A 112055-nucleotide genomic window follows, 5' to 3' on the forward strand; every position below is an offset into this window, starting at 1 on the left:
GACATGTCGTTACTCCACTGCTGGCGGCCGAAGCCGTTACTGATAGAAAGATCCTGAGTGTTCGCGAGCGGCCAACCGCTGCTCGGAAGCACCGACAGCATTGCCTCCGAGCGCCACGTACAGCTGGACCGTGTCGAGGTACTGCGCGGTCTTCGCGCGGAGTTGCCCGAGCAGCGCCTGCTGATAGGCGCGTTCCGCTTCCAGCACCTGGAGAATGCTGGTCTCGCCCTGGGCATAGGCTTGCCGGTTCAACTGCACACTGGTTTGCGCCGCCCGCAACGCCTGTTCCTGCGCCTGATATTCCTCGGCGTCGTGGTTGATCGCTTGCAACGTGTCGGCGACCTGGCCGAACGAACTGATCACGGTCTGCCGGTATCCGGCGAGTGCCGCCTTGTAGCCATCGACCGCTGCCTGACGTTCAGCCTCCAGGGTGCCGCCATCGAACAACGGACCGGCCAATCCGGCGGCGAAGCCCCAGAGTGCGGCCCCGCCATTGCCAGAGGCGGCCTGGGCCAATGAGGCGGAAAGCGTGACGCGCGGATACAGATTGGCGGTCGCGACGCCGATGGCTGCACTGGCCATGTGCAACTGGGCCTCGGCTTGCAGGACGTCCGGGCGGTCGTGGGCCATTTCCGAGGGCAGGCTGACCGGGATGCTGGCCGGCAAGACAAACTCGTCGAGGTCGAAGTCCGGCGCGATCCAGTCACCCGGCCCCTTCCCCGCCAGGATCGACAACGCGTGGCGTGCCGCATCGCGCTGCTGCGCCAGGGCAGGCAACAGCGTGCGGTCCTGGGCCAGCCGGGTTTCGGCCAGCGAGACGTCGATCTGTGTGGTGCTGCCATTGGCGTGGGCCATGCGCACCAGTTCGAGGTTGCGCATGTCATTGGCCAGCAGCGTGTGCACGGCTCGGATCTGCGCGTTGGCCGAAGCCACCAGCAGCGCCTGGCTGGCGACGTTGCCGGTCAAGGCCAGGTACGCCGCGTCATAGCGATGTTTGTGCAGATCGCTGAAGGCTTGCTGCTGCTCGACCCGGCGCTGGTTGCCAGCAAAAACGTCAAGGTCGAAACCGACCCGTGGGCCGATGGCATAAACGTTCGAAATCGACGGTTCTTTCGCGTTATGCACCCGTTGGCGGCCGGCCTGGGCGCCCAGGTCAACCTGCGGATACAGCGCGCCTTGCGCCGCCGCCACCGAGGAAGCGGCCTGGCGCAGGGTGGCGTCGGCCGCGACCAGTTCGAGGTTGCCATCAATGGCGCGACGAACCACCTGATCCAGTGTTGGCGACTGGAACGCCGCCCACCAATCGCCCTTGATCGTGCGGCCAAGGGCTATGCGCTGCTGGCCAGCGCCGGAGAGGCGCTGTTCGGCCTGTCGGTCGTAATGCTGCGACGGGCTCGGCGGCGGCCCCTGATAATCGGGGCCGACGGTGCAGGCACTGAGGAACGCCAGCGCCGCCAGGGCGCCGAAGCTGTTGTTGAACCGGTTGAAGCGTGCAGGGGATGTCATGGGATGATCTCCACGGAAACTAGTGAGCCGCAGCAGGCCTGCGCAGAAAGACAACCAGCGGGCTGACCAGAAGCATCGCCACCAGCAAAATCCTGAACTGGCCGACCACGGCGATAAAAGCGGCCTGGTGGGTGATCAGGTGGTTAAGTCCCTCCAGCGTTTGCAGCGAGCTGGACGCCAGGGCGTGGTACGGCGTCAGGTGGCTGGCCAGCGCCTGGTGCATCGCCTGGGTGTTGTTGAAGAAAAACAGCTGCACAATCGCCACCCCGAGGGTGCTGCCGTAGACCCGCGACAGGTTGAACAGCCCCGTGCCCTCCTGGCGCAACGCCGGGTCGAGGGTGCTGAACGCCACCTGGGTCAGCGCCGGCATCAGGATGCCGATACCGATGCCCTGGATCGCGCCCGCCACGGCCACCGGCGATGCGTCCATCAGCGGCGAATAGCCGAGCATCAGCCAGTTGGCGTAGATCACCAGTGCCACCCCGGTCGCGACGAACAGGCGGCGGTCGAAACGCTCGGGCACCCGCCCCATCAACAGAAACGCGCCCACCAACCCGATGCCGCGGGGAATTGTCAGCACGCCAGTGGTGTCCGGCGGGTAGCCGAGGATCTCGTCGAGCATCGGCGAGGTCAGCGCCATGGTCGACAACAGCACGAAACCGACAGCGAAGAAGATGATTGTCGACAGCACGAAATTGCGATCGGCAAACAAGCGCTTGTTGAGGAAATGCACCTTTCGCGTCAGCAGGTGCACCGCAAACAGGTACGCCCCCAGTGCACACCCCAGGGCCTCCAGCCAGATTTCGGTCGAGGCGAACCAGTCCAGGCGTTCGCCACGGTCGAGGAGCATTTGCAGGCTGATCAGCGCCAGGGTGAAGGTGCCGAAACCGAAGAAATCGAACGCCGGCACCTGCGCCGCCGGTTTCTCTTTCAGCCACAGCGCCATCACCATGAAGAGACAGGCCGCCAATGGCACACTGATGTAGAAGATCGGTCGCCAGTCATGGTGCTCGCCGATCCAGCCGCCCAGGCTTGGGCCGCTGACGATGCCGAACAGCACGATGGCCGTCCAGGTCGCGCCAAACTTTGCGCGTTGTTCCGCTGCCAGGGTTTCCAGGGCAATCGCCATCGACAGTGGCGCGAGCACCCCGCTCGCCAGCCCCTGCAGAATCCGCGCACCGATGAACTGCAGCGAAGTGCTGCTCAGCGTGCCGAGGATCAAGCCGAGCGCAAAGCACAGCAGTGCCGTCAGGTACACCCGTTTAACGCCAAAGCGTGCCGCCAGCCACGACGCCATCGGCAAGGTAATGGCGCTCGCGGCGAGGTACGCGGTGAAAATCCAGCCGGCCTGGTCGTCGGTCATCGACAGGCTGCCCTGGATCAACCGCAGTACCGCATTCGGCAGCGGCAGGTTCGCCGACTGCATGTAGGTCGCCAGCAGCGCGGCCAGCCTCAACGTTCGCCCGTTCATGACTCGGTCCCTGCGGACAACAGCGCTTTGAGCGGATGCCACCAGGGCCTGCGATAGCCGGTGTCGACCTTGACCGTGGCGCTGGTTCCGGAATACAGCGGCAGTGCCGGATTCGCTTCATCCAGTTCGAGACGCACCGGCACCCGCTGCACCACCTTGACCCAGTTGCCGGTGGCGTTTTCCGGCGGCAGCAAGGCGAAGTCCGAACCGGCTCCCGGGCTCAGGCTGGTGACGTGGGCCTTGAACAGGTGATCGGGGTAGGTGTCGATGCGAATGGTCGCTTCCTGGCCGGGGCGCATGTGCGTGACGTCGGTTTCGCGGAAGTTGGCCTCGATCCAGAGGTCCCGGGCGGACAGCAGCGCGAAGGCCGGCGTACCGTTGCTGACGTAATTGCCCACCTGCAAATCGTCGACCTTGGCCACGATACCGTCGGCAGGCGCAGACACCGTCGAATACGACAGATACAGCTGCGCCTCGTCGAGCTGTGCCCGGGCTTCGCGAACGCTCGGATGGCTGTCGGCGTCGATTGCCGGATTGCCGTTCAGGGCAACCACGGTGTTGGCGAGCTGTTGCTCGACAGCGGCGATACGTTGCCGTGCAACCTTGACGTCGGTGTCGGCACGCTCATACACCGCACGGGAGACAAACTCCGACGCCACCAGGGCTTTTTTGCGCGTCAGTTCCTTCTGGTCGAACGCCGCCGACTCCCTGGCCGATTGCAGCTCAGCCTGTTGCTGGCGATAACTGGCTTTGAGCCCGTCGATGCGCAGGCGCGCCACGCTCAGTTGCGCTTCGGCGCGATCGACCGCAATCTGCAAGGGTTTGGGGTCGATGCGAAACAGCACCTGGCCCTTGTGCACGAGCTGGTTGTCCTGCACGGCGATCTCGATCACCTGACCGGAAACGCGCGCGTTGATCGCTGCCTTCGCCACCCGGGCGTAAGCATTGTCGGTGGACACAAAGGGCTCTCCGGCCAGGTAATACGCGTAGCCGACGGCGGCAACGATGGCCGGAACCCCCACCATCAGCAGTGGCCGCATCCTTTCCTTGAGTGGTTTGCTGCCAGGCGCGTCGGTCGGGTGCGGCCCCGGAGTAGCGATCTGCGTAGCTGGAATCTCGAACTGTCTGGTCATGATCGAATGCACCTGTAACCGGGAAATCGGGCTGGCGCCCACTAGAAAACAGCCTCGCCGTGCGCCAACGGAGGATCGCTCCGCCGCGCCTGTTTCGTAGCTGCGCGACCCGGTTCGATCGGCGCTTCAACAAACCTGCAACCAAGGAATTTCTGATTCCTTAATTTTGTGCGATGGTGTAAGAATATCCACAGAACGATCCCCCACTCAAGGATTTTGTACGACATGGCACAAAATAAACCCACCGAGGGCAAAGGACGCGGCCGTCCTCGCGCCTATGACCCGCAGACCGCCTTGCAGCAGGCGCTGGGGGTGTTCTGGAGCACCGGCTATTCCGGCGCGTCCCTGGACAGCATCGCCACGGCAGCGGGCATGAACCGTCCGAGCCTGTACGCCGCGTTCGGCGACAAACACGCCCTCTACATCAAGGCACTGGAGCAATATTGGGAAACCGCCGCGGCGGCCATGCACGCCGCATTGACGGACACCGGGCTGACGCTGCGCCAGGCGTTGACGCAGTTTTACGAGGGGCAACTGTCGATTTACTTTTCCGGTGAAGGCCAGCCCCGAGGCTGCTTTGCCATCGGTACGGCAACCACTGAAGCCGTGGAGGATGCGCAAATACGCGAGGTGTTGTCGGACCGCCTGAGTCGCCTCGATGCCGACCTGGAAAGCCGCCTGCGCACGGCCATCGAGCAGGGCGAGTTAGCCGCCGATGTCGACCCGGCCGCCCTTGCCGTCCTGGCGTCGTCCTTGCTGCACAGCATTTCGATCCGCGCCCGGGCCGGCAAATCCCGGGCTGAATTGACCGAACTGGTGCGCAACGCGATCAACGTGATATGCGCGTGAAGGGGGCCTGCCGTGGCACTTGAAGACATCCTGGCGGAGCATCTGGCGGTGGTTTTTTGCGGAATCAATCCGGGCCTGCTGGCCGCCGCCCAGGGGCATCACTTCGCCGGCAGAAGCAATCGGTTCTGGCGCACCTTGCACCTTGCCGGTTTCACCCCCCACGAACTTCGGGCGCAGGATGACCGCACAATCGTGCAACACCAATGTGGCTTGACTGCCGTGGTGGAGAGACCCACGGCAAGGGCTGATCAGTTGTCGGTCGAGGAATTCCATACGGCCGCGGCGGACTTCGAGCGCAAGATCGCCCGACACGCGCCGCGCTTCGTCGCATTTCTCGGGAAGGCGGCGTATTGCGCATTGTCCGGGCAGCGAGACGTGGCGTGGGGGCGACAAACCCAACCTTTTGCCCAGTCTTCAGTGTGGGTGCTGCCCAACCCGAGCGGGCGCAATCGCGCGTTCAGCCAGGCGCAACTGGTGGATGCGTATCGCCAGCTCTATCTGGCGGCCATCGACCGCTTGAATACAGCGCCATAAGCAGGCGGTCGGCGCCGTTGCGCTACAGTCCCTGGCAACTGGCAGCACAACAAAAACAGGAGCTGAAGATGTCCGAGCTGAAACTGCACCCCAATGCCGCCGCGTCCCTGGACCACTGGCACGCCATGATCGACCGGCGTGACCTGCAAGATCTGCCCACACTGCTGGCCCCGGGGGTGGTGTTCCGCTCGCCGATGGCGCACACGCCCTACTCCGGGGCGCCGGTGGTGACGATGATCCTGAGCACGGTCTGCCAGGTCTTTGAAGACTTCACCTATCACCGTGAACTGGCGACCGCCGACGGCCTGAACGTGGTTCTGGAATTCAGTGCCAAGGTCGGCGGCAAAGAGCTCAAGGGTATCGACATGGTGCGTTTCGACGAGCAGGGCAAAATCACCGACTTCGAAGTCATGGTCCGACCAATGAGCGGCCTGCAGGCCCTGGGTGAGGAAATGGGCCGGCGTCTGGGCGCCTACCTCGCCGCCGCCAAAGCCTGAGCCGATGCTGTCTTCGTGGGAGCGAGCCTGCTCGCGATGAACCCGAGAGCACTGCAGGGTGTCAGACTTCCCGTGCCTTCGTGACGACCATCGCGAGCAGGCTCGCTCCCACAGGGGTGATGCGGTTCCTGCTCGCGCCTACAGGGTTCGCTGGCCATTGCCGACGTCTCTGGCCTGTTCGATGCCCCACTCCATCGCCGCTTCCATGTCGAGAAAATGCAGCGAGGGGTGGTCGTTTTCCTCAATCGCCCCGCCATCAGGTCGGTAGACGCCGATGAACATGCCCAAAGAGCCGTCGCGCAGGATCTCGGCCTTGACCTTGATGCTGCAGCCGTTCGACAGGGTTTCGGTGTGAAGCAAATGGCGTTCAGTCATCGTTGCGTTCCTCCGGCAGTGAATTCGGTCAGCTCGAACAACCCGCTGAAAAACCGCGATTGACGCCGCACAGGACAGCGGCGCAATGCCACCTATACTACAAGCCACCGCCCCCTCAGGGGTCTGCAAACCCGACAATAAAAAAGCAGAGGTGAGCATGGTCTGGCAGCAGATTTACGATCCGTTCGGCAACCCGGTCATTTCAACCCTCATGGCAGCCGTGCCCGTTGTGGTGATGCTGGCGGCCCTGGCGTTCTTTCACATCAAAGCACATCTGGCGGCATTGCTCGCCCTCGGCTCGGCGCTGATCATCGCGATCTTCGCCTTCGGCATGCCGGCCAACATGGCGGGCTCGGCGGCGCTATACGGGGCGGCCAACGGTTTGCTGCCGATTGGCTGGATCGTGCTCAACATCATTTTCCTGCACCGGCTGACCACCGAGAACGGCTCGTTCAAAGTGCTGCAGGATTCGCTGGCACGCATCACCGACGACAGGCGCCTGCAATTGCTGCTGATTGCCTTCTGTTTCGGCGCTTTTTTCGAAGGGGCGGCCGGTTTCGGCACGCCGGTGGCGGTGACCGGGGCGATTTTGATCGGGTTGGGTTTCTCGCCGCTGGCCGCCTCCGGCCTGGCGTTGATCGCCAACACCGCGCCCGTGGCCTTCGGCGCGCTGGGCACGCCGATCATCACCCTGGCCAAGGTCACGGGGCTGGATGAGATGGAGCTGTCGATGATGGTCGGCCGGCAGTTGCCGTTCTTTTCGGTACTGGTGCCGTTCTGGCTGATCTGGGCGTTCGCCGGTTGGCGCAAGATGCTGGAAATCTGGCCGGCGATCCTGGTCGCCGGGGTCAGCTTCGCCATCCCGCAGTTCGTCGTGTCCAACTATCACGGGCCGATGCTGGTGGACGTGATTGCCGCGCTGATTTCCATGGCCTGCCTGACCGGTTTCCTCAAGGTGTGGAAACCGGCCACCGTGCACACCTCGGCCGCCCTGTCCGGGCGCGTCGACAACTCGAAAATCGACGCCGAGCACGACGAAAAACCCACCGCCAGCGCGACCTTCGCCGGCGACGCCCGGCCGGCGGTCATGCGTGCGTGGATGCCCTGGATCATCCTCACGGTGTTCGTGTTTGCCTGGGGCACCCAGGGCTTCAAGAACATGTTCGACACCCGCCCGGCCATCGATCCGGTCACGAACTCCGCCAAGCTCGACCCACAAGGCAAACCCTTGCGTGAAGCCAATCCGGTCTTCGCCCCGGTCATCACCTTCGGCACGATCCACCAGCAAATCGAGAAAGTGCCGCCGGTGGTGCCTGCGCCAAAAACCGAGGAAGCCGTCTACAAATTCACCTGGCTCACCAGCACCGGCAGCGGCATCCTGCTGGCGGCCATCCTGGGTGGCCTGTTGATGGGTTATTCGATTCCGCAACTGATCAAGCACTATCTGAGAACCATCTGGGTGGTGCGCTACTCGCTGATCACCATCGTCGCGATGCTCGCGCTGGGCTTCCTCACACGCTATTCGGGACTGGACGCCACCATGGGCCTGGCCTTTGCCGCGACGGGGATTTTCTACCCCATGTTCGGCACCTTGCTCGGCTGGCTCGGTGTCGCGCTGACCGGCTCGGACACGGCGTCCAACGTGCTGTTTGGCGGCCTGCAACGGGTCACCGCCGAACAACTGGGCCTGAGCCCGGTGTTGATGGCCGCCGCCAACAGTTCCGGCGGGGTCATGGGCAAGATGGTCGACGCCCAGTCAATCGTGGTGGCCTCCACCGCGACACGCTGGTACGGCCATGAAGGGGAAATCCTGCGTTATGTGTTCTTCCACTCCATCGTCCTGGCGATCCTGGTCGGCGGGCTGGTGACTCTGCAGGCGTATGTATCGCCATTCACGGCCATGGTGGTGGGCGGGCACTGAGCCCGCTGCCCCAGCCCCCCTGCAGGCGCGAGCAGGCTCGCGCCTGCAGGGAGTTCATGAATGGAGTACTGTGGAACCACTATGAACATTCTCTACGATGAACGCATTGACGGCGCGCTGCCCGACGTCGACAAGGCTGCCCTGCTTCAGGCCCTGCAAAGCCGCTTGCCGAAACTGGAAGTGCTGCATCAGCAAGAAGAGCTCAAGCCGTATGAATGCGACGGTCTCTCGGCCTACCGCACCACGCCGCTGCTGGTGGTCCTGCCGCGTCACCTGGACGAAGTGCAAGGCGTGCTCCGGCTGTGTCACGAGATGCGCGTCCCGGTGGTTGCCCGTGGGGCGGGCACCGGTCTGTCCGGCGGCGCCTTGCCTCTGGAAAAAGGCGTGCTGCTGGTGATGGCGCGCTTCAACCACATCCTGCACATCGACACTGCCGCCCGCACCGCACGGGTCCAGCCGGGTGTGCGCAACCTGGCGATTTCCCAGGCGGCGGCACCGTTCGGCCTGTACTACGCGCCGGACCCTTCCTCGCAAATCGCTTGTTCCATTGGTGGCAACGTCGCGGAAAATGCCGGTGGCGTGCATTGCCTGAAATACGGCCTGACCGTGCACAACCTGCTCAAGCTGGAGATCCTGACGGTTGAAGGCGAACACCTGACCCTCGGCTCCGACGCCCTCGATTCCCCTGGCTTCGACCTGCTGGCGCTGTTTACCGGGTCCGAGGGCATGCTCGGGGTCATCACCGAAGTCACGGTCAAACTGCTGCCCAAGCCGCAGACCGCCAAAGTGCTGCTGGCGGCGTTCGACTCCGTGGAAAAGGCTGGTCGCGCCGTCGCCGACATTATCGCCGCCGGCATCATTCCCGGCGGGCTGGAGATGATGGACAACCTGGCGATTCGCGCCGCCGAAGACTTTATCCACGCCGGTTACCCGGTCGACGCCGAAGCCATCCTGTTGTGTGAACTCGACGGCGTCGAGGCCGATGTCCATGACGATTGCGACCGCGTGCGCCAGGTGCTGGAACAGGCCGGCGCCACGCAATTGCGCCAGGCGCAGGATGAAGCCGAACGCGTGCGTTTCTGGGCCGGACGCAAGAATGCCTTCCCCGCCGTGGGCCGTCTCTCGCCGGATTACTACTGCATGGACGGCACCATCCCGCGTCGCGAATTGCCCAGGGTGCTGCAGGCGATCGCCGCGCTGTCCGCCGAGTATGACTTGCGCGTGGCCAACGTTTTCCACGCCGGTGACGGCAACATGCACCCGTTGATCCTGTTCGACGCCAACCAGCCGGGTGAACTCGAACGGGCGGAAACCCTGGGCGGCAAGATCCTCGAATTGTGCGTGAGCGTCGGCGGCAGCATTACCGGCGAACATGGCGTGGGCCGGGAGAAAATCAACCAGATGTGCGCGCAGTTCAACAGTGATGAGCTGACCCTGTTCCACGGGGTCAAGGCCGCGTTCGACCCGGGCGGTTTGCTCAACCCCGGCAAGAACATTCCGACCCTGCACCGCTGCGCCGAGTTTGGTGCCCTGCACGTGCACGCAGGGCAGTTGCCCTTCCCTGAGCTGGAGCGTTTCTGATGTACCGTGAACAGGCATTCGACGACAGCGCCACGCTGCTGGAACAGGTCAACCGGGCACTGGAAAACGCCACCCCGCTGCGCATTCAAGGCTCCAACAGCAAGGCCTTCCTGGGGCGCATCGTCGCCGGGGAAGTGCTCGACACCCGCAGCCATCGCGGAGTCGTGGCCTACGACCCGACCGAACTGGTGATCACCGCCCGCTGCGGCACGCCCCTGTCCGAGCTGACGTATATCCTCGACGGTTCGCAGCAGATGCTGCCTTGCGAACCGCCCGCCTTCGGCGACGACGCCACCGTCGGCGGGATGATTGCCAGCGGCCTGTCGGGGCCGCGGCGACCCTGGGCAGGCTCGGTGCGCGACTTCGTGCTCGGCACCCGGGTCATCACCGGGCACGGCAAGCACCTGCGGTTCGGTGGCGAGGTGATGAAGAACGTCGCCGGCTACGACCTGTCGCGCCTGATGGCCGGCAGCTTCGGCAGCCTGGGCGTGATCACCGAAGTCTCACTCAAAGTCCTGCCCAAACCCCGGCAAACCTTGAGCATCAGTCTGGACATGGACAGCGACCGCGCCCTGCTGCGCCTGGCGGAATGGGGCCAGCAACCGCTGCCGATCAGCGCGGCGTGCCACGACGGGCAGCAGTTGCACCTGCGCCTCGAGGGGGGCGAAGGCTCGGTGACGGCCGCCCATGAGCGATTGGGGGGCGAGCGGCTGAACCCGGACTTCTGGGCCGATCTCAACGAACATCGACTGCGTTTCTTCGACGAGGATCAACCGCTGTGGCGCCTGTCGGTGCCGCATAACACCCCGCGACTGTCCTTGCCCGGCCGGCAATTGATCGATTGGGGCGGCGCCCAGCGCTGGCTCAAGTCGGACGCCGAGGCGGGGTTCATCCGCAAGGTCGTCGAGGAGGTCGGCGGTCACGTCACCTGCTACAGCCATGGCCTGATCGACAGCCCCTTCCAGCCCTTGCCGGCGGCACTGATGCGCTATCACCGCAGTCTGAAGCAACAACTCGATCCACGGGGCATCTTCAACCCCGCCCGCCTGTACGCGGAGCTCTGAACCATGCAGACCACCCTGAGCGACAGCGCTCGTCGCCTGCCCCGCGCCGAAGAAGCCGAAAGCATCCTGCGCACCTGCGTGCACTGCGGCTTCTGCAACGCCACCTGCCCGACCTATCAACTGCTCGGCGATGAACTCGATGGTCCCCGGGGCCGCATCTACCTGATCAAGCAAGTGCTGGAAGGCCATGAGGTCACCCAGAAGACCCAGCAGCACCTGGACCGCTGCCTGTCGTGCCGCAACTGCGAAACCACCTGCCCTTCCGGGGTCGATTACCACAACCTGCTGGACATTGGCCGCGCGGTGGTCGATGCCGCCGTGCCGCGACCGCTCGGCCAACGCTTGCTGCGCGAAGGCTTGCGCAACATCGTGCCCAATCCGGGCCTGTTCAAGCGCCTGGTCGGCAGCGGTCAAGTGTTCCGAGCCTGGTTGCCCGACACGCTGCAAGCGAAGTTGCCGCGCAGTACGCCGCAGGCCAAACCGGTGCCGCGCACGCAGCATGCCCGCCAGGTATTGATCCTCGAAGGCTGCGTGCAACCAGGGTTGTCACCCAACACCAATGCCGCGACGGCGCGAGTGCTCGACCGCCTGGGCATCAGTGCGGTCACGGCCCGGGAAGCGGGCTGCTGCGGGGCCGTGGACTATCACCTCGACGCGCAGGCGACCGGACTGCAACGCGCCCGCCGCAACATCGACGCGTGGTGGCCACACCTCGAAAGCGGCGCCGAGGCCATCGTCCAGACCGCCAGCGGTTGCGGGGCCTTCGTCAAGGATTACGGCCATCTGCTGGAACGCGACCCGGCCTATGCCGACAAGGCGAAAAAGGTCAGCGCCCTGGCCCGCGACCTGGTTGAAGTGCTGCGCGAGGAACCGCTGGAAAACCTCGGTGTGCACAGCGACCAACGCCTGGCCTTCCATTGTCCCTGTACCTTGCAGCACGCGCAGAAACTCGGCGGTGCGGTGGAAGCGACGCTGATCCGACTCGGCTTCAACCTGACCGCCGTACCCGACAGCCACCTGTGCTGCGGGTCGGCGGGCACTTATTCGATCACCCAGCCCGTGCTGTCCCGGCAGTTGCGCGACAACAAGCTCAATGCGCTGGAAAGTGGTCAGCCGGATGTTATCGTCACGGCCAACATCGGCTGCCAGTCACACCTCGACGGGGCGAACCGCACCCCGGTCCGTCACTGGATCGAACTGGTCGACGCCGCCCTGCCCCCACCCCTTACCGGAGCGTCTTCATGAAAAGCAAAGCCATCCTCGGCCAGGCCGAAGTCAGCCAGATCCTCGCCGCCGCCCGCACCGAAGCCCAGGCCAACCAATGGGCGGTGACCATCGCGGTGGTCGACGACGGTGGCCACCCATTGGCCCTGGAACGCCTCGACGGCGCCACGCCGAGCAGCGCCTACATCGCCACCGAAAAGGCCCGCACCTCGGCCCTGGGCCGACGTGAGTCCAAGGGGTTCGAAGACATGGTCAACGGCGGCCGCTTTGCCTTTCTGTCAGCCCCGCTGCTGACTTCACTGGAAGGCGGTGTACCGGTCATCGTCGATGGCCAGGTGATCGGCGCGGTGGGGGTGTCCGGGGTCAAGGCCGAACAGGATGCGCAGGTGGCCAGGGCCGGGGCGCAGTGTCTGCAGGCATGATCGCTCCGCCCCAGGCTCAACGAACACAGGACAGCTGCCCATGACCCGCCTCACCGCAAAGGACTTTTCCCCGCAACTGCTCGAACTCTACGACTACTACGCCCACGGCAAGATCAACCGCCGGGAGTTTCTCGATCGGGCGGCGTTGTTCACCTTTGGTGGATTGACCGCCAGCGCCCTGCTCGCCTCGCTGAGCCCGAACTATGCCCTGGCCGAGCAGGTCGAGTTCACTGATCCGGATATCGTCGCCGAGTACATCACCTACCCCTCGCCGAAGGGCAACGGGACGGTTCGCGGTTATCTGGTGCGCCCGGCCAAAACGACGGGCAAGGTGGCGGCCATCGTGGTCGTGCACGAGAACCGTGGGCTCAACCCGTACATCGAGGACGTGGCACGGCGCGTGGCCAAGGCAGGGTTCATCGCCCTCGCCCCGGATGGGCTGACGTCGGTCGGCGGTTATCCGGGGAACGACGACAAGGGGCGCGAGTTGCAGGCGACCGTTGACCCGGAGAAGCTGATGAACGATTTCTTCGCCGCCATCGAGTGGCTGATGAAGCACGACGCAACCACGGGCAAAGTGGGGATTACCGGGTTCTGCTATGGCGGTGGCGTCACCAATGCCGCCGCCGTGGCGTATCCGGAGTTGGGCGCGGCGGTCGCGTTTTACGGGCGGCAGGCCGATGCCCGGGATGTCCCGAACATCAAGGCACCGCTGATGTTGCATTACGGCGAACTGGACACGCGCATCAACGAAGGTTGGCCCGCCTATGAACAGGCGCTGAAGGCTGCGGGCACGACCTATGAAGCGTACATTTACCCCGGCGCCAACCACGGCTTCCACAACGATTCCACCCCGCGCTACGACGAAGCGGCGGCGAAGCTCGCCTGGGACCGGACGCTGGGGTGGTTTCGCCGCTATCTGGTCTAACTCACCACATCGATCAACTGCTCGCGCTGCGCACCGGTCAGCATCGGCCCGAACCCGGCACCGGCATTGTCCGCCATGTAGCGCGGGTTGCCGGTGCCGGGGATGACGCAGGTCACCGCCGAATGCGCCAACAGGTACTTGAGCGCCAGTTGTGCCCAACTGGTGACGCCCACCTGGGAGGCCCAGCCCGGCAGCGGCTTGCCCTTGAGCCGGGCGAGCAGGTCGCCGCCGCCAAACGGCCGGTTGCAGATCACCGCCACGCCGCGCTCGCGACACAGCGGCAGGATGCGTTTTTCGACACCTCGGTCATCCAGCGCATAGTTGATCTGCAGGAAATCCAGCGGCTCGGCCTTGAGCACGGCCTCCACTTCGTCATAGGCCGACGCGGTGTAATGGGTGATGCCGATGTAGCGAATGCGCCCTTGTTCCTTCCATTGGCGCAGGGTCGGCAAGTGGGTTTTCCAGTCCAGCAGGTTGTGGATCTGCATCAGGTCGATGCGGTCGGTTTGCAGCCATTTGAAAGATTGTTCCATTTGCGCGATGCCTTCCTCGCGGCCCCGCGTCCACACCTTGGTGGCCAGGAACGCCGGCGAGCGTGGCTGGTGGATCGACAGCAGCTCGCCGGTGGTCTGTTCGGCGCGACCGTACATGGGCGAGCTGTCGATCACCGTCCCGCCCTTTTCGAACAGCGCACTGAGCACGGCGGGCAACTGCTTGTAGGCTGGATCGGCCGGTGCGACATCAAAGCCGCGATACGTGCCCAGGCCGACCATCGGCAAGGGCTCGTTGCTGGAAGGAATGGCGCGGGTCAGCATGTTCTTGCCTCCTGTTTCCTTCGGCGGCGCACTGCCCGCGAAGGCCGGATCGAAAGTGAGCACCGCCGAAGCACCGGCAGCCAGCGTGAGTATTTGTCGACGCGTGTATCCATCAGTGTGGCTCATGGTGTTGCCCCTCCCCTGTCTTGCTCGCCTTTTGCGCTTGTTGCCCGGCCAGCCACGCGCATAACGCGCCCCACAGTGCGGCAAACGGCACGATCATCAGCGCCACCAGGCCAAACCCCGCGCCCAGCGCCGTCAGGCCGGCGGACAACCAGCCACTGGCGGCATCACCACCGCGATACACCAGGGTCTCGATCACATTCTTGGCCTTGTACTTTTCCTCGCGGCTGACCACCGTCCACAACACCTCGCGCGCCGGCCGCACCAGGGCGAACTCCACGGCGCGGCGCACCCCCTGGGCCAGGGCAACCGTCGTCGGCAGCGGTGCCAGGGCCATGGCGGCGAAGGCCACGATCGTCGCCACCGGCAATGCCGCCAGCGCCCCGCCGATGCCGATCAGGCGGATCAAGGGCGCCGTCAGCAGCAACTGGAACGTCAGGGTCAGCGCCGAGACGATCAGATCGACCACCGCGAAGAATTGCGTGCGGCTGGCCACATCAGAATAGCTGGCGGCGACAATTCGTCCCTGTTCGAAATACAACAAGGTCGCGGCGCTGGTGTGCAGCAGCATGAACGCCACCAATCCCCACAAGTACCGCGAGCGCCAGATCAACGTGACCCCGGCGAGCATGCTGCCGCCCAGACGTCGATCGTCCAGCCCGCGACGGGCGCCTTGTGACGTGGTGCGCCGCAACAATGCCCGATAGCAGCGCACCGCGACTTCCAGCAGCAACGCCGCCGAGAACGTCAGCGCCAGCGGGCCGAGACCGGTGGCCAGAGTGGCGGCCAGCAACGGCCCGATGAAGGTGCCAAGGGTGCCGCCCGCCGCAATGAAACCGAACAACCGTCGCCCCTGCTCACTGGAAAAGCGATCCACCAGCACACTCCAGAAGATCGAGACGATGAACAGGTTGTAAAGGCTGATCCAGACGAAGAACACCCGCCCGACATTCACCGGGGCGACACGGTGGGCGATCAACGCGCCGAACAGCAGCATCGACACGGCGATCAGCCGGTAGATCAACGGCACAAAACGGGTCGCTGGCCAGCGCGACGCAAGTAAGCCGAACACCGGCACCATCAGCAGCATGACCAGGAAGGTCGCGGTGAACAGCCACTGCAACTGGCCGGCGCCGCCCTCCAGTCCCAGCGCATCGCGCAGGGGCCGCACCAGGTAATAGCTGGCGAGCACGCAGAAATGGAACGCGAACCCCAGCCCCAGCGCCGCCCTTTCACCGGGTAACACGTCGAGCCATTTACCCACGATGGGCATCGCTACCCCCCTCCCCGGCCCTTATCGGCACGCCGCTGTCGTTCAACTACACTCTGACAGCGATCGCGCCGTCGCGGTGTTCAACCCCAGAGCAGTCAATGTCACGCCCTAACGTTAGCCGAATGTCACGTACCCTGATCTGTCTCGTCGTCATCCTGGCCGGTTCATACCTGGCCCTGTGCGCCGCATTGCTGGTGTTTCAGCGCGCGCTGATTTACTTCCCGCAGCCCGCCACGCTCGACACACCCAGGCTGACCCTGGACGTGGCCGACGCGCAGGTGCAGGTCAGCATCCGGCCGCACGAAGGGCCCAAGGCATTGATTTATTTTGGCGGCAATGCCGAAGATGTGTCGCGCAACCTGCCTGAGTTTGCCGAAGCGTTCCCCGACCATGCGCTGTACTTGATGCATTACCGGGGTTTCGGCGGCAGCAGCGGCTCACCGTCGGAAGAGGCGATTGCCCGCGATGCCCTGACGTTGTTCGACAAGGTCTACGGCAGCCATGGGGAAGTCGCGGTGATCGGCCGCAGCCTCGGCTCGGGGGTTGCGGTGCGCCTCGCCAGTCAGCGCCCCGCCACGCGACTGGTCCTGATCACGCCCTACGACAGCCTGGAACGACTCGCCGTGCGTCAATACCCGATCTTTCCGGTGAAGTGGTTGCTCAAGGACCGTTTCGACGCGTGGAAATACGCCGCGCATGTCTCGATCCCGACGCTGCTGCTGGCCGCCGAGCAGGACGACATCATCCCGCGTGCAAGCACCGACGCCCTCTACCGGCATTTCCCCAAGGGCGTGGCGGTGCTGAAGGAGATCGCGGGGGTCGGGCACAATTCGATCTCCGACAGCCCCGAATACCTGAAGCTGATCGCCGACGGGTTGTAGCTCGTTCGATCATTTGCGTGCCAGCTTGTAGCGCAGGCAGTCCTCGTTGAAACTGCGGCGCAAGGCTTCGGGACTCATTCGTGTGGGGCTGTCGTAGGTCTGCTCGGTAATGCCCATGGCCATCATGCGCATCCACGGCTTGCTGAACTTGTAGGTCTGCAACTTCTTGCGGGCGGCATACAAGGAAACGCCCGCCAGTTTCAGTTCCTGAGCTCGGGCTGCGGTGCCCGCGCCCCAACTGCACATGTAGCGGTCATTGGCTTGAAGCGCCCTGGCCTGCGCCTGCACGGCAAAACCTGCCAGGCCCAGGGATATCAGTGAAATCCATACATAACGCATTTAAAGCCAGCCCTAACCACCTGAAAGTAAAGTGATTCTGTCTGTAACTTTCGGGCTTCGGGGCCAGCAAAATGCCTTATCTGAAACATTTTCAGCTGGCCGTCACCAGCTTGAGTCCGATCACGCCGCCGAGGATGATGGCGATGCACAAAACCCGCAACAAAGTGGTGGCGTCACCCAGCACAGCCATGCCGAGTATCGCGGTGCCCGCTGCACCGATGCCGGTCCACACCGCATAGGCGGTGCCCACGGGCAACGTGCGCAAGGACAGTGAGAGCAGGAAGACACTGGACAAACCGGTGGCGGCTGCCAGCAGTCCCGGGATCAATCGGGTAAATCCGTCAGAGCCTTTCATGAAGAACGCAAAGGCAATTTCAAGAAGGCCTGCAATACCGAGCAGTGACCATGCCATGGAAGTGACTCCCTCGGGTGATCCGCCGAGCCTGTACGCCCGGCGAGTTTAGGTTGAAACGCCGGCTCAGGCGTTGTTGGCCGCGGCGGGTTTGGCACGGAACGCCACGCCGAACCGGTTGAAGGCATTCATCAAGCCGATGGCGTAGGTGAGGTCCGCCAGTTCCTTATCGCCGAATTCGGCCGCCGCAGCGGCATAGTCCGTCTCGGGTACCCCGGTCTGCGCCACCTGGGTGACCGTTTCCGCCCAGCTCAGCGCGATGCGTTCGCGGCGACTGAACACGTCGCCGACATCACGCCAAACGGGCACCAGCACCAGTTTTTCAACGCTGACGCCGAGCTTGACCAAGTCCCGCGAGTGCATGTCGATGCAGAAGGCGCAGCCGTTGATCTGGGAGACACGCAAATAGACCAGATCGATCAGTTCATGGGGCAGGCCGCTGTTTTGCAGGTACACGTAAACCCCGCCGAAAGCCTTGTAGCCCTCGGGTGAAGCCTTGGCGTAGTCGAGACGATTGTTCATGGTAAATCCCTTGTATTGGCTGACTGGAGGCCCCCATCGTGGGGGCTGCCGAGCCTGCCGTTAAGGTCCATGATCAGCCTTGAGACATAGGCCATGACCCAGTGATCATGGCCCAGGCCGAAAGTCGATTCATGGCTCTTCGACCTGGGGCATGGACTTCATAGAATCATTGCTCTGGCCCACAACGCTTCGGATAAATCATGAACATCCTCCACGTCACTTGCAGCCCTCGCGGCGAATCGTCCGAAAGTCATCGGCTGTCGAAAACCATCATCGGCTGTCTGCTGCAGGCCAACCCGGCCGCCACGGTCATCAACCGGGTGGTGGGCGCAACGGCGTTGTCGCCCATCGATGAGCCATACGCCATGTCCCAACAGGCGCTCGCCGATGTCACTGAAGCCGGCTCGATTGCCCTGTCGAACGGGCTGATCGAGGAACTGCAACAGGCCGACGTGCTGGTGATCGCAACGCCAATGCACAACTTCGCCGTGCCGGCGGCGCTCAAGCTCTGGATCGACCATGTCGCCCGGGTCAGGCGCACGTTCAATGTCGGCGCACAAGGCAAGACCAGCCTGCTGCGCGACCGCCCGGTGTATGTGGCAGTGGCCTCGGGCGGCCGGTTTTCCGGGTTGACCGCGCGACAACCGGATTTTCTGACGCCCTACCTGAAGGCTGTACTGGGTATGATCGGGCTGCATGACCTGCATTTCTTCTGCGTCGAAGGCACCGCCATGGGCCCCGATGCCTTGAACGCTGCTCGGGACCACACGCAGCAGGCAGTGCGGGACCATTTCTCTGCTAACCCATCGGTTGAGGCCAATGCCCCTTCACAGCCCACACTTTTCAGCGCTTGATCCGACCTCTGAGGACCCGATCTACCGGCAGATCTACTGGCGGTTCCGTGGTGCGATCAGCGACGGGCTGCTCGTGCCCGGTGACCGGGTGCCAGCGGCCAGGGCCCTGGCGAAAGAGCTTGGCCTGGCACGCGGCACCATCGACACCGCTTATTCACTGCTGACAGCCGAAGGGTATCTGCTCTCGCGGGGCCAGGCAGGCACCGTGGTGGCTCCCGGGATCAGCCTCGGAAAGCCTCGCGCCCAGACAGAACGGCCCCTCAATCCGGCCACCGGCCCGTCGATCCGACAGAAGGCGCCGGTCCTGCCCTTTCAAATGGCGCTGCCGGCGCTGGACGCCTTCCCGCGCAAAATCTGGTCGCAGATCGGTGCACGCTGCGTGCGTGCCACACAAATCGCAGACATGGCCAATCCGTCGGTGCTCGGCTTGGAATCCTTGCGCAATGCCATTGCCACTTACCTGCAAGTGGCACGGGGAATCACCTGCTCGCCCGCGCAGGTGTTCATCACCTCGGGGTATCGCAACAGCCTGGCGTTGATTGCCCATGCCCTGCTCAAGGCCGGCGACCGTGTACTGGTCGAGGACCCCGGCTACCTGCCCACCCGCCAGTTGCTGGCGCACCTGCAGATCGAAGCGGTTGCGGTACCGGTCGATCAGGAGGGCATGCGCGTCGAGCACGGGCTGAGCAACACACCGCAAGCCAGGGCGGCGGTCGTCACCCCGGCCCATCAAAGCCCGCTGTGCGTGTCGCTGTCGCTGCCGCGCCGCCTGCAGTTGCTTGACTGGGCAACTCGCCAACAAACCTGGATCGTCGAGGATGATTACGACGGCGAGTATCGATACGTCAGCCGTCCGCTGCCGGCGCTGAAAAGCCTGGATCGCGATGGGCGAGTGCTCTACGCCGGCACCTTCAGCAAGGTGCTGTTTCCGGGCATCCGCCTTTCTTACCTGGTGGTGCCGCCAGCGCAGGTCGAACGCTTCGCCTGCATCAGCGAGACCTTCCTGGGCGGGTGCCCGGAGTTGACGCAAGCCATCGTCGCGACGTTCCTGACAGAAGGCCATTTCGCGCGCCATATCCAGCGCATGCGCAAACTCTACGGCGAACGCCGCGAGGCCACGGCCCGCGGGCTGAAGAACGTCCTGGGTGAACGCATCCACATCGACCCGCTGCCCGGCGGCATGCACCTGATCCTGCGCCTGAGGCCCCCGCAGTCTGATCGCGCACTGGTCGAGCGGCTGTTGGCAGCGGGAATCTATGCCGAAGCACTGAGCGACTGGCACGCGCACGACCCCAGCGATTCTGCATTGCTGCTCGGGTTTGCCAATATCGACTCGCAGGCCACCGCTGAACAGTTGGGCCAGCGCATCCTGGCGTTGATGTAACGCGTGGGCCAACGGCATGGCCCAGGCAGACAGCCGGTTCTTGGCCCTGTATGGCCTGGGTGGAACATCGCATCATCGGGATTTGGCCCACCCGGAAAAAACCGATGCCCAGTCCTTCCCCGCTTCGCAGCATTGCCGTGTTCTCAGGCTCCAACACCGGCTTCAACCCCGCCTACGTCGCAGGCGCCCAGGCCCTGGGCCGGGAAATCGCCAGGCGCGGCATTCGCCTGATCTACGGCGGCACCGACAAGGGCTTGATGGGCGTCATCGCCGACACCGTGATGACCGAGGGCGGTGAAGCGGTCGGCATCATCACCCGACTGCTGTTCGACCTTGGCCATCTTCACCCCCGCCTGACCCGCCACGAAGTGACCCCTGACATGCGCAGTCGCAAGACACGCATGGCGGAGTCGGCAGACGCGTTCATTGCCCTGCCCGGCGGACTGGGAACGTTCGAAGAATTGTTTGAAGCAGCGACCCTGACGCAACTCGGAGAACACCACAAAGGTGTCGCCTGCCTGAACATCGGTGATTTTTTCAAACCGGTGCGCAGCCTGCTCGACCATGCGGTGCAAGAGGGCTTCATGAAAGCGGAGCACAGCCAGATGCTGGTTTTCGATACCGACCCGGCGGCGCTGATCGACGCGCTGGAACAGTGGCAGCCGCCCACCGCGACGAAGTGGATTGAATCGCCGCGGCCACGGGTTTAGCCGGACTGCCATCGGAGGGAGCCCGGCCGGGGCTCAAGTGCTCCGGCCGGGGTGATGCGAAGGGCGTCTTACGCCCATTCTTTACGCAGTTGGCGGGCCGCTGCGACCATGTGCACCAGAGCCGCTTCGGTCTCCGGCCAGCCGCGGGTTTTCAGGCCACAGTCTGGGTTGACCCACAAACGCTCGGCAGGAATGCGCTGGGCAGCCTTGCGCAACAGGTTGGCCATTTCCGGGGCATCCGGCACCCGTGGTGAGTGGATGTCATAGACGCCTGGACCGATGTCGTTCGGGTAATCGAAGGCTTCGAAGGCGTCGAGCAGTTCCATGTCCGAACGCGAGGTTTCGATGGTGATCACATCGGCGTCCATGGCCGCGATGGATTTGATCACGTCGTTGAACTCGCTGTAGCACATGTGGGTATGGATCTGCGTTTCGTCACGCACACCGCTGGCGGTCAGGCGGAAGGCTTCCACGGCCCAGTCCAGGTATTGCTGCCAGTCGGCCCGGCGCAGCGGCAGGCCTTCGCGGAACGCGGCTTCGTCGATCTGCACGACCTTGATCCCGGCCGCTTCCAGGTCCACCACCTCGTCACGCAAGGCCAGGGCCAGTTGCTGGGCCTGGACCTTGCGCGAGACGTCTTCACGAGGGAAGGACCACATCAGCATGGTCACGGGACCGGTCAGCATGCCTTTCATGACCTTGTCGGTGAGGCCCTGCGCGTAGCGGATCCACTCGACGGTCATGGCGTGCGGACGGCTCAAGTCACCGAAGATCACCGCCGGTTTCACGCAACGCGAACCGTAGCTCTGCACCCAGCCGAAACGGGTGAACACGTAGCCGTCGATCTGCTCGGCGAAGTACTCGACCATGTCATTGCGCTCGGCTTCGCCGTGCACCAGCACATCCAGGCCCAGGCGCTCCTGCACCTGCACTGCATGGCGAATTTCGCTGTGCATGGCTTCGGTGTATTCGGCTTCGGTGAGTTTGCCCTGCTTGAACGACTGGCGCGCCAGACGGATCGAGGCGGTTTGCGGGAACGAACCGATGGTGGTGGTCGGGAACAACGGCAGGTTCAGGCGCACGCGCTGTTTACCGATACGACCGTCAAACGTCGAATGACGCTGGCTGTCCCTGGCGGTGATGGCGGCGACCCGCGCCTGCACAGACGGTTTGTGAATCCGTGGCGACGCGGCCCGACTGGCCTGGACCGCACGGCTTTGCGTCAGCGCGTCGAGCACCTTCGGGGCCTCTGGCTCGTTGACGGCCTGGGCCAGGACAGCGACTTCTTCGCACTTCTGCACGGCGAAGGCCAGCCAGCTTTTCAGTTCGGCATCGAGTTTGTCTTCACGTCCCAGGTCGACCGGGCAGTGCAGCAGCGAACAGGACGGCGCGACCCACAGGCGATCACCCAGGCGCTCGCTGGCGTGTTGCAGGGTGGTCAAGGCTTGTTCCAAATCGCAGCGCCAGACGTTACGGCCGTTGACCACGCCCAGCGACAGCACTTTGTAGGCCGGCAGGCGGTCGAGGATGGTGGGGTACTGCTCAGGGGCACGCACCAGATCGATGTGCAAACCGTCCACGGGCAGGTTGGCCGCCAGGCCAAGGTTCTCTTCAAGACCGCCAAAATAGGTGGCTACCAGCTTTTTCAGCGGGTCGCGCTGAATCAGGTTGTAGGCGCGTTCAAAAGCGTTTTTCCAGTCCTGCGGCAGGTCGAGCACCAGGATCGGCTCGTCGATCTGTACCCACTCCACACCTTGCGCGGCCAGGCGCTGGAAGATCTGGCCGTAAAGCGGCAACAGGCGATCCAGCAGATCGAGCTTGTCGAAATCGCCGCCCTTGGCCTTGCCCAGCCACAGATACGTCAACGGCCCGATCACCACCGGCTTGACGTTGTGGCCCAGTGCTCGCGCTTCATCGACCTCTTCGAACAACTGGTCCCAGCCCAGCTGGAAGGATTGATCAACGGTGAATTCCGGGACCAGGTAGTGATAGTTGGTGTCGAACCACTTGGTCATTTCCTGGGCGTGAGCACCGCCACAGCAGCTGTCGCTGACGCCACGGGCCATGCCGAACAGGGTTTGCAACGACGCCCGGCCATCTGCCGGGCGGAAGCGCTCAGGGATCACGCCGAACATCAGGGAATGAGTCAGGACCTGGTCGTACCAGGCGAAATCGCCGACCGGCAACAGCTCGATGCCGGCGTTTTTCTGCAAGTCCCAATGGGTCTTGCGCAGTTCACGGCCGACGGCGCGCAGACCGTCTTCGCTCAGTTCGCCCTTCCAGAACGCTTCCTGTGCTTTCTTCAATTCGCGGTCGCGGCCAATGCGCGGAAATCCAAGGGAATGGGCCAAAGCCATGACAAATAACTCCAATGTGTTTGATGGAGACATTGTCGGTAGGTGGCAGACTGTGAGACAAACTCATTTTAGTCTCGATGATCACGAGTTTTGCTCATGATAAGAACTGTGGGAGCGGGCTTGCTCGCGAAGGCGGTGTGTCAGCGGTAACTCATGTCACTGACACACCGCCTTCGCGAGCAAGCCCGCTCCCACAGTGGGTGTGTGTTGCAAACAGGTATTAGCAATGCACCCGATTACGGCCGGTGCGCTTGGCCTGGTACAGGGCGTCATCGGCGCGGGTCAGCAGGTTGTCCGGTTGCTCGCCCAGTTGCGCGAAGGCGACGCCAAAGGACGCCGTGATGGTGTCGAGCACCTTGCCATCGCCACGGGCCTTGATCCGCAACGACTGCACTTTCGTGCGCAGTTGCTCGGCGAACGCCGCCGCGGTGTCCAGGTCGGCGCACTGCTCCAGGATCACGCAGAATTCCTCGCCGCCGTAACGCGCTGCCGTGGCGTGGGCTGGCAGCGAACTGCGCAACACCTGCCCGACATGCTTGAGGACCCGGTCACCCAGCGGATGGCCGTACTGGTCATTGAATTGCTTGAAGTGGTCGATGTCGAGCATGACCAGTGCCACGCCCTGGGCATCGTTGCTCAGTGCCTGTTCCAGCAGGCGGGTGAACGCCGAGCGATTGAGCAGTTCGGTCAGGCCATCGAGCGTGGCCGCCAGTTGCGCGCGCTCGAGTTTGCTGCGCAGGCTTTTGATTTCGTTCTGTGCTGAATTGAGCTGGGACAGGAAGCGCTCCTGCTGGCTTTGCATGCGCTGGGTGCTTTGTTGCAGCTCGCTGAGAATATCCGGCAGGCGCTCGTTGACCGGCGACTCCAGCATCTCGATGCAGCGCCCCAGGCTGCTTTGAAAATCAAGGCTGCCCTCGACGCTGCGGGAAACGTCGCGGTGCATGTCGTCCACCAGGTTGATCGCCTGTTGCTGACCGGCGCGCGCCTCCTCCAGCTCGTCGCGAATGATGTAGTCGCGAAACAGCCGGGTGGCGGACTCCGGCGGAAAGCCGTCGAAGTCCCTGACCACCCGGTCCAGATGACGATTGAGTTCGCTGTCCAGGCCTTTGCTGTAGGTGTACCACAGCGCGTAATGCACCGGATTGGGCGGGATGTTGTGCCGCACCATCAACGGGACGGCTTGTTTGAGCAGCGCCGCGGCCTCGCGGGAATCTTCCGGGTACAGCGCCAGCGCAGTCGCACGCGTCTCTATTTGGCTCATGTCATCACTGTGGTTGTTAATGATAGGCAAATGCAAAACCCGCCGAGCATAACCAGACATGAGGCAAACAGCCATCCCTCTTCGGTGTTAGTCCTGCACGCTGGCGTATCAGCTGCCGGCATCACCGTGGGCTTCTTCGAAGAAGTAGTCCTTCCAGCTCTGCGCCTTGTTTTTCAGCACGCCCAGTTCCTGCAATTTCTCGGCATACACCGCCGTGCGCTGCGGCACCACGGTGAAGTTGATTTCCGGGTCGTTGACGATGCTCTCGACCAGTTCCAGAGGCAGTTTCGATTGCTCGACGCGAATGTAGGTCTTGGCGGCGGCGGACTTGTCGGCCTTGATGATCTTCTCCGCCTCGGCCAGTGCGTCGTAGAACGCCTTGTAGGTTTTCGGGTTTTCGTCGTGGAATTTTTCGGTGGTGTACAGCACGTTGAAGGTCGCCTGACCGCCCAGTACGTCGTAGGAACTCAGCACCTTGTGCACGTTGGGATTCTGCAATTCCTGGTATTGGAACGGCGGGCTGGAGAAGTGCGAGTTGATCTCCGAACCACCGGCAATCAATGCCGCCGTGGCGTCCGGATGGGCCAGGCTGATGGAAATATCGTCGAATTTCTTGTACTGCTCATTGCCGAACTGCCTGGCCGTTTCGATCTGCAAGGTGCGGGACTGGAACCCGACCCCGGCCGCCGGCACGGCGATGCGATCCTTGCTGGAGAAGTCCTTGAGCGTCTTCACGTTCGGGTTGTTGGTCAGCAGGTAGTTGGGCATCGAACCCAGCGAAGCGATGGCCTTGACGTTCTGCTTGCCCTTGGTGCGGTCCCAGATGGTCAACATCGGCGGCACACCCGCCGACACCACGTCCAGGGCGCCGGCCAGCAGTGCCTCGTTCATCGCCGTGGCGCCGGAAATGCTGTTCCAGTCGACCTTGATGTCCAGGCCCTGGGCCTTGCCGTGTTTCTCGATGAGCTGCTGGTCGCGCACCACATCCAGAATCAGGTAACCGACACCGAATTGCTGGGCAATGCTGATCTTGCCTTCAGCCTGCGCGCCGGGGCTGAGCAGTGCGCTCACGGCGGCCAGTGAGGCCGCCAGAAGGGTCAATGCCGAACGCTTGTGGAGAGTTGCCATGAAATGCTCGCTGTAAGTCAGGGGTGGACCAATGATGGCCGAATGATTTCGCGGCCTGCCGTGGGGAGTGATAGTGCATGAAAATACTTAGGCGAAATAATTCTTAATTATTATTTGTTTATTCCCTAAAGAAATATAAAGACGCGGTCCATTCCCCCGGACGCCGAGCAGGGATTGGCCAACCGGCGCCCGCCGATGCGGGGCCTATCAGGCCGGTGACCAGCGTCGATGCAGCCCACGCGCCAGGGCATCCAGGGCAAACCCGAGCACGCCAATCAACAGCACCATCGCCATCAGCTCGGAGTACGCCAGCCGGTCTCGGGTATCGAGGATGAAGTAGCCCAGACCCGCACTGACTCCGAGCATTTCGCAGGGCACCAGCACGATCCACAGGATGCCGATGGACAGGCGCACTCCGGTCAACACATGGCCGAGCACGCCGGGCAGGATCACCTTGCGCAGGGTTTCCCAACGCGTCGCGCTGAGGCTGCGGCTCAGTTGCAGCCAGCGCGGGTCGAGCTGGCGCACCCCGGCGGCGGTGTTGAGCAGGATCGGCCAGATCGCGGCGAAGGTCAGCAGGAAGTAGATCGGCTGGTCGCCCACGCCCATCAACATCACCACCACCGGCATCCACGACAGCGGCGAGATCATTCGCAGGAACTGAAACGCCGGGGTGGTCGCCGCCTCCAAATGGCGATAGCTGCCCACCAGCAACCCCAGCGGCACGCCGATCAGCAGCGCCAGCAGCAGCCCCACCAGAATGCGCTGAAGGCTGACGAACACGTGCTCGTACAGCTCGCCTCGCCCCAGCAGTTCCATCAGGCTGGCCAGGGTCGCCTCGGGTGCGAAGCGCGCCGCCAACCCATCGGCGCTGCCGAACAGCCGCACGCCGAGCCACCACAAAAGCAGCAGGCACAGCAGCCCCGCCACACCCAACAGCCACGATGAGAGATGCTTGCCCATCAGGCGCCGAACTCTTCGCTGCGTTCGAAACTGTCCGGCAGGCCGAACGCCTTCAAGCCCCCGACGGCTGCAATGGCGTTGCGCACGAAACGGTCGTCCACCAGGTCACGGGCCGCGGCCTGCGGGTCAAGGCTGGCGAGGAAGCCCTTGTCGCCTTCGATCAGCGTGTCCTTGAGGCGCCTGACCAGCTCTTCGGTGTAGCTGGGGAACGGGTATGGCTGGAAGTCGATGCGCTGCTCATCCCAGTGGCTGTGCTGGATCGCGCCGCTGGCCAGGTATTGCTCGCGGTCGGATGCCGCCGGTGCCAGGACTCGATTCAACACCGGTTGAGCGTGCGGTGTGTAGCGGTTGGCGCCGTCCTTGGACAGCAGCCTGGCGGCTTCTTCGCGGTGGTCGCGGGTCCACAGTTGCGCCTTGACGATGGCGTTCACCACTTTCTGCGACCACTCGGGACGGTTGTTCAGGTCCTGCTCGTGCATGAACACCACGCAGCAGGCGTGATTGCGCCAGATGTCGCCGGTAAAGCGTTGCACCCGGCCGACCTTGAGGTCTTCGGCCAGGGCGTTGAACGGCTCGGCGACGATGTAGCCGGCGATGCGTTTGCTGGCCAGGGCTGGCGGCATGTCCGAGGGCGCCAGCACCACCAGGTTGACTTCGTTCGGCGCCAGCACGGCGCTGGCCGATTTGCTCACCGGGACCAGTCCGTGATCGCGGAACAACTGTTGCACCACCACATTGTGAATCGAGTACCAGAACGGAATCGCCACCGATTGCCCGCCCAGCTGCCTGACCTCGGTAATGCCCGGCGCCACCGTCAGGCCCGAGCCGCCCACATGATTCCAGGCCACGACCTTGGCCGGCACCTTGCTGCCATAACGCGCCCACACGGTCATCGGTGACAGCAGGTGAATCACGTTGACCTGACCGGAAATGAACGCCTCGATCACTTGCGCCCAACTGCGCAACAGCACCGGCCGCTCGGCCTGAATGCCCTCGGCTTCGAACAGGCCGTTGTTATGCGCCACCAGCAATGGCGTGGCGTCGGTGATCGGCAGGTAGCCGATGCGCACCGGCGCGTTGGGGTCCGAGGCGGCGCGGGCCTGCAGGCTGTTGAGCAGCGGCAGCGCGCCGCCGGCGGTCAGCAAGGCGCTGAGTTTGAGGAAGTCACGACGTGTGTGGGTGAAGTCGTCCAGGCACATGTTCAATCTCCGGTTCGGGCAAGGGTTGGGAATGTGGATTGCGGCTCGCCCGCCGAAGGGTTTTGAGAATCTCGATACGCAGTGCGCCCAGTTCCTCGACCAGCTCGGCACGCGGCTGTGGCAGGTCGATGCGCCATTCGCCAAGGGTCCGCGCCGGGCTGTTACCCAGTAGCAGAATCCGCTCGGAGAGCAGCAGGGCTTCGTCAATGTCGTGGGTGATCAACACCGCGGCGGTGTTGTGCTCGGCAATGACGTCAAGCAGCAGTTGTTGCATGTCGGCGCGGGTCACTTCATCCAGGGCGCCGAAGGGCTCGTCCAGCAGCAACACCTGTGGCTGACGCGCCAGGCAGCGGGCGATCGCCGTGCGCTGGGCCATGCCGCCGGACAGTTGCGCCGGGTGCTGATGCCGGGCGTGCTGCAGGCCGACGGCGGCAATCGCGTGATCGATCCGCGCCTTGCGTTCCTCCGGGCTCAGATGGGGTTGACGGGCAAAATCGAGGCCGAACGCGACATTCTTTTCCAGGTTCAGCCACGGCAACAGGCTCGGGTCCTGGAACGCCACCGCCACCCGTGGATGAGGGCCGTTCAACACCTCGCCATGCAGGCTGACGCGACCGCCATGGGCCGTTTGCAGACCGGCCAGCACCCGCAGCAGGCTGGATTTGCCGACGCCGCTGGGGCCGAGGATCGACACCACCTCGCCCGCTTGCAGCTGCAGGTCGAAATCCTCCAGTACCGTCTGCCAGCCTTGCGCCCGGGCATAACCGAGGCTGATGCCTTCGGCCTGCAGCAACGGGGCGCTCATGCTGCCGCGTCCCCGGCCTGACGTTGCAGTTCGGCATGCAGTTGCACCAGGCTCGGGGTGACGATCGGCACGAACGCCGACTCGCGCCAGCGACGGGCGAATCCACCGCCGTATTCGCTGAGGTAGGCTTTACCGCCACTGGCCTGCAACTCGAGTTGCACCGCCTGCGCCGCCGAGTCGGCCAGGGCAATGCGCAGGCGGAACAAGGCGGCGGGCTGGGCGAGAAAACGGCCGTCGAGCAGGCCTTTCTTCAGCTCGCTGACCGTCAGTTCCAGTTGCCCGCGTTGTTGTCGCAACGGCTCCAGCAGAATCGAGCGAGCGCCTTGCAGATGCGCCTCGACTTCGTGCAGCGAACGTCGCGCCAGACCTATCGCCATCGCGCATTGCAACCCGAGAAACGCCGGGCGCACGGCTGGCAGGAACACCCGGGCGTCTTCATGCAGCAGCCAGTTGCGATCGATCTCCACCCGCTGAAAGTCCAGCGCCGCAGTATTGCTCGACTGCAGCCCCATCAGTTGCAGATCGTCCGAACGTTGCACCCCGGCCAATGCATCCGGGATCGCCAGGATAAAGGGCGCACCACCGGTTTCATCGTCGATGGCCGCCGCCACCACGAAACCGCTCTTGCGCAGGTTCGTCACCCAGTGCAGGCGACCGTTGAGCATCCAACCCTCGTCCTGCAACCTGGCGCGCACTTGCAGCGTCTCGATGCCCGAGAGGAATTTCATGGCATTGGACAGGCCGGTGGCGCCGGCCAGTTCGCCCGCCAGCAACGACGGCAACAAGCCTTCACGCAGCACCGTGTTGGGACTTTGCAGCAGGTACTCGATAAAAGCCCGTTGCCCCCAGAACACAAATGCCGCCGCCAGGGAATGGCCGGCGACAGCCGCCACACCCTCCACGGCGTCGGCGATGTCGCCACCGCTGCCACCCAGCGCCGGGTCGATGCCGATCCGCAGGACCTCGGCACTGGCCAGTTGCGCCAACACCTGCTGCGCGTCGCCCTCGCCCTGGTCCAGCGCCTGTGCGTGGGTGTCCAGCCATTGACTCAATGCCGGCTTGAGCATGTCGTTTTCTCCTGTTGAATCATTGACCCGACGGCCAGCGATACCGGGCCAGCTCAGGGTTGAGCGGCGTGCCGGCAAAGACGTTGGCGAAGTTGCACAAGGTCGCCAGGCTCACGCCGAGAATCACCTCCAGCGCATTGCCTTCGCTGTAGCCGGCAGCCTGGAACGCCGCGTAAGTCGCTGCACTGACGTTACCGCGGGTGGCGATGACCTCACGGGCGAAGGCCGCCAGCGCTTCGAGTTTTTCCTCGGGCACGGTGGCTTGCTCGCGAAGGGCGCTGACCACGTCGTCCGGCAGTTTCGCCTTGTTCACCGCGACGGCGGTGTGCCCGGCCACGCAAAAATCACAGCCATGGGTGGTGGCCGCAATCAGTTGCACCACCTCGCGCTCGGCCAGACTCAGTTCGGCTTTGCCATTGAGCGCCGATACCGTAACGTAGGTTTCCAGCGCCGCCGGCGCGTTGGCCAGCACGGCCAACAGGTTCGGGATAAACCCGGAGGCTTTCTGGGCGTTTTCCAGGAACGGCCGGGCCGCTTCGGGAGCGCTTTGCAAGGTATGTAGCGTGACGCGCGACATGGAGTGGACTCCTGCTGTGGATGTCCTGCAAGTCTGTTGGTTATAAAAATTCCGATCCATATTCTAAAGTAGCGATTACTTGCTCCTGAGTGTTTCCATTAGATGATTTCGTCGAGCCCACTGGTTGATTGGTTATTAGAAAGCCTGGAACTCCAGGCCAGTCTGTTCCATGTCGGCCGCTATTGCGGCGGCTGGCATGCGAGCACCCACGGCATGGCGCGGGCCAGTTTTCACCTGATCGTCCAGGGGCATTGCTGGCTGCACATCGACGGCGAGGATCAGCCCCAACGCCTGGACGCCGGGGATGCGGTGTTTCTGCTGCGTGACCTGAACTACCGCCTGGCCAGCACCGAGGACAGCGCCACTGCGCAACGCCTGCCGAAGCTGGCCATGACGCCTCTGGACAGCCAGGCCCAGGACGGCGTCGGCCTGGTCTGCGGTTTCTTCCATTTCAAGTCCGGGTTGTCGTCACTGATCATCGAGGGCTTGCCGGACTGGATCATCCTGCGCGCGGGCGACCCGTCTTCGAATGCCGCTCGTGCCCTGTTCGAACTGATCCTCGAAGAATGCCAACGCCTGCCCGCGCCCTCTTCCGCTTTGCTGGAACGCCTGAGCCATCTGCTGTTTCTCTACGTGTTGCGTCAGCAGGTCGCCGACAACCCGGACCTCGGCGGCCTGGTCGCCCTGGCTCGACACCCGCAGTTCGCACCGCTGCTGGATCAACTGATCGAACAGCCGCAACAACCCTGGCCACTGGAAAGCATGGCGGCCTGCACCGGCCTGTCGCGCTCGGCGTTTTTCAAGCGTTTCACTGAACTGGCCGGCCAGTCGCCGGGCCAGGTGCTGCTGGCCTTGCGCATTCGCCACGCCTGCCAGTTGCTGAAGAACAACCACACGGTGGAGCAAGCCTGCGGTGCCGTGGGCTATCAATCGATCGCCGCGTTTACCCGGGCCTTCGCCAAGGCCGTGGGCGTGCAGCCGGGGGCCTATCGCAAGCAGCATGAAGGACGCTGAACAAAGAACCAAAAAGAATTAATAAATACAAAATCAGTATTTATCGTTATAAAAATATCCGCGTACTCTCAGGCCATTCCGTCATTCATCACGACAGTGAAGTGCCTTATGAACCCGACTGCCAACCTCATCGATTTCGTCGCCTACCGCAAACGCAAACAGGCTCAGCAACGGGCACGGGCCATGTGGGAAATGTATGCGCGCAACGCTGGACTTCAGGCCTGGCAATGGGTCCAGGCCGCACAATCGACCGAGACCCGTCACGCGTGAACGCCAAGCAACCCTCGGGTTTTCTGGCGAGCGCCGATGAGCCCGGGCTGGACCTGAATCATCTGGAATCGGCGGAGCAAGACCCGATCGGCGAACGGGTGTCGCAGAATCTGCAGCGCTTGCGCGCCAAGCGGCACCTGTCGCTCGATGCCCTGGCGCGGCAGTGCGGTGTGAGCCGGGCGATGCTGGCGCAGATCGAATCCGGACGCAGCGTGCCGTCGATCAAAGTGCTGTGCAAGATCGCCAAAGGCCTGAAGGTATCGGTGGCGGCGTTTCTCGAACACCGCGCCTTCGAAGGGGTCGCCGTACTGTCGGCCAGCCAGAGCAAACGCCTGGTCAGCGGCAACGGCGCCTTTGTCAGCCGTGCGCTGTTTCCCTTCGACGTCGCGCGCCAATCGGAATTTTACGAATTGCGCCTGAGCCCATTGGGCGAGGACGTCTCCGAGGGGCATGGCCCCGGTGTCCAGGAGAACCTGGTGGTGTCACAGGGCGTGCTGGAAATCAGCGTCAACGAGGAGCGCTACCTGCTGTCCACCGGCGACTCGATCCTGTTCTACGCCGACCAGCCCCACCGCTACCGCAACCCGGCGGACAGCGAGGCGGTAGCGTATCTGGTGGTGACGTACCCCGAGCGGCTGGACTGACACACATCGAAAGAAAACACTGTGGCAGCAGCCCCATTGCCTCCCTTCATCGCCATCTCTCCGTCTTTGCGGGAGCGAGCCTGCTCGCGATGGAGGTCCAGGCAACGCATTCCTTCAGGCGGTGAGCGTCAAACCTGACGCACCGCGAGCAGGCCCGCTCTCACATCGGGCAACAAAAAGCCCGGCCAATCTGCATTGGCCGGGCTTTTTCACATCACGATATCAGCAGGTGCAGCACATCATCGGCATGCCGTTGCAGCTCATCATCATGGGCATGCTGCAATCGTTCATCATCTTCATCATCAGGTTGCAGCAGTTCTTCATCATGTCCATGTTCATGCCGGCCATCGGCATGATTTTGCACATCATGCCGTCGGCCATCAGGGTGCATTCCATCACGCACTTCATCGATGGCATCGGCATGCCCATCATCGGCATTGGCATCATCATGTTCATCATCGGCATGGCCATGGCCGACTGGGACATGCACATCATGCTCAGGTTGCCGCAATGCATCATCATCGGCATGCCGCAGTTCATCATCATCTGCATCATTTCGGCGCTGTTCTTGAACATCGCCATGTCCATGCCCGCGGCCGGCATCATTTTGCACATCATGCCGTCGTCCATCATTTCGCAGGTCATGGTTGCCATCATCATCGGCATGCCCGTCATCGGCATCATTGGCATGTTGGCGTTCATCGGCATTTGCATCTGCATGGCGTTCATCATGGCGTCGTTCCCTGAATCGAGAGTTGGATAAAGTTGATGAAGGGAATTCTAAGGATTGACGAAGCGCCGACAAGACGCCGATCAAACAGCAAAAGCGGCTGCTGAAACCTGCGTAGCGAGGCGTTCGGGCCAACCAACGACGTTGTGGCGACTGAATATCTGTCATGACGAACTTTTCGAACGCCATCGAAGGTTTTAATGGGTTATGGATATGCGACAACTCTCTATGCAAATAACCCAAAGAAATAATCGTTCTAAACAGCTGCAAACTTTTTCCTGAACCTGCTTATGCATTAGTTACACAACAGGATGACTTTTTAATCTTTTATAGTTATCAAAAGCCGCTTTTATAATAAGCGCGATGTTTAACCAGGCCGATAAGGACATTCCATGCATCAACGTTTTTTAATCGCTGCACTGTTCCTGGCGATCGCCGGGTGTGCCAGCCCTCCTCCCGCTTCCGTGCATACGAAGGATCCCGCCGGCTCGACCCTGCAAGGCGATGCCACGCGCCCGGCGCAGGCACAGTGGGTGCGTACCGAACTGTATTTTTCAGTCGGACCGCTGGAGGGCAAGGAAGGAGTGATCAGCCCGGCGCGCTGGCGCGAGTTCCTCGATCGAGAAGTCACACCGCGCTTTCCGGACGGTTTCAGCGTGCTCGACGCCTACGGCCAATGGCGTGACCACGGCGCCAGCGAACCCGAACGCCTGGGCACCAAGGTGATCGTCATTCTGCACGAGGACAACGCCGGGCACGGCAAGGACATCGAGGCCATCCGCCTGGCCTGGAAACGCATCACCGGAGATCTGTCGGTACTGCGCCTGTCGCAGCCGGCCCAGGTTTCCTTCTGAGGCGCAATCAGCGCGATAACTGCCGGTTTTCCTCAAGGCGATCCGCCGTCCAGTCCGGATCGCTGGCCTGGACGTGCTGCACCACCTGCAGCACGGCCAGGCCATGACGTTGCTGGAACAATCGGCCGACAGTGGCCAGTGCTTCACGGTTCGCGGCGTTGTCCGCATGGATCAGGATCACGAGGCGCGACGGCAGTTTCTCCGGTTGGCCGCTCGGCCCGCGCCATTGGCCGTTGACGCCATACCAACTCAAGCCGTCAGGAAAACGCGAGGTGATTTCGTCAGCGAGAAAACGGTCCCAGGCCTGGACGTCGATGGCAGCGAAATACAGCTCGGTGCGTAACATCGGGTGGCTGCCGGCGAGCGAAATGTCAGGCGTTACCGATGGCGTGGCCTTGCCCGTCAGCACCACCGTCGCCGCCAGGGCCACGATGACCGCCGTCAGGGCGAGCGTTTTTCGATTCATGAGGAGGCTCCCGTGGCGCCCTTTGGCGCCGCTATTCGACTGATGATCCAGAGCACGACGATGCCGAACGACAGGACGCCCATGCCGAGCAACGCGCCATAGCCGACAAAGGCCACGCTCGAGTACAACATGTACAGGCACAAGGCAAAGAACAGCAGCGGCAACCACGGGTACAAGGGCACCCTGATCGGCCGGGCCACGTCGGGAAAACGCCGGCGCAGGATCAGCAACGCCAGGGTGCTGAGGCTCAGGAACAACCAGTAGACCGGCGTCATGTACTCCACCATCGCGTTGAAGCCGCTGGGCGCGAGGCTGGCGAAAAACACCAGCAGCAAGGCCACCGCCGCTACGGCCAGCAACGCCCGGCGTGGCACGCCACGACGATCGTCCCATTCCCCCAGACCACGCAGTGGCGGCAGGTCAAGGGCGGCGGCATAGGTGGTGCGGGCGCCGACCAGCAGCGTCGAATTGATGCTGGCCAGTGCCGAAAGGCCCACCACCAGCATGATCAGCACCACCCCCGGCGCACCGAAGGCGCGGTCGAGCAACTCCACGCCGGGCGCACGGCTGGACGCCAGCCCTGCAAATCCCAGCCCATGGACGAACGCCAGGTTCAGCGTCAGGTAGATCCCCATCAACAACCCCAGCGCCCCGAGCATTCCCACCAGCATGCCGCGCCGCCCGTCACGGACTTCGGCGGAAAGCGTCGCGGCATCGCTCCAGCCACCGAAGGCCAGGAACACAACGATCAAGGCCGCGGAAAAACCGGCGAAGCCGCTGTTTTGCGGCACGACCGCCGCCTCGGACACCGCAGGTTCGACCCCCTGCCAGGCCAGCCAGGCGCCGGCCGCCGCGATCCCCAGAAAGCCCAGGGCCAACAAGGCCACCAGCCAGGTCTGGGTCAGAAACCCCATGTGCCGTCCGCTGAGGTTGAGCAACACCGGGACGATGATCAACACCGCGGCAAACCAGCCGGTGCCGTGCGGTCCCAGAGGCACCACGGCGTTGAGGTACTCGGAAAACATGAACGCCGACAATGCGATCCAGCCGGTGTGCATGACCGAGAACCGCGACCAGGCAAACACAAACCCCAGCCGCTCACCATAGGCGGTGCGCAGGATGTGGTAATCGCCGCCGGGATGCGGAAACGCCGTAGCCATTTCCGCAAAGCACAGCGCGCCAGCCATCGACGCCAGCCCACCGAGCACCCACACCAGATAAAAATGCTCGATGCCCACGTTGAGCGCCACGGTCGGCGCGGTGCGCAGGATGTCGGTGGTGATCACCATGCCCAGCGTGATCAGTACGGTTTGCCAGAGCGGCAGGTGCCGTTGCGGTCCTTCAGCGTGTCGTTTCATGGCGGCCCACGGCGGTTCGTGCATCAGAAAACTCACGGAAATACCGCCGCCCCGGGGACGGCGGCCGGCCTTAGAAGCCGTAGGTGACGCGAGCGTAGTAGTAGGCGCCGTTGGTGCCGATCGGTGACAACACGTCGTACGGCAGGTTGCCGCCGTAGTTGATTTGCGAATTGGAACGGTCGGGGTATTGGTCGGTCAGGTTGTTGCCGCCCAGCGCGACGTCAAACTTGGGGGTGAATTTGTATTGCACCTCGGCATCCAGCTGCCAGACCGCGCCATAAGTCTGTTCGGGTTGCGAATCGCCAAAATCGAACACCCGCGTGGTTTCGCCCTGACGGGTCAGGCGCCCGAGCAATCCCCAGTGCTGGCTGTTCCAGTTCGCAGAGACCATGAAGCGGTCCTTGGGCGCCGCGTCGGTCAGGGTGTTGCGCTCCTCGACGCCGACCAGCGCGTCGTTGCCAATGCCCAGCGCGCTGAGCTGCGAAGGCGTGCCCTTGGTGCTGGTGACCTTGGTGTGGTTGTAGGTGTAGGCGGTGGTCACGCCCAACTGCCCTTCGTAAAACGGCTGGTGGTAGTTCAGCACCAGCTCGGCACCGTCGGTGCGGGTGTCGGCGGCGTTGGTGAAGAAGTTGACGTCGTGCACCCCGGCCACGCCGAAGTTGTCGTTGATGAACTGTTCCATGGCGTCGCTGCCGATGCGTTGCGACAGGGTCACGCGGTCCTTCACGTCAATGCGGAATACGTCCAGGGAAGCATCGAAGCGCTCACTCAACTGCGCGGTCACACCGAGGCTGAAATTCTTCGAGGTTTCCGGGTCGAGCTTCTCGGCCCCCAGGGCGCGGGCAATCGGGTCGTTGACCGACAGCACGCGAATGTCGGTCAAGGTGCCGCCGGTGCCGAAGTTGCTCGTGGTGTTCTGGAAGCCGACCTGGGCCAGCGACGGCGCGCGGAAGTTGTTCGACACCGCCCCCCGCAACGCCCACTGATCGGTCAGGCGGTAACGACCACTGAGCTTGCCGGTGAGTTTACTGCCGGCGTCGTCGTAATGTTCCCAGCGTGTGGCGGCGTCGACGAACAGCCGATCGGTGAGGTCACCGGACACCTCGGCATAGGTGCCGAACACGTTGCGATCCAGGTCCACTTCTTCACTGGGGCGCAAACCGTTGGCGCCATCGGCGCCGGTGCCAACGTAGGACGCTTGGTCGCCGGCATGGGTCAGGTAGTTTTCGTAGCGGTACTCACCGCCCAGGGCCAGCACGAAGGAACGATCCGCCAGGCGCAGTTCCCGGGTGAAATCGAGGTTGGCGGTGGTCTGGCGCAACTCGTACTCACCGGTGTCGAAGCGGGTGGGTGAGTCGTCACCCAGGCTCACGTTGAGGGTGCGCCGGGTCGCCGAATCGAATGTGTTGCGGCCATGGGTGATGCTGCTGTCGAAGTCCCAGTCATCGCCGATCAGGCCCTTGTAGCCGGCAGTGGCCGAGATGTCCTGATTGTCGCCGATGGACTGCGGCAGGTAGCCGTTGGGGTAGAACTGCGGTTGTTCGTAGGGATAGCGGTAAAACTCGGCACCCGTGGTGTGGCGCTCGTTGTAGGTGCCGAAGGTGTAGGCCTTGCCACCCGCCAGCGGCAGCTCGCCGTTGAACCAGGCGTTGACGTCCCGCGCAATACCGTCACCCATGACGTAGTTGCGCTGGCCCGGTGTGTCGGCGAAGCCATCGAAACCGGCACGGTTGGTCGGGTCGCGGTCCTTGTACTCGGTGCCCCCGCGAATGAACCCGCCCTCCTCGCCAAGGCGTGTGCCGATCTTGGCGGTGGTGACGCTGTTCTGGCCGTCGGTGGTGGTTTTGCCGATGGCGTCCTGATGCGTGTGATAGGCGCCATAGGTGGTCGATACCTCGCCGCCTTCGGGTGTGTCATCGAGGATGATGTTGATCACCCCGGCGATCGCGTCGGAGCCGTATTGCGCACCGGCACCGTCACGCAGCACTTCGATGCGCTTGATCGCGCTGACCGGAATCGAGTTGAAGTCCACCGGTGCGGTGCCCCGGCCGATTTTCGACGAATCGTTGACCAGCGCCGAAGTATGCCGGCGCTTGCCGTTGACCAGCACCAGTACCTGGTCGGGGCTCATGCCGCGCAGTTGCGCCGCCCGCACATGGTCGGCGCCGCCAGAGTTGGACTGGCGTGGAAAACTGAAGGACGGCAACAGGGTCTGCAGGGCCTGCCCCAGTTCGCCGCTGCTGGCGCCCGCCGACTTGAGATCCTCGGCGGTCAACACGTCCACCGGTACGGGCGAATCGAGCACCGTGCGGGCCGTGCCACGAGTACCGGTCACCAGCACGGTGCCCAGGCGCGTATCGTCGTCGGCGCGTGCAGCGGAGTCTTCAGCATAGGCAGGCAATTGCGTCGTGGCTGCGAGAACAGCCACGGCCAGTAATGAACGAGAACGGTGGTACATGCAACAGCTCCTTTTTCGCAGTTAACACCCGGCCCTCGCCGACAATAAACGTCGACAACAAGTGCGCGGCAATGCCTGCTGTAGTTTTGGTAGTTCGAAAGAGGGTGAAGGCGATTAATTCAAGTAAGTGCGGACGAAAACCCCGGACAAGACAACCCCAAATTGAGTACAAAATCCCCAGAACACCGATGCTAGACGAGGCTTAATGCATTGCAAAAGAACCAATAATACTTAGGTTATATCTGTCGAACGGTGTGCTGCCTGAGCAGCACAAGTGTTTACCAGGCAACACTTAGATTAACTTTCCGCCTTTAAAACGGGCGCAGCGATACACCACCCAATGGCGGGTCAAGTTGATATAAGCCACTTACTAATGAAATCGCCTAGTCGAAACGCTTGCGCTGCCATTCATCTTCGGGAATATCCAGCGCCTCACCACTGAAACGTTGTTCCAGGAACGGATCGGCGTGCAGATGGAAGCCATTGTTTTCCCAGAACCCCGCTTGCTCATGCTCGGTGAACTCCAGGCCCCGCAACCATTTGGCGCTTTTCCAGAAGTAGCGGCCGGCAACCACCAGGCGCAACGGCCAACCGTGTTGAGGTGTCAGTGGCTGGCCTGCGTAGGTCAGGGCCAGCAGGCTGTCGGGGTGCATCAGGTCTTCGAGCCGAAGATTGGTCTGGTAATCGGGATCGGCGTGGGCCATGACGAAGCCTGTGCCAGGCTGGATACCCAGTGCCTGGAACACGTCACTCAGGTGCACCCCGCGCCACTGCGTGTCGAACTTCGACCAGCGCGTCACGCAGTGGATGTCGCAGGTCAGCGTGCGCTGCGGCAGGGCCTGCAAGTCGGCGTAGCTCAACTCGACCGCGCGCGACAGCCCCCCGAACAGGCGCAGCGACCAGGTCGCCAGATCGTACTCGGGCACCTCGCCTTCGTGCAGGATCGGAAAACGCTCGGTCAGCACCTGCCCTGGCGGCAGTCGCCCGCCCAGCAGTGGGTCCGCCTTTGGCGAACGGCTCTTGCGCAAACGCTCAGCCTTGTTGTGCATGCCAGGCCCTCAGTCCGCCGAAGGTATCCATGCCGCACGCGCCACGTTCGCGGTGTCACCGAAGGCCGGGAGCTTCTGCGCCAGGTCCCGGACGTTTTTCACGTCCAGATCCAGCAACTGCTGGCGAGTGATCAGTGTCGGCGGCACCAACACCTTATGGCCCGGATTCTCGCCGGCGATCAGCAACGCCAGGCTACGCACACTGATGGCGCCGGCGGCTTGCGGGTTGACTGCGGCGGTGGCGGCCCAGGCGCTGTCCGGTTCTTTCATGATCTGGATGTCGGCGGTGGAGATGTCGGCGCTGTAGATTTTCACCTTGTGCCCCAGGCCGGCTTCGTCCACGGCGATCTTCGCGCCTTTGGCGAACTCGTCGAAGGGCGCGAAGATCACGCTGATGCCGGGATTGGCGCGCAACACGGCGCTGGCCTGATCGGCGACCGAGTTGGCAATCGGCGGATTCAATGTGCCGAAACGCGCCTTCTCGATGATGCCCGGATTGGCGGCCTTGACCTGGCTCCAGATTTCGTCACGACGCTCCATCGGAGTAAAGCCGCTGATGTAGACGTAGCCGGCATCGAAGCGCGTGCCGTTGTCCTTGAGCGCCTGATCGAGTGCCAGGCGCGCCAGGGCGTGGTGATCCTGCTCGACCTGAGTCACCTGCGGGCTGTTCAGATCGACATCGAACGCCACCACCTTGATGCCTTTGGCGATGGCACGGTCGATCGGTCCCTTGAGGGTTTCGGCCAGGCCAAGCTGCACGATAATGCCGTCGACGCCCAGGTCGATGGCCTGGTCGATCATCTCCCGCTGACTGGCCGCCTGCTGCCGGGCATCGAAGACGCGCAGGGTCGCGCCGAGGGCCTCGGTCTGTTTCTCGACACCCCGCAGATAGGCCTCGGGGAAATCGCCGGAGAACAGATACCCCACCAGCGCGATTTGCACATTGCCCTTGTCGAAGGGTGCCGGGGCGCCCGGCAGGGCCTTGGCCTGAGCGTTCAGCGCCAGGGCCGAGAGCAATGCGCCGGCGACGCATCGGCGCAGGGACAGCTTGATTGAAGCGTGCATAAGTCTTCCTTGCAGGAACGTTGAAAACGGTTCATCGCGCCCGGTGCGCGAGGCCGAAGGTGAACATCAGGGCCAGCACCAACACCAGGCCCTTGACGAAATCCTGAGCGTAATAAGGCGCGTTGAGCATGGTCAGGCCGTTCAACAGCGTGGCCACCAGCAAGGCACCGACCAGCGTGCCGAAGGCATTGGGCTTCCTGGCTCCGAGCACGGCGAAACCAATCAGCGCGGCACCCAGGGCGTCCAGCACCAGTCCATTGCCAGAGCTGACATCGCCACGCCCCAACCGCGCCGCCAGCAACAGACCGCCCAACGATGCCAGCAGCGCCGAGAGCACATAAGCCAGTAGCTTGAAACGCTGCACCGGCGCGCCGGCCAGGCGAGCAGCGTGCTCGTTGCCACCGATGGCGTAGAACAAACGGCCGATGCGCGTGCGTTCCAGAAACAACCAGACCAGCAACGCCACCACGGATGTGATCAGCACCGGCACCGGGACGGTGTCCCACAGCCGCGCACGGCCGATCGCCAGAAACGCCGCACTGAAGCTGCCCTCGGCCTCGTCGCCGCCGGGCAACGTCATGCCCACCGCAATCGAGCGCCCACCGGTCGGTATCAATTGCACGCCAATCACCAGGAACATGCTGCCGAGCGTGGCGAGGATGTCGGGCACGCGCATCTTCACGATCAGCCAGCCGTTGAGCAGGCCGACCAGCGCACCGCCCGCCAGGCTGATCAGCACCGCTGGCACCGCTCCCCACCCCAGAACGACCATGACGTAGCTGGCGATCATCACGCTCATCGCCGCCACGGCGCCAATCGACAGGTCGAGGCCGCCGACCGCCATGGTCAGGGTCACGCCCAGCGCCAGCAGCGCCACAATCGACACCGACTGCAGGACGCTGAACAGGTTACCGACCCGCAGGAACGCCGGTTCGGCGACACTGAAAAACACCAGGATCAACCCCAGAACCCAGAGCAGGCCGTAGCGGATCAGCGCCTGCAACAGGCGTTCGGAGCGTGCGGGGACAGGCGACAGCAACAAACTCGAATCAGGCACTCGCGCGACTCCTTGGCGTGGCTTGAAGGGAAACGACGGTGGCCGGGGCCTGTGCGTCGGTGCCGGCCAGCGCGCTGACCAACGTGGCACGGCTCAATCCGGCGCGAGGGAATTCGGCGACCACGGCGTGATCGCGCACCAGCAGGATCCGGTCGGCGATCTCCAGGGCCTCGTCGACATCGGCGCAGATCACCAGGGTCGCGCGGCCTCCGGCACTGCTGCGCAGCAACTGGCCGATCTCGCGACGGGCCCGGACATCCACGCCCTGAAAGGGCTCATCGAGCATCAGCACCCGCCCTTGCCCCAGCAGCCAGCGACCGAGCACGACCTTCTGCTGGTTGCCACCGGACAAGGCACTCATGGGCACGTCAATGCCGGAGGCCTTGATGCCCAGGGCCGCAACCTGCGCCTGCACCGCGTTCGCTTCGGCGCGGTTGCGGATGAAGCCGCCACGGGTGAAGCGTTCGAGAAACGGCAAGGTCAGGGTGCGCCGCAGGGAAAAGTCACCGATCAACGACTGACTGGCACGATCTTCGGCGGCAAAGAACACGCCATCGCGAATGGCCGCCCGAGGCGAGTGCGGTTGCCAGTCGACCCCGTCCAGTTGCAGGGTGCCAACCGCCGCCTCTCTCAGGCCGAACAGCACTTCGGCGATTTCGGTCTTGCCGGCCCCCAGCAACCCGGTCAGCACCACCACTTCGCCTTCGTGCAGGGTCAGGTCGAAGGCCTGGGTACGCGCGGCGATTTTCGCGGCGCGCAATGTCAGCACTTCCCGCCCGGCCGCACGCGGTTCGTAGACATGGGATTCGAGGGCCTGGCCGAGCATGGCTTCGACTGCTTCCGGCAATTGCCGGGCAGTGAATTCGCCGGCCAACCGACCATCGCGCAGCACGATTGCACGGTCGGCTACCCGTTGCAGGTCGGACAGGCGATGGGAGATGTACAGGATCGCTACGCCGCGACTGCGCAGGTTGTCGATCAGGCCGAACAGACGCTGCGCCTCGGCGTCCGACAACGCGGCCGTGGGCTCGTCGAGAATCAGCAGGCGCGGTTGCAGGGCGAACGCACGGGCCAGCACCACCAGTTGCCGCTCGGCCTGCCCGAGACGCTCGATCGGCTGCTCCAGCGGCAACTCGAGCCCCAGTCCGGCGGCGATGCTCGCGGCCCGTTGCAACAGGCGCTTGCGATTGAGCCAGAAATCCGCTTCGGGCTGGCACAGTTCATCGAGCAAAAGGTTTTCCGCGACGCTCAGGCCCGGGGCAATGCCATCGTTGACCTGCTGGTGCACCGCGATGATGCCGACCCGCCGCGCGGACAATGGCGAGGCGAAATGCCGGCGCTGGCCGTCCACCCACAGCTCGCCGGCATCGGGGATCTGACTGCCAGCGAGAATTTTCACCAGGGTCGATTTGCCAGCACCGTTGGCCCCCAGCAGCGCCACGACTTCGGCCGGGTAAATGTCCAGGCTGACCTGGTGCAGCGCACGGCTGGCACCGAAGGTTTGACTCACATCACGCACACGAATCAGCGGCTCGGGTGCCACGGCAACAGGCGCACTCATAAAAGATTCCGGACAGGAGGGCCGCGAAGAAATCCAGCGAACACAAAGGGTTGAAGCGAGGATTAAAAGCAAACGTTTATAAACAATCCAATAGTTCTATCGAATAGAAAGTATTTTCTGGTTATAAGGCATGCTGGTTTCCCCCCCTGTGGGGCAAGCTCGTTCCGCCGATGGCCGTGATTGTTTGTACAATCCGCGCCATTCGCCCCTTCCCGGAGAACCCGGTGTGCCGCCACTGATCACCCGTGAGATCTATCAATTGCTGCGCGATGCCGCCCTCGAGGTGCGCCCGTTGCGGCGCCTTGTCGAAAGCTGCGGATCCGACCTGGTGCACGTCGACATCGAGGGTTGGCGGCTGACCCTCGAGGTCGACGGCAATCATCTGCGCAACTGCCGGTATTGCCAGAGCCCGGACGGTCGTGAAGTCGGGTTTGACAGCTGGCAGCGTTACGGCACCGATCCGGTGAGTCTGCTCAGCACCTGGGAGCTGGCCCAGATAGAGCGCTTGCTGGCCGTCAGAAACGCGGTTTGACCGCCTTCCATTCCGGTTTGTAGCGCTGCATCTGTTTCACGTCGTCGCGCTGGCGAATGCCGCAGGTCAGGTACTGATCGTGCAGCTTGCCCAGTTGATCGTGATCCAGCTCCAGGCCCAGCCCCGGTGCGCGGGTGATTTTCACGCAGCCATCGACGATCGGCAGCTTGCCGCCCTTGATCACCTCCTCGTCCGGTTCCTGCCACGGGTAATGCGTGTCGCAGGCGTAATCCAGGTTCGGCACGGCAGCCGCCACGTGCGCCATGGCCATCAGGCTGATGCCCAGGTGCGAGTTGGAATGCATCGACACACCAAGGCCAAAGGTTTCGCACATTTTCGCCAGCGCCTGGGTGTCCCGCAGGCCGCCCCAGTAATGGTGGTCGGCGAGGACGATCTGCACGCTGTTCAAGGCCACGCTACGGCGGAATTCGTCGAAATCGGTGACCACCATGTTGGTCGCCAGCGGCAGCCCGGTGCGCTTGTGCAGTTCGGCCATGCCGTCCAGGCCGGGGGTCGGGTCTTCGTAATATTGCAGGTCGTCACCGAGCAGTTCGGCCATGCGGATCGAGGTTTCCAGCGACCAATTGCCATTCGGGTCGATGCGCAGCGGATAACCGGGAAAGGCCTTTTTCAGCGCCTTGATGCACGACACTTCATGCTCGGGCGGCAGCGTGCCGGCCTTGAGCTTGATGCTCTTGAAACCGTAGGCCTCGATCATCCGCCGTGCCTGGGCGACGATCTGCGCTTCGCTCAGCGCCTCCCCCCAGTTGTCCGGTTTGTAGGGGGAATCCACATGCTCGGCGTACTTGAAAAACAGGTAGGCGCTGAACGGGATCTCGTCGCGAATCGCCCCGCCCAGCAGGTCCACCAGAGGCACATTCAACGAATGTGCCTGCAAATCCAGGAACGCCACTTCGAACGCCGAATAGGCGTTGCTCACTGCCTTGCTGGCGTGGGAACCCGGCGCCAGTTCCGCGCCGGCCAGGCTTGCGGGTTTGTTCGCCGCCACGGTGGCCTGGACGATGCGCCGCAGTTGATTGAGGTCGAACGGGTCGAGGCCGATCAGTTGCGACTGCAATTGTTGCTGGATCGCCAGCGCCGGAGCGTCGCCGTAGCTTTCCCCCAGACCGATGTAGCCGGTGTCGCTCTCGATTTCGATGATCGAGCGCAGTGCAAAGGGTTCGTGAATCCCGCTGGCATTGAGCAGCGGCGGATCGCGGAAGGCGATGGGGGTCACGGTGACTCGGGTGATTTTCAAGAGGCGGCTCCCTTTGGATCAGGTTTCAGTGCAGGGTGATTCAAGGCGGTGTGTGGCGCGGCGGTCGGTTGACCGTGGGCAGGGCCACGGGGCGCCGTGCGGGCGAAGAAGATCACCACGGCCGCGACCAGCGACGTCGCCGCCAGGCCGTAGAGGCCCCCTTCGATGGAGCCGGTTTTCTGCTCCAGGAAACCGAAGGTCGCGGGCGCGACAAAGCCGCCGAGGTTGCCGATGGAGTTGATCAGGGCGATCACCGCCGCCGCGATGCGCGCGTCGAGGTAGCCCTGGGGAATCGGCCAGAACAAGGCCGAGGCGGCCTTGAACCCGATCGCGGCAAAACAGATGGCAACGAAGGCGAATACCGGCCCGCCGGTGGTGGACATGAACATGCCGAATGCTGCGATTACCAGGGTCAGGGCGACCCAGGCCTGCTGGTGTTTCCACCGGGCAGCCATGGCCGCGAAGCCATACATCGCGACGATGGAAATGATCCACGGAATCGAGTTGAACAGGCCGACCTGGAAGTCGCCGAGATTGCCCATTTTCTTGATCATGCTCGGCAGCCAGAAAGTCGCGCCGTAGATGGTCAGGGCGATGGAGAAGTAGATGAAGCAGAACAGCGCGATCTGTCTGTCCGCCAGCAACCTGAACATCGACGGCTTGACCGTCTGCGTGGCTTCACGAGCCTTCTGCTCCGAGGCAATGGCGTCAATCAGGGCGTCTTTCTCTTCGGCGCTCAACCAGTTCGCCTGACGCGGATGGGACTGCAGCCAGAACCAGACGAACCCGCAGAGCACGATCGAGGCAAAACCTTCGATCAGGAACATCCATTGCCAGCCGTGCAGGCTCAAACCGCTGACGTGCAACAGGGCACCGGACACCGGTCCGGAGATCACCGAGGCGATGGCCGAGCCGCTGAGGAAAATTGCCATGGCCTTGCCACGTTCGGTCGACGGCAGCCATTGGGTGAAGTAGTAAATGATGCCGGGGAAGAACCCCGCCTCGGCCGCACCGAGAATGAAGCGCAACACATAGAAGCTGGTCTCGCCACGCACGAACGCCATGGCCATGGCCGCCGCGCCCCAGGTGAACATGATGCGCGTCAGCCAGGCCCGGGCGCCGTAGCGTTGCAGCAGCAGGTTGGAAGGCACTTCGAAGATGGCGTAACCGATGAAGAACAAGCCGGCACCCAGGCCATAGGCCGCAGCGCCGATGCCCAGGTCGGTTTCCAGGTGACTGCGGACGAAACCGATGTTGACCCGGTCGATGTAATTGACGATGAACATCACCACGAACAGTGGCAGCACATGGCGTTTCACCTTGGCCGCCGCGCGGGCCAGCGCCGACGGGTCCGGGGAACTCTGGAGGGTTTTCAAGGGGCGACTCCCGTTCATTGTTTTTTTAGGGACGGGTCGATCATGGACGCCGGGATTGATCCCGTCTAATCTAACTTGGCACTTGATTGATACCTGGATTAGATCAATGTTCGAACTGACGCAACTGCGCTGCTTCACCACGGTGGCCACTGAACTCAACTTCCGCCGCGCCGCCGAACGGTTGAACATGACCCAACCGCCGCTCAGCCGGCAGATCCAGTTGCTGGAGCATCACCTGGGCGTCGAGCTGTTCACACGCAGCACCCGCAGCGTGGCGCTGACCGCCGCCGGCCGGGCGTTTTTCGTCGAAGCGCAGAACCTGCTGGAACGTGCGCAACAGGCCGCCGTCACCGCCCGGCGTTTCGCCGAGGGCGACATCGGCTCGGTGAACATCAGTTTTGTCGGCAGCGCGGTGTACGAATTCCTGCCCAAGGTGATCGCCGAGGCGCGCCTCAAGCAGCCCCAGGTCAAAATCGATCTGGCGGAAATGAACACTTACCAGCAGCACGAAGCATTGCGCGCACGTCGCATCGACCTGGGCATCGTGCGTGCGCCCCTGCTCGAACCCGGTTACGCCACCGAATGCCTGGTGCGCGAACCCTTCGTGCTGGCGGTGCCCAGCCGTCACCGGTTGGCCAGCGCCGACACGGTCTCGGTCAGCGACCTCGATGGGCAACCCTTCCTGATGTACTCCCACGCCGCCTACCCGCCGTTCAACGAACTGCTGACCGGCATGCTGCGCTCGGCCCGCGTGGCCCCGGAGTACGTGCAATGGCTCGGTTCGTCGCTGACGATCCTGGCACTGGTCAACGCCGGCATGGGCCTGGCCCTGGTGCCGCGCTGCGCCAGCAGTGTGGTGTTCAAGAATGTGGTGTTTCGCGACATCGACCTGGGCGAAGGCGTGCAGAGCGAGCTGCACCTGATCTGGCGGGAAAACAACGACAACCCGGCGTTCGCGATGTTGCTGGAAGCGATTCGCACGGCGGTGCGAGAGGGTTGGGGGTCTTAGCGATTCAGACACAAGGCCACTGTGGGAGCGGGTTTTCCCGCTCCTGCAGGGCCGAGTCAGGCCAATGAAACCGCAGACTTGCTTTACAGATACTCGACATTCCCGTCGACACTGATGGCCTGGCCGGTGATGTTCACCGCTGCCCGCGAGGACAGGAACAGCGCCATCGCGGCGACATCCTCCATGGTGACCATCCGGCGCAACGAGATTTTCTCCAGGTACTGCTCGCGCATGCTGTCAAAATCGATGCCCAGCGCCTGGGCCCTGGCGTCGATGACCCGATCCATGCGCTCGCCTTCCACCACCCCCGGCAAGATGGCGTTGACCCGGATGTTGTCAGGCCCCAGTTCACCCGCCAGGGATTTCATCAACCCGACTATCGCCCATTTGGTGGACGCGTACGGTGTCCTGAACGGATACCCGAGCCGGCCCGCCACGGATGACATGGCAATGATGTGGGGGTTCTGCCTGGATTTCTTCAGCCAAGGCACCGCTTTGCTCAGGAAGAAATACTGGCTGTTCAGGTTGGTCGCCACCGTCTGCTCCCAGGCATCGCTGTCCAGCGCTTCGATGTTCCCGGTCGGCCCGGCGATGCCGGCGTTGTTGACCAGCACATCGAGCCCGCCCAAAAGGGAAATCGCTTCGTCCATGACCCGATCGACCTGTTGTTTGATCCCGACATCCACCACGCCACCGTGCAGGCCGGGAAATTCAAGCTTCATCCGCTCAACCGCGCTGGCGTTGATGTCGCAGACGTAGACCTGTGCACCGACCTCATGAAACGCGCGGGCGATCACGGCACCAATGCCTGCGGCTCCACCGGTGATGACCACTTTCAGGTTTGCCGGCGGCGCCAGCAGATCGACAATCTTCATGCCCTTCTCCTCTTATTGCGTGACCCGCTCGGCCGCCGGACTGACTTCATGACGGATCGCCGAGGCCAGCAGCGGCACCAGCAGCAACCCCAGTATCGCGGCACCGACAATCACGTAGAAACCCGATGAGCTCAGCCCCGAGGCTTTCTCTGCAAGCCCGAACAGGTAAGGCCCGGCAAATCCACCGAGCAAGCCGATGGTGTTGATGAACGCCAACCCGGCCGCAGCCTGAATCCCCTGGAGCCGTTTCATGGCGATAGCCCAGTAGATCGGCAGCACGCCTCCGGCGAAAAACGCGGTGGCGGTAAACAGTACGATCCGCAACCACGCCTCATCAATCAAGGTAAACGCCACCGAGCTGGCGATCAGGCAGGCAGTGAACACTCCCAGGCAGTAGCAGTCCCTGGCAATCTTTCGGTGGATTCGGGGAAGCACCAGGACCCCGGCCAGAAAGCCGATGCCAACGCTGCTCGACAGCAGGCCAACAGTCAGTGGCGACGTGATGTGCATCTGCTGGATGATCGACGGCGTGAAGAACACCAGCCCGACGAACGCCACCTGGTTCAAGAAGTAGATCAGGCCGATCAGCACCGTTGTCGGGCGCTTCAACGCCTTGACCCAATGCCCGGAGTACTCGTGCGAGTCCGCATGACCGGGGAGCAAGGCATGTGCCTCCAGGCTCTGCGCTTGTGCCGCGCTCAACCAACGTGCGTCACGTGGCCGTTCCGGCAACTTGAACCACAGGATCACCCCGACAATGATGCTGGGCAGGCCTTCGAGCAGGAACATCCATTGCCAGCCATGCAGCCCGCCGATACCGTCCATTTTCATCAGCGCGCCGCCAATCGGATTGCCGATCACCAGGGCCAGCGCCGGCGCGAGGTAAATCCAGCCGATGGCAATCGCACGATCCTTGGGCGCAAACCACAGCGTCACCATGTACATGAGCGCAGGAAACAGGCCGGCCTCGGCAATGCCCAGCAAGACCCGAAGCAGATAGAACGACCATTCGCCCTGGACGAACATCATGGCCGAGGACAACGCGCCCCAGGTGACTGCGATCCGCGCAATCCAGCGACGCGGCCCGATGCGGTGGGCCAACAGGTTGCTAGGCACTTCCAGCAGTGCATAACCGAGGAAGAAAATGCCTGCGCCCAGACCATAGGCCGCGGCACTGATGCCCAGGTCGGCGTTGAGGGCAGCCTTGGCCAAGGCGACGTTGGTTCGGTCCAGATAGGACATGAAGTAAATGGCGCACATCAACGGAATGAGCCGTGTCATCGCCCGGCGGGTGGCCAGCCAGTGCAGCTCCTCGGTGTTTTGCATGATCGTCATGGTGAAGCCTCTTGTTTTTATTTTTCTGGAAGTTCAAGCAGCGGGTCTACAGGTGGACATTGTCTCTGCCTTTGAGGCCGAGCATTTGTCGGGCCTCTTGCGGCGTGGCGATCTCGTACGACAACTCTTCAAGGATGTGGCGCACTTTGCGCACTTGCTCGGCGTTGGTCTTGGCTTTCACACCTTTGGCCAGGTAGATGCTGTCCTCCAGGCCTACGCGCACATTGCCGCCCATGATCGCGCCCATGGTCACGAACGGCAGTTGATGCCGCCCTGCCCCGAGAATGGAGAACTGATAGTTTTCTCGGCCAAACAGACGGTCGGCCGTCGCACGCATGATGCTCAGGTTCTCCGGGTCGGCGCCCAGGCCACCCAGAATGCCAAAGCACGACTGGATGAAAAATGGGGGTTTGACCAGCCCCTGTTCGACGAAATACGCCAGGTTGTAGAGGTGGCCCACGTCGTAGCATTCAAACTCGAAGCGGGTACCGTACTCACCGAGTTCCAGCATGATGTCGCGGATGTCCTTGAACGTGTTCTTGAACACCACGTCTTCCATCCCTTCGATGTGTTCCTTTTCCCAGTCATGGCGCCAGGTCGAGATCTTGCGGGCAATCGGGTGGATCGAGAAATTCATCGATCCCATGTTCAGCGAGCACAGCTCGGGCTTGGCCATCAGCGGGTAGGCAAGCCTCTGCGCCAGCGTCATACGTGTACTGCCACCGGTGGTGATGTTGATGATCGCGTCCGTGGCCTGGGCAATGGCCGGGACGAACTGGCTGAACACGGTCGGGTCCGGCGTCGGCCGTCCATCCAGAGGATCACGCGCATGCAGGTGCAGCACCGCCGCACCCGCCTCAGCCGCCTCGATTGACTGTTGCTGGATCTGGGCCGGCGTCAGCGGCAAGTATTCGGACATCGAGGGGGTGTGCGTGGCGCCGGTGATTGCGCACGAAATAATGACTTTGCGGTTGACTGAACTCATGGGGTAATCCGAATTGTTATGGTTATCGACGGATGTTCGCAGCCGCCTTTCGTGAGACGAGCTTATTGAATTTACCGGGCGATAGTAAGATCCTTAACGGACACCAATGAATCCCTAAGGGACACCTTCAGGAGTTAACCGATGGCGCTGAAAATGCCCCTGTTCAATGAGCGTATCTACGCGCCCTACAAGATCGCGGCGCTGGTGGAGGTGTTAAGTGAACAAGGCATCGCCCCGGCGGACAGCCTCAAAGGCAGCGGCGTCGCTGAGGAAGCAATCTATGACGCGACCGCACTGACTTCGGTGCGGCAATACGCGGCGGTCTGCAGTAACGCGGTGTCGCTGTCCACAGACCCCGCCACCCCCTTCAAGACCGGCTCGCGCCTCCATCTGTCGGCCTATGGCATGTATGGCTATGCACTGATGTCCTGTCTGTCATTGCGCGACTATTTCCGGCTCGGGGTGAAATACCACTCCCTCGCCACGCCGACCTTGACGATCGAATGGCACGAGTATGAGAACGAGGCCGTATGGACCTTTCCCGATGCGTCCAACCCGGTGCCTTCGATGGAAATCAAACGGTTTCTGATCGAACAGCAATTCACCCAACACGTCACCCACCTGCAGGACGTGTTCGGCAGAAGCTGTCCGCCGACCAAAGCCTGTTTTTCCTACGCCGCGCCGGCACACGCCAGCCTTTACGAACAATACCTGGGCTGCCCGTGTGTCTTCGACCACGATCAATGCGAGCTGCACTACGACAGTTCGATTCTCGAGCAAAAGCCCCATCTGGCCCATCGGCTGACAGCGACGGTGCTGCAGGAAACCTGTGATCGCCTGATCGGCCAGGCGAAAGTGTCGTCGGGCATCTCCGGCGAGGTGTATCAGATGATGATGCAAACACCGGGCGCGTTTCCGGACATGGAAACCGTGGCGGAAAAACTGCACATGACCACCCGCAACCTGCGACGTAAATTGCAGGACGAGGGCACCTCGTTCGTGGCCATTACCGATGACGTCAGGTGTTCGCTGGCCATCGAATACCTCAAGACCACGATCATGAGCACGGACGATATTGCGCTGCTGCTGGGGTTCTCGGAGCCGACCAACTTTCGTCGCGCCTTCAAGCGCTGGACCGGCAAAACCACTCGGGACTACCGCCAGGGATGAGGGTGATGGTCGCGCGGTCGATCCATCACCCTTGACGCCTCAGAGAATGGACAGCGGGTAACTGACGATCAACCGGTTTTCGTTGAAGTCCGCCAGACTGAAATCGCGTTTTATCACCGAGTTGCGCCAGCGGATGGACAGGTTTTTCAGGGTGCCGCCTTGTACGACATACGTCAATTCGGATTCCCGCCCCCACTCCCTGCCATCGGTGACACCACCGCTGTGGACATCGGAGCCGTTAATGTAACGGTTCATCAGGGTCAGCCCCGGCATGCCCAATCCGGCGAAATCGAAGTCATGGCGAATTTGCCAGGAGCGCTCATTGGCGAAGTCATAACTGTTACTGAAACTATCGTTCGCCAGTGTTGCACCGCTGGTGCCGTTGAGGCGCATCCAGTTATCGCCTTGCACTTTTTGCAGGCCCAGATAAAACGTACTGGCCTGAAAACGTGCGGACAACAAGGCGGACCAGGTTTTGTTATCGAGTGCACCTGCCAGTTTCTTGCCGTCGTCCTCGCCGCTGAAATAACCGAGGTTCGCGCCTAACACCCATTGCCCCACGGGTTGTGTGTGGGTCAGATTGAAATAGCGCTGATGATAGATATCCTCCAACTGTGCGTACCACGCGCCGACCTGGGTCCGTTTGTCATTGAACGCATATTCCACGCCGGCAAAGTTGAAGCGATCGGACGTTGCGTCCGGCCGATTGAACATCGACATCCGCTCCATACTCGCGTCATTGCGTGGACTGTTTCCACGAAACTGCCCGCCGTAGAACGTGAAGTTGTCCAGGTCTTTCGAAGTGATTTGTGCACCGCGAAATGTTTGCGGGAGTGATCGGCCGTCATCCGAGCGAATCACCGGCAGCGCAACGGCCCATTCACCAATGCGCGCCTGGGTCCTGGCGAAGCGCACTTTCGCGGCGACCGCCAGGCGTCCGAAGTCATCCGCCGGTCGCCCATCGGCATGCACTGGCAAGAGCTGCGTGTTGGTGGTGCCCCTGCCGCCATCGAGCTTTTGCGAATAAAGACCCAGGGCGTCGACGCCGAACCCGACTGCTCCCGAGGTAAACCCGGATCGCGCATCGATGATCACACTCTGCGTCCATTCCTCGGCCTTCGCTTGCGGGTAGTTGCGTTCGGTGAAGTTGCGGTTGATGTAGTAGTTTCTGAAGTTGGCGCTGACCTGCGCATCATCGACGAGGCCCTCGGCCATCGAGGCAAGCGGCATCAGCGCACCGCCCAACAATAGACATTTGAATGAGCTCGAAACAGCGTGTTGAGTGACCCGGGCGCAATATCGCATATGAACTCTCTTTTATTTTTATTAAGAGCGAGACGGTTTATGCAAAACCCGGCGGCCTTTTCCAAGGCGCACTTTCACGTTCGGCAAACGACGTTCAAAGACGCTGCCAATACTTCGCCGAGTGTTTTGCACGAGGCGATACTAGCGGTGTTGAGTCGCAATCATAAGATCCATAGCAGACACGATGAGATCTTAATAGGACAATTTCAGCGTTTCAGAGGGATCACGCGTCAGAGGTCTCGGGCACGACGTGCTCGCGACAGATCAACCCGGTTTCCAGTGACTCCAGCGGTTCCTGGGTCAGGCCGCAGAAGGCTCCATCCTCCCTTTGCTGATGAAAGCGACAGCTGCGGCACAGGCCGAAGCTCGGGACGTTTTCCCCTCGCTGGATGTTTCTCAGCAATTCCAGCAGCAGCCCTTCCAGATCCTCCGAGCGTGTTCCCATGCGCTGGGCGGCCGCGACCAGGAAGTCTGGCGGCATCACCGCGTCGAGCAGCGCCCGGGCGGGCGCCGTCAGTTGCAGGTGCACGCTGCGCTTGTCTTTCGTGTCCTGGGTCTTGACCAGCAGGCCCTTGCTTTCCAGGGCCTTGAGCGATTGCGAGACCGTGCCCTTGGTCAGCCCCAGGTATTCGGTGACCGCCAATGGAGTGTTGGAGTATCGGTTGCAGCGCCCCAGGTACAACAGCGCACTCAACTGAATCGGCTGCAAATCCGTCAGTTTCGGGTGTTCGCGGAACCAGACGCGGGTCAGGCTCGACAGCCTTTCCAACAGATCGAATAGCACGGGCAGTTCCTGATCAATGAGCTCGATAAATAGTATCGGATAAAAACCGTATTGACAAAGCCCGGCTTTGCAGTAGGCTTTTACGTGTCGATTCGAAACTACTTTTTCACCCATTCAACCGGAGGCTCCATGAAAACCGTACTGGCACTGACCCTCGGCACCCTGCTCGCTTCACAGGCATGGGCACACGGCCCGGAGGGCATTCACAGCGACAAGAGCAAGACCGACGCAGCGTTCGACCTGGTGCACACACGCGTCTTCAAGCAAGGCAACGACCTGGTGTTCGAGCAACTGGTCGACGGCAAGGCCGGTAGCCGTGTGCCCTCCGCCCAAGGCTCTTTCGCCGGTGCCGAGGTTTACAGTTACGTCTGGCCGACCAGCCTGGACAGTTCGGTGGTCGGCTTCGAGGCCAAGTCGGGCATCCTGGCGCTGGCGCTGACCTCGCACCCGGATTTCGATGACACCCCGCAACTGGACGAAAACAACGACGGCAAAAAAGACAACGACGGCGGCCTCTGGCATTCCCACTGGGTGGTCCTGACCAAGGACGAAAGCTGCGGGCCTGGCGGCCTGAAAGTGCGCGACATTCCCAAGGACGCCAAGCCGAAACTGCCAGCCACCTGGCCCGGTGCGCCGATCTACATCGACTCCCCCGGCTACCGCCTGAGCGTCGCCGACAACGCCGCGCAGATTCGCGTGCCACTGGCAGCGGTGGGCTTTCCTGAAAGCTTCAACTACGACGGCGTCACTGCCGCGCTGAAGGTCAACGCCGACCTGCACGACCCGCTGCTGTACGTCAGCAGCGTCTACGACATTGCCTCGGGCGACCTGTCCCTGCCCGGCACCTGGAAACTGAAGGAGAGCCAATGATGAACGTCAAAGTATTCGACACCCACGTGCGCACCAAAGACGGTCGTTATCTACACTTCGATGTCCTGATCGACAGCAACGACAGCGAACTGGCCAAAACCTACGCACGCCGGTTCCTGGAGGAGCAAGGCGTTCAGGACGAGGATATCTCCCTGAACGAATGCCGGTTCTGTCACGTTGAACCGACCAACCCCGTGGTGTCCGAGGCGATCAGCCGCCAGGGGCACTTCATCATCAAACTGCAAGGTTGCCAGGAGTAACGAGATGAACGCGTATCAGCCCTTGGATTGTGATCTGCACGACTACCTGGAAATCGCCTGTCTGCGCGGTTATCGCCTGCAGGTGGAGTTGATCGATGGCGCAAGCCTGACGGCCAAGGCGCTGACCACGCGCACCTCCAGCGACAAGGAAGAGTTTCTCTGCGTTGAAAGCGCTGACGGCCCGCAGGAGATCCGCCTGGATCAATTGCTGGCCGTGACGCCACTGGACGACAACGCGCAGTTTGGTCGCGTGGTGTTCCAGGGCGCGGTCTGCTCGTTCTAGCACCCGGCGTGCTCGACCCTCAGTTGGGGTCGAGCAATCCCCCGCTCCAGTTGCGCGACATCCGGTTGCCGGTGAATTTCGCCACCACCATGCCCTGGGCCACCAGGCGGTCCCGGTAGCGCGTGACCATTCTGCCGGCCTGCTCGGCATACAGCACCACCTCGGAAGACGGGTCGCCCGGTCGTCCGAGAATGCGCGCAAAGCGCTGCCCTTCTTCGACAAAATCACCCAGTTCCCTCTCAAAGATCAGCACGCCCGGCTGCGGCGCGAGCAGGGTTTCCATCTGCCCCATTTCCCTGACTTCGACGGGCCAGTCGGCCACCGTTGACGGCGCATCGATCACCCCGCAATGGCACAGCCAGGCATACAGGCCGTCGGCGTCCTGCTCGGCAAAGCGGTCGTTGACGTCGCCCTGCCCGCGCAGTTCCAGAGTCGCGGCCATGTGCCGCTCACTGACGCCGTCCCGCAGCCAGGGGGCGATGAGGGTTTCCTCGAAGGAGCCATCGCCGCCCTCATCCCAGAGGATTGCCAAGTCCATCTTCATTGCCGCCGCCAGCGTCCGCCCGCGCGTGCCGAAGCGCCGATGCACGTAGAGGTAAGGCAATGCTTCGTCATCGGTGTGCAGGTCAAGCACCACCTCGGCATCGGCAGCCAGTTGCACGAGGCTTTTCTGCCAGGCCTGGACATTGGTCGAAGGCCGGGCCATGGCGGCCGACTGATCGAAGCCGCGATTGAAGTTGTGCCCGGTGGCGTCATGGAAACGCCCCAGAATCCGTCCCTGGCGAAACTGGCCGATGCCCAATGGATTGGCCTGTGGCACGACCGTCACCCGACCGCGAAGACGGCCATCGGCCTCGGCGACGGCAAGCCGCTGCATCAACCGGTGCAACACCAGCATCCCGGCAATCTCATCGGCATGTACCCCGGCCTGCAAATGCACCGCCGGTCCGCTGCCATTACCGCTGAATCGCCAGGCCCCGACCCGCACCGGATCGCCATTATTGTTGTGAACCTCGAACGAAATATCCTGCGCCATCTGCCCGCTCCCGATCATTGAAAACCACTGCTGCCAACGCTGGCTATTGAACGAGCGCTCAACTAAGCTCGGCAACATCGCACCCAAGGAATTCGATGTGACTACTGACGCCCCCAAATACCGTCGCGTTGAACCCGACGAGCGCCGTGAACTGCTGGTGGCCGCGACCCTGCGCTGCCTGGCCCGCGACGGCCACGCCGGGATTTCCGTGCGGCGCATCGCCACCGAAGCCGGCGTGTCTGTCGGCCTGCTGAATCATCATTTCGGCAGCATCGACGCCTTGATCGCCGACACCTACCACAAGCTCGCCAGTGAACTGACCAGCGCCCTGCGCCAGGAAATCCAGCAGGCCGGCACGCCGGCGGAAAAAATGGACACCTTCCTCGTCGGCTCCTTTTCCCCCAGGGTCATGGACCCGAAACTGCTCGGCGTCTGGGTCGTGTTCTGGAGCCTGATCCGTCACTCGGACGACGTCAGCCAGTCCCACGAAAAAAGCTACCGCGCCTACCTCGATCTGCTGCGCAGCCTGCTCGACGACCTGGCCGCCAGCGAAGGCTTCGTGATCCACGACACACGCCTGGCCGCCATCGGCCTATCGGCGATGCTCGACGGACTCTGGCTCGAGTGGTGCCTCAACCCCGACACCTTCAGCCCCGCCAACGGCCTGCACATCAGCCGTTGCTGGGTAAAGGGGCTGCGTCACGGAGCATTCGGCACCGACGACGTCCTGTGACGGGTGCCGCCCGAAGATCATCGCCAGGGTGCCACTGACCGCGATCAGTGCGGCACCGATGATCAGCGACCCATCCATCAGGGTGCCCCAGATCAGGCTCGACAGCAGAAACGCCCAGATCAGCCCGGTGTACTCGAACGGCGCCAGCACGGTCGCCGTCGCCCGCTGGAAACTGGCGAACACCAGGAACTGGCCGATGCCCCCCACCAGCCCGGCGCCGAGCATGCCCAGCCACGCCGGGGTCGGCACCGGCGTGTGGGTCCAGGGCAAGGCGATCGTCATGCACAGGACGAACACCACGTTGGTGATCAGTAATTGCTCCAGCACCGAGGTCCGGTCATCCACCTGTCGCAACTGGATGTAGGTGAACGCCCAGCACAGCGCCGCCAGCAGCGTCAGTACGATGGGCAGCGGGTCGGTCATGTGGCTTGGGCGGCACGCGATGATCACCCCGACGAAACCGATCACCAGGCTCAACCACTGCCAGGCGCTGGCCCGCTCCTTGAGGATCACCGTTGCCAGCACCGTGACGATGATCGGCGCGGAAAAATACAGCGTGGTCATTTCGGCCAGGGTCAGGTCACGGGCGGCCGTGTAGTACAGCACCCAAGCCACCAGCGACAACAACCCCCGGACCACCAGCAACCGCCGGCTCGGCGAACGCCAGGCGCGGCGTACCAGTTGCAGACGGCCGACCAGCAGGCAGACAGTGACCACCACCAGACTGCGCCAGAACAATATGCTGACCACCGAATAGTCGGCCACCAGCCACTTGATGGCGGCATCCTGCAATGCCAGAAACGCGTAGCCCAGGGTGCACAGGCCAATGCCCTGCAACGAGCGGTCGACACGGCCTGGCGCGGACATCAGGCGGACCTGCGCACGGGGGTGCCGCGTCGCTCGACGAAGGCGAACAATGCCTCGATCAGGAAGGTCAGGCACACGTACACGCCGGCCACCAGCAGCAACGGTTCGTACACTTGCAGGGTTTGCGCACGGACCACGTTGGCGGCGCCCAGCAGATCGATCACCGCGATGGTCGAGGCCAGTGCCGTGGACTTGAGCAGCATCACTGTTTCACCGGCCAGCGTTGGCAACAGCAGGCGCATGGCACGCGGCAGGCGCACGCGCAACAGCGACTGGCGCGACGTCATGCCAAAGGCCGAGGCCGCTTCCATTTCGCCCTTGGGCACCGCCAGCAGGCCGCCGCGAATTACCTCGCCGACGTAGGCGCCCATCGACAGCACCAGGGCAAGCACGATGTACCAGTAACCGTCACGCAGGTAGGGCCACAGAAAGCTGCCGCGAATCAACGGGAACTGCGCGAACAGGCTGCCGAGCCCGTAGTAGAAGATGTAGATCTGGATCAGCAACGGTGTGCCACGGAACACGCTGGTGTAGAACAGGCTGGTCCGGGCGATCACTTTGTATTTCGAGATCCGCGCCAGTGCAACCAGGATGGCCAGCAGGAAGCCGAACACGCTGGATAGCAGCAACAGGGTCACGGTGGTTTGCAGGCCACGGCTCAACAGCTCCGCGTATTCGACTATCCACGCTGGAATCATTTCAATCACTCGACCAAAGGCATCCAGCGACGAATGCGTCGCTCAAGCCGTCCCGACAGGTAGTTGGACACCAGCGTCACCGCGTAGTACATCGCCGCAGCCGTGAGGTAGAACAACAGGTAATGACGCGTCGAACCCGCGCCCTGCTTGGCGGTGTACAACAGTTCGTTGGTGCCGACCACGCTGATCAGCGCGCTGTCCTTGATCAGGTTGATCCACAGGTTGGCCATGCCCGCCATGGCGTAGGGCGCCATGATCGGCAGCGTGACCCGGCGGAACAGGGCGAAACCATGCAGCCCGAAAGCTTTCGCCGCCTCGATCTGACCATAGGGAATCGCCTGGATCGCCGCGCGGAAAATCTCCGAGGCATAGGCGCCCTGCACCAGGCCCAGCACAACGATGGCCGCCAGCGGACCGCTGACGTTGACCGCGCCGTAACCCAACCTGGCCATCAACGAGTTGATCAGCATTGAGCCGACGTAATACAGCAACAGAATCAGCAGCAACTCCGGAACCGCACGGAACAGCGTGGTGTAGCCGCGAAACAGTGCAGCGACGGGCCGTGGGCCGTGCAACTTCAGGCAGGCCACGACCAGGCCGATCAGCAGCCCGAGCACAAAGGCACCGGCGGAGATCTGCAGGGTCATCCACAACCCCCGCAACAGCGCCCCGCCCCACCCTGTTTCAGTGAAATTGATCAACTCGAACATGGCTGGCATTTCAGTCTCCGTTGATGAATCGGATGTCTGCCGCTAATCCCATGGGTAAAGGCCCCACCTGTGGGCGCGAGTCTGCTCGCGATGGCGCTCGGTCATGGACACTGCGCATTGCGAGCAGGCTCGTACCCACAGGGGAACACCCTCAGAATGCAGGCTTCACACTGGTACCGAAGTAGTGCTCGGAGAGGTCGTCGTAGTCCTTGCTGGCCAGCAGGGCGGTGATCGCCTTGTCGAGCCGCGCCTTGAGCTCGGCGTCATCCTTGCGCAGGCCGGCACCCACGCCCTTGCCGAAGATCGGGTCGTAGGGCACGGCGCCGAGGTAGGCCAGGTCCTTTGCATCCGGCGTCTTGACGAAAGCCGCCATCGCCGTGCCGTCCGCCATCATCAGGTCGATGCGTCCGGCGATCAGGTCGGCGTTGGCCGAATCCTGAGTGTCGTAGTACTTAACGTCGGCGATTTTCTCGTAGTACGTCTTCAGGTAACTGGCGCTGACCGTCGAGTTCTGCACCCCGATGGTCTTGCCCTTGAGGTCATCCGGATACTTTTTCACCGACGCCTCTTTCGGCCCGACAATCGCAATCACCGAGTCGTAGTACGCCTTGCTGAAGGCGATCTGCTTCTCACGTTCCTCGGTCACCGACATCGAGGAGAAAATCACGTCGATCTTCTTCGCCAGCAACGACGGGATGATCCCGTCCCACGCCACTTCCTTGATCTCGCACTCGGCTTTCATTTCGCTGCACAACTTGTGGATCAGGTCCACTTCGAAGCCTTTCCACTCACCGTTGGCCTGTTTCTCGGTGTACGGCGGATAGGGTTCGGCCGCGACCGCGAACCTGATCGGCTGGGCCTGCGCCGCACTCATGCCGGCCAGCATTACGCAGGCCACGCCGGTCAACCAGTTTGCCAAACGTCGATTTCCCATGATGTTTCCCCGTCTTTTCATGATGCGTTAGCGAGTTTGATGAGCGTTGACGAACTGTCGGCAACGTTCACTGCGTGGGTGTACGAACACTTCATCCGGCGAACCGGTTTCCTCGATCAACCCCTGGTGCAGATAGGCGATTTTGCTCGACACGTCGCGGGCAAACGCCATCTCGTGCGTGACCAGGATCATGGTCCGGCCCTCCTCCGCGAGGGAGCGGATGACCCGCAGCACTTCACCGACCAGTTCCGGGTCGAGCGCCGAAGTGGGCTCATCGAACAACATGACTTTGGGCCGCATGGCCAGGGCGCGGGCGATGGCCACTCGCTGCTGCTGTCCGCCGGAGAGAAACGCCGGGTACTCGTTGCGCTTGGCCGAAAGACCGACGCGTTCCAGCAAGGCTTCGGCCCGCTCAGTGGCTTCGGCACGGCTCTCGCGCAGGACCTGGGTGGGTGCTTCGATGAGGTTTTCCAGCACGGTGCGATGGGGCCAGAGGTTGAAGTTCTGGAACACCATGCCCAGGCTCGAGCGGATCCGCACCAATTGCCGGGTGTCGGACACCAGCGGTGCACCGGGGCGTGTGTGGTTGAGTTGAATGCTCTCGCCATCCACCAGAATGCGCCCCTGGTCGGGCACTTCGAGCATGTTGATGCAACGCAGCAAGGTACTTTTGCCCGAGCCGCTGGCGCCGATCAGCGAGATCACATCGCCTTCACGCGCCGTCAGCGAAACCCCTTTGAGCACCTCGATATTGCCGAAGCGTTTGTGCAACTGGTCGACTTCGATCATGGTCCTGGCCACCGCCGGCTCAGCCGCCGCTGCACTGTGGGTCACCGAAGCGAGGCGCGGTCGCGGCGCCTCGCCGTGCAGCACGCGGACGAAATCGCGAATGCGCTGGCAGGCCTGCGCCAGGCGCTCTTCACCCAGGGTGAACGAGAGCCGGACAAACCCCTGCGAGGGCTCACCGAACGCCGCCGCGTCCAGCACCGAGACCCTGGCCTCGCGCAACAGACGCCAGGCGAACTCCAGCGAGGTCAGCCCGGTGGCGCGCACGTCGATCAGCACGAACATGCCGGCATCGGGAGTCAGCACCGAAATGCCCGGACAATCCGCCAGCCCGGCCACAACCAGATCACGCCGGTGGCGATAGATGTCACGCATGCCGTGGGTGACTTCGTCATGGGCCTGCACGGCCTTCAGCGCGGCTTCCATGACGAATCCCGGCAAGCCGTAGAGCATGCTCAGCACCAGGTTTTCGGCGTGGGCCACCAGGGCTTGGTCGGCCACGATCCAGCCCGTGCGCCAGCCGGTCATCGCATGGGATTTCGACAGGCTGCCGATCACCACGCAGCGTTCCGCCATCCCGGGCAACGCCGCCAGGCTCACGTGTTCGCGCTCGAACGCCAGGCTCTCGTACACCTCGTCCACCACCACCCACAGGTCATGGGCGATGGCGAGGTCGGCGATGCCCTGCAGCTCTTCGCGGCTCAGCACCACGCCGGTGGGGTTGTTGGGGTTGGACAGGAAAATGGCGCGGGTGCGCGGGGTGATGGCCGTGGCGAGCACGGCGGCGTCAAGCCGGAAACCGGCATCCGCCGAACACGGCACCCGCACCAGGGTGGCGCCGGAGGCCTTGAGCGTCGCCTCATAGGTCACGTACATCGGGTCAAGGGCAATCACCTCGTCGCCCGCGTTGAGCAGGCACATCGACGTGGCGAACAATGCGTTCTGCGCACCGGCGACGATGATCACGTTGGACGCTTGCAACTCACGGTCGAACAGCTTGCCGTAGCGCTCGGCAATGGCCTCGCGCAGCGCCTGGCGACCCGCGATCTCGGTGTAGTGGGTGTCGCCTTCGCGCAACGCCTGGACCGCCGCCTCGGTGATGAAATCGGGGGTGGGGAAATCCGGGTCGCCCACGCTGAGGATGATCACATCCTCGCCCCGGCGCTTGGCTTCGTACGCCGCGTTGTGAATATCCCAGGCGGCAACGCCATCGCCTGCAATCCGCTCAACAAAGGGTGAAAACCGCATGCCAGTGCCTCGTTCGAAGGGAAGAAACGCAAGCCCGCAACCAACCGGGGGGTGGTGGAGCCAACATAGTCGAAGCTGAACACTCGTTCAACAGAAAAGTCCGGCGTGTTCGCGTTCAGCGTAAACAGGTCGTTTTCACGACAGTCGAGCCGTTTTACTGGGAAAACGTAGATTCCCTGCAGGCGCGAGCTGGCCTGCGAATGGTCGTCAATGATGACGCCGGTCGCCTGAGTGCCCGCGTTGTCCGCAGGTATCTGGCGAGCAAGCTCGCTCTTGCAGTTACATCAGCGCGCAGGCGTGCCTGAGCTCGATCAGGGTCACGCCGGCCTGGGCAAAACCACGGCACAGGTCGCGCTCCAGTGCATCGAGGCTCTGCGGCTCGTAAACGGTGCAACCGAAAGCTCGGGCCAGCAGTGCAAAATCGGGGTTGCGGGGCAACACGCCGACCGGCTCGATATCGAGGCTGAGCATGTCGTCGCGGATCTGCCCCAGTGCGTCGTTGTTCCACAGCAGCACCACCAGCGGGCTGTCCAGCTCTTCGACGGCGGTGGCCAGTTCCTGCACGGTGTAAAGGAAGCCGCCGTCCCCCACCAGCACCAGGCCGGGTCGCTGCGGTGCGCCGAACTTGGCGCCGATACCGGCGGGCAGGCCATAACCGAGGGTGCCGTAGCCGGTGGGGTGCAACCAGCTGCGGATGCCCCGGCTGGCAAACGCATAGTTGCCGGTGTAGGCCAGTTGGGTCATATCGCTGCTGATGAACGTATCGGCGGGCACCGCGGCGGCGATGCGGTCGAGAATGCGCTGGTGCAACGCTTGCAGTTCACCGTGGCCGGCTCGCACGGCGTCTTTCAGACGGGCTACCGCGTCGGCCGCTGCGCGGGATTCGCGCGCGGTGTCGGGCAGTCGCGTCAGCAAGGCCCCCAGGGTCTGTTGCGCGTCGCCCTGCAAGGCGACGGCACAGGGGTAGAAATCGTTGAACTTGCGCGGATCGATGTCGATACGGATCACCTCCCCGCTCAACGGCAGTCGCTCGCGCCAGTAATCGGTGTCGGCCATTTCCGTGCCGACCGCCAGCACCACGTCGGCTTGCGCGATCAGCTCCCAACCCGGTTGAACACACAGACTCGCGCCGGCCTGCAATGGCGCGCCCGACGCCAGGCCTTTGCCGGCGACGCTGGTAAACAGCGGTGCGCCCAGGCGTTCGCTCAGGACCTGCAATTCGGCACCCGCCGCCAATGCCCCGCCGCCGGCGATGATCATCGGCCGCTGGCTGCCCTGCAGGCGTCGCGCCGCCTCATCCAGCACTTGGGCAGCGGGCAGGCCGCGCCCGGGACGACGCACCACCTCGCCGCTCCAGTCACGGCTGATCGCCCCGGACAACACGTCCAGCGGCACGGAAATATGCACCGGCCGTGGCCGTTCACTGTCGAACACGGCAAAGGCACGGGCGATCAGCTCGGGCAGATCGTCGGTGCTCAAGGCCACCGCCGAAAACGCGGTGATGGGTGCCGTGATTGCCCGTTGATCCTGGGTTTCGTGCAGGCACCCCCAGCCTTTGCCAAGGCTGGCGGTGTGGTTGACGCTGGAGATCACCAGCATCGGGATCGAGTCGGCGTAGGCTTGACCGATGGCCGTCGCCGCGTTGGTGACGCCAGGGCCGGTGATGACGAAGCACACCCCCGGTTTGCCGCTGATCCGCGCGTAGCCGTCGGCCATGAACCCGGCACCCTGCTCATGACGGGTCAGCACATGGCGGATGCCGCTGCCGGGCAAGCCGCGATACAGCTCAAGGGTGTGCACACCGGGAATGCCGAACACGGTATCGACCCCGTAGTTGGCCAGCAGACGCACCAGGGCCTGGCCGCCAGTGAGGGTCGTGGATGAAGCTTGCCGGGTCGATTGTGAACTCATGCCAGCCCTCGTCTTATTGTTCTGTTGAGGTGGAAGATGCGTCGATATTAAACACTCGTTCAACAGTGAGGCAATCTTTTCCTGTGTCGCGAAAAAACCTCACGAATGGCAATCAATTCATTGATTTAAAAGAGTTTTAGAACAAAAAGCGGCACTGCCGGGCGCCGCCTGTTACATCTTCGAACATTCAGGCGGCCAAGGACGCGGCGGCAGTGAACAGGTACCCCGCCCCATGGATGGTGATGATCAACTCGGGTTCGGCCGGGTTGTCATGCAGCTTGCGCCGCAGGCGTCCGACCAGCACATCGATGGAACGATCGTTGGGCAGCCATTCGCGGTTGCGCAACTGCTCCATCAACTGGTCGCGGCTCAAGGTCAGCCCACTGTTGTGCATGAACAGATTGAGCAACTGGAACTCGCCGTGGCTGAGCAGGGTTTCGCGACCGTCACCGGCCTGCAGGCGCCGACGATCGGTGTCGAGGGTCCAGCCGGCAAAACGCTTGAGGTGTGAGTCGGGCTGGATGAGCGGCCGTGTCGGCTGCACACGACGCAGCAGGTTGCGGGCGCGGGCCACCAGTTCGCGAGGGAGCACGGGATGGATCAGGTAATCGTCGGCGCCACCTTCCAGCGCCGCGAGGCGTTCGCCGTCACCGCCCACCAGGATGATCCCGACCTCGGAACGCTCACGCCACTGGCGCGTCAGGGCCAGGGCGTCCGGCCACTGCGCGTCGAGCAGCACCAGCCCGACCGTGGCCCCATCGAGGCACGCTTCGGCCTGATCGACCGAACCCGCCACGTGGACCTCGAACCCGTGCGGGTCGAGGCTCATCCGCAACGGTTGGTGGACCTGCGGATCGTCACTCGCAATCAGCACACACCCCGTCATGACCTGGCTCCTGTTCGTATTTTTTTGGAATTTTGCGAAGCAGTGTCTGCACTCTAGCGCTTGCTGAACACTCGATCAACAAGAAACGATCACGCCTGGACGAAGCGTCGATAACCGCCCATTTGCAGGCCATCGACCCATGCCTCGCAAATCTGCACACCCTGGGCCGGGGTGAACGTACTGGGGTTGAGCCCGCATTCCAGCCACAAGCCGTCGAGCAAGGCGCTCAGGCCGATGGCCGCCAGGCCGCTGTCGAAGGCGTCCCAGCCCTCCTCCTGTGCCAACAGGCGTAAAGCGTCTCCCATGATCGTGCGGTACTCGCCATAGGAATGATCGTGGGCGCGGTTGATCGCATCGGCGGTTTTCACCGCACCCCAGAACGCCAGCCAGGCTTCGAGCAGTTCCGGGTCGAGCATGCGCGGGGAGAACGACGCCTCGAAGAACGCCGACAGATGCTGGCGTGCACCGTCGCCCGCATTCGCCACCGACTCGCGCAACAGGCTCATCACCTGCCCGGTGATGTGCAGGTAGGCGTCGGCCACCAGTTCATCCTTGCCAGCGTAGTGATGGCTGATCAACCCCACCGACACCCCGGCCTCGGCGCAGATCTTGCGGATCGAGGTGCCGACAAAACCGTACTTTTTCAGACACGTCAGCGTCGCGGCCACCAGATTGGCCTTGCGCAATTCGGGGTCCATGCGCAGGAAACGCGCTTCCTCAGCCATAGTGTTCCAGCCCTTCAGAAATTCGATGCCTGACGGTACAGCATTGCGTCAGCGCAGGGGATACAACGCCTCGTCGAACTGCGCCAGGCGCGGGAAAACCAGCGGCGAATCCTGTTCCAGATGTGTCAGGCGCCGATGGTAATCGACCAGAAACTGCTCGCGCGCTGCGGCGCTGATGTAGGGCACGTGCCAGGCCACAAACGGCGGCAGGACGTCCAGGCCGACGTACGCCAGCGTGCCGCGCAGCAGCGGACGCAGCATGTCTTCCAGTGGCCCGTGGATCGCGCCGTCGCCGAACATGTGCTCGCGCCCGCCGAGGGTCACGGTGACCAGTGCCTTCTTGCCCGCCAGGCCGCCCTGATCGTAGAAGCGCTTGCCGCCGTAACAGACGCCGGACACCAGCACCCGGTCGATCCAGCCCTTGAGGATGGCCGGCACGGAGAACCAGTAGATCGGAAAATTCAGAATCAGCAGGTCGGCCCACAGCAGCTTGTCCAGTTCCTGCTGGATGTCCGGGGCCAGGCTCTGGCGCTTGACGCTCAGCCGCTGTTCAAGGGCGTACACCAGATAGTCGGGGTTGTCCCGCTCGGAAAAGTCTTCGGCGCTAGCCACCGGGTTCCAGTTCATCGCGTACAGATCGGAGACCTGCACAGTGTGACCCTGAGCCTCCAGGGTCTGTACCGCCTGATCGCGCAACGCGCTGGTGAAGGACTGCGGTTCGGGGTGGGCGTGGAGCATCAGTACATTCATGGGGGCCGCCTTTTGGCAATCGATTTCAGGGTCGTACATCAGGCCAGGCGGATCAGCGCATCCACCGCCACCGCGCCTTCGGCATTGACCAGCAAAGGGTTCACATCCAGCTCCAGCAAGCGCTCGGCATTCTCGACGGCGTAATCCGCCACCGCCCGGATCGCCCGCACCAGCGCCGGCATATCCACCGCCGGGCCGCCACGAAAACCGCTGAACATCGGCGCGCAACGCAACCCCAGGAGCGCGTCGTGAATGGCCTGATCGGTGGTGGGCAACAACAGGCTGCGACTGTCCTTGAGCAGCTCGACCAGAATCCCGCCGGCGCCGATTACCAGCGCCAGGCCGAAGCCGGTTTCGCGCTTGATGCCGACGATCAGTTCCGCCAGCGGCGGTGGCGCCATGCGCTCGAGCAGGACCTGATCGAAGACCAGGGTCGGTGCCCGCTGCGCCAAGTCGTTGCGCATGCGCTCGAGCGCGCAACTCAACGCGTGCTCGTCCTTGAGGTTGAGGGCGACGCCACCGGCTTCGGTCTTGTGCGGCAGGTCGGCGCTGACCACCTTGAGCACCAGCGGATAACCGAGGCTGCGCGCCTGCTCCAGGGCCTGTTCGGGGCGGCACAGGCGCGCATCGGGCAACGGCAGGCCGAACGGGCGCAAGGCTTGTTTCGATTGCCACTCATCCAGGCATTCTCCCTCCCCGGGCGACGCTGGCGGACAGATCAGCGCCAGCGCCGATTCGCCACCCTCGAGCACGGCATCGCGGCGCGCGCGGTAATGGGCGATGCGTGCCCAGGCGGCCAGCCCGTCCTCGACCCCTTGCAGCGCTGCAATGCCACGGGCATGCAAGCGCTCGCGGGCACTGGCCGGCAGCAGTTCGGGGAACGCCGAGGTGACAAAACCGGTCTTGCCGTGCCTTTGCAGCCCTTCGCAAAACAGCTCCAGCAGCAGGTCGCATTCCTTGCGTTCGCCGGTGAATTCGGCGGGATAGTCGAGCACCAGCAACGCCGCATCAGCCGGGGTACGCAGGACCGTATCGAGCATGTTTCCCAGGGCCTCGCGGTCCCCCCAGATCGCCGTCGTGAAGTCCAGCGGGTTGACCAGGTTGGCGTAGCCGGGCAATACCTGCGCCAACTCATCACGCTGATGGGCCGCGAGTTTGGGCAAGGCCAGGTGATTGCGTTCGGCGTAGTCGGCGATCAGTCCCGCATCGCCACCGGAGCAGGCCAGCGCGATCAGGCTCGGACCCTCCGGCAATCGGCCGCAGGCTGCGGCCTTGAGGGTTTCGACAAAACTCACCGGGCCGCTGACGCGGATCACCCCGAGGCGCTCGAACAGGCTGTCGTACAGCGCGTCGGAACCGGCCAGCGAGCTGGTGTGGCTGAGCGCCAACTCGGCGCCGATTTGCGATACGCCGGTTTTCAGGGCAATCACCGGGATGCCTTTTTCCAGTGCCTTGTGCGCGACGCGGGCAAAGCCGGGCACGTTCTTCAGCCCTTCCAGATGCACGCCGATGGCGGTGACCCGGGGCTCGTCGAGCAAGGCATCCATCAGCTCGGCCACCCCCAGTTGCGCCTGATTGCCCACCGACGCCATGTAGGCCAGCGGCAGCGAACGGTCGCTCATCGACAGGTTGTAGGCGAAGTTGCCGCTCTGGGTCAGGATCGCGACGCCCTTCTCAACCGTCTTGCCACCATGGGCCACCGGCCACAGGGCGACGTTGTGCAGGTAGTCGAGCAGGCCGTAGCAGTTGGGACCCAGCAGCGCCATGTCGCCAGCGGCCTGCAACAGCTGCTGTTGCAGCGCCGCCCCTGACTCGCCGATTTCGGCGAACCCGGAGGCATAACAGATCGCCCCGCCCGCGCCCCTGGCGGCCAGTTCAGCGACGCAGCTCAGCGTATGCTCGCGGTGGGTGGCGATGAACACCCCGTCCGGTGCGCACGGCAGTTCGGCAATCGACGCCACGCAAGGAATGCCTTCCAGGCTGCTGTGCTGCGGGTTGACCAGCCACATCGGGCCGGCAAAACCGCCCTCGGCGCAGCGCTTGAGCGCCCGCGCCATGCTGCGCCCGCCCACGAACGCCAGGTGACGCGGCGCGAGCAGGCGCTTGAGGTTGTCAGTGATCGACATGGGATTCTCCTTGTCCAATCAGCGCAGCAGCGGCCGCAGCAGCTCGCGGGAAATGATGTGACGCTGGATCTCCGAGGTTCCCTCCCAGATCCGCTCGATTCGCGCATTGCGCCAGATGCGCTCCACCGGACTCTCGTCCATCAGGCCCATGCCGCCGAAAATCTGCACCGCCTCATCCGCCGCGCGGCCCAGCACTTCGCTGGCGAACAGCTTGGCCATGCCGGCCTCGCCATCGGTCATGGTGCCCTGATCCATTTTCCAGGCCGCGTTCAGGGCCAGCAGTTCGGCGGCGCGGATTTCGGTGGCCATGTCCGCCAGCTTGAAAGAAACCCCCTGGTAAGTGCCGATGGCGTGGCCGAACTGTTTGCGATCGGCGGCCCATTGCAGCGCCACGTCCAGCGCCCGTTGCGCCTGACCGACGCAGTTGGCCGCGACCATCACCCGCCCGGCCGTCAGCCAGGCGTTGGCCACGTCCCAGCCCTTGCCGACTTCGCCCAACACCTTGGAGGCCGGCACCCGGCAATCGTCAAAGAAGATCTCGCTGGTGTGGTAGCCGCGGTTGCTCACGCATTTGGGGCCACGGCGAATGGTCATGCCGGGGGTGTCACGGTCGACCAGGAAAGAGGTCACGGCATTGCGCGGGCGGCCGTTGTGCTCGTAGGTGTCGGTGACCGCGAACACGATGGCAAAATCGGCATGCCCGGCGTGGCTGATGAAGTGCTTGCTGCCGTTCAGGACAAAATCATCGCCGTCACGCACGGCGCGGGTCTTTATCGCATTGGCGTCAGAACCGGCACCGGGCTCGGTGAGGGCGAAGCAGTCGATCTTTTCCCCACGCACGCAGGGCAACAAGTAATCCTCGATCTGCGCGCCCTTGCAGGCCATGAGGATTTTCGACGGGCGCGCGACGAACACATGCAGTGCCCACGACACCTTGGACAACTCACGTTCGATCAACGCCTGGGACAGGTAATCCAGCCCTCCGCCGCCGACCTCTTCCGGCATGTTGAACGCGTAGAAACCGGCAGCAATCGCCTTGGCGCGTATCTGCGCGGCCAGCTCCGGCGGAACGGCATCGGCGCGGTCGACCGCATCCTCGTGGGGCAGCAGTTCTTTTTCGACGAAGCTGCGCACAGACTCGACCAGCATGTCCTGCTCTTGGGTCAGTTGAAAGTTCATGGTGGCGTACCTACGGTTCGATTACTGGCCGATGAAATGAGGCGTGCGTTTTTCCACGGCAGCCTTGAGGGCTTCCGCGCCGTCCTGGCTGCGTCCGCAAAGCAGGCCGGCGGCCTGTTCGGCCTGCAGTTGTTCGGCGAGGCTGCGTCCGGCACCGTCGCGAATCAGCACCTTGGTCTGGGCGAAGGCGAAGGTCGGGCCGCTGGCCAGTCGCGTCGCCAGCGCCGTGGTGTGGGCGAGCAGTGCTTCGTCGGCACAGACCTCGCCGACCAGCCCGGCGGCCAGTGCACGCTCGGCGCTCCACAGCTCATCGAGGAACAGCAGGCGCTTGCTGTGCTCATCGCCGATCAGGCGTGGCAAATGCCAACTGGCGCCGGCATCCGGCGAATACGCCATGCCGGTGTAGCCCGCCTTGAACCGCGCCGATGCGGCAGCGACCCGCAGGTCGCAGCACAGGCTCAAATCCATCCCGGCACCGACCGCGATACCGTTGATGGCCGCGATGGTCGGTTTGCTGAAGCCGTGGAGACGGTTCATCAACAGGTGCGCGGTTTCGGTCCAGCCGTAGGTTTCGAGGATCCCGCGCCGCTCAGCATCCGCCCACTCGGCCACGTCCGCACCGGCACAGAAACCCTTGCCGTTGCCGGTCAGCACCAACACCCTGACCGCCGGATCGGCGTCATGGGCGTCGAGTGCAGCGATCAAGGCCTTGAGGGTGGGAATGTCCAGCGCGTTGCGCTGTTCGGTGCGGTTGAGGGTGATCCAGGCGATGCCGCTTTCAACCCGGCTGAGCAGTGACGGTTGCAATGTCATGGAAGGTCCTCGTCGTTCTTGTAGTTGGACTGGAGGTACGAGCTGCAGCCGATACTAAACAACTGTTCAGTAACAGGGCAATACCGTGGGATGAGCTGTTACATCTTCGAACAACTCAGGGACCCTCTTCCCTTGTCGAGCCAGGCGATTGCCCTTGTGGGAGCGAGCCTGCTCGCGATGCGGATAGTCAATCGACATCCATCTCGATGGCCGAGCACCATCGCAAGCGGGCTCGCTCCCACGGAGTTCTGCGAGAGCCTGCAAATCCATCAGGCATAAAAAAGCCCCGACTCTCGCAAGCCGGGGCTGTTTGATGGAAGTGGTCGCGGTTCAGCAGCACCGTGTCGTGCAACTGCGCTTGCCGTAGCGCGCTTCCTGGCGCTCGCGAAAGAACGCCGAAGGGCTCATCACCGGTTCGCCCGGCTGATTGCGCGCCATCTGCGCGACGTAGTTGTCGTAGTCCGGAACGCCCACCATCAGGCGCGCGCTCTGACTGAGGAACCGGGCGGCATGCTGCAATTTGCGGAACATGGCAGAACTCTCTTTGTGGGCAATGGACGCCGCCATGAAAGCGCATCCATGTATCTGCAATGTGTCCACCGAGAAATTTATTCACACCAGCAAGTCGTACGATCTCTTTGAACGCAAAGCGCCACCAAACCTTGTCCGGCCAAATCATTTGCGGTACAAACCCACAAGTCGTACGACAACATAATAATAATCCTGCCGTTGCCAGAGACCCTGCCATGACCCGCCAGACCGCTCCAACGCCCTTCCCCCGTCACCTCGCCGTATTGATTCTGTTGTGCATGGGCTGCGCCTTTGCCGGCAACCACGTGGCTGCCCGGGTGGCGTTCGACGACGGCGCCGGGGTATTGCTGGCGATTCTGATGCGCTCGGGTGGAACGCTGTTGGTGCTGGCCGCGCTGGTGCTGTGGCAGCGTCAGAGTCTGCGCTTGCCGGCGGGCGCCTGGCGCTGGCAGTTGTTGCTGGGTCTGCTGATCGCGACCCAGAGCCTGTGCCTGTACTCGGCCGTGGCCCGGGTGCCGGTAGCCCTGGCGCTGCTGGTGGCGAACGTGTTTCCGATCCTGCTGGCGTTGCTCACCTGGGCATTGGGCGGGCCGCGGCCAACGGCGCGCACCGCCGCGTTGATGGGCCTGATTCTGCTCGGCCTGGTGTTTGTGCTGGACGTGCCGGGACGGCTCTCGGCCAATAGCAATGTCGGCCCCGAATGGGTGCTCGGGGTCGCGCTGGCGTTCTGCGCCGCCAGTGTGTTCGCCTGTGCGTTGTGGATCACCGATCACAAGCTGTCGCCGGTGCGCGGCTCGGTGCGCAGCCTGCTGACCATTTTCATCGTCTTCAGCAGCGTCAACCTCGCCGGCCTGACCGGTGCCCTGCCCGGCGGCCTGAACCTGCCGGCCAGCGCCACTGGCTGGTGGGCGCTGGCGACGCTGGTGGTGCTCTACGGCACCGGCTTCATCGTCCTGTTCATCTCCGTGCCACGTCTGGACATGCCGCGCAACGCGCCGGTGATGAACATCGAGCCCCTGGCCACCCTGTTGATGGGCTGGATCGTGCTGGACCAGATGCTCAGCGCCGGCCAGGTGATCGGCGGCGCCATCGTCGTCACCGGCATCGTCCTGCTGACCTGGCGCAAGGCGCAGCGCACGCCCCCCGCCAGCGCCTCCCCGGTTACAGCACCAGGCGCCGGTAATCCGCCAGCACACTGCTCAGATAGGCGTTGAAACGCCCTGCCGCCGCGCCATCGATGACCCGATGGTCCCAGCTCAGGCTCAACGGCAGCAGATGGCGCGTGACCACTTCGCCCTCCTCCAGCGCCAACCGTTCGCGGATTTTGCCCACCCCGAGGATGGCGACTTCCGGGGCATTGATGATCGGCGTGAAATACGTCCCGCCAATGCCGCCCAGGGACGAAATGGAAAAACAGCCGCCACTCATGTCGGCGACGCTCAACTTGCCCGCCCGGGCCTTCTGCGCCAGTGCCGACATTTCCCCGGCAATGGCCAGCACACCTTTGCGGTCGACGTCCCTGATCACCGGCACGACCAGCCCTTGTGGCGTATCGGCGGCAAAGCCGATGTGGCAGTAATCCTTCAACACCAGGTCGTCGCCCTCGAGGCTGGCATTGAACTCCGGGAATTTTCTCAACGCCGCCGCGCACGCTTTCATCAGCAGCGCGAGCAGGGTCAGCTTGACCCCGCTGCCGGCATTGTCCCGGTTGACCTGCTGGCGAAACTGTTCGAGTTGGGTGATATCCGCATCGTCGTGATTGGTCACGTGGGGAATCATCACCCAGTTGCGGTGCAGGTTGGCACCGCTGAGTTTCCGGATCCGCGACAGCGGCTGGGTCTGCACCGGACCGTATTGGGCAAAGTCCACCACCGGCCAGGGCAGCAGGCCGCCCATCGGCGGGACGCGGTCGCCTGCCCCCGGAGCGCTCAGCGCCCCTTTGACGTGCGCCAGGACGTCCGGCCGGGTGATGCGCCGACGCAGGCCGGTGCCCTGGATGGCGGCGAGTGACACACCCAGCTCACGGGCGAACTTGCGTATCGAAGGCGATGCCAGCGGCAAGTCCGTGGGCGGTGCTTTCACCTCGATGCGCGGCGGTGCCGGCGCAACGTCCGGCGATTTTACCGGGCTGACCGCTGGCTCGCTCAGCGAAGCCGTGATCGGCGCTGGCGCGGCGCATTCGATCAAGGCAATCGGCGAACCCTGACTGACCTTGTCATCCAGGCTGACCGCCAGCGATTGCAGAACGCCCGCCTGCGGCGAGGGGATTTCCATGGACGCCTTGTCGGTCTCGACAATGATCAGCGCCTGTCCTTCGAGCACCGCATCGCCGGCCCTGACGAGGATTTCTATCACGCCGACATCCCGGGCATCGCCAATGTCGGGCACCCGCACTTCATACACATTGTTCATGAGCATTTCCTGAAAATTCGACTCGACCTGAAGCCTGGCTTCAGGCCTCCCAAGGCGCGAGCGCCTCGACATCGATGGCGTACCGCACAATCGCCTCGGTACAGACAGCCGCCTCCAGGCGCCCTGCCTGCACCAGCGATGTCAGCGCGCTCAAGACGATCTGATGGCGGTCCACTTCGAAGAAACGGCGCAGTTGGCTGCGGGTATCGCTGCGGCCGAAACCGTCGGTCCCGAGCACGCTGTATGGCGCCTCCAGGTCGCTGGCGATCAGCTGCGGCAAGGCACGCACGTAGTCGGTGCAGGCGATGACCGGTGCAGTGGCCGTCAGCGACGCCCGGACATGGCTGAGCCGTGCCGGTTGACCGGGATGCAGACGGTTCCAGCGTTCGACTTCACGGGCGTCACGGGCCAGTTCGGTGAAACTGGTGACGCTCCAGACCTCGCTGTCGATGTTCCAGTCGCTGGCCAGCAATTCGGCCGCGGCAATCACTTCCAGCAGGATCGCGCCGCTGCCCAGCAACTGCACGGTGCCCCGCGCATCCTCGACTTCATGCCGGGCGAACAGGTACATGCCCTTGATGATCGCCGCTTCGACGCCTTCGGGCAGGTTGGCTTGCGGGTAGTTCTCGTTCATCAGCGTGACGTAGTAGAACTCGTCGACCTGGCGCTCCAGCATCTGGCGCATGCCGTGGTCCAGGATCACCGCGAATTCTGCGGCGAACGCCGGATCGTAGGCCCGGCAATTGGGCACCATCGACGCCATCAGGTGGCTGTTGCCGTCCTGATGCTGCAAGCCCTCGCCCCCCAGCGTGGTGCGGCCCGCCGTGGCCCCGAGCAGGAACCCGCGCGCCCGCTGATCGGCCGCCGCCCAGATCAGGTCGCCAATGCGCTGGAAGCCGAACATCGAGTAGTAGATGTAGAACGGCAGCATCGGCAGGCCGTGCACGGAATAGCTGGTTGCGGCCGCCACCCAGGAGCTGATTGCCCCGGCCTCACTGATGCCCTCTTCGAGAATCTGCCCGTCCAGCGCTTCGCGGTAACTGAGGATCGAGCCGATGTCTTCCGGCTCATAACGCTGCCCCACGCTGGAATAAATGCCGATCTGCTTGAACAGGCTGGCCATGCCGAACGTGCGCGCCTCGTCGGCGACAATCGGCACGATGCGCGGGCCCAGTTGCTTGTCCCGCAGCAAGCCGCTGAGCAGGCGGACGAAGGCCATGGTGGTGGACATTTCCTTGCCCTCGGCGGCGATGGCAAACCCGGCATAGCTGTCGATGTCCGGCACGGCCAGCGGCGCCGAACGAGTCGGCCGCGAAGGCAGGTAGCCGCCCAAGGCCTGGCGACGCTCGTGCAGGTAACGCATTTCGGCACTGTCGGCAGCCGGCTTGAAGAAGCTCAGCGAGGTCGCCTGTTCATCGCTCAGCGGCAGGTTGAAACGGTTGCGGAAGGCGATCAACGCATCCTTGCCGAGCTTCTTCTGCTGGTGCACGGTCATCTTGCCCTGCCCGGCATCGCCCATGCCGAAACCCTTCTTGGTCTGCGCCAGGATCACCGTCGGCTTACTGCCCTCGCGCATCGCGCTGTGGTAAGCGGCAAAGATTTTCACCACGTCGTGGCCACCGCGTTTGAGGCGGTCGATCTGTTCATCGGTCAGCCCCTGGGCCAACTGCGCCAGGGCTTCGTTCTGGCCGAAAAAATGATCGCGGTTGAAACGCCCGTCCTTGGCGGCAAAGGTCTGGAACTGGCCATCGACCGTGGCAGACAAGGCCTTGACCAGTGCCCCGTCGTGGTCCCGGGCAAACAAGCCGTCCCAGTCGGAGCCCCAGACCAGCTTGATCACATTCCAGCCCGCCCCGCCGAACAGCGCCTCCAGTTCGTCGATGATGCGCCCGTTGCCGCGCACCGGACCGTCCAGGCGCTGCAGGTTGCAATTGACCACCCACACCAGGTTGTCCAGGCCTTCGCGCGCCGCCAGCGTCAGGGCCGACATGCTTTCCGGCTCATCCATTTCGCCGTCGCCAAACACCCCCCACACGGTGCGCCCGGCGGTGTCTTGCAGGCCACGGTGTTGCAGATAACGCATGAAACGCGCCTGGTAGATCGAGCTGATCGGACCGATGCCCATCGAACCGGTCGGGAACTGCCAGAAGTCCGGCATCAACCAGGGGTGAGGGTAACTCGACAGCCCGCGAGCACCCTGGGCGCCGGCGCCGATCTCCTGGCGGTAATGCTGCAGGTCCTGCTCTTCAAGCCGCCCCTCCAGAAACGCCCGCGCATAGACACCGGGCGCCGAATGCGGCTGATAGAACACCAGGTCACCGCCGCTGCTCACGGTGCGCGCCTTGAAGAAATGGTTGAAGCCCACTTCGAACAGGTCGGCGGCGCTGGCGTAACTGGCGATGTGGCCGCCCAGTTCGCCATAGGCCTGGTTGGCCCTGGCGACCATGACCAGCGCGTTCCAGCGCATGATCGAGGCCAGGCGTTCTTCCATGGCCAGGTCACCGGGAAACACCGGCTGCTGTTCCACGCCGATGGTGTTGATATAAGGCGTGCCGTGGCGCGGCCGCCAGCCGATGTCGGCGGTGCTCGCCAGCGTCACCAGCATGTCCATGATCTGCCGGGCCTGCCCGGCACCGCCGTGGGCGATGACCGACTGCAAGGCCTCTCGCCATTCAGTGAGTTCTTCAGCGTCTTGCGGGGTCTGCCCGGGGAATTGGGCCTGCAGATCGGACGGGTTCATGGGCATCTCCTGCAAAAGGCTGTGTCAGGATCGAGGCGTGGCACCGAGGTGGACCGGGCCAGGCTTTTAACGTGTTCCACCGCTGCGATGACCGAGCGTTCGCTCGGGGCGTGCTCGGTGATCGGATAAATACTGATTCTGCGCCTGGGTAGTTCGCGTAAAAAGCGCTTGTCCAGTTCGCCGGCCACCACCAGGCAGTAATCGCAGGTGGGCAGGCGTGCTTCGAACAAATCGTCGTTCGTGGGCATCGCATCGACCTGCATCAGGGCGACGTTTTCAAAACAACTGAAGCTGTGGTGAATCAACGCCAGGTGTTCGCTTTCCAGTCCGGCCGTTAACACCACGACGCGCGTTCCGCTGGAGGGCTCACGCATCCATTTCCTGTCTGGATGACGATAGTCGGCAGTTTGGCTCATAGGCTTTGCCTTTCTTGTAATGAAGTTGGATTCAGCACGCTGGGCTAAAGGGCGCAGCGCTCCTGCAGCAGGCTTTTCGCCAGACGACGGGTGGCCGATAGAACGTTCTCCACCTGTTGGTCCATCCCTTCGCTGGAGGTGGCCACGGCACCCAGTTCGACCACCCGCAACGGGTGCCCGCACACCGAGCCGAGCCAGGTCAGCCCAAGCTCCGCGCCGGTTTCGACATCCAGCAGAAAGCTGCCTTTGGCCACGCCGCGCAGCAGATGACCGGCATCGCTCGCGTCGGTGGGCGTCGAGGGTTCGGGACTGGAACCGACCTGCAACCAGTCGAGCATCAGTTGCCGCGAATGCTGGACGGCCAGATAGGCCACCTGGTCCCAATCGTCGATGGCCGCGTGCAACTGGTCGATCATGTAGTGGGGCAGCGCGGCACTGGTCACGATGACCACCCCGACGTCCGCCGAAGGTGCTTTGATCCAGACAGCGGAAGGCGATATCTCATGCATGGCGGTACTCCCGAGGTTTCCAACGATATCCAGCCAACACCCGACCACGGCGCAGGCTCGCTCCTGCAAAAAACACCGCGTGGAGCGAGCCTGCTCGCGATGGACGCGAACAATGACGCGGGCGGCCTGAATGCCCGCGGTGTCCAGGCGTTTTTCGCGAGCCACTTCGCTCCCGCAGGATCGGGTCAGCCGTTACGGAACAGGAAACTGTAGGCATTCAGCGCGGGCACCCCGCCGAGGTGGGCGTACAGCACTTTCGAACCTTCGGGGAACTCGCCACGACGGACCCTTTCGATCATCCCGTGCATGGACTTGCCCTCGTACACCGGGTCGGTCAACACGCCCTCCAGGCGCCCGCACAGGCGAATGGCTTCCAGTGTGCCGTCGTTGGGCAAACCGTACTCGGGATAGGCAAAGCGGGTGTCGAGCACCACATCGTCTTCGGTGATTTCGCGCCCCAACTCCACCAGTTCAGCGGTGTGCCGGGCGATGCGCAGGATCTGCGCCTTGGTCTGGGCCGGCTTGGCCGAGGCGTCGATGCCGATGACATTCTTCGAGCGACCGTCGGCCGCAAACCCCACCACCATGCCCGCCTGGGTACTGCCGGTGACCGAGCACACCACGATGTAGTCGAACTTGAAGCCCAGCGCCTCCTCCTGCTGGCGCACTTCCTCGGCGAACCCGACGAACCCCAGGCCGCCATAAGGGTGTTCGGAACAGCCGGCCGGAATCGGAAACGGTTTGCCGCCCCGCTCCTTGACGTCGCTCATGGCCTTCTCCCAGCTGGGGCGAATGCCGATGTCAAAACCGGCCGCATCCAGCCGCACATCGGCACCCATGATCCGCGACATCTCGATATTGCCGACCCGGTCGTACACGGCGTCGGAGTAGTTGACCCAGTTTTCCTGGACCAGCACGCACTTCATGCCCAGGTGGGCCGCGACGGCCGCCACCTGGCGGGTCTGGTTGGACTGGATGCCGCCAATCGACACCAGGGTGTCGCAGCCCTGCTCGATGGCTTCGGGAATCAGGTATTCAAGCTTGCGTGTCTTGTTGCCACCGAAGGCCAGGCCGCTGTTGCAGTCTTCGCGCTTGGCGTACAGCTCGACCTTGCCGCCCAGGTGTTCGCTGAGGCGCTTCAAGGGGGTGATGGGCGAAGGGCCGAAGGTCAACGGATAGCGCTTGAAACGATTCAGGTTCATGACTCTGCTCCTTGGTGATTGGATATCCAAGCGCCAGGCCTAAAGGCCACAAGACTGCACAGGCAGGCTGTTTCCGGGCGGCTTCGATGAGTTCAATAGTAAGAACAAACCCGAAAATATGTGTTGCAAGTTTCAATCGATTCAAGAAACATAAATCGCGACTCACCAATCAAAACTTTCTTTTAGTGTGCAGATATCGCCATGAGCGCAACAAATAGTCGCAACAAAGGCGCGAGCCCAGCCACGGAGCCACCTGCGCTGGATCGCACTGATCGAGCCATTCTCAAGACCCTGCAGCGCGACGCGTCCATCTCCAATGTGGCCCTGGCCGAGAAGGTCAAATTGAGCGCGCCGGCCTGTCTGCGGCGCGTCGAACGCCTCAAGCAGGCAGGCCTGATCAAGGGCATCGTCGCGTTGCTCGACAGCGAAGCGCTGGAGGCAGGGATGGTGGTGTTGATCGGCGTGGTGCTGGATCGCTCGACCCCGGAATCCTTCGCCGCGTTCGAAGCGGCGGCGCAAAAGGTGTCCGGCTGCATGGAATGCCATGTGGTGACGGGGGAATTCGACTACTTCATGCTGTTGCGCACCAAGGACAGCAACAGCTTCAACCGGCTGCACGCCGAGCAGTTGCTGTACCTGCCCGGCGTGCGCCAGATCCGTTCGTTCATGGGCCTGCGCAACGTGTTGTCGACGACGCAGATCCCTCTTTGAGCCAACCGTTGAAGACGACGTCAGTGGGCCGACGTCGCCGCCACGCGCCAGAGCGTGTTGCCGACGTCGTCGGCCACCAGCAACGCTCCGCTGCGATCAAGCATCACGCCCACCGGCCGGCCCTGGGCCTCGCCATCGGCATTGAGGAAACCGGTCAGGAAGTCCACCGGCAGCGCCGAAGGTTTGCCGTCGCTGAATGGCACGAACACCACTTTGTAGCCAGCCTGCGGGTTGCGGTTCCATGAACCGTGTTCGCCAATGAACGCGCCATTGGCGAAAGCCTCCGGCATGCCGCGCGCATCGGAGAACGCCAGGCCCAACGGGGCGACGTGAGTGCCCAGGGCGTAATCCGGGGCAAGGGCCAGTGTCACCTTGTCCGGGCGCGGCGGTTGCACGCGGACATCGACATGATTGCCATAGTAGCTCCAGGGCCAGCCGTAGAACGCGCCGTCCTGCACCGACGTCAGGTAGTCCGGCACCAGGTCGCTGCCGATTTCGTCGCGCTCGTTGACCACCGTCCACAACTGGCTCGTACCGGGTTTCCAGGCCATGCCGTTGGGGTTGCGCAGGCCGCTGGCGTAAAGGCGCTTGCTGGCGCTCTGGACGTCGATCTCCCAGATCGCCGCTCGCCCTTCTTCTGCCTCCAGGCCGTTCTCACCGACATTGCTGTTGGAGCCGACAGTCACGTAGAGCTTGGTGCCCTCGGGATTGGCCAGCACGTTCTTGGTCCAGTGGTGGTTGATGCCTGCCGGCAGGTCGGTGACCTTGACCGGGGTCGCGCTGATTTCGGTCTGCCCTTCATGGTACGGCACCTTGACCAGTGCATCGGCGTTGGCAATGAACAGCTCTTCCCCCACCAGCGCCATGCCGAACGGTGACGTCAGCCCGCTCATGAACACCGTGCGCAGTTCCGCGTGACCATCACCGTCGGCGTCGCGTAGCAGGGTGATGCGGTTGGCGCTGGGCGCATCGGCACCGACCCGCCCCATCACAATCCCCATCGCCGTGCGGCGCGCCCAGGCCAGCGGTCCGCTGCCGCCATCGGTAGCGCCATCAGGCATCGGCGGGTGATTGCTTTCGGCAACCAGCACATCGCCATTGGGTAGCAGATAGACCCAGCGCGGGTGATCCAGATGCTCGGCAAGCGCCGTCACCTTGAACCCGGCCGGTGCCTTGGGCGCATCGCCGCCCGACCAGCCGACCGCCTTGGAAACCTTCAGTGTGGGGATCAGCGACGTGGTGGGATCGGGCAGTTGCGGGTTCGGGCCGACACTGGCCTGGGGCGGCAGCTTGGACGATTCGCCACAGGCGGCGAGCAGCGCGGTCGTGGTCATCAAGAGCGCCAGTCGGCGGGAGACAGTCATGGTTCAAACCTCGCGATGGCCATCCGGGGCCAATGAGTGGGCAGGCAAAATCCCGTCGAGTATCGCGACCTTGATCCGGCGCAAACACCGTCCCTGTCACAAATCAATTTTTCCTGAATCGCACGAATGCTCGCCCTCGATGGCGGGCAGTATCACAGAGCGGATGTCAGGCGGGATTGAGCAGTGCCTCGCGTAACAGTCGGGCCGCCGGCGAGTCCGGCACGCCCTTGCGCGACACCAGTTCATAGGGTTCGCTGCGCGAGGTGATGGGCAGCGGCAACGTGGTGGTGAAGCCATAGCCGGAGCAGAACTTCGCCACGTCGGTCGAAACCAGTGCGACGAGGGTCGGATTCTCCTGCAACAGCGACAGGGTGGCGAAGGCCGAGGTGGTTTCCAGCAGGTGCACCGGAAAACGCAGGTCTGCCTCATGGAACTCGCGCTCGAGCAGCAGGCGCATGGGCATGTTGGCGCGATAGACGACCCAGCGGTAATCCACCAGGTCCTTGAGCGATAACTGCCGGGCATAGGCGAAGGGATGTTGGGTACTGGCGATCACCGCCAGGGTTTCTTCCACGAACGTTGCGCTTTCGTACAGGTAGGGAGTGTTGCTGATGGTGGTCCGGCAGATCGCCAGGTCCAGGCGTCCGGCGTCGAGTTGGCTGAGCAGCGCGGCGCTGGTGTCTTCGACGATCTCGATGGACAGCTTGGGGTGGTCGCCGATCACCCGGCTGATGGCCGTGGTCAGCAACGGCACGGCGCCCATGATGGTGCCCACCGACACGCGCCCGCCCTCGCCGCTCATGATGCCGATGATCTCTTCGCGCAGGTGCGCCAGGTCGGTCTGAATCAAGCGCGCGTAACGGATGACCGAACGTCCGGCATCGTTCGGTTCAAGCCCGCGGTTAGTCCGGGTGAACAACGACGTACCGAAGGTGGTTTCAATTTCCTGCAGCGCCTTGCTGGCGCCAGGTTGGGTCAGCGCGACCTGTTTGGCCGCGCCGAGCAAGGAGCCGTGATCATCAAGAGCGATCAGCAAACGCAGTTGCTTGATGTGCAGGCGGGACATGATCGAGTTCAGTGAGGGCGTCATCAGGATTAACTAAAAGTTATAGAGGTATCGAAAGTTGTCAGTATCGAGGCTGGCCAGGACGGCCCTATAGTCCACCCCACAACCAGGCAATGCAACGAGTTTGACCAGAGAGCGAAAGCCCTCCCGCCCATGACCGGTTGCAACAATAACAATCCTGTATAACTTGTGGTGAATCATGTCACTCATTAATTACATCACCAAAATTCAGTTCGGCTATGACAGCCTGCAACACCTGGCGGCAGAAGCTGAACGTGCCGGCATCACTCGCCCCCTGATCGTCACCGACATCGGTGTACGCAACGCCGGCATCGTCGACAAAGTCATCGCCGCCCTGGGCGCCGACCGCGCCCCATCGATTTTCGACGCCACCCCACCCAACCCGAACGAACACGCCGTGCGTGAAGCCGTGGCGCACTACCACCTCGGCGAGTGCAACGGCATCATCGCCGTCGGCGGCGGTTCGTCCATCGACCTGGCCAAGGGCGTGGCCGTCTGCGCCACCCACGACGGCCCCCTGCAGAGCTTCGCCGTGATCGAAGGCGGCCTGGATCGCATCACTGCGGCCACCGCTCCGCTGATTGCGATCCCGACGACGGCGGGCACCGGCAGCGAGGTCGGGCGCGGCGCCATCCTGATTCTCGACGACGGGCGCAAGGTCGGCGTGATCTCTCCTCATGTTGTGCCCAGGGTGGCCATCTGCGATCCGGAACTGACCCTCGGCCTGCCAGCCATGCTGACCGCCGCCACCGGCATGGACGCGATTGCCCACTGCATCGAGACCTTCATGGCCCCGGCCTTCAACCCCGCTGCGGATGGCATCGCCCTCGACGGCCTGCGCCGGGCCTGGGAACACATCGAGCGCGCCACCGCCGAACCCGGCGACCGCGACGCGCGGATGAACATGATGAGCGCATCGATGCAGGGTGCACTGGCTTTCCAGAAAGGCCTGGGTTGCGTGCACAGCCTGTCCCACGCCCTGGGCGGGATCAATCCGAAGCTGCACCACGGCACCTTGAACGCGATTTTCTTGCCGGCGGTGGTCGACTTCAACGCCGAGGCCCCGACCGTTCGTGACGAACGCAAGCTCGAACGCCTGCGCCACGCCATGGGCCTTGCCGCCAACGCCGACATCGGCCTGGCCATCGAAGACCTGACCCGGCGCCTCGGCCTGCCGACCCGCCTGAGCCAGATCGGAGTAGACCCGAGTCTGTTCGCCGGCATCGTCGAAGGCGCCCTGCACGATCACAGCCACAAAACCAACCCACGCGAAGCGTCCGGCGCGGACTACCTGTCGATGCTTGAACAATCGCTGTAAGCCGCTGCTGCCCAACAACAATAAAACAGGAGGCATCCGTGTCGTCAGCCACGCTGGCGCCAGCGGAACCATCATGAAGCCCACCGTCCTTATCGAACGGCAAGATGCCATTGCCATCGTCACCCTCAGTCATCCAGGCAAGATGAATGCCCTGACCCTGTCCATGTGGCAGGACCTGGGCGACGTCATGACCGAACTGTCCGCCGACCTCAGCGTGCGCTGCGTGGTGTTGCGAGGTGCCGGCGAACAGTCCTTCGCCGCCGGCGCCGACGTCGGTGAATTCCCCACGGTCCGCGCCAACTCGGCGCAGGCCCGCCACTATGCCGAGGTGACATCGGCCGCCATGCGCGCGGTCGCCGACTGCCCGCACCCGGTGATCGCAATGATCCACGGCGTGTGTGTCGGTGGCGGCCTGGAAATCGCCGCGCTGTGCGACCTGCGCATCTGTGGCACGTCCAGCCGCTTCGGCGCGCCGGTCGGCAAGCTCGGGCTGGTCATGTCCTATGACGAAATGGCCGGCCTGGTGGCGCTCGCCGGACGCTCGACGACGCTGGAGATCCTGCTCGAAGGACGGATTCTCGATGCCCAGGACGCCTACGTGAAAAACCTTGTGACCCGCGTGGTCGCCGATGCCGAGGTGCAGGCCGAGACCCTCGCCACCGCCCGACGCATCAGCCAGGGCGCCCCGCTGGTCGCCCGCTGGCATCGCCAGGCAGCGCGACAACTGGAAGCCAACGTGGCGCCCACCGCCGAGCAGATCGACGACAGCTACGCCTGCTATGACACCAACGATTTCCAGACCGGCCTGAACGCGTTCATCGCCAAGACCAAACCACAATTCGAGGGCAATTGACATGGGACCGCTGACAGGAATGCGCGTGGTAGAACTGGCTCACATCATGTCCGGGCCGGTGTGCGGCATGATGCTCGCAGACATGGGCGCGGACGTGGTGAAGGTCGAGAAAGTTCCGGACGGCGACGACTCGCGGCGCTTTTCGCCGATCATGGCCAGTGGTGAATCGGCGTCGTTCATGGTAGTCAACCGCAACAAGCGCGGCATCGGCCTGAACCTCAAGACTGACGGCGGACGTGATGTGTTGCGCCGCCTGCTGATGGAGGCGGACGTGGTCACGGAGAACTACCGCGCCGGCACCATGGAAAAATTCGGCCTGGGTTACGACACCCTCAAGACCCTCAACCCCGGGCTGATCTACTGCGCGATTTCCGGTTACGGACGCAGCGGGCCGTTCGGCGACAAAGGCGGCTTCGACCTGATCGCCCAAGGCATGAGCGGCATGATGAGCATGACCGGTGAAGCCGGACGCGAGCCGGTCAAGGCCGGCTCGCCGGTGGCCGACATCAACTCCGGCATTCTCGCCGCCCTGGGCATCTGCGCCGCCTACGCCGCGAAACAGCGGACCGGGCTGGGGCAGATGGTCGACACCTCGTTGTTCGAGGCCGGCCTGCAACAAATGTACTGGCCGGCAGCGGCGTATTTCGCCGACGGCACCATCCTGCCCAAGATGGGCTCGGCCAACTCCACCAGTGCGCCGTATCAAGTGTTCCGCACGGCGGACGGCTGGATCAACATCGGTGCCGCCAACCAGGCCAACTACGAACGACTGGTCGAGGCGCTGGCCGTGCCGCAACTCAAGGCCGACCCACGCTTCGCCAGCAACGCCTTGCGCATGGAACACCGCCTGGCCCTGGTGGAAATCCTCAATGAAGTGCTGGTCGCGCGTACCACCGATCAATGGATGGTGTTGTTCGACAGCCTCGGCCTGCCGGCCGGACCGGTGCTGGACATCGCGGCGGCACTGGCGCATCCGCAAACCCAGGCGCGCGGCATGGTGGTTGAAACCGATCACCCCACCGAGGGCAAGGTCCGGGGCATGGGCTTGCCCATCCACTTTTCCGACATGGACAACGCCGCGCCAGCGACCAGCCGCCCGGCGCCGCTGCTCGGCGAACACACCCGCGAGGTGCTCAAGGAAAGCGGCTACGCGCAGGACGAAATCGACGAACTGATCCGCACCCAGGCCGTCGTGGCACTCGCGTCGTAAACGCCACCGGCAGGAGCGAGCGCTCGCGATCAGTTGTGTCAGGCGACCCCGTGCTGATGGACACACCGCATCGCGAGCTAGCTCGCTCCTACAGGCATCAGAACAACAACAAAAACAAGAAGGTGAACATCATGAGCCGTATCTTGACCGAGTCCGTCAGCCGCCGATCCTTCCTGGTTTCTGCCGGCGCTACCGTGGGTGGCGCGTTTGCCGCCAGCCTGCTGCCATCCGGCGTCTTCGCCGCGACCAGACCCATCGTGCTGCGTTACACCAGCAGCCTGCCCGACAGCCACCCGTTGAACCAGCAGATGAAAGCCGCCTCGCAAGCCATCAAGACGGAAACCAATGGCGCGGTCGACCTGCAGGTGTACGCCAACGGCGCCATGGGTGGCGACACCGACATGCTGTCCCAGGTACGGGCCGGCGCCATCGACTTCATTCCGCTGCCCGGCGCGATTCTGTCGACGCTGGTGCCGGTGATGTCGATCGAAAGCATGCCGTTCGCCTTCAAGGACTACGACAGCGTCTGGTCGGCCCTGGACGGCAAGCTCGGCGAGCACCTGCGCGCGAAGACCGCCAAGGTCGGGCTGATTCCGATGGAGAAAGTCTGGAACAACGGCTTCCGCCAGATCACCAGCTCAACCCGGCCGATCAACACGCCGCAGGACCTCGCGGGCTTCAAGCTGCGCGTCCTGGTCAGCCCGTTGTGGACGTCGATGTTCAGCGCCCTGGGCGCCTCGCCCACCGGCATCAGCATCAACGAAACCTATTCGGCCTTGCAGACCAAAGTGGTCGACGGCCAGGAAAACCCGCTGGTGGTGGTCGAGTCGGCACGCTTCTACGAAGTGCAGAAGTTCTGCTCCATGACCGACCACATCTGGGGCGGGTTCTGGATCGTCGCCTCCGGCAAGACCTTTCCCAAGCTACCTGCGGACGTGCAGGAAATCGTCTCACGGCAGATCAACGCCGCCGCCCTGGTCCAGCGTCAGCAGGTGATCGACCTCAACGCCAGTCTCGAGCCGTCTCTGACCGCCCACGGCATCACCTTCAACAAGGTCGACCGCTCACTGTTCAGGACCGACCTGCAATCCAAGGGTTTCTATAGCCAGTGGAAGGAAAAATACGGTGCAGAAGCCTGGAGCCTGCTCGAGCAGTACGCAGGTCAACTGTCCTAAGCCGGAGACACAGTCATGAAAAACGAGATACCAATGACGGACGTTCCCCCTGCTGAAGGACTCAGCCCGCGCCAGGCCACCTTTCGCCTGGGACGCGCACTCGATACCGGACTGCGCTGGCTGACCGAAGGCAGCGCGGCGTTGCTGGTGGTGATCGAAGTCGCCCTGCTGTTCTGCAACGTCTTTTCGCGCTACGTGCTCAACCAGCCGATCGTCTGGGGTGACGAACTGGCTTCGCTGCTGTTCCTGTGGCTGGCGATGCTCGGCTCGGTGGTGGCGATGCGGCGCGGCGAGCACATGCGTCTGACCTCGTTCATCGCGCGGCTCTCAGTGGAAAAACGCGAATTCGTCGACACCCTCGGCGCGGTGATCGTCATCACCTTCATCGGGCTGCTGTTCACTCCTGCCTGGGAGTACGTCACCGACGAATGGATCATCACCACCGCCGCCCTGGAAATCCCCAATGCGTTTCGCGTGTCGGCGATTGCCGTCGGCCTGAGCCTGATGCTGATGACCTGCGTCGCCCGCCTGCTGACGCGGGCGCGATTGATCGACTTTTCGGTGTCGGTGGCGATGCTCGCGTCCCTGGGAGCGCTGTTGTGGGTCGGCGAAAGCTCGATGCTGTTGATGGGCAACTGGAACCTGGTGATTTTCTTCATGATCGGGGTGATGGCGATGATCGTTATCGGCGTGCCGATCATGGTCGCGTTCGGCCTGGCGACGGTGGCGTACCTGTCGAGCATGACCAGCACACCACTGACCCTGGTGGTGGGGCGGATGGACGAAGGCATGGCCAGCCTTATTCTGCTGGCCATCCCGCTGTTCGTGTTCCTCGGCGCGCTGATCGAGGCCATGGGCATGGCGCGGGCGATGATTCGCTTCCTGTGCTCGTTGATCGGCCACGTGCGTGGCGGCCTGTCGTACGTGCTGATCGGCGCGATTTACCTGATCTCGGGCATTTCCGGCTCGAAAGCGGCGGACATGGCGGCCATCGCCCCGGCGCTGTTTCCGGAAATGAAGAAGCGTGGCGAAGATGAAAACGAACTGGTGGCGATGCTCAACGCCTCCGGCGCCATGTCGGAAACCATCCCGCCAAGCCTGGTGCTGATTACCATCGGCTCGGTGACCGGCGTGTCGATTTCCGCACTGTTCACCGGCGGCTTCATGCCGGCGGTGGTCGGGGCGATTGCCATGGCGGCGGTGATCTGGTGGAAAAACCGCAAGGGCCAGGCGTCCAAGGGCAAACGCGCGTCGGGCAAGGAAATCGGCCACTCGCTGCTGCTGGCCGTGCCCGCACTGGCCCTGCCCTTCGTGATCCGCACGGCGGTGGTCGAAGGCGTGGCCACCGCCACCGAAGTCGCGGCCATCGGCGTGGCCTACACCTTCATCGTCGGCCTGCTGTGCTACCGCTGCTTCGACTGGCGCCGGCTGTACCCGATCCTGGTCAGCACCGCGTCGCTGTCCGGGGCGATCCTGATCATCATCGGCAGCGCCACGGCCATGGCCTGGGCTCTGACCCAGTCGGGCTTCTCGCACCAACTGGCGCAAGTCATGGCCACGGTGCCCGGCGGCGCCATGGGCTTCCTGATCATTTCCGCAGTGGCCTTCATCCTGCTCGGCAGTTTCCTGGAAGGCATCCCGGCCATTGTGCTGTTCGGCCCGTTGTTGTTTCCGATTGCCAAGACCCTGGGCATCAACGATGTGCACTACGCGATGGTGGCGATCTTCGCCATGGGCCTGGGCCTGTTCGCGCCGCCGTTCGGCGTGGGCTTCTATGCCGCATGCGCCATTGCCAAGGTCGACCCCAGCGGCGCCATGCGGAGGGTCTGGCCGTACCTCGGTGCACTGGTAGTCGCCCTCGGGGTGCTGATCGCCGTGCCGTGGATCTCCATCGGTTTCCTGCCCAACAAGTGATTTCGACCACTCAACCACGAGGTTTGCCATGAATTTCTCCACACTCCAGACCGGCACGGCCACCGAGCGCCGACTGACCGTCGACACACCGCGCACCATCTCGTTTCTTGGCGAGGACCTGCGCATCTACGCCACGCCGCGACTGGTGGACGACATCGAACAGACCTGCCTCGACTACCTGCTGACCTTCCTCGACGAAGGCGAGAACACCGTCGGCGCAGCGGTCGATATTCGCCACGTCGGTGCGACACTGTTGGGCATGTCGGTGAGCATCACCGCCACCGTCACCCGCGTTGAAGGTCGCAGCGTCACCTTCAATGTCGAAGTGCGCGATGAGGTCGAACTGGTCGCCACCGCCGCGCACACCCGGGTCGTGGTCAACGTCGCCAAGCTGCGCGGTCGCGTCCGGGCCAAGGCCGACGCTGCGGCAGCGGGCGAAGTCGAGGACGGCGTGCTCAGCCCCTCGCAATTCGCCGCGTCGCGCTGAGCCGGGCTGCCGCCATGATCACGCTCCATGAACGCAACGGTATGCCCAGCCTGGCCGCCGAGGATGCGCTGCCGTTGATCGACGCTCATCACCACCTCTGGGACCTGGGCAACGGCCGTTATCCCTGGTTGCAGGAGGAATACCACGAGGACTTTTTCCTCGGTGACTATCGCCGCCTGCGCAAGGATTTCCTGCCCGGACATTTTCTCGCCCTGAGCCAGCGCCAGCGCCTGATCGGCACGGTGCACGTCGAAGCCGAGCGTGCCCGTGACGAACAGCTCGCCGAGACCCGCTGGCTGGAGCAGGTGCACGCCCGCTTCGGCTTCCCGAACGCGATCGTCGCGCATGCCTGGTTCGACCGCGAGGACAGCGCCGACATCCTCGCCGCCCAGGCCGCCCACCCGCTCGTCAAGGGCATCCGCTCGAAACCGGTGACCTCGGCGTCGCCGCATGTCAGTGTCGCCGGGGCCCGGGGGACCCTGCAGGACCCACGCTGGCTCGAAGGGTTTTCGCGGCTGGCCGATCATGATCTGTCGTGGGACCTGCGGGTGCCGCCCTGGCACCTGGTCGAGGCCGCCGAGGTGGCGGCGATGTTTCCCCGGATTCAAATCGCCCTCAATCACACCGGTTTTGCCTGGGACCGCAGCCCCGAGGGCATGGCCCGCTGGCGCAAAGGTCTGGAGGCACTGGCCTTGCAGCCCAACGTACATATCAAGCTGTCGGAGTTCGGGCTCAAGGATTCACCCTGGCACTACGAGGACAACCGGTTGGTGGTGCTGACCGCGCTGGAGATTTTCGGTGCCAGGCGCTGCATGTTCGCCAGCAATTTCCCGGTAGCGGGGTTGCGCGCTTCCTACGACACGATTGCCGATGGCGTGGCCAGGATGCTCGCGCCCATGGGCCGCGCCGTGCAGGAAGCCGTGTTCGCCGGCAACGCCCGGCGCTTCTATCGGTTGGAGCCAGACCATGAATGACCTTGCAGCCATCGACTGGCGCGCGCGTTTTCTCGCCAGCGGCGACGACGCGGACCTGCCCATCATCGACGCGCACCAGCATTACTTCGACGTCGAAAACCATTACTACCCCTGGTTGAACGACCGCCCGTTGCGGCCCTTCCGCTATGGCGATTACTCGTCGATCTGCCGCAATTTCCTGCCAGCGGACTATCGACGCCTGGCCGGCCATCATCGCGTGGTTCAGACGGTGGTCATCGAAGGCGAATGGGACCCGGCGACCCCGGCCGATGAAGTGGCTTTCGTCGACGCCCTGGCGCAGGAGGAATCCAGCGTAGGCGCCATGGTGGCGCAGGCCTGGCTCGATCGCGAGGACATCGGCGAGCTGCTGCGCCTGTACGGCGCTCACCCGTTGGTGCGGGGCATTCGCCACAAGCCGGCGGTGACGACCCGCGAGCACTGGCGGGCAGACTATGCCGCCGCCGGTTCCATGCGTGATCCGCGCTGGCGCGACGGTTACGCGCAGCTGGCACGGCACGGCCTGCACTTCGAATTGCAGGCACCGTGGTGGCACCTCCCGGAAGCCGCCGAACTGGCGCGGGATTTTCCCGACGTGCCCATTGTGGTCAATCACACCGCTCTGCCGGCTGATCGCTCCGAAGCCGGTCTGGCCGGCTGGCGCGACAACCTGGCGCTGCTGGCGCGGGAGGCAAATGTCGTGCTGAAAATTTCCGGTATTTGCATCCCCGGCCAAGCGTGGCCCGTCGAAGCGAACCGCCGGGTGGTCGACGACGCGATCTCGATCTTTGACGTCAGGCGCTGCGCATTCGCCAGCAACTACCCGGTCGATGGCGTGGTGAACAGCCTCAGCGAGGTGTTCGACGGATTCAAGACCCTGGTCATGTCACGCCCCCGCAGCGAGCGGCTCGCCCTGTTTCATGACAACGCCCGGCGCATCTACCGGCTCGCTTGAGCCGATCTGCAGTCTTTATCAGGAGTTCAACATGTTTGAAGTTTCAGGCCATAACTACATTGCCGGCAGCCGTTCGGCCAAGGGCAGCCACACTCTGCAAAGCCACGATGCCAGCACCGGCGAAGCCCTGCCCTATCGTTTCCATCAGGCGACGAACGAGGAGGTGAATGCCGCTGCCGAAGCCGCCGCCATGGCTTATCCGGCGTACCGCCACTTTTCCGCCGAGCGTCGTGCAGGCTTCCTCGATGCCATTGCTGCCGAACTGGACGCCCTGGACGCGTCGTTCATCCACCTGGTGTGCCGGGAAACTGCCCTGCCCGCCGCACGAATCCAGGGTGAGCGGGCTCGCACCAGCGGCCAGATGCGTCTGTTCGCAACCTTGCTGCGGCGGGGGGATTTCTACGCTGCACGCATCGACCGCGCGTTGCTGGACCGGCAGCCATTGCCTCGCCCGGATTTGCGTCAGTACCGCACCGGACTCGGCCCGGTCGCGGTGTTCGGCGCCAGCAACTTCCCGCTGGCCTTCTCCACCGCCGGTGGAGACACCGCCTCGGCCCTTGCCGCCGGCTGCCCGGTAGTGTTCAAGGCCCACAGCGGGCACATGGCGACGGCCGATTACGTCGCCGATGCGATTACCCGCGCCGCGCAAAAAACCGGTATGCCCAACGGCGTGTTCAGCCTGCTCTACGGCAGTGTCGGCGAGGCGCTGGTCAAGCATCCGGCGATCCAGGCGGTCGGTTTCACCGGTTCGCTGCGCGGCGGCCGGGCCTTGTGCGACATGGCCGCAGCCCGAGCGCAACCGATCCCGGTGTTCGCCGAGATGAGCAGCATCAACCCGGTGTTGCTGATGCCCGAAGCGTTGAACGCCCGCGGTGAACAGATCGCCGCCGAACTGAGCGCGTCGGTCGTGTTGGGCGCCGGCCAGTTCTGCACCAACCCCGGTCTGGTGCTGGGCATTCGCTCGCCGCAGTTCACTGGGTTTTTGCAACGCTTGAGCACGTTGTTCGATCAACAACCGGCGCAGACCATGCTCAACGCCGGTGCCCTGAACAGTTATTGCCAGGGCCTGGAACACCTGCACGCGCACCCTGGCATCACCCACCTGGCCGGCAACCCACAGCAGGGCAATCAGGCACGGGCGCAGCTGTTCAAGGCCGATGTCAGCCTGCTGATCAACGGCGATGAGCGGCTTCAGGAGGAAGTGTTCGGTCCCGCCACCCTGGTCGTCGAAGTCGCCGACCACGCCGAACTGCTCCAGGCGTTACACGGCTTGCGCGGCCAGTTGACCGCCACGCTGATTGCCGAAGACGCTGACCTGGCCGGCCTGGACCCGATCCTGTCACTGCTGGAACAGAAAGTCGGACGCGTGCTGTTCAACGGTTACCCCACCGGCGTGGAAGTCTGCGATGCCATGGTGCATGGCGGGCCTTACCCGGCCACATCGGATGCGCGCGGCACATCGGTCGGCACCCTGGCGATCGACCGCTTCCTGCGCCCGGTGTGTTTCCAGAACTGCCCCGACCGCCTGTTGCCGGACGCCCTGAAGAACGCCAACCCGCTGGGCATCACCCGGCTGGTCGATGGCGTCAGTCACCGCCAGGCGCTGTAACCCGCCGCCCGTTTCAACCCACATCCGCGCGCCTGTCGAGTGACAGGCGCCGGGTTCGCTCGCCCTGAAATCGGTTTTACCCCGCTCAATCGCTCACAACAACAATAACCGAGGAAGCACCATGCACGTTCCACGTCACCCGAAACACCGCTTGGGTAAATTGATGCTCGCCATGAGCGTCGCCTGGCTGGTCGGCACCTCCGACACACCACAGGCCCTGGCCGAAACCACACCTTCCGCGACGACAACGCCCATGCAATGCGCCACCGAAACCACAACCCGCTACACCCGCACACCCACCGGTTACCTGATGGTGCTGCGCATGGGTGACAACGCCTTCAAGGAGCTGACCAAACTGGCCATCACCGAAAAGATCCCCAGCGCCTCGATCAGCGGGATCGGCTTCGGCAACGTCAAGTTCGGGTTCTGGAACAAAGACAAGAAAGACTTCGATCCAAAAGTCCTGAACAACGTCGAGATGGCCAGCATCACCGGCTCGCTGGCCTGGAAAAACGATCAGCCGTCGATCCACATGCACGGTGTCGCCGGCGATGCCACGTTTCAGGCCTACGGTGGCCACATCCTCGATTTCGAGGTGACCACCGGCTCGATGGAGATCACCGTGATCGTCCACCCGCGTCGCCTGGAACGCGGCATTGATCCGTGCATCGGCGCCAACGTGCTGGGGATCTGAGCCGAACACCTCGCTCCCGCCGTCCGCGCATCGGCCGGCGGGAGTCACCCTCGCGAATCCAACTACAAGAAAATGGGGCGTTTTACATGAGCAGCAAGTACACCGTTATCACCCTGGCTTTGGGCGCCATGACCTTCGGCAGCCAGGCGCACGCGGATTTTTTGCGCGACAGCAAGGCGACACTGGGGCTGAAAAATTTCTACTTCAACAACGACAACCGCGACGGGACGGCGGTGCCGTCGAAAACCGAAGAATGGGCCCAGGGATTCCTGCTGGATTTCAAGTCGGGCTACACCGACGGCATGATCGGTTTTGGCGTCGATGCGTTGGGCCTGATAGGCGTGACCCTGGACAGCGGCAAGGGGCGCCATGTCGGCAGCAGCATGATCCCATCGGACAGCGACGACAGCGCCGTGGACGAGTGGAGCCGCCTGGGCCTGACCGGCAAGGTCAGGGTGTCGAAAACCGAGCTGCGCCTGGGTACGCTGATGCCGAAACTGCCGATTCTGGTGGCGAACGACGGCCGCCTGCTGCCCCAGACGTTCGAGGGTGGGCAGATCACCTCCAGCGAGTTCAAGGACCTGACCCTCATCGGCGGGCGCATCGAACACGCCACCGGCCGCGGTTCCAGCGACCAGACGGGCCTGGCGGCGACCGGAGGCACCCGGGAAAGCAACGCGTTCGATTTTGCCGGTGGCGACTGGAAAATCACCCGCGACCTGACTGCCCAGTATTACTACGCCCACCTGGATGACTACTACAGCCAGCAGTTTTTCGGCCTGCTGCACACATGGACGATCACGGACAATCAATCGCTGAAAACCGACCTGCGCTACTTCAAGACCGATTCGTCCGGCAAGAACGGTTCGGGCACCTCGGGCTACCGGATCAGCGGCTATACCGACGGCAATGATGGCGAAATCGACAACCGCACCTGGAGCGCCGCGTTGATTTACAGCCTCGGCGCCCATGCTTTCACCGCAGGCTACCAGAGCGTGTCCAGCGGCAGCGGCTTCACACAACTCAACCAGGGCGGCCTGCCGGACAAGGGCGCCGGCGGCGTCAGTCTTTACCTGTATACCGATCGCCTGATCCAGACCTTCACCCGCGCCGGCGAGCGCACCGCGTTCGGCCAGTATGCGTATGACTTTGCAGCGCTTGGCGTGCCGGGTTTGAAGGCATCCGTCATCTACCTCAGCGGCGACAACATCAAGACCGCCACGGGCAACACCCAGAAGGAGTGGGAGCGCGACTTCAGCCTGGATTACACGGTCCAGTCGGGTGCACTCAAGGGGGTGGGGCTTGGCTGGCGCAATGGCAAGTCCAACAGCGAGGCGAGCCGCAACCAGGACCAGAATCGCCTGATCGTCAGCTACAGCATCCCGCTGATGTGACAGCAGAGAACGGAGGCGGCGGCCGACGCAACCTCCGTCCTCGACTCAATCCTTGAACTGGGTCAGTTGCTGGTTCAAGGAACCCGCCTGATCGCGCAATTGCACCGACTGATCGAGCAGGCTGCGGATCGCCTGGTCATTCTGCTCGGAAATCCGGCTGACGCCCTGGATCGCCACCGACAGTTGCTCACCCGTCGCCGCCTGGCTTTGGGTCTGGCGCGCCACTTCGCTGATGCGCGTCAGGATGTCCTGGGCATGCTGGCGAATCTGCTCGACCCCCTGGGCCGAGGTGGTCAGTTGCACCACCCCCTCACGCACCGCTTCGCCGACCTGCTGGACGTTGGCCACCGTGTTGCGCACGTCCGAACCGATGGCGCCGATCATCTCGCCGATTTCACCGGTCGAACGGCTGGTGCGTTCCGCCAGCTGCCGCACTTCGTCGGCCACCACCGCGAACCCGCGCCCCTGCTCCCCTGCCCGCGCCGCTTCAATCGCCGCGTTGAGCGCCAAGAGGTTGGTCTGGTCGGCAATGCTGCGGATCACGGCGATGATCCCGGCAATCTGCTGCGAGCGTTTTTCCAGGTCGCCCACGGTGTCGGCAACGACGTCCATGGTCTGGTCGATGTGGGTGATACCCGCCAGGGTCTGGCTCATGTCGCCTGAGATGTGCTGGGTCAGCTTCTCGGTGTTGCGCGCCAGTTGCTCGACGTCTTCGGCCTGTTGCGACATCTCGGTCACCGAGTGCGCCAGCGCCGTGACGCCACTGGCCATTTCTTCGGTGGCGGTGTGCTGCGACGTCGCCCGTTCGGCCACGGCCTGGGTGGTCTCGCCCAGGTGATCGGAGATCTGGATCAAGGCGCCGCTGCTGTGGCGGATCGAGCCCACCAGGTCGCCCAGGCGCTGGATGAACTGATTGAACGCGCCGGCCAGCTTGCCGGTTTCATCGCCACTGCGTTGCTCGAAACGCAAGCCCAACTCGCCGCCCCAGGCTTGGATGCCGGTGGTCAAACCCGACAGCGGACGGATCTGCCACGCCAGCAGATGCCACAGCACGATGGCCAGCACCAGCAGTGCCACCCAACCGATGATCACCGCCGTCCAGAGAAACTGATTGATCCCGGCCATGGCCTCGGCCAGCGGGTACGCCACCATCAACGCCCAGGTGTTGGGCGACTTGCCGATGTGCACCGGTTGCAGCATGTAACCCCAGCCATCGTGCTGGAAGCTGTAGGGCTGGCCCGCCTTGATCGCGTCCCTGGCCGCCGCTGGCAAATCGTCGGCCGGCTGGCTCAAGCGCTTGTCGTCGGGGTGGCTGGCGTACAGGCCATTACTGGATATCAGCGCGCCATAGCCCTTGTAGGCATCGATCTTCGCCAGTTGCTGCCTGATGCTTTCAAGCGGGATATCGACCCCCGCCACGCCCACCGCCTTACCCCCTTGCAGCAGCGGCGCCATGATCGACACCAGCATGACTTTCTGGCCATTGCCGGTGCTGTAGACGTAGGGCTCCGACGCCCAGGGCTGTCGGCTGTGCAGCGGTTGGTAGTAATACTGGTTATCGGCATTCTCCGGCGAATACCCCACCAGGACTTCCGACTTCACCGAACCATTCGCACGGTTCCAGTAGGTCAGAAAGCGGCCCGTCCCGTCGTGGTTCGGCTGGTCGACGAACTCACTGTCCTTGCCGTCGAACGCGTTGGGTTCCCAGTATTGTCCCAGCCCCAGCAATTGCGGGTTGGCTTCCAGCAGTTGGCGGGTCACGGCGTCGGCGGTCTTGCGCTCGGCCTGTTGTTGTTGCAAAGCCGTTGCGGCGCTGGCCAACGATTCGGCCACGGTAAAACCGACACCCAGTTCAACTTCGACCTCCTTGGCGTTGGCCTTGACGATGGTGTCGACCAGCGCCGCGGTTTCCCTGACTGACGAGCCGTAGGCGATGTAAGCGATGGAGCCCAGTAACAGGGCCATCACGACGACGGCTCCGATCAGCGCCGTCCAGAACAACTTGAAGTGCAAAGAGCGATTAGGCATGGACTTTCTCGAGAAGACAAAACTTCACCAGCGCGGTCCGTTCTACGTTGTGCACGCCGGCCCCGCTGGCACTTTATTTATAATTGATATTGTTTTGCCATTATCTAGAAGCGCGCTGTCAAAAGCACTTTATCTCAAGGTATTAGACGAAAGATTCTGTCTATGGCCATGCAACACTGAGGCTATTAGCTGAGTCCCCGACTCGGGTCTACCCTTAGTCTGCGCTGGCGCCATAAGCCGGCCGGATTAGCATTGAAAAGGAGACAGGAATGCGCCCGAAGCTTGACTAGGCCCCCGACCGCATCGGCCACTCGGTTGCCGCTGTTCCCGTTGCCTGTGTGGTCCAACGCTGGCCTTGAAGCCTGTGGCATTCATTCCGCTCGTCGCTGTTTAACGCCCTTTCGGGCCCGATAGCCGGATGAACACGACCAAAGGTAGCTCGCACATGGCAAATGAATCGAAATGCCCTTTCAATCACGCCGCTGGCGGTGGCACGACCAACCGCGACTGGTGGCCGAACCAGCTGAACCTGAAGATCCTGCACCAGCACTCCTCCCTGTCCGACCCCATGGACGAGGGTTTCGACTACGCCAAAGCCTTCAAGGAACTTGACTTCGCGGCGGTCAAGCGCGACCTGACGGCACTGATGACCGACTCGCAAGACTGGTGGCCCGCCGACTTCGGTCATTACGGGCCCCTGTTCGTGCGCATGGCCTGGCACGCGGCCGGCACCTACCGCACCGGTGACGGACGTGGCGGTGCCGGTTCCGGCCAGCAACGCTTCGCCCCGCTCAACAGCTGGCCGGACAACGTCAGCCTCGACAAGGCACGCCGGCTGCTCTGGCCGATCAAGCAAAAATACGGGCGCAACCTGTCCTGGGCGGACCTGATCGTCCTGACCGGTAACGTCGCGCTGGAATCCATGGGCTTCAAGACTTTCGGCTTTTCCGGTGGACGGCCCGATGTCTGGGAACCGGACGAAGACGTGTACTGGGGCTCGGAGAACACCTGGCTGGGTGGCGACACCCGTTACGGCAAAAGCAAGGAACCCGTGCAGGAGCCCGGCGATGTACCGCTGGTGGCCGAGCCCGGACGAAACGAAGACAGCCGTACCGACCACGGGCGCAACCTGGAAAACCCGCTGGCCGCCGTGCAGATGGGCCTGATCTACGTCAACCCGGAAGGCCCTGAAGGCAACCCGGACCCGGTGGCATCGGCCCTGGACATCCGTGAAACCTTCGGCCGCATGGCCATGAACGACGAGGAAACCGTGGCCCTGATCGCCGGGGGGCACGCCTTCGGTAAAACCCACGGCGCGGGGCCTGCCGACAATGTGGGTCCCGAACCGGAAGCGGCGGGCCTCGAGCAACAGGGTCTGGGCTGGAAAAACAGTTTCGGCACCGGCAAGGGGCCGGACACCATCACCAGCGGCCTGGAAGTGACCTGGACCACCACGCCCACGCAGTGGAGCAACAACTACTTCGAAAACCTGTTCGGCTTCGAGTGGGAGCTGACCAAGAGCCCGGCCGGCGCCCATCAGTGGGTGGCCAAGGACGGCGCCGGTGCCGGGACCATTCCCGATGCCCACGACCCGACCAAGCGCCACAGTCCCACCATGCTGACCTCGGACCTGGCCCTGCGCTTCGACCCGATCTACGAGCCGATTTCGCGGCGCTTCCTGGAGAATCCCGATCAGCTCGCCGACGCCTTCGCCCGCGCCTGGTTCAAGCTGATCCATCGCGACATGGGCCCGCTCTCGCGTTATCTGGGCCCGGAAATGCCCAGTGAGGAGTTGCTGTGGCAAGACCCGATCCCCAAGGTCGACCATCCTCTGGTTGACGACGCCGACGTGGCCGCGCTCAAGGGCAAGATCCTCGCCTCCGGTCTGAGTGTTTCGCAGCTGGTGTCGACGGCCTGGGCGGCGGCGTCGACCTTCCGTGGCTCCGACAAACGCGGCGGGGCCAATGGTGGCCGCCTGCGCCTGGCACCGCAGAAATTCTGGCAGGCCAACCAGCCCGACCAACTGGCCGGCGTGCTGGCGAAACTCGAAGGTATCCAGGCCGAATTCAATGGTGCGCAAGGCGCTGGCAAGAAGATCTCGCTGGCCGACCTGATCGTGCTGGCCGGCAGCGCCGGCGTCGAACAGGCCGCGAAAAACGCCGGGCACAGTGTGACGGTTGCGTTCACTCCGGGAAGGATGGACGCCTCGCAAGCGCAAACCGATGTGCAGTCCTTCGGGTTCCTCGAACCCATTGCCGACGGCTTTCGCAACTACAGCAAAAACGCCTTCAGCGTGTCCCAGGAACATTTGCTGATCGACAAGGCGCAACAGCTGACCCTCAGCGCCCCCGAGATGACTGCGCTGATCGGCGGCCTGCGGGTGTTGGACACCAACGTCGGCCAAACCCGGCATGGCGTGTTCACCACCGAAAAGGAGAAATTGACCAACGACTTCTTCAGGAACCTGCTCGGCATGGGTGTGGAATGGAAACCCACGTCGGCGAGCAACGAGACGTTCGAAGCACGGGATCGCAAAACCGGTCAGGTGAAATGGACCGGTACGCGGGTTGACCTGGTCTTCGGCTCCCATGCGCAGTTGCGCGCCCTGGCCGAGGTCTATGCCAGCAACGATTCCAAGGAGAAATTCGTCAAGGACTTCGTCGCGGCCTGGACCAAGGTGATGAACCTGGACCGCTTCGACCTGAAGTGATGATTTGAACCCACGCTACACCTTGTGGGAACGGGCTTGCTCGCGAATACGTCAGCACAGGCAACCAACAGGGTGTCAGTGCCGGCCTCTTCGCGGGCAAGCCCGTTCCTGCGAGAGATTCAAAGCCTCGGATAACCTCAAACCGGCGAAATCGTCGCCAATGCACCGATCAACAGGGTCAACACCAGAAATCCACCGAGGAAAAGGGACATCTTGGCCATGGGGCCTCCTAGAAAACAGGTGTGCGGTGCAAGGGCTGCAGCGCATCTGAACCGTGCGTTCATTGTGAGCTTCAGCGCCTGTACATAACAGACGCAGATCACGCCGAAAAATACGGATCAGATAACCTGCGCTAGAGCATCGGCGAGCTGCTGACCACCCGCAGTGCCAGCCCTTCATAGGCATCCAGGGTGATGGTGAAGTCGCCCTCGGGCGTGAGGTCGCCTTCGACCCGCTCGTTGATGATGTCGACCACCGGCCCCGGCGCAATGCTGGGCAGGTGCAGGGTTTCGGTGATGGCGCTCGCGCCGAAGTTCAACGCGGTGATTTGCGTGCCTTTGCCGGCCGGCAGTTCGTGGACCATGATCAGCAGCCCTGGATGCTCGACGTCCGGGATCAGGATCTGGCGGCTGGCGGCAATGTCGTAGGCGCGGCGCGCGGCGAGGATTCGCTGGAGCTGCGAAGCAAAGGAATCAGGGTCCTGCAACTGTTCGGTCAGGCTGCCGTACAAGGTTTGCGCCCGGGGCATCTGCCCTTCGGAATGCTGCGCTTGCGGGTTGAGGTCCACCAGGTCGTAGGCGCCCCGATGAATCCAGCGGGTATCGCCATCGAGCATCAGGTCCGCCACCTGTTCCGCCGGCAGCGGCAATGCCCCCACCAGATCCCAGCCGGACAGGGCGAACACCCCCGGCTGCATCGCGTTGTACATCACCAGCAGCAGGTGAATCTGGCGAATCTGCTGGACATCCGCCGGGGTGATGGCCTCAAGGTCACGAATCCCCAGCGCGGCAGTGATGATGCTGGCGGTGGTGCAGGACACCCCGTTGGTGACGAACTTCAGGTTATAGGGCGCGTGCTCGCCGGCCAGGCGCTCGTACATCTGCTCGCGAATGTGTTCGCGCAGGATGTTGCCGGGGAAGGTCTGCCCCTGATAGAGGAAGGTGTCGTGAGCGTGCAGGGTCCAGAAATGCACCAGTTCCAGGGTCAGTTCGTCGTGGTTCTGCAACGCATGGATCAGCGATCCCGGATCGATGCCCTGGGTGTGCATCTGGCGCAGCATCAGGCGCAGGAACTCGGTATCGCCCATCAGCAACGCGTGCTGGTAGGCCGGCCGGGTGATGAAGTCATAGGACAGGTCCGCCCCGCCGTGGGACATGGCGGCGATGTCATCGATGGTCAGGTTGAGTTCCTGGAAACTGAAACCGCCGGCCTTGCGAATCGCACCGGCCAGCAACTGGTTACCGGTGATCGACAGCGGATGGCTTTCGGACCAGGCTGTGCCGTCGAGCTTGCGCTCCACACCGAGGAAACCGTTGGCATCCAGGCGCAGGATTTTCGCGCCCATGACATCGATGGCGTGCAACGCATCGCCGATGATCATCTGTTGCGCGGCGAAGCTGGGGTCCAGCCAGTTCAACGAGGGCTGGCCTTCCTTGAAATAATGCAGGTAGACCCAGCGCCGTGGTTTGCCGTCGACGCCCACCACAATCGGGGTCACGCTCCAGTCGGTTTCCTTGATCCCGGGCTCGAAGAAGATCACCCGCTGCAACTGGCCAACGATGTAATGCTTGTCGCGCAGCACATCGACCTGCTGCGGGCTGAGGTTTTGCGCGTCACGCCCCTCCGCCACCTCAGGCAGCAACGGCCAGTCTTCTTCGCGGATCTCCACCATGTGGTAGAGCCCCGGATAGTCTTCGTACGCCATTTCGGCCAGGCGAAAATCCGCGCCCTTGCCGGTGTGCGACGGAATCACATCGTCGACGATCACCGCATTGTGCGCAGCGGCCATGCGCGTCAACGCCTGCAGCTGGGCCTCGGTGCCCAGTTGCGGATCGAGGTCGAAACTGATGCGGTCAAAGTTGCCGTCGATGGTCGGCGTGTGCCGGGTGCCGCGAAGGCCGCCGGACTTTTTCAGCGGGCCGTTGTGAATGCCCTGGATACCGATTCTCGACAGCGCGTGCCACAGGGCTTCGTCGCCCAGCGCCTCCAGCACGGTGCCATTTTCGCGGGTGATGATGGACGCCGGGTACGCGGTGAACCACACCGACGCCAGGGCCGAGGCATCACGGGGACGGGTCTGTGCATAGGGCTGTTGCCACAAGCGGCCTTGCCCGCCATAAAGCCGGGCCCGCTGCCGGGCCATGTGCAGCATCGATTGCCCGACCAGCCAGTCCACGTGGTTTTTCTGCGCTGCCGTCATGCCCACCTCTCGTCTTGAATACCCGCACCCTGCTCCTGCAAAGCGCCGCTGGTTTTCATATGAGGCCCTGACGTGGCATTCGTTGCATCGTGCTGCGTTATGCCGGCCCTGGCTGCACCTGGCAGCGCTCGCCCAACGCATCGATCCGCGGCCGGCCGAACAGGTAACCCTGCCCCCACTCGCTGCCACAGGCGGTGGCGAGGGCGCGGTCGGCTTCGGATTCGATCCCCTCGATGATCACGCAAGGCGCCAGCGTCTTGCACAGCTGCACCAGATGGCCGAGGGTCTGGGCGTTGTTGGTCTCCAGGCGAGCGCGCTGCAGGTAGCCCTGGTCGATCTTGACGATGTCCGGCCGGGTTTTGCGGATGAACTCCAGGGTCCCCAGGCCGGCACCAAAATCATCGATGGCCACCCGGCAACCCAGTTCGCGCAAGCACAGGACAAACTCGATCGCCGCCGAAGTGCTGGGTGGCGTGGCGCTTTCGGTGATTTCGATCACCAGTCGCGCCGCCACCGACGGCGACTCGCGCAACTGCGCAAGGATCGGCTGCCAGAAGTGGTCGATGATCGCGCTTTGCGCCGAGATGTTGCAGCCCAGTCGCAGGTGTTCGTTCTGCAGCAGACGGGCAATCACGCAATCCACCACGCTGCGGTCGAGCTCTCGCATCGATTGCAGTCGTTCGAGCATGGCCAGGGGATAGACCCCCTCTCCCCGGGCATCGATATGACGCAACAGCCCTTCCTGATACAGCACCCGATGGCTGTCGGGCAGCCAGACCACCGGTTGAAACGCCAGCACCAGTTTGCCCTGGGCCAGTTCGTTGTAGAAATTCTTGACTCTGTGCATGTCACATCCATAGACAAGACGGGGTCCTGCCGCCGATTGAAGTGGGCGCTTAACTGGCTTTATGCCACCAACTACTGACTGGCGGCCATAATCGACGCTCCCCCACGGCTCAGGAAGTGTTCCCGGATACCTTTCGCTTGTCCTTGGAAACGTGTCAGTTGTGTTATTCGACTGTGAGCATTTGTTTATTGCGATCATGCGCCGGCTCCGCGACATCACTTAGCCATTACGCCGGGAACAAGCATGCACAGAATGACCAGCACCGGTTTTCGGGTGCTCGCCGACGTCTTGACGGACGCGGGTGCCAACGTAGAAGCCTTGCTCAAAGAATTCGACAGCAGCCACGAGGAAGTCTGGGCCAACCCCAACGGCGTTCGGCTGGAGCTGGTCTACAAAGTCATGGCGCAGGCTGCACAACGAACCGGCAACCCGGACATCGGCCTGCTGGCTTATGCCCGCGCCCATCCGGCCAACCTGGAAGTGCTGGGTTACGCCGTGATGTCCTGCCCCACCCTGGGCAGCGCGCTGCAACGCCTGGTGGATTACCAATCGCTGATCTGCAACGGTTTCTACATGTGCCTGGACCACGAACCCGGGGCGGTGAAACTGATCGGCCTGGACGTCAGTACCCAGCCCTCACTGACGCCTCGCGCCTTCATCGATGCCGGCGCCGCGCAGACCCTGGGGCTGGTTCACTGGCTGCTGCCCAAGCGCAGGCCCGACCCGGTGGCGGCGACCTTCACTTACCCAAGGCCGGCGGACACCACGCAATTGGAACGCTTGCTCGGCAGCAACCTGTCCTTCGGCGCGTCGTACAACAGCCTGAGCTTCAGCACCGAGGATTGCGCGACAGCGCTGCCCACCGCCGACCCGGCGCTGGATGTCCTGCATGTCGAATACGCCCGCACACGCCTGAACCTGGTGCTCAACGGCTCGATGACCGAGCGGGTACGCCGGGTGCTGTCCGAAAGACTGGCCCAGGGCGTGCCCAGCGACCTGAACCGGATCGCCCAGGCGCTGGGCGTCAGTGCACGCAGCCTGCAACGGCGCCTGAGCAATGAGGACACGCACTTTTCGGCGTTGCAGGACGAAGCGCGATTGATGCTCGCGCACAATTTCCTGCGCAACTCGGCGCGTAGCGTGAAGTACATCGGCGCGCTGCTGGGGTTTCGCGACCAAAGCAGCTTTCACAAAGCCTGCATCCGCTGGTTCGGCATGACGCCCGGGTGTTATCGGAATGATGCCTGAGACCGGCTATTCGGCGACCGCCACCTGATTACGTCCACGGGCCTTGGCGCGATACAAAGCCTTGTCCGCGTTGTTCATCAGGCTGTGCAGATCGTGATCATCGGACGAGATCGCCGCAACCCCGACGCTGGCCGAGATGCGGTGCACCGGCCCGCTCATCAGGCCGGCGAGCGAGTGCAGGAGTTCTTCGGCGATGTGGCGGGCCACGTCGATCGACGTATCCGGCAGCAGGACGGCGAACTCTTCGCCGCCCAAACGGCCGTAAACGTCGGTGTCGCGAAACGACGTGCTGATGACCAGGCCCATTTGCCGCAGCACCTGATCCCCGACCTGGTGCCCGTGCGTGTCATTGATGTGCTTGAAGTGATCCATGTCCAGCATCACCGCGCACAGGGGCCGCTGGTTTTTCCGGCAGGAGCCGAACAATTGCTGGGCCTCTTCGAAAAACGCCCGGCGATTCTTCAGACCGGTGAGTTCGTCGGTCTGCGCGGCACGGGTGGAAAGGCTGTGGGCGTGCTCCATTTCACGGGTCAGTCGAAAGGCGGTTTCCAGGGCGTCGGACAGGCTGCGCGTGGCGCTGAATACAAACGAGGCGAACACCATCACCGCCACCCCCATGCCGACCTGCAGGGATGAAGGCTGGAACAGCAGCCAGAGCGTGCAAGGCAGCAACACCAGGACAATCGACACCACCGTCATGTAGCGGTAGGCCGAATAACAGGACACGGCGCTCACCGACATGCCGACGCAAAACAGCATGACCAGGGTCTGGGCCAACAGGTCATCGGCCGGGATCACCGCCAGCGCGCCACCGCCCCAGATGCCGGCGGACAGAATCAGCGTAATCCAATAAATGCGCTCCCAACGTTGCGGGGTGCGCTCGCGGTCCGGGCTGCGGAAATAGGCCACAAACATGCAGATGCGCACCAGCGAGGACGCGGTCAGCAGCGCGATCCACACGCCGACGACCTGGTGATCGAAACGGTCCCAGCACAGCCAGCACAACATCGCCACCGCAAGAAGACTGCCGAACACCGCTAAAACCGACTGGCGAAACAGTTGGTGCAGTCGGTCCGATTGCACCAGTTTTACGATGAAGTCTTCCTGTGGGTACCGCAATCCAGGGCCATCCATTCAAGCCGCCTGATAGTGATGCTGCGCAAGGGCTCTATTCTGGCACTTTGCTAGCAATGCTCACAACCGCGCCCGGCATTCATCCATGGGAGCGAGCCTGCTCGCGATGATCGCGAACGATGACAGCGCCAGACGACAGCCCGGTGACGTCCGCACGGCCATCGCGAGCAGGCCCGCTCCTGACACTGTAGATCATGTCTGGCAGGCATTTTGTCGCCTTCCCCACAGAAACCCGTTTCGGGCTCTTGCGTTGCCGGTATTATGGTATACCATCATACGCACAGACATCCTTCACCCCGTACGGAGCAGCTCATGAGTTTCGAAATCCGCAAGATCGTCAGCTATGTCGAGCAAACCTTTATCGAAGGCGGCAAAGCCACCGACACGCCGGTCACCATGATCGGCCTGGCCGTCGTCATGAAGAACCCATGGCTGGGTCGCGGCTTTGTCGAAGACCTGAAACCGGAAATTCGCGCCAACTGCTCCGATCTCGGTGCACTGATGGTCGAGCGCCTGGTGGGCCTGATCGGCGGTGCCGACAAGATCGAGGCCTACGGCAAGGCGGCAGTGGTCGGTGCCGATGGCGAAATCGAACACGCCTCGGCGGTCATCCATACCCTGCGCTTCGGCAACCACTATCGCGAAGCGGTCAAGGCCAAGAGCTACCTGAGCTTCACCAACAAGCGCGGCGGCCCGGGCACGTCGATCCAGATCCCGATGATGCACAAGGACGACGAAGGCCTGCGTTCGCACTACATCACCCTGGAAATGCAGATCGAAGACGCACCGCGCGCCGACGAAATAGTCGTGGTCCTGGGTTGCGCCGACGGTGGCCGCCTGCACCCACGCATTGGCAACCGTTACATCGACCTGGAAGAACTGGCGGCCGAAAAAGCCCAGTAAGACGGGCCGGTCACAACAACAAAAAGGTATGCAGGAGCGCTCCATGATTCGGCTCACCGCTGAACGTACCCCGGCTGGCACCAGTTATCTGGCGACCGGCCAAGGCCAGCCCGTGGTATTGATCCACGGCGTGGGCCTGAATAAAGAAATGTGGGGCGGCCAGGTCGTTGGCCTCTCCACGAAGTACCGCGTGATCACTTACGACATGCTGGGTCATGGCGCCAGCCCGCGCCCGGAAAGCGGCACGCCGCTGCTGGGCTATGCCGACCAGTTGCTGGAACTGCTCGATCACCTGCAATTGCCCAGGGCTTCGGTGATCGGCTTTTCCATGGGCGGGCTGGTGGCGCGGGCGTTCGCCCTGCATTACCCGCAACGCCTGCAAGGCCTGGTGGTGCTCAACAGCGTGTTCAATCGCACCGCCGAGCAGCGCGCGGGCGTCATTGCCCGCACCGCCCAGGCGGCCGAGCACGGCCCGGATGCCAATGCCGAAGCAGCGCTGTCGCGCTGGTTCAGCCGTGAATACCAGGCGGCCAATCCGGCGCAGATCGCCGCCTTGCGCCAGACCCTGGCCCAGAATGACCCGCAGGGTTACCTGACCACCTATGAACTGTTCGCGACCCAGGACATGTACCGCGCCGATGACCTGGCGAGTATCCAGGCACCGACGCTGGTCGCCACCGGCGAGCTGGACCCCGGCTCCACCCCGGAAATGGCCCGGCAACTGGCCGAGCGCATTCCCGGCGCGACGGTTGCCGTGCTCGCCGAACAACGGCATATGATGCCCGTAGAATCGCCGCGCCTGGTCAACCAGCTGTTGCTGGAGTTTCTCGATACCGCGCACTCCCGACAAAACCATATAAAGGGGATCGTTGCATGACACTCGCACGCTTCCAGATGTGCATCGGCGGTGAATGGGTCGATGCCCTCTCGGGCAAGACCTTCGAAAGCCTGAACCCGGCCCTGGCCGAAGCCTGGGCCGAACTGCCCGATGCCGACGAAGCCGATGTCGAGCGCGCCGTGCAGGCTGCGCAGAGCGCCTTCGACAGCCCGGCCTGGCGCGGCCTGACCGCCACCGCCCGCGGCAAATTGCTGCGACGCCTGGGCGACCTGATCGCCGACAACAAGGAAAAACTGGCCCAGCTGGAAAGCCGCGACAACGGTAAGCTGATTCGCGAAACCCGTGGCCAGGTCGGCTATCTGCCGGAGTTTTTCCACTACACCGCAGGCCTGGCGGACAAACTCGAAGGCGGCACCCTGCCGCTGGACAAGCCGGACCTGTTTGCCTACACAGTGCACGAAGCCATGGGCGTGGTCGCCGCGATCATTCCCTGGAACAGCCCGCTGTACCTGACAGCAATCAAGCTGGCGCCGGCCCTGGCCGCGGGCAACACCATCGTGATCAAGCCCTCGGAGCACGCCTCGGCGACCCTTCTCGAACTGGCGCGCCTGGCCCTGGAAGCCGGCATTCCGCCGGGCGTGGTCAACGTCGTCACCGGCTACGGCCCGAGCACCGGCGCCGCCCTCACCCGTCACCCGCTGGTACGCAAAATCGCCTTCACCGGCGGTGCAGCCACGGCGCGGCACGTGGTGCGCAGCAGCGCGGAGAACTTCGCCAAGCTGTCGCTGGAACTGGGTGGCAAATCGCCGAACATCATCTTTGCCGACGCCGACCTCGACAGCGCGATCAACGGCGCCATCGCCGGGATCTATGCCGCCTCCGGGCAGAGCTGCGTATCCGGTTCACGCCTGCTGGTGCAGGACGAGATCTACGACGAATTCGTCAACCGCCTGGTGGAACGTGCCCAGCGCATCCGCATCGGCAACCCGCAGGATGACAGCAGTGAAATGGGCCCGATGGCCACCGCACAGCAGTTGGCAGTGGTCGAAGGCCTGGTGGCCGATGCCGTCGCCGAAGGGGCACGCCTGCGCCTTGGCGGCAAGCGCCCGACCGGCGTGGGTGACGGCTGGTTCTATGAACCGACGCTGTTCGAGTGCGACCGCAACTCGATGAAGATCATGCAGGAAGAAGTCTTTGGTCCGGTGGCCTCGGTCATCCGTTTCAAGGACGAAGCCGAGGCACTGGCGATCGCCAACGACTCGCAGTTCGGCCTCGCCGCCGGCATCTGGACCCGCGACCTGGGTCGCGCCCACCGCCTCGCGCGGGACGTGCGCTCGGGGATCATCTGGGTCAACACCTACCGTGCGGTCTCGGCCATGGCGCCGATCGGCGGTTTCAAGAACAGTGGCTATGGACGCGAAAGCGGCATCGATTCGGTGCTGGCCTACACCGAACTGAAAACGGTGTGGATCAACCTCTCACAGGCACCGATGCCTGACCCCTTTGTGATGCGTTAGGAGACCACCGACATGATCGAACCCGGCATTTACAAAGACGTCATGAGCTCCTTTCCTTCCGGGGTCACGGTGGTCACCACCCTGGACCCGGACGGCGGCATCGTCGGCATCACCGCCAGCGCGTTCAGCGCGCTGTCGATCGACCCGGCCCTGGTGCTGTTCTGCCCCAACTATGCGTCGGACACCTACCCGGTCCTGCGTGACAGCAAGCAGTTCGCGATTCACCTGCTGTCCGCCGACCAGACCGCCGAAGCCTATGCGTTTGCCAGTAAAGGCAAGGACAAGGCCAAGGACATCGAGTGGCACCTGAGCGCCCTGGGCAACCCGTTGCTGGGCAAGGCCACGGCGATCATCGAGTGCGAGTTGTGGCGCGAATACGACGGTGGCGATCACGCCATCATCGTCGGCGCAGTGAAGAACCTGATCCTGCCCGAGCAGCCCGTCACGCCCATGATCTATCACAAAGGCAAGCTGGGGCCGTTGCCCACGCTGTCCTGACGTTTTCTTCACTGTGGGAGCGAGCCTGCTCACGATGCGGTGTGTCATTCACATTGATACCGAATGTGCCACCGTCTTCGCGAGCAGGCTCGCTCCCACTGGGGACTGCGTTTCTCACCACTTTTTCAGGAGCCCGCATGAGCCCTGCAGCCTCGCAACTGTTCCGCCAGCAGGCCTACATCAACGGCCAATGGCTGGATGCGCCGGATGGCGCTTACCAGGACATCTTCAACCCGGCCACCGGCGAACGGATCGGCCAGGTGCCGAACCTGGGCGCCGCGCACGCCCGGCAAGTCATCGCCGCCGCCAACGACGCCTGGCCGGCCTGGCGCGCCCTGACCGCCAAGGCGCGCAGCAACATCCTCAAGCGCTGGCATGCGCTGATGATCGAGCAGGCCGATGCGCTGGCCGAGATCCTCACCCTCGAACAGGGCAAGCCGCTGGCCGAAGCCAAGGGCGAAATCCTCTACGCCGCCAGTTTCATCGAGTGGTTTGCCGAAGAGGCCAAGCGCATCTATGGCGACACCATCCCCAGCCATAAAGGCGATGCGCGCATCGTCGTCAGCAAAGAGCCGATCGGGGTGGTCGCGGCCATCACACCGTGGAATTTCCCGGCGGCGATGATCACCCGCAAGGCGGGCCCGGCATTGGCGGCTGGCTGCCCCTGCATCGTCAAGCCGGCACCGGAAACGCCGTTCTCGGCACTGGCCATGGCCGCCCTGGCGGAACAGGCCGGCATCCCGCCGGGCATCTTCAACGTGATCACCGGCGACGCCGTGGCCATCGGCGGCGAGCTGACCAGCAGCCCGTTGGTGCGCAAGCTGTCGTTCACCGGCTCGACCGGGATCGGCAAGCTGCTGATGGCGCAATGTGCGCCAACCCTGAAAAAAGTCTCCCTGGAACTGGGTGGCAACGCGCCCTTCATCGTGTTCGACGACGCCAATCTGGAGCGTGCCGTGGAAGGTGCGCTGATCGCCAAGTTCCGCAATGCCGGGCAGACCTGCGTGTGCGTCAACCGCTTCCTGGTGCAGGCGGGCATCCACGACGCGTTCGTCGCTCGCCTGGCCGAACGCGTGGCGCAACTGAACGTCGGCAATGGCTTTGATCAGGGGGTGACCCAGGGGCCGCTGATCAACGAACGCGCGGTGGCCAAGGTCGAAGACCACGTGCAAGACGCCCTCGCCCACGGCGCGCAACTGTTGTGCGGCGGTGAACGACATGCCCTTGGCCACGGTTTTTTCCAGCCGACCGTGCTGGCCGGCCTGACGTCATCGATGAAGGTCGCCCGCGAAGAAACCTTCGGTCCGCTGGCTGCCGTGTTCCGCTTCGACAGCGAAGCCGAGGCGATCCACCTGGCCAACGACACCGAGTTCGGCCTGGCCGCTTACTGCTACACCCGCGACCTCGGCCGCGCCTGGCGCATGAGCGAAGCGCTGGAGTACGGCATGGTCGGGATCAACGAAGGGCTGATCTCCACCGAAGTGGCGCCGTTCGGTGGCATCAAGTCCTCGGGCCTTGGCCGGGAAGGATCGAAGTATGGCATCGAAGATTACCTGGAGCTCAAATACACCCTGATGGGCGGGCTCGATGACGTTGGGAGCACCCGTTGATGAATAACGAAAAGTACGAACAGGGCCTGAACATCCGCACGCAGGTGCTCGGTGAAGCCTACGTCAAGCGCTCCATCGAGAACGCCGACGACTTCACCCGGCCCTTGCAGGAAATGGTCACCGAGTACTGCTGGGGCCATGTCTGGGGCCGAGAGGGTTTGTCGCTTAAAGAGCGCAGCATGATAAACTTGGCCATGATTTCGGCCCTCAATCGGCCACACGAACTCAAGCTGCATGTACGCGGCGCCTTGCGTAACGGGCTGAGTCGTGAACAAATACGCGAAATTCTGCTTCAGGTCGGTATTTATTGCGGTGTCCCCGCTGCGGTGGACAGTTTCCGGCTCGCCCGTGAAGCGTTCGCCGAAGCCGACGCCGAGGCCTCCAGTTAACCTTGCTGTTTTGATTGATCGAGCACGATGATCCACGGGTCGAAGTGCTCTTTTTGCATGGACAGCCACACTCAGAGCGGACCCCATGAAACGCCTGCCACTCGACGACAGCTTCAAGGTCAATCGCAACCCCGTTACCCTGCGCGAAATCGTGCTGGATAAACTGCGAAGCGCCATCATGAACTTCCAGCTCATGCCGGGAGACCGTCTGGTCGAGCGTGACCTGTGCGATCGCCTGGGGGTCAGCCGTACCTCCGTTCGCGAAGCCTTGCGCCACTTGGAATCCGAAGGCCTGGTGGAGTTCGCCGACGCCAAGGGCCCACGGGTCGCGATCATCACCCTGGCCGATGCCGTCGACATCTACGAATTGCGTTGCGTGCTCGAAGGCCTGATCGTCCAACTGTTCACCCTGCGGGCCAAGGCCAAGGACATCAAGGCCCTGGAAAAAGCCCTGGAGGAAAACCGCAAGGCCCTCAAGGAAGGCGAACTGCAACAGGTGATCGACTCGGTCCAGGGGTTCTACGACGTGTTGCTCGAAGGCTCCGGCAACCACGTGGCGGCGACCCAGCTGCGTCAGTTGCAGGCACGCATCAGCTACCTGCGGGCGACCTCGGTGTCCCAGGAAAACCGTCGGGGCGCGAGCAACCAGGAAATGGAACGCATGGTCGAGGCGATCAAGGCGGGCGATCCGCTGGTGGCGCACCAGGCCTGCGTCGATCACGTCCGCGCCGCAGCGGCGGTGGCGCTGGAATACCTCAAGCGCAAACAGGAAGAGACCGGGGACATCCCCGAGATCACCCTGCCCATCGCGCTCAAAGAACCGCGCATAGGTCGCTGATCATGTTCAGCCCGAGCTTTTGCCCACGGTGTGGCGGCAACGACCTCAAGTCGCAGCGGCCACCGGGTGATACGCACGAGCGCCTGATGTGCTGCGGTTGCGGCTACATCCACTACGTCAATCCGAAGATCATCGCCGGCTGCATCATCGAGCAGGACGGCAAGTACCTGTTGTGCCAGCGCGCCATTCCGCCACGACCCGGCACCTGGACGCTGCCGGCCGGCTTCATGGAAGGCGGCGAAACCACCGAACAGGCGGCGCTGCGTGAAGTCTGGGAAGAAAGCGGCGTGCGTGCGGAAATCCACTCGCCGTACTCGATCTTCAGCGTGCCGAAAATCAGCGAGGTGTACATCATCTACCGCGCCATCGCGCTGGAGATCACCGGCCAGTACGGGCCGGAAACCCTCGACTACAAATTCTTCGCGCCCGAGGACATCCCCTGGGACAGCATCTACTACCCGGCCATCCGGCAGATCCTCGAACGCTACATCGAAGAACGCCAGGCCGGGGTGTATGGCATCTATATCGGTAACGACGACACCGGGAAGATTCATTTTATTCGGTGAGTCAGGATGTTGAATCCTGCATAAAACCTGTGGGAGCGGGCTTGCTCGCGAATGCGTTGATTCAGTCGACGATCAGGTGTCTGGTCCACCGCATTCGCGAGCAAGCCCGCTCCCACACATCCTCTGGCCCCCGCTAGACCGGCGCCACGCCCTCGACAATGATCACCTCCGCCCGCGCCGCGTCTTCGCGGTGCCCTTTGGCCTCCTGATACTCACTGGACTGGTAGCACGCCAGCGCCTGCTCGTAGGAATCGAACTCGATGACCACGCTGCGCTGCGGTGTCGGTCGACCTTCCATCGCCTGGCTGCGCCCGCCCCGGGCCAGCAACCGGCCACCGTACAGCGCGAAAGCCGCCGGCGCCCGCTGGGTGTAGTAACTGTATTGATCGGGATCGGTGACATCCACGTGAGCTATCCAGTACGCCTTCATAGTGACCTCTCGGTTTATTTTGTATTATGGTATACCACAAAATATCTCCATCAAACATCGAGAGTTCAACATGGCGTTCAACAGCATCGAAGAAATCATCGAAGACTATCGCCAAGGCAAGATGGTGCTTCTGGTGGACGACGAAGATCGGGAAAACGAAGGCGACCTGCTGCTCGCGGCCGACTGCTGCACGGCCGAGGCCATCAGCTTCATGGCGCGGGAAGCGCGCGGCCTGATCTGCCTGACCCTGACCGACGATCACTGCCAGCGCCTCGGCCTGGAGCAGATGGTGCCGAGCAACGGCAGCGTGTTCAGCACCGCTTTCACCGTGTCCATCGAAGCCGCCGTCGGCGTGACCACCGGCATCTCCGCCGCTGACCGCG

The 112055-nt window shown here is 63.2% G+C and carries 105 protein-coding genes and 3 pseudogenes (2 of these 108 running past the window's edge); 48 read left to right on the forward strand and 60 right to left on the reverse strand.

The features are described 5' to 3' along the window. The 4 genes in view from ACM6IM_RS14890 to ACM6IM_RS14905 are tightly spaced (at most 31 nt apart) and all read right to left on the reverse strand, a layout consistent with a single transcriptional unit that may run on beyond the window. A protein-coding gene (locus ACM6IM_RS14890) for an aldo/keto reductase (RefSeq protein ID WP_414865535.1) crosses the window boundary here: on the reverse strand, positions 1-5 show its 5' portion. Its footprint begins 946 nt before the window's first position; the window shows 5 of its 951 coding nt (coding positions 1-5); the start codon lies at positions 3-5; the stop codon falls past the left edge of the window. Between the two features lie 31 nt (positions 6-36). After that, the gene (locus ACM6IM_RS14895) at positions 37-1506 is read right to left on the reverse strand and encodes an efflux transporter outer membrane subunit (protein ID WP_414865536.1); all 1470 of its coding nucleotides are present in this window, start codon (positions 1504-1506) and stop codon (positions 37-39) included. 19 nt (positions 1507-1525) lie between these two features. Next, complete coding sequence (locus tag ACM6IM_RS14900; RefSeq protein WP_414865537.1) at positions 1526-2977, reverse strand: DHA2 family efflux MFS transporter permease subunit; 1452 nt, start codon at positions 2975-2977, stop codon at positions 1526-1528. Continuing rightward, complete coding sequence (locus ACM6IM_RS14905) at positions 2974-4110, reverse strand: HlyD family secretion protein (protein ID WP_414865538.1); 1137 nt, start codon at positions 4108-4110, stop codon at positions 2974-2976. Before ACM6IM_RS14905 ends, ACM6IM_RS14900 begins: the two co-directional genes overlap by 4 nt. 225 nt (positions 4111-4335) lie before the next feature. Here ACM6IM_RS14905 and ACM6IM_RS14910 point away from each other — a divergent pair, with 225 nt between their 5' ends. From ACM6IM_RS14910 to ACM6IM_RS14920, 3 genes are all read left to right on the forward strand, one after another. Next, entirely contained in the window at positions 4336-4959 is a 624-nt protein-coding gene (locus ACM6IM_RS14910) for a TetR/AcrR family transcriptional regulator (protein ID WP_414865539.1), read from the forward strand. Between the two features lie 12 nt (positions 4960-4971). Further along, complete coding sequence (mug, locus tag ACM6IM_RS14915; RefSeq protein WP_414865540.1) at positions 4972-5493, forward strand: G/U mismatch-specific DNA glycosylase; 522 nt, start codon at positions 4972-4974, stop codon at positions 5491-5493. A 68-nt stretch (positions 5494-5561) separates the two neighbouring features. Then, positions 5562-5990 (forward strand): nuclear transport factor 2 family protein, encoded by a 429-nt coding sequence (locus tag ACM6IM_RS14920; RefSeq protein WP_414865541.1) that lies wholly within the window; start codon positions 5562-5564, stop codon positions 5988-5990. 138 nt (positions 5991-6128) lie between these two features. Here ACM6IM_RS14920 and ACM6IM_RS14925 read toward each other — a convergent pair whose 3' ends face one another. Further along, positions 6129-6365: a hypothetical protein gene (locus ACM6IM_RS14925; protein WP_201190354.1), complete on the reverse strand. Its 237-nt coding sequence runs from the start codon at positions 6363-6365 to the stop codon at positions 6129-6131. A gap of 157 nt (positions 6366-6522) precedes the next feature. On the opposite strand from ACM6IM_RS14925, the gene ACM6IM_RS14930 reads away from it, so the two are divergent. From ACM6IM_RS14930 to yghX, 6 genes are all read left to right on the forward strand, one after another. Beyond that, entirely contained in the window at positions 6523-8286 is a 1764-nt protein-coding gene (locus tag ACM6IM_RS14930) for an L-lactate permease (protein WP_201190355.1), read from the forward strand. A gap of 81 nt (positions 8287-8367) precedes the next feature. Continuing rightward, positions 8368-9867 carry a glycolate oxidase subunit GlcD gene (gene glcD, locus ACM6IM_RS14935; protein ID WP_414865542.1) on the forward strand — a complete coding sequence of 500 codons (1500 nt, stop codon included), beginning with the start codon at positions 8368-8370 and terminating at the stop codon, positions 9865-9867. Next, positions 9867-10931 carry a glycolate oxidase subunit GlcE gene (gene glcE / locus ACM6IM_RS14940; protein ID WP_414865543.1) on the forward strand — a complete coding sequence of 355 codons (1065 nt, stop codon included), beginning with the start codon at positions 9867-9869 and terminating at the stop codon, positions 10929-10931. The genes glcD and glcE overlap by 1 nt, the downstream gene beginning before the upstream one ends. Positions 10932-10934: 3 nt before the next feature. Next, positions 10935-12176, forward strand: a complete 1242-nt coding sequence (gene glcF, locus ACM6IM_RS14945) for a glycolate oxidase subunit GlcF (protein WP_414865544.1) — start codon at positions 10935-10937, stop codon at positions 12174-12176. Next, positions 12173-12577, forward strand: coding sequence for a heme-binding protein (locus ACM6IM_RS14950; RefSeq protein ID WP_201190363.1), 405 nt, complete (start codon positions 12173-12175; stop codon positions 12575-12577). The genes glcF and ACM6IM_RS14950 overlap by 4 nt, the downstream gene beginning before the upstream one ends. 40 nt (positions 12578-12617) lie before the next feature. Further along, positions 12618-13505 (forward strand): YghX family hydrolase, encoded by an 888-nt coding sequence (yghX, locus tag ACM6IM_RS14955; RefSeq protein ID WP_414865545.1) that lies wholly within the window; start codon positions 12618-12620, stop codon positions 13503-13505. Here yghX and ACM6IM_RS14960 read toward each other — a convergent pair. Further along, a complete protein-coding gene (locus ACM6IM_RS14960) occupies positions 13502-14446 on the reverse strand; it encodes an aldo/keto reductase (protein ID WP_201190367.1) in 945 nt (314 codons plus the stop codon). The genes yghX and ACM6IM_RS14960 overlap by 4 nt on opposite strands. Further along, positions 14433-15716, reverse strand: coding sequence for an NTP/NDP exchange transporter (locus ACM6IM_RS14965; RefSeq protein ID WP_414865546.1), 1284 nt, complete (start codon positions 15714-15716; stop codon positions 14433-14435). The genes ACM6IM_RS14960 and ACM6IM_RS14965 overlap by 14 nt, the downstream gene beginning before the upstream one ends. A 98-nt stretch (positions 15717-15814) precedes the next feature. On the opposite strand from ACM6IM_RS14965, the gene ACM6IM_RS14970 reads away from it, so the two are divergent. Next, positions 15815-16597 carry an alpha/beta hydrolase gene (locus tag ACM6IM_RS14970; protein ID WP_414865547.1) on the forward strand — a complete coding sequence of 261 codons (783 nt, stop codon included), beginning with the start codon at positions 15815-15817 and terminating at the stop codon, positions 16595-16597. A gap of 9 nt (positions 16598-16606) precedes the next feature. Here ACM6IM_RS14970 and ACM6IM_RS14975 read toward each other — a convergent pair whose 3' ends face one another. The 3 genes from ACM6IM_RS14975 to ACM6IM_RS14985 form a co-directional block, all read right to left on the reverse strand. Next, positions 16607-16936 (reverse strand): hypothetical protein, encoded by a 330-nt coding sequence (locus tag ACM6IM_RS14975; RefSeq protein ID WP_192303717.1) that lies wholly within the window; start codon positions 16934-16936, stop codon positions 16607-16609. A 91-nt stretch (positions 16937-17027) separates the two neighbouring features. Further along, entirely contained in the window at positions 17028-17348 is a 321-nt protein-coding gene (locus ACM6IM_RS14980; protein WP_192303718.1) for a DMT family transporter, read from the reverse strand. A 66-nt stretch (positions 17349-17414) separates the two neighbouring features. Beyond that, positions 17415-17870: a carboxymuconolactone decarboxylase family protein gene (locus ACM6IM_RS14985; protein ID WP_192303719.1), complete on the reverse strand. Its 456-nt coding sequence runs from the start codon at positions 17868-17870 to the stop codon at positions 17415-17417. Positions 17871-18070: 200 nt separating this feature from the next. Here ACM6IM_RS14985 and ACM6IM_RS14990 point away from each other — a divergent pair, with 200 nt between their 5' ends. From ACM6IM_RS14990 to ACM6IM_RS15000, 3 genes are all read left to right on the forward strand, one after another. Next, positions 18071-18724 carry an FMN-dependent NADH-azoreductase gene (locus ACM6IM_RS14990; RefSeq protein ID WP_414865548.1) on the forward strand — a complete coding sequence of 218 codons (654 nt, stop codon included), beginning with the start codon at positions 18071-18073 and terminating at the stop codon, positions 18722-18724. Then, positions 18690-20108, forward strand: coding sequence for a PLP-dependent aminotransferase family protein (locus tag ACM6IM_RS14995; protein ID WP_414865549.1), 1419 nt, complete (start codon positions 18690-18692; stop codon positions 20106-20108). Before ACM6IM_RS14990 ends, ACM6IM_RS14995 begins: the two co-directional genes overlap by 35 nt. 104 nt (positions 20109-20212) lie before the next feature. Beyond that, positions 20213-20818, forward strand: coding sequence for a TIGR00730 family Rossman fold protein (locus tag ACM6IM_RS15000; protein ID WP_414865550.1), 606 nt, complete (start codon positions 20213-20215; stop codon positions 20816-20818). 68 nt (positions 20819-20886) lie between these two features. Here ACM6IM_RS15000 and metE read toward each other — a convergent pair whose 3' ends face one another. The 8 genes from metE to ACM6IM_RS15040 form a co-directional block, all read right to left on the reverse strand. After that, the gene (gene metE / locus ACM6IM_RS15005) at positions 20887-23175 is read right to left on the reverse strand and encodes a 5-methyltetrahydropteroyltriglutamate--homocysteine S-methyltransferase (protein ID WP_414865551.1); all 2289 of its coding nucleotides are present in this window, start codon (positions 23173-23175) and stop codon (positions 20887-20889) included. 220 nt (positions 23176-23395) lie between these two features. After that, positions 23396-24436: a GGDEF domain-containing protein gene (locus tag ACM6IM_RS15010; protein ID WP_414865552.1), complete on the reverse strand. Its 1041-nt coding sequence runs from the start codon at positions 24434-24436 to the stop codon at positions 23396-23398. A gap of 108 nt (positions 24437-24544) precedes the next feature. Next, positions 24545-25564, reverse strand: a complete 1020-nt coding sequence (locus ACM6IM_RS15015) for an ABC transporter substrate-binding protein (RefSeq protein WP_414865553.1) — start codon at positions 25562-25564, stop codon at positions 24545-24547. Between the two features lie 207 nt (positions 25565-25771). Then, entirely contained in the window at positions 25772-26527 is a 756-nt protein-coding gene (locus tag ACM6IM_RS15020) for an ABC transporter permease (protein ID WP_192303727.1), read from the reverse strand. Then, positions 26527-27726 carry an ABC transporter substrate-binding protein gene (locus ACM6IM_RS15025; protein ID WP_192303728.1) on the reverse strand — a complete coding sequence of 400 codons (1200 nt, stop codon included), beginning with the start codon at positions 27724-27726 and terminating at the stop codon, positions 26527-26529. The genes ACM6IM_RS15020 and ACM6IM_RS15025 overlap by 1 nt, the downstream gene beginning before the upstream one ends. Then, entirely contained in the window at positions 27692-28531 is an 840-nt protein-coding gene (locus ACM6IM_RS15030; RefSeq protein ID WP_192303729.1) for an ABC transporter ATP-binding protein, read from the reverse strand. Before ACM6IM_RS15030 ends, ACM6IM_RS15025 begins: the two co-directional genes overlap by 35 nt. Then, positions 28528-29598 carry an acyl-CoA dehydrogenase gene (locus ACM6IM_RS15035; RefSeq protein ID WP_414865554.1) on the reverse strand — a complete coding sequence of 357 codons (1071 nt, stop codon included), beginning with the start codon at positions 29596-29598 and terminating at the stop codon, positions 28528-28530. Before ACM6IM_RS15035 ends, ACM6IM_RS15030 begins: the two co-directional genes overlap by 4 nt. Before the next feature lie 19 nt (positions 29599-29617). Further along, a complete protein-coding gene (locus ACM6IM_RS15040) occupies positions 29618-30175 on the reverse strand; it encodes a carboxymuconolactone decarboxylase family protein (protein ID WP_192303733.1) in 558 nt (185 codons plus the stop codon). Between the two features lie 102 nt (positions 30176-30277). On the opposite strand from ACM6IM_RS15040, the gene ACM6IM_RS15045 reads away from it, so the two are divergent. The 3 genes from ACM6IM_RS15045 to ACM6IM_RS15055 all read left to right on the forward strand — a co-directional run bounded on the left by ACM6IM_RS15045 (position 30278) and on the right by ACM6IM_RS15055 (position 32103). Continuing rightward, complete coding sequence (locus tag ACM6IM_RS15045) at positions 30278-31189, forward strand: cupin domain-containing protein (RefSeq protein WP_414865555.1); 912 nt, start codon at positions 30278-30280, stop codon at positions 31187-31189. Between the two features lie 108 nt (positions 31190-31297). Then, positions 31298-31459 (forward strand): hypothetical protein, encoded by a 162-nt coding sequence (locus tag ACM6IM_RS15050; protein WP_201190386.1) that lies wholly within the window; start codon positions 31298-31300, stop codon positions 31457-31459. After that, a complete protein-coding gene (locus tag ACM6IM_RS15055; protein WP_414865556.1) occupies positions 31456-32103 on the forward strand; it encodes a helix-turn-helix domain-containing protein in 648 nt (215 codons plus the stop codon). Before ACM6IM_RS15050 ends, ACM6IM_RS15055 begins: the two co-directional genes overlap by 4 nt. Positions 32104-32325: 222 nt before the next feature. On the opposite strand, the gene ACM6IM_RS15060 is transcribed toward ACM6IM_RS15055, so the two are convergent. Further along, positions 32326-32835, reverse strand: coding sequence for a hypothetical protein (locus ACM6IM_RS15060; protein WP_192303739.1), 510 nt, complete (start codon positions 32833-32835; stop codon positions 32326-32328). 390 nt (positions 32836-33225) lie between these two features. Between ACM6IM_RS15060 and ACM6IM_RS15065 the strand changes: the two genes are divergently transcribed. Next, a complete protein-coding gene (locus tag ACM6IM_RS15065) occupies positions 33226-33687 on the forward strand; it encodes a DUF3574 domain-containing protein (RefSeq protein WP_414865557.1) in 462 nt (153 codons plus the stop codon). Positions 33688-33694: 7 nt separating this feature from the next. On the opposite strand, the gene ACM6IM_RS15070 is transcribed toward ACM6IM_RS15065, so the two are convergent. From ACM6IM_RS15070 to ACM6IM_RS15100, 7 genes are all read right to left on the reverse strand, one after another. Continuing rightward, positions 33695-34153 carry a DUF3574 domain-containing protein gene (locus ACM6IM_RS15070; protein WP_414865558.1) on the reverse strand — a complete coding sequence of 153 codons (459 nt, stop codon included), beginning with the start codon at positions 34151-34153 and terminating at the stop codon, positions 33695-33697. Next, positions 34150-35511 carry an APC family permease gene (locus tag ACM6IM_RS15075; protein WP_414865559.1) on the reverse strand — a complete coding sequence of 454 codons (1362 nt, stop codon included), beginning with the start codon at positions 35509-35511 and terminating at the stop codon, positions 34150-34152. Before ACM6IM_RS15075 ends, ACM6IM_RS15070 begins: the two co-directional genes overlap by 4 nt. 70 nt (positions 35512-35581) lie before the next feature. After that, positions 35582-37969: a TonB-dependent receptor plug domain-containing protein gene (locus tag ACM6IM_RS15080; protein WP_414865560.1), complete on the reverse strand. Its 2388-nt coding sequence runs from the start codon at positions 37967-37969 to the stop codon at positions 35582-35584. Positions 37970-38352: 383 nt separating this feature from the next. Beyond that, on the reverse strand, positions 38353-39018 hold the full coding sequence (locus ACM6IM_RS15085; RefSeq protein ID WP_414865561.1) for a sulfite oxidase-like oxidoreductase: 666 nt from the start codon (positions 39016-39018) through the stop codon (positions 38353-38355). Positions 39019-39027: 9 nt separating this feature from the next. Continuing rightward, entirely contained in the window at positions 39028-40083 is a 1056-nt protein-coding gene (locus ACM6IM_RS15090; RefSeq protein WP_414865562.1) for a substrate-binding domain-containing protein, read from the reverse strand. 31 nt (positions 40084-40114) lie between these two features. Beyond that, complete coding sequence (locus ACM6IM_RS15095; RefSeq protein ID WP_414865563.1) at positions 40115-41140, reverse strand: ABC transporter permease; 1026 nt, start codon at positions 41138-41140, stop codon at positions 40115-40117. Further along, entirely contained in the window at positions 41133-42701 is a 1569-nt protein-coding gene (locus tag ACM6IM_RS15100; RefSeq protein ID WP_414865564.1) for a sugar ABC transporter ATP-binding protein, read from the reverse strand. The genes ACM6IM_RS15095 and ACM6IM_RS15100 overlap by 8 nt, the downstream gene beginning before the upstream one ends. A gap of 226 nt (positions 42702-42927) precedes the next feature. On the opposite strand from ACM6IM_RS15100, the gene ACM6IM_RS15105 reads away from it, so the two are divergent. Further along, a complete protein-coding gene (locus tag ACM6IM_RS15105) occupies positions 42928-43233 on the forward strand; it encodes a hypothetical protein (RefSeq protein WP_414865565.1) in 306 nt (101 codons plus the stop codon). Here the strand turns inward: ACM6IM_RS15105 and ACM6IM_RS15110 are convergent. Both ACM6IM_RS15110 and ACM6IM_RS15115 read right to left on the reverse strand, forming a co-directional pair. After that, a complete protein-coding gene (locus tag ACM6IM_RS15110; protein WP_192303743.1) occupies positions 43217-44491 on the reverse strand; it encodes a glucarate dehydratase family protein in 1275 nt (424 codons plus the stop codon). The genes ACM6IM_RS15105 and ACM6IM_RS15110 overlap by 17 nt on opposite strands. Further along, on the reverse strand, positions 44488-45867 hold the full coding sequence (locus tag ACM6IM_RS15115) for an MFS transporter (protein ID WP_414865566.1): 1380 nt from the start codon (positions 45865-45867) through the stop codon (positions 44488-44490). The genes ACM6IM_RS15110 and ACM6IM_RS15115 overlap by 4 nt, the downstream gene beginning before the upstream one ends. 106 nt (positions 45868-45973) lie before the next feature. Here ACM6IM_RS15115 and ACM6IM_RS15120 point away from each other — a divergent pair, with 106 nt between their 5' ends. Then, positions 45974-46876: a LysR substrate-binding domain-containing protein gene (locus tag ACM6IM_RS15120; RefSeq protein WP_371048385.1), complete on the forward strand. Its 903-nt coding sequence runs from the start codon at positions 45974-45976 to the stop codon at positions 46874-46876. 83 nt (positions 46877-46959) lie between these two features. Here the strand turns inward: ACM6IM_RS15120 and ACM6IM_RS15125 are convergent, their stop codons facing one another. From ACM6IM_RS15125 to ACM6IM_RS15135, 3 genes are read right to left on the reverse strand one after another with little or no spacing between them, the layout of a single operon-like run. After that, a complete protein-coding gene (locus ACM6IM_RS15125) occupies positions 46960-47751 on the reverse strand; it encodes an SDR family oxidoreductase (RefSeq protein ID WP_414865567.1) in 792 nt (263 codons plus the stop codon). A gap of 12 nt (positions 47752-47763) precedes the next feature. Continuing rightward, positions 47764-49086 carry an MFS transporter gene (locus ACM6IM_RS15130; protein ID WP_414865568.1) on the reverse strand — a complete coding sequence of 441 codons (1323 nt, stop codon included), beginning with the start codon at positions 49084-49086 and terminating at the stop codon, positions 47764-47766. Positions 49087-49132: 46 nt separating this feature from the next. Then, positions 49133-50071 carry a 3-keto-5-aminohexanoate cleavage protein gene (locus ACM6IM_RS15135; RefSeq protein WP_414865569.1) on the reverse strand — a complete coding sequence of 313 codons (939 nt, stop codon included), beginning with the start codon at positions 50069-50071 and terminating at the stop codon, positions 49133-49135. Between the two features lie 141 nt (positions 50072-50212). On the opposite strand from ACM6IM_RS15135, the gene ACM6IM_RS15140 reads away from it, so the two are divergent. Further along, positions 50213-51241, forward strand: coding sequence for an AraC family transcriptional regulator (locus tag ACM6IM_RS15140; protein ID WP_192303754.1), 1029 nt, complete (start codon positions 50213-50215; stop codon positions 51239-51241). 39 nt (positions 51242-51280) lie between these two features. Here the strand turns inward: ACM6IM_RS15140 and ACM6IM_RS15145 are convergent, their stop codons facing one another. Further along, entirely contained in the window at positions 51281-52471 is a 1191-nt protein-coding gene (locus tag ACM6IM_RS15145) for an OprD family porin (protein ID WP_414865570.1), read from the reverse strand. Positions 52472-52769: 298 nt separating this feature from the next. Continuing rightward, positions 52770-53330 carry a MarR family winged helix-turn-helix transcriptional regulator gene (locus ACM6IM_RS15150; protein WP_414865571.1) on the reverse strand — a complete coding sequence of 187 codons (561 nt, stop codon included), beginning with the start codon at positions 53328-53330 and terminating at the stop codon, positions 52770-52772. Positions 53331-53459: 129 nt separating this feature from the next. Here ACM6IM_RS15150 and ACM6IM_RS15155 point away from each other — a divergent pair, with 129 nt between their 5' ends. From ACM6IM_RS15155 to ACM6IM_RS15165, 3 genes are read left to right on the forward strand one after another with little or no spacing between them, the layout of a single operon-like run. Further along, positions 53460-54200, forward strand: a complete 741-nt coding sequence (locus ACM6IM_RS15155; protein ID WP_414865572.1) for a hypothetical protein — start codon at positions 53460-53462, stop codon at positions 54198-54200. Next, positions 54200-54460, forward strand: coding sequence for a DUF2024 family protein (locus ACM6IM_RS15160; RefSeq protein WP_201190400.1), 261 nt, complete (start codon positions 54200-54202; stop codon positions 54458-54460). Before ACM6IM_RS15155 ends, ACM6IM_RS15160 begins: the two co-directional genes overlap by 1 nt. A gap of 4 nt (positions 54461-54464) precedes the next feature. Further along, a complete protein-coding gene (locus ACM6IM_RS15165; RefSeq protein WP_192303764.1) occupies positions 54465-54743 on the forward strand; it encodes a Rho-binding antiterminator in 279 nt (92 codons plus the stop codon). 19 nt (positions 54744-54762) lie between these two features. Here the strand turns inward: ACM6IM_RS15165 and ACM6IM_RS15170 are convergent, their stop codons facing one another. Next, positions 54763-55779 (reverse strand): succinylglutamate desuccinylase/aspartoacylase family protein, encoded by a 1017-nt coding sequence (locus ACM6IM_RS15170; protein WP_414865573.1) that lies wholly within the window; start codon positions 55777-55779, stop codon positions 54763-54765. 208 nt (positions 55780-55987) lie between these two features. On the opposite strand from ACM6IM_RS15170, the pseudogene ACM6IM_RS15175 reads away from it, so the two are divergent. Next, a pseudogene (locus tag ACM6IM_RS15175) lies at positions 55988-56416 on the forward strand (TetR family transcriptional regulator C-terminal domain-containing protein); the annotation flags it as partial. Here the strand turns inward: ACM6IM_RS15175 and ACM6IM_RS15180 are convergent. The 13 genes from ACM6IM_RS15180 to ACM6IM_RS15240 form a co-directional block, all read right to left on the reverse strand. Beyond that, positions 56372-57379 (reverse strand): DMT family transporter, encoded by a 1008-nt coding sequence (locus tag ACM6IM_RS15180; protein ID WP_414865574.1) that lies wholly within the window; start codon positions 57377-57379, stop codon positions 56372-56374. The pseudogene ACM6IM_RS15175 and the gene ACM6IM_RS15180 sit on opposite strands and share 45 nt — an antisense overlap. Next, positions 57379-58077, reverse strand: coding sequence for an ABC transporter permease (locus ACM6IM_RS15185; protein WP_414865575.1), 699 nt, complete (start codon positions 58075-58077; stop codon positions 57379-57381). Before ACM6IM_RS15185 ends, ACM6IM_RS15180 begins: the two co-directional genes overlap by 1 nt. Before the next feature lie 5 nt (positions 58078-58082). Then, entirely contained in the window at positions 58083-58796 is a 714-nt protein-coding gene (locus ACM6IM_RS15190; protein ID WP_414865576.1) for an ABC transporter permease, read from the reverse strand. Positions 58797-58938: 142 nt separating this feature from the next. Then, positions 58939-59721 (reverse strand): transporter substrate-binding domain-containing protein, encoded by a 783-nt coding sequence (locus ACM6IM_RS15195; protein ID WP_414865577.1) that lies wholly within the window; start codon positions 59719-59721, stop codon positions 58939-58941. Between the two features lie 27 nt (positions 59722-59748). Next, the gene (locus tag ACM6IM_RS15200) at positions 59749-61755 is read right to left on the reverse strand and encodes an aminotransferase class I/II-fold pyridoxal phosphate-dependent enzyme (protein WP_414865578.1); all 2007 of its coding nucleotides are present in this window, start codon (positions 61753-61755) and stop codon (positions 59749-59751) included. Between the two features lie 279 nt (positions 61756-62034). Continuing rightward, the gene (locus ACM6IM_RS15205; RefSeq protein WP_414865579.1) at positions 62035-63666 is read right to left on the reverse strand and encodes a 5-guanidino-2-oxopentanoate decarboxylase; all 1632 of its coding nucleotides are present in this window, start codon (positions 63664-63666) and stop codon (positions 62035-62037) included. A 187-nt stretch (positions 63667-63853) separates the two neighbouring features. Next, positions 63854-64552: a winged helix-turn-helix domain-containing protein gene (locus tag ACM6IM_RS15210; protein ID WP_414865580.1), complete on the reverse strand. Its 699-nt coding sequence runs from the start codon at positions 64550-64552 to the stop codon at positions 63854-63856. A gap of 89 nt (positions 64553-64641) precedes the next feature. Continuing rightward, positions 64642-65277 carry a TetR family transcriptional regulator C-terminal domain-containing protein gene (locus ACM6IM_RS15215; RefSeq protein ID WP_192303782.1) on the reverse strand — a complete coding sequence of 212 codons (636 nt, stop codon included), beginning with the start codon at positions 65275-65277 and terminating at the stop codon, positions 64642-64644. A gap of 48 nt (positions 65278-65325) precedes the next feature. Next, positions 65326-66027: an NAD(P)H-dependent oxidoreductase gene (locus ACM6IM_RS15220; protein ID WP_414865581.1), complete on the reverse strand. Its 702-nt coding sequence runs from the start codon at positions 66025-66027 to the stop codon at positions 65326-65328. Between the two features lie 38 nt (positions 66028-66065). Beyond that, positions 66066-68153, reverse strand: a complete 2088-nt coding sequence (locus ACM6IM_RS15225) for an acetate--CoA ligase family protein (protein WP_414865582.1) — start codon at positions 68151-68153, stop codon at positions 66066-66068. Positions 68154-68171: 18 nt separating this feature from the next. Next, positions 68172-69332 (reverse strand): acyl-CoA dehydrogenase family protein, encoded by a 1161-nt coding sequence (locus ACM6IM_RS15230; protein WP_414865583.1) that lies wholly within the window; start codon positions 69330-69332, stop codon positions 68172-68174. 21 nt (positions 69333-69353) lie between these two features. Continuing rightward, entirely contained in the window at positions 69354-70145 is a 792-nt protein-coding gene (locus tag ACM6IM_RS15235) for an enoyl-CoA hydratase/isomerase family protein (RefSeq protein ID WP_414865584.1), read from the reverse strand. A gap of 330 nt (positions 70146-70475) precedes the next feature. Then, a complete protein-coding gene (locus ACM6IM_RS15240) occupies positions 70476-70676 on the reverse strand; it encodes a YbdD/YjiX family protein (protein ID WP_192303792.1) in 201 nt (66 codons plus the stop codon). 215 nt (positions 70677-70891) lie between these two features. Here ACM6IM_RS15240 and ACM6IM_RS15245 point away from each other — a divergent pair, with 215 nt between their 5' ends. Next, a complete protein-coding gene (locus ACM6IM_RS15245; RefSeq protein WP_414865585.1) occupies positions 70892-71890 on the forward strand; it encodes an EamA family transporter in 999 nt (332 codons plus the stop codon). Here ACM6IM_RS15245 and ACM6IM_RS15250 read toward each other — a convergent pair. The 5 genes from ACM6IM_RS15250 to ACM6IM_RS15270 form a co-directional block, all read right to left on the reverse strand. Then, on the reverse strand, positions 71838-73088 hold the full coding sequence (locus tag ACM6IM_RS15250) for a dihydrolipoyllysine-residue acetyltransferase (RefSeq protein ID WP_414865586.1): 1251 nt from the start codon (positions 73086-73088) through the stop codon (positions 71838-71840). The genes ACM6IM_RS15245 and ACM6IM_RS15250 overlap by 53 nt on opposite strands. Before the next feature lie 40 nt (positions 73089-73128). Next, positions 73129-75828, reverse strand: coding sequence for an alpha-ketoglutarate dehydrogenase (mdeB, locus tag ACM6IM_RS15255; RefSeq protein ID WP_414865587.1), 2700 nt, complete (start codon positions 75826-75828; stop codon positions 73129-73131). Then, positions 75825-76244 carry a hypothetical protein gene (locus tag ACM6IM_RS15260; protein WP_414865588.1) on the reverse strand — a complete coding sequence of 140 codons (420 nt, stop codon included), beginning with the start codon at positions 76242-76244 and terminating at the stop codon, positions 75825-75827. The genes mdeB and ACM6IM_RS15260 overlap by 4 nt, the downstream gene beginning before the upstream one ends. A 44-nt stretch (positions 76245-76288) precedes the next feature. Further along, on the reverse strand, positions 76289-76753 hold the full coding sequence (locus ACM6IM_RS15265) for a transketolase (RefSeq protein WP_414865589.1): 465 nt from the start codon (positions 76751-76753) through the stop codon (positions 76289-76291). A gap of 185 nt (positions 76754-76938) precedes the next feature. Next, a complete protein-coding gene (locus ACM6IM_RS15270; RefSeq protein ID WP_192303804.1) occupies positions 76939-77955 on the reverse strand; it encodes a 1-aminocyclopropane-1-carboxylate deaminase in 1017 nt (338 codons plus the stop codon). 201 nt (positions 77956-78156) lie between these two features. Between ACM6IM_RS15270 and ACM6IM_RS15275 the strand changes: the two genes are divergently transcribed. After that, positions 78157-78666, forward strand: a complete 510-nt coding sequence (locus tag ACM6IM_RS15275; protein WP_192303806.1) for an Lrp/AsnC family transcriptional regulator — start codon at positions 78157-78159, stop codon at positions 78664-78666. 20 nt (positions 78667-78686) lie between these two features. Here the strand turns inward: ACM6IM_RS15275 and ACM6IM_RS15280 are convergent, their stop codons facing one another. After that, positions 78687-80030, reverse strand: a complete 1344-nt coding sequence (locus ACM6IM_RS15280; RefSeq protein ID WP_414865590.1) for a PQQ-dependent sugar dehydrogenase — start codon at positions 80028-80030, stop codon at positions 78687-78689. A 166-nt stretch (positions 80031-80196) separates the two neighbouring features. Beyond that, positions 80197-81120: a LysR family transcriptional regulator gene (locus tag ACM6IM_RS15285; protein ID WP_192303810.1), complete on the reverse strand. Its 924-nt coding sequence runs from the start codon at positions 81118-81120 to the stop codon at positions 80197-80199. A gap of 175 nt (positions 81121-81295) precedes the next feature. Here ACM6IM_RS15285 and ACM6IM_RS15290 point away from each other — a divergent pair, with 175 nt between their 5' ends. The 11 genes from ACM6IM_RS15290 (at position 81296) to ACM6IM_RS15340 (ending at position 93697) form a co-directional block, all read left to right on the forward strand. Beyond that, entirely contained in the window at positions 81296-82435 is a 1140-nt protein-coding gene (locus ACM6IM_RS15290; protein WP_192303812.1) for an iron-containing alcohol dehydrogenase, read from the forward strand. Positions 82436-82508: 73 nt separating this feature from the next. Next, the gene (locus ACM6IM_RS15295) at positions 82509-83288 is read left to right on the forward strand and encodes an enoyl-CoA hydratase-related protein (RefSeq protein WP_414865591.1); all 780 of its coding nucleotides are present in this window, start codon (positions 82509-82511) and stop codon (positions 83286-83288) included. A 1-nt stretch (position 83289) separates the two neighbouring features. After that, positions 83290-84498 (forward strand): CaiB/BaiF CoA transferase family protein, encoded by a 1209-nt coding sequence (locus ACM6IM_RS15300; protein WP_051097664.1) that lies wholly within the window; start codon positions 83290-83292, stop codon positions 84496-84498. Positions 84499-84629: 131 nt separating this feature from the next. Continuing rightward, positions 84630-85673 carry a TRAP transporter substrate-binding protein gene (locus ACM6IM_RS15305; RefSeq protein WP_201190435.1) on the forward strand — a complete coding sequence of 348 codons (1044 nt, stop codon included), beginning with the start codon at positions 84630-84632 and terminating at the stop codon, positions 85671-85673. 33 nt (positions 85674-85706) lie between these two features. Continuing rightward, positions 85707-87587: a TRAP transporter large permease subunit gene (locus tag ACM6IM_RS15310; RefSeq protein WP_225606892.1), complete on the forward strand. Its 1881-nt coding sequence runs from the start codon at positions 85707-85709 to the stop codon at positions 87585-87587. Between the two features lie 28 nt (positions 87588-87615). Then, positions 87616-88074: a thioesterase family protein gene (locus tag ACM6IM_RS15315; RefSeq protein ID WP_192303820.1), complete on the forward strand. Its 459-nt coding sequence runs from the start codon at positions 87616-87618 to the stop codon at positions 88072-88074. 14 nt (positions 88075-88088) lie between these two features. Beyond that, complete coding sequence (locus tag ACM6IM_RS15320) at positions 88089-89048, forward strand: amidohydrolase family protein (protein WP_414865592.1); 960 nt, start codon at positions 88089-88091, stop codon at positions 89046-89048. Continuing rightward, positions 89041-90000, forward strand: coding sequence for an amidohydrolase family protein (locus ACM6IM_RS15325; protein ID WP_192303824.1), 960 nt, complete (start codon positions 89041-89043; stop codon positions 89998-90000). Before ACM6IM_RS15320 ends, ACM6IM_RS15325 begins: the two co-directional genes overlap by 8 nt. Positions 90001-90031: 31 nt before the next feature. Continuing rightward, on the forward strand, positions 90032-91609 hold the full coding sequence (locus ACM6IM_RS15330) for an aldehyde dehydrogenase (NADP(+)) (RefSeq protein ID WP_414865593.1): 1578 nt from the start codon (positions 90032-90034) through the stop codon (positions 91607-91609). A 121-nt stretch (positions 91610-91730) separates the two neighbouring features. Next, positions 91731-92303 carry a PPC domain-containing DNA-binding protein gene (locus ACM6IM_RS15335; RefSeq protein ID WP_414865594.1) on the forward strand — a complete coding sequence of 191 codons (573 nt, stop codon included), beginning with the start codon at positions 91731-91733 and terminating at the stop codon, positions 92301-92303. A gap of 86 nt (positions 92304-92389) precedes the next feature. Next, positions 92390-93697 (forward strand): OprD family porin, encoded by a 1308-nt coding sequence (locus ACM6IM_RS15340; protein WP_414865595.1) that lies wholly within the window; start codon positions 92390-92392, stop codon positions 93695-93697. Between the two features lie 45 nt (positions 93698-93742). Here ACM6IM_RS15340 and ACM6IM_RS15345 read toward each other — a convergent pair. Together ACM6IM_RS15345 and ACM6IM_RS15350 are read right to left on the reverse strand one after the other, a co-directional pair. Then, a pseudogene (locus ACM6IM_RS15345) lies at positions 93743-94279 on the reverse strand (methyl-accepting chemotaxis protein); the annotation flags it as partial. 324 nt (positions 94280-94603) lie between these two features. Further along, a pseudogene (locus tag ACM6IM_RS15350) lies at positions 94604-95725 on the reverse strand (methyl-accepting chemotaxis protein); the annotation flags it as partial. A gap of 445 nt (positions 95726-96170) precedes the next feature. Between ACM6IM_RS15350 and katG the strand changes: the two are divergent. After that, a complete protein-coding gene (katG, locus tag ACM6IM_RS15355) occupies positions 96171-98435 on the forward strand; it encodes a catalase/peroxidase HPI (protein WP_414865596.1) in 2265 nt (754 codons plus the stop codon). Between the two features lie 352 nt (positions 98436-98787). Here the strand turns inward: katG and treS are convergent, their stop codons facing one another. After that, positions 98788-100854 carry a maltose alpha-D-glucosyltransferase gene (treS, locus tag ACM6IM_RS15360; protein WP_414865597.1) on the reverse strand — a complete coding sequence of 689 codons (2067 nt, stop codon included), beginning with the start codon at positions 100852-100854 and terminating at the stop codon, positions 98788-98790. A 97-nt stretch (positions 100855-100951) separates the two neighbouring features. Next, on the reverse strand, positions 100952-101701 hold the full coding sequence (locus tag ACM6IM_RS15365; RefSeq protein ID WP_192303837.1) for an EAL domain-containing protein: 750 nt from the start codon (positions 101699-101701) through the stop codon (positions 100952-100954). Positions 101702-101944: 243 nt separating this feature from the next. On the opposite strand from ACM6IM_RS15365, the gene ACM6IM_RS15370 reads away from it, so the two are divergent. Then, entirely contained in the window at positions 101945-102949 is a 1005-nt protein-coding gene (locus ACM6IM_RS15370) for an AraC family transcriptional regulator (protein WP_192303839.1), read from the forward strand. A gap of 6 nt (positions 102950-102955) precedes the next feature. Here ACM6IM_RS15370 and ACM6IM_RS15375 read toward each other — a convergent pair whose 3' ends face one another. Beyond that, on the reverse strand, positions 102956-104083 hold the full coding sequence (locus tag ACM6IM_RS15375; protein WP_414865598.1) for a diguanylate cyclase: 1128 nt from the start codon (positions 104081-104083) through the stop codon (positions 102956-102958). A gap of 312 nt (positions 104084-104395) precedes the next feature. Between ACM6IM_RS15375 and ACM6IM_RS15380 the strand changes: the two genes are divergently transcribed. From ACM6IM_RS15380 to ACM6IM_RS15415, 8 genes are all read left to right on the forward strand, one after another. Continuing rightward, positions 104396-104986, forward strand: coding sequence for an amino acid synthesis family protein (locus tag ACM6IM_RS15380; protein ID WP_201190457.1), 591 nt, complete (start codon positions 104396-104398; stop codon positions 104984-104986). 43 nt (positions 104987-105029) lie between these two features. Next, positions 105030-105863, forward strand: coding sequence for an alpha/beta fold hydrolase (locus ACM6IM_RS15385; RefSeq protein ID WP_192303845.1), 834 nt, complete (start codon positions 105030-105032; stop codon positions 105861-105863). After that, complete coding sequence (locus ACM6IM_RS15390; RefSeq protein ID WP_414865599.1) at positions 105860-107341, forward strand: aldehyde dehydrogenase; 1482 nt, start codon at positions 105860-105862, stop codon at positions 107339-107341. The genes ACM6IM_RS15385 and ACM6IM_RS15390 overlap by 4 nt, the downstream gene beginning before the upstream one ends. Before the next feature lie 12 nt (positions 107342-107353). Continuing rightward, complete coding sequence (locus ACM6IM_RS15395) at positions 107354-107839, forward strand: flavin reductase family protein (protein ID WP_371048422.1); 486 nt, start codon at positions 107354-107356, stop codon at positions 107837-107839. A gap of 137 nt (positions 107840-107976) precedes the next feature. Then, complete coding sequence (locus tag ACM6IM_RS15400) at positions 107977-109449, forward strand: NAD-dependent succinate-semialdehyde dehydrogenase (RefSeq protein ID WP_414865600.1); 1473 nt, start codon at positions 107977-107979, stop codon at positions 109447-109449. Then, complete coding sequence (locus tag ACM6IM_RS15405) at positions 109449-109838, forward strand: carboxymuconolactone decarboxylase family protein (RefSeq protein WP_201190466.1); 390 nt, start codon at positions 109449-109451, stop codon at positions 109836-109838. Before ACM6IM_RS15400 ends, ACM6IM_RS15405 begins: the two co-directional genes overlap by 1 nt. A gap of 85 nt (positions 109839-109923) precedes the next feature. Then, positions 109924-110676 carry a GntR family transcriptional regulator gene (locus tag ACM6IM_RS15410; protein WP_192303855.1) on the forward strand — a complete coding sequence of 251 codons (753 nt, stop codon included), beginning with the start codon at positions 109924-109926 and terminating at the stop codon, positions 110674-110676. 2 nt (positions 110677-110678) lie between these two features. Next, the gene (locus ACM6IM_RS15415) at positions 110679-111242 is read left to right on the forward strand and encodes an NUDIX hydrolase (protein WP_192303857.1); all 564 of its coding nucleotides are present in this window, start codon (positions 110679-110681) and stop codon (positions 111240-111242) included. Positions 111243-111375: 133 nt separating this feature from the next. On the opposite strand, the gene ACM6IM_RS15420 is transcribed toward ACM6IM_RS15415, so the two are convergent. Beyond that, on the reverse strand, positions 111376-111672 hold the full coding sequence (locus ACM6IM_RS15420) for a DUF1330 domain-containing protein (RefSeq protein WP_414865601.1): 297 nt from the start codon (positions 111670-111672) through the stop codon (positions 111376-111378). Between the two features lie 70 nt (positions 111673-111742). On the opposite strand from ACM6IM_RS15420, the gene ribBA reads away from it, so the two are divergent. After that, positions 111743-112055: the start of a bifunctional 3,4-dihydroxy-2-butanone-4-phosphate synthase/GTP cyclohydrolase II gene (ribBA, locus tag ACM6IM_RS15425; protein ID WP_414865602.1), read on the forward strand. It continues 797 nt past the right edge of the window; only the first 313 of its 1110 coding nucleotides appear in the window; the start codon lies at positions 111743-111745; the stop codon falls past the right edge of the window.

It is taken from the genome of Pseudomonas sp. IT-P12 (assembly GCF_949767465.1).
Taxonomy (GTDB): domain Bacteria; phylum Pseudomonadota; class Gammaproteobacteria; order Pseudomonadales; family Pseudomonadaceae; genus Aquipseudomonas.

Bases quoted from the DNA above. Each gene is read 5' to 3' on its own strand.
- ACM6IM_RS14895 (WP_414865536.1), bottom strand. From the start codon at position 1,506: ATGACATCCCCTGCACGCTTCAACCGGTTCAACAACAGCTTCGGCGCC.
- ACM6IM_RS14900 (WP_414865537.1), bottom strand. From the start codon at position 2,977: ATGAACGGGCGAACGTTGAGGCTGGCCGCGCTGCTGGCGACCTACATG.
- ACM6IM_RS14905 (WP_414865538.1), bottom strand. From the start codon at position 4,110: ATGACCAGACAGTTCGAGATTCCAGCTACGCAGATCGCTACTCCGGGG.
- ACM6IM_RS14910 (WP_414865539.1), top strand. From the start codon at position 4,336: ATGGCACAAAATAAACCCACCGAGGGCAAAGGACGCGGCCGTCCTCGC.
- ACM6IM_RS14920 (WP_414865541.1), top strand. From the start codon at position 5,562: ATGTCCGAGCTGAAACTGCACCCCAATGCCGCCGCGTCCCTGGACCAC.
- ACM6IM_RS14925 (WP_201190354.1), bottom strand. From the start codon at position 6,365: ATGACTGAACGCCATTTGCTTCACACCGAAACCCTGTCGAACGGCTGC.
- ACM6IM_RS14930 (WP_201190355.1), top strand. From the start codon at position 6,523: ATGGTCTGGCAGCAGATTTACGATCCGTTCGGCAACCCGGTCATTTCA.
- glcD (WP_414865542.1), top strand. From the start codon at position 8,368: ATGAACATTCTCTACGATGAACGCATTGACGGCGCGCTGCCCGACGTC.
- glcE (WP_414865543.1), top strand. From the start codon at position 9,867: ATGTACCGTGAACAGGCATTCGACGACAGCGCCACGCTGCTGGAACAG.
- glcF (WP_414865544.1), top strand. From the start codon at position 10,935: ATGCAGACCACCCTGAGCGACAGCGCTCGTCGCCTGCCCCGCGCCGAA.
- ACM6IM_RS14950 (WP_201190363.1), top strand. From the start codon at position 12,173: ATGAAAAGCAAAGCCATCCTCGGCCAGGCCGAAGTCAGCCAGATCCTC.
- yghX (WP_414865545.1), top strand. From the start codon at position 12,618: ATGACCCGCCTCACCGCAAAGGACTTTTCCCCGCAACTGCTCGAACTC.
- ACM6IM_RS14960 (WP_201190367.1), bottom strand. From the start codon at position 14,446: ATGAGCCACACTGATGGATACACGCGTCGACAAATACTCACGCTGGCT.
- ACM6IM_RS14965 (WP_414865546.1), bottom strand. From the start codon at position 15,716: ATGCCCATCGTGGGTAAATGGCTCGACGTGTTACCCGGTGAAAGGGCG.
- ACM6IM_RS14970 (WP_414865547.1), top strand. From the start codon at position 15,815: ATGTCACGCCCTAACGTTAGCCGAATGTCACGTACCCTGATCTGTCTC.
- ACM6IM_RS14975 (WP_192303717.1), bottom strand. From the start codon at position 16,936: ATGCGTTATGTATGGATTTCACTGATATCCCTGGGCCTGGCAGGTTTT.
- ACM6IM_RS14980 (WP_192303718.1), bottom strand. From the start codon at position 17,348: ATGGCATGGTCACTGCTCGGTATTGCAGGCCTTCTTGAAATTGCCTTT.
- ACM6IM_RS14985 (WP_192303719.1), bottom strand. From the start codon at position 17,870: ATGAACAATCGTCTCGACTACGCCAAGGCTTCACCCGAGGGCTACAAG.
- ACM6IM_RS14990 (WP_414865548.1), top strand. From the start codon at position 18,071: ATGAACATCCTCCACGTCACTTGCAGCCCTCGCGGCGAATCGTCCGAA.
- ACM6IM_RS14995 (WP_414865549.1), top strand. From the start codon at position 18,690: ATGCCCCTTCACAGCCCACACTTTTCAGCGCTTGATCCGACCTCTGAG.
- ACM6IM_RS15000 (WP_414865550.1), top strand. From the start codon at position 20,213: ATGCCCAGTCCTTCCCCGCTTCGCAGCATTGCCGTGTTCTCAGGCTCC.
- metE (WP_414865551.1), bottom strand. From the start codon at position 23,175: ATGGCTTTGGCCCATTCCCTTGGATTTCCGCGCATTGGCCGCGACCGC.
- ACM6IM_RS15010 (WP_414865552.1), bottom strand. From the start codon at position 24,436: ATGAGCCAAATAGAGACGCGTGCGACTGCGCTGGCGCTGTACCCGGAA.
- ACM6IM_RS15015 (WP_414865553.1), bottom strand. From the start codon at position 25,564: ATGGCAACTCTCCACAAGCGTTCGGCATTGACCCTTCTGGCGGCCTCA.
- ACM6IM_RS15020 (WP_192303727.1), bottom strand. From the start codon at position 26,527: ATGGGCAAGCATCTCTCATCGTGGCTGTTGGGTGTGGCGGGGCTGCTG.
- ACM6IM_RS15025 (WP_192303728.1), bottom strand. From the start codon at position 27,726: ATGTGCCTGGACGACTTCACCCACACACGTCGTGACTTCCTCAAACTC.
- ACM6IM_RS15030 (WP_192303729.1), bottom strand. From the start codon at position 28,531: ATGAGCGCCCCGTTGCTGCAGGCCGAAGGCATCAGCCTCGGTTATGCC.
- ACM6IM_RS15035 (WP_414865554.1), bottom strand. From the start codon at position 29,598: ATGCTCAAGCCGGCATTGAGTCAATGGCTGGACACCCACGCACAGGCG.
- ACM6IM_RS15040 (WP_192303733.1), bottom strand. From the start codon at position 30,175: ATGTCGCGCGTCACGCTACATACCTTGCAAAGCGCTCCCGAAGCGGCC.
- ACM6IM_RS15045 (WP_414865555.1), top strand. From the start codon at position 30,278: ATGATTTCGTCGAGCCCACTGGTTGATTGGTTATTAGAAAGCCTGGAA.
- ACM6IM_RS15050 (WP_201190386.1), top strand. From the start codon at position 31,298: ATGAACCCGACTGCCAACCTCATCGATTTCGTCGCCTACCGCAAACGC.
- ACM6IM_RS15060 (WP_192303739.1), bottom strand. From the start codon at position 32,835: ATGATGAACGCCATGCAGATGCAAATGCCGATGAACGCCAACATGCCA.
- ACM6IM_RS15065 (WP_414865557.1), top strand. From the start codon at position 33,226: ATGCATCAACGTTTTTTAATCGCTGCACTGTTCCTGGCGATCGCCGGG.
- ACM6IM_RS15070 (WP_414865558.1), bottom strand. From the start codon at position 34,153: ATGAATCGAAAAACGCTCGCCCTGACGGCGGTCATCGTGGCCCTGGCG.
- ACM6IM_RS15075 (WP_414865559.1), bottom strand. From the start codon at position 35,511: ATGAAACGACACGCTGAAGGACCGCAACGGCACCTGCCGCTCTGGCAA.
- ACM6IM_RS15080 (WP_414865560.1), bottom strand. From the start codon at position 37,969: ATGTACCACCGTTCTCGTTCATTACTGGCCGTGGCTGTTCTCGCAGCC.
- ACM6IM_RS15085 (WP_414865561.1), bottom strand. From the start codon at position 39,018: ATGCACAACAAGGCTGAGCGTTTGCGCAAGAGCCGTTCGCCAAAGGCG.
- ACM6IM_RS15090 (WP_414865562.1), bottom strand. From the start codon at position 40,083: ATGCACGCTTCAATCAAGCTGTCCCTGCGCCGATGCGTCGCCGGCGCA.
- ACM6IM_RS15100 (WP_414865564.1), bottom strand. From the start codon at position 42,701: ATGAGTGCGCCTGTTGCCGTGGCACCCGAGCCGCTGATTCGTGTGCGT.
- ACM6IM_RS15120 (WP_371048385.1), top strand. From the start codon at position 45,974: ATGTTCGAACTGACGCAACTGCGCTGCTTCACCACGGTGGCCACTGAA.
- ACM6IM_RS15125 (WP_414865567.1), bottom strand. From the start codon at position 47,751: ATGAAGATTGTCGATCTGCTGGCGCCGCCGGCAAACCTGAAAGTGGTC.
- ACM6IM_RS15130 (WP_414865568.1), bottom strand. From the start codon at position 49,086: ATGACGATCATGCAAAACACCGAGGAGCTGCACTGGCTGGCCACCCGC.
- ACM6IM_RS15135 (WP_414865569.1), bottom strand. From the start codon at position 50,071: ATGAGTTCAGTCAACCGCAAAGTCATTATTTCGTGCGCAATCACCGGC.
- ACM6IM_RS15140 (WP_192303754.1), top strand. From the start codon at position 50,213: ATGGCGCTGAAAATGCCCCTGTTCAATGAGCGTATCTACGCGCCCTAC.
- ACM6IM_RS15145 (WP_414865570.1), bottom strand. From the start codon at position 52,471: ATGCCGCTTGCCTCGATGGCCGAGGGCCTCGTCGATGATGCGCAGGTC.
- ACM6IM_RS15155 (WP_414865572.1), top strand. From the start codon at position 53,460: ATGAAAACCGTACTGGCACTGACCCTCGGCACCCTGCTCGCTTCACAG.
- ACM6IM_RS15160 (WP_201190400.1), top strand. From the start codon at position 54,200: ATGAACGTCAAAGTATTCGACACCCACGTGCGCACCAAAGACGGTCGT.
- ACM6IM_RS15165 (WP_192303764.1), top strand. From the start codon at position 54,465: ATGAACGCGTATCAGCCCTTGGATTGTGATCTGCACGACTACCTGGAA.
- ACM6IM_RS15170 (WP_414865573.1), bottom strand. From the start codon at position 55,779: ATGGCGCAGGATATTTCGTTCGAGGTTCACAACAATAATGGCGATCCG.
- ACM6IM_RS15180 (WP_414865574.1), bottom strand. From the start codon at position 57,379: ATGTCCGCGCCAGGCCGTGTCGACCGCTCGTTGCAGGGCATTGGCCTG.
- ACM6IM_RS15185 (WP_414865575.1), bottom strand. From the start codon at position 58,077: ATGATTCCAGCGTGGATAGTCGAATACGCGGAGCTGTTGAGCCGTGGC.
- ACM6IM_RS15190 (WP_414865576.1), bottom strand. From the start codon at position 58,796: ATGCCAGCCATGTTCGAGTTGATCAATTTCACTGAAACAGGGTGGGGC.
- ACM6IM_RS15195 (WP_414865577.1), bottom strand. From the start codon at position 59,721: ATGGGAAATCGACGTTTGGCAAACTGGTTGACCGGCGTGGCCTGCGTA.
- ACM6IM_RS15200 (WP_414865578.1), bottom strand. From the start codon at position 61,755: ATGCGGTTTTCACCCTTTGTTGAGCGGATTGCAGGCGATGGCGTTGCC.
- ACM6IM_RS15205 (WP_414865579.1), bottom strand. From the start codon at position 63,666: ATGAGTTCACAATCGACCCGGCAAGCTTCATCCACGACCCTCACTGGC.
- ACM6IM_RS15210 (WP_414865580.1), bottom strand. From the start codon at position 64,552: ATGACGGGGTGTGTGCTGATTGCGAGTGACGATCCGCAGGTCCACCAA.
- ACM6IM_RS15215 (WP_192303782.1), bottom strand. From the start codon at position 65,277: ATGGCTGAGGAAGCGCGTTTCCTGCGCATGGACCCCGAATTGCGCAAG.
- ACM6IM_RS15220 (WP_414865581.1), bottom strand. From the start codon at position 66,027: ATGAATGTACTGATGCTCCACGCCCACCCCGAACCGCAGTCCTTCACC.
- ACM6IM_RS15225 (WP_414865582.1), bottom strand. From the start codon at position 68,153: ATGTCGATCACTGACAACCTCAAGCGCCTGCTCGCGCCGCGTCACCTG.
- ACM6IM_RS15230 (WP_414865583.1), bottom strand. From the start codon at position 69,332: ATGAACTTTCAACTGACCCAAGAGCAGGACATGCTGGTCGAGTCTGTG.
- ACM6IM_RS15235 (WP_414865584.1), bottom strand. From the start codon at position 70,145: ATGACATTGCAACCGTCACTGCTCAGCCGGGTTGAAAGCGGCATCGCC.
- ACM6IM_RS15240 (WP_192303792.1), bottom strand. From the start codon at position 70,676: ATGTTCCGCAAATTGCAGCATGCCGCCCGGTTCCTCAGTCAGAGCGCG.
- ACM6IM_RS15245 (WP_414865585.1), top strand. From the start codon at position 70,892: ATGACCCGCCAGACCGCTCCAACGCCCTTCCCCCGTCACCTCGCCGTA.
- ACM6IM_RS15250 (WP_414865586.1), bottom strand. From the start codon at position 73,088: ATGAACAATGTGTATGAAGTGCGGGTGCCCGACATTGGCGATGCCCGG.
- mdeB (WP_414865587.1), bottom strand. From the start codon at position 75,828: ATGAACCCGTCCGATCTGCAGGCCCAATTCCCCGGGCAGACCCCGCAA.
- ACM6IM_RS15260 (WP_414865588.1), bottom strand. From the start codon at position 76,244: ATGAGCCAAACTGCCGACTATCGTCATCCAGACAGGAAATGGATGCGT.
- ACM6IM_RS15265 (WP_414865589.1), bottom strand. From the start codon at position 76,753: ATGCATGAGATATCGCCTTCCGCTGTCTGGATCAAAGCACCTTCGGCG.
- ACM6IM_RS15270 (WP_192303804.1), bottom strand. From the start codon at position 77,955: ATGAACCTGAATCGTTTCAAGCGCTATCCGTTGACCTTCGGCCCTTCG.
- ACM6IM_RS15275 (WP_192303806.1), top strand. From the start codon at position 78,157: ATGAGCGCAACAAATAGTCGCAACAAAGGCGCGAGCCCAGCCACGGAG.
- ACM6IM_RS15280 (WP_414865590.1), bottom strand. From the start codon at position 80,030: ATGACTGTCTCCCGCCGACTGGCGCTCTTGATGACCACGACCGCGCTG.
- ACM6IM_RS15285 (WP_192303810.1), bottom strand. From the start codon at position 81,120: ATGACGCCCTCACTGAACTCGATCATGTCCCGCCTGCACATCAAGCAA.
- ACM6IM_RS15290 (WP_192303812.1), top strand. From the start codon at position 81,296: ATGTCACTCATTAATTACATCACCAAAATTCAGTTCGGCTATGACAGC.
- ACM6IM_RS15295 (WP_414865591.1), top strand. From the start codon at position 82,509: ATGAAGCCCACCGTCCTTATCGAACGGCAAGATGCCATTGCCATCGTC.
- ACM6IM_RS15300 (WP_051097664.1), top strand. From the start codon at position 83,290: ATGGGACCGCTGACAGGAATGCGCGTGGTAGAACTGGCTCACATCATG.
- ACM6IM_RS15305 (WP_201190435.1), top strand. From the start codon at position 84,630: ATGAGCCGTATCTTGACCGAGTCCGTCAGCCGCCGATCCTTCCTGGTT.
- ACM6IM_RS15310 (WP_225606892.1), top strand. From the start codon at position 85,707: ATGACGGACGTTCCCCCTGCTGAAGGACTCAGCCCGCGCCAGGCCACC.
- ACM6IM_RS15315 (WP_192303820.1), top strand. From the start codon at position 87,616: ATGAATTTCTCCACACTCCAGACCGGCACGGCCACCGAGCGCCGACTG.
- ACM6IM_RS15320 (WP_414865592.1), top strand. From the start codon at position 88,089: ATGATCACGCTCCATGAACGCAACGGTATGCCCAGCCTGGCCGCCGAG.
- ACM6IM_RS15325 (WP_192303824.1), top strand. From the start codon at position 89,041: ATGAATGACCTTGCAGCCATCGACTGGCGCGCGCGTTTTCTCGCCAGC.
- ACM6IM_RS15330 (WP_414865593.1), top strand. From the start codon at position 90,032: ATGTTTGAAGTTTCAGGCCATAACTACATTGCCGGCAGCCGTTCGGCC.
- ACM6IM_RS15335 (WP_414865594.1), top strand. From the start codon at position 91,731: ATGCACGTTCCACGTCACCCGAAACACCGCTTGGGTAAATTGATGCTC.
- ACM6IM_RS15340 (WP_414865595.1), top strand. From the start codon at position 92,390: ATGAGCAGCAAGTACACCGTTATCACCCTGGCTTTGGGCGCCATGACC.
- katG (WP_414865596.1), top strand. From the start codon at position 96,171: ATGGCAAATGAATCGAAATGCCCTTTCAATCACGCCGCTGGCGGTGGC.
- treS (WP_414865597.1), bottom strand. From the start codon at position 100,854: ATGACGGCAGCGCAGAAAAACCACGTGGACTGGCTGGTCGGGCAATCG.
- ACM6IM_RS15365 (WP_192303837.1), bottom strand. From the start codon at position 101,701: ATGCACAGAGTCAAGAATTTCTACAACGAACTGGCCCAGGGCAAACTG.
- ACM6IM_RS15370 (WP_192303839.1), top strand. From the start codon at position 101,945: ATGCACAGAATGACCAGCACCGGTTTTCGGGTGCTCGCCGACGTCTTG.
- ACM6IM_RS15375 (WP_414865598.1), bottom strand. From the start codon at position 104,083: ATGGATGGCCCTGGATTGCGGTACCCACAGGAAGACTTCATCGTAAAA.
- ACM6IM_RS15380 (WP_201190457.1), top strand. From the start codon at position 104,396: ATGAGTTTCGAAATCCGCAAGATCGTCAGCTATGTCGAGCAAACCTTT.
- ACM6IM_RS15385 (WP_192303845.1), top strand. From the start codon at position 105,030: ATGATTCGGCTCACCGCTGAACGTACCCCGGCTGGCACCAGTTATCTG.
- ACM6IM_RS15390 (WP_414865599.1), top strand. From the start codon at position 105,860: ATGACACTCGCACGCTTCCAGATGTGCATCGGCGGTGAATGGGTCGAT.
- ACM6IM_RS15395 (WP_371048422.1), top strand. From the start codon at position 107,354: ATGATCGAACCCGGCATTTACAAAGACGTCATGAGCTCCTTTCCTTCC.
- ACM6IM_RS15400 (WP_414865600.1), top strand. From the start codon at position 107,977: ATGAGCCCTGCAGCCTCGCAACTGTTCCGCCAGCAGGCCTACATCAAC.
- ACM6IM_RS15405 (WP_201190466.1), top strand. From the start codon at position 109,449: ATGAATAACGAAAAGTACGAACAGGGCCTGAACATCCGCACGCAGGTG.
- ACM6IM_RS15410 (WP_192303855.1), top strand. From the start codon at position 109,924: ATGAAACGCCTGCCACTCGACGACAGCTTCAAGGTCAATCGCAACCCC.
- ACM6IM_RS15415 (WP_192303857.1), top strand. From the start codon at position 110,679: ATGTTCAGCCCGAGCTTTTGCCCACGGTGTGGCGGCAACGACCTCAAG.
- ACM6IM_RS15420 (WP_414865601.1), bottom strand. From the start codon at position 111,672: ATGAAGGCGTACTGGATAGCTCACGTGGATGTCACCGATCCCGATCAA.